Origin of the sequence: Mesobacillus harenae (assembly GCF_013343715.1) — a bacterium.
Lineage (GTDB): Bacteria > Bacillota > Bacilli > Bacillales > Cytobacillaceae > Mesobacillus_A > Mesobacillus_A harenae.
The window spans coordinates 1-83,392 of record NZ_JABUNR010000025.1 but is presented as its reverse complement, the minus strand read 5'-3'; the positions used below and the strand labels follow the sequence as shown (position 1 = coordinate 83,392).

Annotated in this window: 80 protein-coding genes and 1 pseudogene; 1 reads left to right on the top strand and 80 read right to left on the bottom strand. The window is 42.0% G+C overall.

Features of this window, described 5'->3' with window-relative positions; all coding sequences use genetic code 11:
* Positions 1-197 precede the first annotated feature (197 nt).
* From HRJ06_RS21905 to HRJ06_RS21855, 11 genes are all read right to left on the bottom strand, one after another.
* Complete coding sequence (locus HRJ06_RS21905) at positions 198-455, bottom strand: DUF3243 domain-containing protein (protein WP_174735075.1); 258 nt, start codon at positions 453-455, stop codon at positions 198-200.
* Between the two features lie 102 nt (positions 456-557).
* A complete protein-coding gene (gene ymfI / locus HRJ06_RS21900) occupies positions 558-1,280 on the bottom strand; it encodes an elongation factor P 5-aminopentanone reductase (RefSeq protein ID WP_174735074.1) in 723 nt (240 codons plus the stop codon).
* 130 nt (positions 1,281-1,410) lie between these two features.
* A complete protein-coding gene (yfmH, locus tag HRJ06_RS21895; protein WP_174735073.1) occupies positions 1,411-2,703 on the bottom strand; it encodes an EF-P 5-aminopentanol modification-associated protein YfmH in 1,293 nt (430 codons plus the stop codon).
* The gene (gene yfmF, locus HRJ06_RS21890) at positions 2,703-3,983 is read right to left on the bottom strand and encodes an EF-P 5-aminopentanol modification-associated protein YfmF (RefSeq protein ID WP_174735072.1); all 1,281 of its coding nucleotides are present in this window, start codon (positions 3,981-3,983) and stop codon (positions 2,703-2,705) included. Before yfmF ends, yfmH begins: the two co-directional genes overlap by 1 nt.
* Before the next feature lie 259 nt (positions 3,984-4,242).
* The gene (locus tag HRJ06_RS21885; RefSeq protein WP_174735071.1) at positions 4,243-5,328 is read right to left on the bottom strand and encodes a GGDEF domain-containing protein; all 1,086 of its coding nucleotides are present in this window, start codon (positions 5,326-5,328) and stop codon (positions 4,243-4,245) included.
* A 127-nt stretch (positions 5,329-5,455) separates the two neighbouring features.
* Positions 5,456-5,668 (bottom strand): hypothetical protein, encoded by a 213-nt coding sequence (locus tag HRJ06_RS21880; RefSeq protein ID WP_174735070.1) that lies wholly within the window; start codon positions 5,666-5,668, stop codon positions 5,456-5,458.
* 174 nt (positions 5,669-5,842) lie between these two features.
* Positions 5,843-6,802 carry an ABC transporter permease subunit gene (locus HRJ06_RS21875; RefSeq protein ID WP_174735069.1) on the bottom strand — a complete coding sequence of 320 codons (960 nt, stop codon included), beginning with the start codon at positions 6,800-6,802 and terminating at the stop codon, positions 5,843-5,845.
* Positions 6,803-7,852, bottom strand: a complete 1,050-nt coding sequence (locus HRJ06_RS21870; protein ID WP_174735068.1) for an ABC transporter permease — start codon at positions 7,850-7,852, stop codon at positions 6,803-6,805.
* Complete coding sequence (locus HRJ06_RS21865) at positions 7,845-9,380, bottom strand: ATP-binding cassette domain-containing protein (RefSeq protein WP_174735067.1); 1,536 nt, start codon at positions 9,378-9,380, stop codon at positions 7,845-7,847. The genes HRJ06_RS21870 and HRJ06_RS21865 overlap by 8 nt, the downstream gene beginning before the upstream one ends.
* A gap of 231 nt (positions 9,381-9,611) precedes the next feature.
* The gene (locus tag HRJ06_RS21860) at positions 9,612-10,727 is read right to left on the bottom strand and encodes a BMP family lipoprotein (protein ID WP_174735066.1); all 1,116 of its coding nucleotides are present in this window, start codon (positions 10,725-10,727) and stop codon (positions 9,612-9,614) included.
* Between the two features lie 75 nt (positions 10,728-10,802).
* Entirely contained in the window at positions 10,803-11,531 is a 729-nt protein-coding gene (locus HRJ06_RS21855) for a GntR family transcriptional regulator (protein ID WP_174735065.1), read from the bottom strand.
* Between the two features lie 291 nt (positions 11,532-11,822).
* On the opposite strand from HRJ06_RS21855, the pseudogene HRJ06_RS21850 reads away from it, so the two are divergent.
* Positions 11,823-12,035 (top strand): annotated as a pseudogene (locus HRJ06_RS21850) (PhoU domain-containing protein); the annotation flags it as partial.
* 70 nt (positions 12,036-12,105) lie between these two features.
* On the opposite strand, the gene HRJ06_RS21845 reads toward HRJ06_RS21850, so the two are convergent.
* The 69 genes from HRJ06_RS21845 to HRJ06_RS21505 form a co-directional block, all read right to left on the bottom strand.
* Positions 12,106-14,436: a DNA translocase FtsK gene (locus tag HRJ06_RS21845; RefSeq protein ID WP_174735064.1), complete on the bottom strand. Its 2,331-nt coding sequence runs from the start codon at positions 14,434-14,436 to the stop codon at positions 12,106-12,108.
* 190 nt (positions 14,437-14,626) lie between these two features.
* Positions 14,627-14,839 (bottom strand): YlzJ-like family protein, encoded by a 213-nt coding sequence (locus HRJ06_RS21840; RefSeq protein ID WP_174735063.1) that lies wholly within the window; start codon positions 14,837-14,839, stop codon positions 14,627-14,629.
* Positions 14,836-15,648, bottom strand: a complete 813-nt coding sequence (locus HRJ06_RS21835; RefSeq protein WP_242035327.1) for a ClpP family protease — start codon at positions 15,646-15,648, stop codon at positions 14,836-14,838. The genes HRJ06_RS21840 and HRJ06_RS21835 overlap by 4 nt, the downstream gene beginning before the upstream one ends.
* Before the next feature lie 511 nt (positions 15,649-16,159).
* Positions 16,160-17,806, bottom strand: coding sequence for a ribonuclease J (locus tag HRJ06_RS21830; protein WP_174735078.1), 1,647 nt, complete (start codon positions 17,804-17,806; stop codon positions 16,160-16,162).
* A gap of 344 nt (positions 17,807-18,150) precedes the next feature.
* Positions 18,151-19,020: a 4-hydroxy-tetrahydrodipicolinate synthase gene (gene dapA, locus HRJ06_RS21825; RefSeq protein ID WP_174735062.1), complete on the bottom strand. Its 870-nt coding sequence runs from the start codon at positions 19,018-19,020 to the stop codon at positions 18,151-18,153.
* Positions 19,021-19,045: 25 nt separating this feature from the next.
* Positions 19,046-20,287: an aspartate kinase gene (gene dapG / locus HRJ06_RS21820; protein WP_174735061.1), complete on the bottom strand. Its 1,242-nt coding sequence runs from the start codon at positions 20,285-20,287 to the stop codon at positions 19,046-19,048.
* Between the two features lie 41 nt (positions 20,288-20,328).
* A complete protein-coding gene (gene asd, locus HRJ06_RS21815) occupies positions 20,329-21,375 on the bottom strand; it encodes an aspartate-semialdehyde dehydrogenase (protein WP_174735060.1) in 1,047 nt (348 codons plus the stop codon).
* A 174-nt stretch (positions 21,376-21,549) separates the two neighbouring features.
* Positions 21,550-22,149 (bottom strand): dipicolinate synthase subunit B, encoded by a 600-nt coding sequence (gene dpaB, locus HRJ06_RS21810; protein WP_174735059.1) that lies wholly within the window; start codon positions 22,147-22,149, stop codon positions 21,550-21,552.
* A complete protein-coding gene (dpaA, locus tag HRJ06_RS21805; protein WP_174735058.1) occupies positions 22,146-23,048 on the bottom strand; it encodes a dipicolinic acid synthetase subunit A in 903 nt (300 codons plus the stop codon). The genes dpaB and dpaA overlap by 4 nt, the downstream gene beginning before the upstream one ends.
* A 528-nt stretch (positions 23,049-23,576) precedes the next feature.
* Complete coding sequence (locus HRJ06_RS21800; RefSeq protein ID WP_174735057.1) at positions 23,577-23,855, bottom strand: YlmC/YmxH family sporulation protein; 279 nt, start codon at positions 23,853-23,855, stop codon at positions 23,577-23,579.
* 376 nt (positions 23,856-24,231) lie between these two features.
* Entirely contained in the window at positions 24,232-25,467 is a 1,236-nt protein-coding gene (locus HRJ06_RS21795; RefSeq protein WP_174735056.1) for a M16 family metallopeptidase, read from the bottom strand.
* Between the two features lie 87 nt (positions 25,468-25,554).
* Positions 25,555-26,517: a polysaccharide deacetylase family protein gene (locus tag HRJ06_RS21790; protein ID WP_174735055.1), complete on the bottom strand. Its 963-nt coding sequence runs from the start codon at positions 26,515-26,517 to the stop codon at positions 25,555-25,557.
* A gap of 179 nt (positions 26,518-26,696) precedes the next feature.
* Positions 26,697-28,814 carry a polyribonucleotide nucleotidyltransferase gene (gene pnp, locus HRJ06_RS21785; RefSeq protein WP_174735054.1) on the bottom strand — a complete coding sequence of 706 codons (2,118 nt, stop codon included), beginning with the start codon at positions 28,812-28,814 and terminating at the stop codon, positions 26,697-26,699.
* Positions 28,815-29,115: 301 nt separating this feature from the next.
* Positions 29,116-29,385, bottom strand: coding sequence for a 30S ribosomal protein S15 (gene rpsO / locus HRJ06_RS21780; RefSeq protein WP_174735053.1), 270 nt, complete (start codon positions 29,383-29,385; stop codon positions 29,116-29,118).
* Positions 29,386-29,508: 123 nt separating this feature from the next.
* A complete protein-coding gene (gene ribF, locus HRJ06_RS21775; RefSeq protein ID WP_174735052.1) occupies positions 29,509-30,459 on the bottom strand; it encodes a bifunctional riboflavin kinase/FAD synthetase in 951 nt (316 codons plus the stop codon).
* A gap of 32 nt (positions 30,460-30,491) precedes the next feature.
* The gene (gene truB / locus HRJ06_RS21770; protein WP_174735051.1) at positions 30,492-31,409 is read right to left on the bottom strand and encodes a tRNA pseudouridine(55) synthase TruB; all 918 of its coding nucleotides are present in this window, start codon (positions 31,407-31,409) and stop codon (positions 30,492-30,494) included.
* A gap of 104 nt (positions 31,410-31,513) precedes the next feature.
* The gene (gene rbfA, locus HRJ06_RS21765; RefSeq protein ID WP_174735050.1) at positions 31,514-31,885 is read right to left on the bottom strand and encodes a 30S ribosome-binding factor RbfA; all 372 of its coding nucleotides are present in this window, start codon (positions 31,883-31,885) and stop codon (positions 31,514-31,516) included.
* Positions 31,886-31,902: 17 nt separating this feature from the next.
* The gene (locus HRJ06_RS21760) at positions 31,903-32,184 is read right to left on the bottom strand and encodes a DUF503 domain-containing protein (protein ID WP_174735049.1); all 282 of its coding nucleotides are present in this window, start codon (positions 32,182-32,184) and stop codon (positions 31,903-31,905) included.
* Positions 32,185-34,491 (bottom strand): translation initiation factor IF-2, encoded by a 2,307-nt coding sequence (gene infB, locus HRJ06_RS21755; protein WP_174735048.1) that lies wholly within the window; start codon positions 34,489-34,491, stop codon positions 32,185-32,187.
* A gap of 19 nt (positions 34,492-34,510) precedes the next feature.
* The gene (locus tag HRJ06_RS21750; RefSeq protein WP_174735047.1) at positions 34,511-34,813 is read right to left on the bottom strand and encodes a YlxQ family RNA-binding protein; all 303 of its coding nucleotides are present in this window, start codon (positions 34,811-34,813) and stop codon (positions 34,511-34,513) included.
* The gene (gene rnpM / locus HRJ06_RS21745; protein WP_174735046.1) at positions 34,813-35,094 is read right to left on the bottom strand and encodes an RNase P modulator RnpM; all 282 of its coding nucleotides are present in this window, start codon (positions 35,092-35,094) and stop codon (positions 34,813-34,815) included. The genes HRJ06_RS21750 and rnpM overlap by 1 nt, the downstream gene beginning before the upstream one ends.
* A gap of 16 nt (positions 35,095-35,110) precedes the next feature.
* Positions 35,111-36,220 (bottom strand): transcription termination factor NusA, encoded by a 1,110-nt coding sequence (gene nusA, locus HRJ06_RS21740; RefSeq protein ID WP_174735045.1) that lies wholly within the window; start codon positions 36,218-36,220, stop codon positions 35,111-35,113.
* Positions 36,221-36,374: 154 nt separating this feature from the next.
* A complete protein-coding gene (gene rimP, locus HRJ06_RS21735) occupies positions 36,375-36,848 on the bottom strand; it encodes a ribosome maturation factor RimP (protein ID WP_174735077.1) in 474 nt (157 codons plus the stop codon).
* A 775-nt stretch (positions 36,849-37,623) separates the two neighbouring features.
* Entirely contained in the window at positions 37,624-41,943 is a 4,320-nt protein-coding gene (locus HRJ06_RS21730) for a PolC-type DNA polymerase III (RefSeq protein ID WP_174735044.1), read from the bottom strand.
* Positions 41,944-43,071: 1,128 nt separating this feature from the next.
* Entirely contained in the window at positions 43,072-44,769 is a 1,698-nt protein-coding gene (locus HRJ06_RS21725; protein WP_174735043.1) for a proline--tRNA ligase, read from the bottom strand.
* Between the two features lie 300 nt (positions 44,770-45,069).
* The gene (gene rseP, locus HRJ06_RS21720; protein WP_174735042.1) at positions 45,070-46,332 is read right to left on the bottom strand and encodes an RIP metalloprotease RseP; all 1,263 of its coding nucleotides are present in this window, start codon (positions 46,330-46,332) and stop codon (positions 45,070-45,072) included.
* A 16-nt stretch (positions 46,333-46,348) separates the two neighbouring features.
* Positions 46,349-47,491 carry a 1-deoxy-D-xylulose-5-phosphate reductoisomerase gene (gene dxr / locus HRJ06_RS21715; protein WP_174735041.1) on the bottom strand — a complete coding sequence of 381 codons (1,143 nt, stop codon included), beginning with the start codon at positions 47,489-47,491 and terminating at the stop codon, positions 46,349-46,351.
* 111 nt (positions 47,492-47,602) lie between these two features.
* Entirely contained in the window at positions 47,603-48,391 is a 789-nt protein-coding gene (locus HRJ06_RS21710) for a phosphatidate cytidylyltransferase (RefSeq protein ID WP_174735040.1), read from the bottom strand.
* 147 nt (positions 48,392-48,538) lie between these two features.
* A complete protein-coding gene (locus HRJ06_RS21705; protein WP_174735039.1) occupies positions 48,539-49,315 on the bottom strand; it encodes an isoprenyl transferase in 777 nt (258 codons plus the stop codon).
* 524 nt (positions 49,316-49,839) lie between these two features.
* Positions 49,840-50,397, bottom strand: coding sequence for a ribosome recycling factor (gene frr / locus HRJ06_RS21700; RefSeq protein WP_174735038.1), 558 nt, complete (start codon positions 50,395-50,397; stop codon positions 49,840-49,842).
* The gene (pyrH, locus tag HRJ06_RS21695; protein ID WP_174735037.1) at positions 50,397-51,122 is read right to left on the bottom strand and encodes a UMP kinase; all 726 of its coding nucleotides are present in this window, start codon (positions 51,120-51,122) and stop codon (positions 50,397-50,399) included. The genes frr and pyrH overlap by 1 nt, the downstream gene beginning before the upstream one ends.
* A gap of 174 nt (positions 51,123-51,296) precedes the next feature.
* Positions 51,297-52,181 carry a translation elongation factor Ts gene (gene tsf, locus HRJ06_RS21690; RefSeq protein ID WP_174735036.1) on the bottom strand — a complete coding sequence of 295 codons (885 nt, stop codon included), beginning with the start codon at positions 52,179-52,181 and terminating at the stop codon, positions 51,297-51,299.
* Between the two features lie 126 nt (positions 52,182-52,307).
* A complete protein-coding gene (gene rpsB, locus HRJ06_RS21685; protein ID WP_174735035.1) occupies positions 52,308-53,018 on the bottom strand; it encodes a 30S ribosomal protein S2 in 711 nt (236 codons plus the stop codon).
* Positions 53,019-53,157: 139 nt separating this feature from the next.
* Positions 53,158-53,871 (bottom strand): hypothetical protein, encoded by a 714-nt coding sequence (locus tag HRJ06_RS21680; RefSeq protein ID WP_174735034.1) that lies wholly within the window; start codon positions 53,869-53,871, stop codon positions 53,158-53,160.
* 9 nt (positions 53,872-53,880) lie between these two features.
* Complete coding sequence (locus HRJ06_RS21675; RefSeq protein ID WP_174735033.1) at positions 53,881-54,186, bottom strand: hypothetical protein; 306 nt, start codon at positions 54,184-54,186, stop codon at positions 53,881-53,883.
* A 73-nt stretch (positions 54,187-54,259) separates the two neighbouring features.
* Positions 54,260-55,621: a FapA family protein gene (locus tag HRJ06_RS21670; protein ID WP_174735032.1), complete on the bottom strand. Its 1,362-nt coding sequence runs from the start codon at positions 55,619-55,621 to the stop codon at positions 54,260-54,262.
* Positions 55,622-55,635: 14 nt separating this feature from the next.
* On the bottom strand, positions 55,636-56,400 hold the full coding sequence (locus HRJ06_RS21665; RefSeq protein ID WP_174735031.1) for a FliA/WhiG family RNA polymerase sigma factor: 765 nt from the start codon (positions 56,398-56,400) through the stop codon (positions 55,636-55,638).
* A gap of 49 nt (positions 56,401-56,449) precedes the next feature.
* On the bottom strand, positions 56,450-56,947 hold the full coding sequence (locus tag HRJ06_RS21660) for a chemotaxis protein CheD (RefSeq protein ID WP_174735030.1): 498 nt from the start codon (positions 56,945-56,947) through the stop codon (positions 56,450-56,452).
* Entirely contained in the window at positions 56,940-57,581 is a 642-nt protein-coding gene (locus HRJ06_RS21655; protein ID WP_174735029.1) for a chemotaxis protein CheC, read from the bottom strand. Before HRJ06_RS21655 ends, HRJ06_RS21660 begins: the two co-directional genes overlap by 8 nt.
* Positions 57,582-57,897: 316 nt before the next feature.
* A complete protein-coding gene (locus tag HRJ06_RS21650; protein WP_174735028.1) occupies positions 57,898-58,335 on the bottom strand; it encodes a chemotaxis protein CheW in 438 nt (145 codons plus the stop codon).
* Positions 58,336-58,356: 21 nt separating this feature from the next.
* Entirely contained in the window at positions 58,357-60,396 is a 2,040-nt protein-coding gene (locus tag HRJ06_RS21645; RefSeq protein WP_174735027.1) for a chemotaxis protein CheA, read from the bottom strand.
* Between the two features lie 18 nt (positions 60,397-60,414).
* Entirely contained in the window at positions 60,415-61,509 is a 1,095-nt protein-coding gene (locus tag HRJ06_RS21640; protein ID WP_174735026.1) for a protein-glutamate methylesterase/protein-glutamine glutaminase, read from the bottom strand.
* Between the two features lie 4 nt (positions 61,510-61,513).
* Positions 61,514-62,377 (bottom strand): MinD/ParA family protein, encoded by an 864-nt coding sequence (locus HRJ06_RS21635; protein WP_174735025.1) that lies wholly within the window; start codon positions 62,375-62,377, stop codon positions 61,514-61,516.
* A complete protein-coding gene (gene flhF / locus HRJ06_RS21630) occupies positions 62,370-63,545 on the bottom strand; it encodes a flagellar biosynthesis GTPase FlhF (protein ID WP_174735024.1) in 1,176 nt (391 codons plus the stop codon). The genes HRJ06_RS21635 and flhF overlap by 8 nt, the downstream gene beginning before the upstream one ends.
* Entirely contained in the window at positions 63,542-65,578 is a 2,037-nt protein-coding gene (gene flhA, locus HRJ06_RS21625) for a flagellar biosynthesis protein FlhA (protein ID WP_174735023.1), read from the bottom strand. The genes flhF and flhA overlap by 4 nt, the downstream gene beginning before the upstream one ends.
* 63 nt (positions 65,579-65,641) lie before the next feature.
* Positions 65,642-66,727, bottom strand: a complete 1,086-nt coding sequence (gene flhB / locus HRJ06_RS21620; protein WP_174735022.1) for a flagellar biosynthesis protein FlhB — start codon at positions 66,725-66,727, stop codon at positions 65,642-65,644.
* Positions 66,728-67,504, bottom strand: a complete 777-nt coding sequence (gene fliR / locus HRJ06_RS21615) for a flagellar biosynthetic protein FliR (protein WP_174735021.1) — start codon at positions 67,502-67,504, stop codon at positions 66,728-66,730.
* 4 nt (positions 67,505-67,508) lie between these two features.
* Positions 67,509-67,778: a flagellar biosynthesis protein FliQ gene (fliQ, locus tag HRJ06_RS21610; RefSeq protein ID WP_174735020.1), complete on the bottom strand. Its 270-nt coding sequence runs from the start codon at positions 67,776-67,778 to the stop codon at positions 67,509-67,511.
* Between the two features lie 14 nt (positions 67,779-67,792).
* The gene (fliP, locus tag HRJ06_RS21605; RefSeq protein WP_174735019.1) at positions 67,793-68,458 is read right to left on the bottom strand and encodes a flagellar type III secretion system pore protein FliP; all 666 of its coding nucleotides are present in this window, start codon (positions 68,456-68,458) and stop codon (positions 67,793-67,795) included.
* Positions 68,455-69,117: a flagellar biosynthetic protein FliO gene (locus HRJ06_RS21600; protein ID WP_338421136.1), complete on the bottom strand. Its 663-nt coding sequence runs from the start codon at positions 69,115-69,117 to the stop codon at positions 68,455-68,457. The genes fliP and HRJ06_RS21600 overlap by 4 nt, the downstream gene beginning before the upstream one ends.
* 25 nt (positions 69,118-69,142) lie before the next feature.
* Entirely contained in the window at positions 69,143-69,505 is a 363-nt protein-coding gene (locus HRJ06_RS21595) for a response regulator (protein ID WP_174735018.1), read from the bottom strand.
* A gap of 18 nt (positions 69,506-69,523) precedes the next feature.
* Positions 69,524-70,759, bottom strand: a complete 1,236-nt coding sequence (gene fliY / locus HRJ06_RS21590) for a flagellar motor switch phosphatase FliY (protein ID WP_174735017.1) — start codon at positions 70,757-70,759, stop codon at positions 69,524-69,526.
* Positions 70,749-71,747 (bottom strand): flagellar motor switch protein FliM, encoded by a 999-nt coding sequence (gene fliM / locus HRJ06_RS21585; RefSeq protein ID WP_174735016.1) that lies wholly within the window; start codon positions 71,745-71,747, stop codon positions 70,749-70,751. The genes fliY and fliM overlap by 11 nt, the downstream gene beginning before the upstream one ends.
* A gap of 41 nt (positions 71,748-71,788) precedes the next feature.
* Entirely contained in the window at positions 71,789-72,217 is a 429-nt protein-coding gene (fliL, locus tag HRJ06_RS21580; protein WP_174735015.1) for a flagellar basal body-associated protein FliL, read from the bottom strand.
* On the bottom strand, positions 72,207-72,428 hold the full coding sequence (locus HRJ06_RS21575; protein ID WP_174735014.1) for a flagellar FlbD family protein: 222 nt from the start codon (positions 72,426-72,428) through the stop codon (positions 72,207-72,209). Before HRJ06_RS21575 ends, fliL begins: the two co-directional genes overlap by 11 nt.
* 59 nt (positions 72,429-72,487) lie before the next feature.
* Entirely contained in the window at positions 72,488-73,324 is an 837-nt protein-coding gene (gene flgG / locus HRJ06_RS21570) for a flagellar basal body rod protein FlgG (protein WP_174735013.1), read from the bottom strand.
* Positions 73,325-73,394: 70 nt separating this feature from the next.
* Positions 73,395-73,784, bottom strand: a complete 390-nt coding sequence (locus HRJ06_RS21565) for a TIGR02530 family flagellar biosynthesis protein (protein WP_174735012.1) — start codon at positions 73,782-73,784, stop codon at positions 73,395-73,397.
* A 15-nt stretch (positions 73,785-73,799) separates the two neighbouring features.
* Positions 73,800-74,438, bottom strand: a complete 639-nt coding sequence (gene flgD, locus HRJ06_RS21560; RefSeq protein WP_174735011.1) for a flagellar hook assembly protein FlgD — start codon at positions 74,436-74,438, stop codon at positions 73,800-73,802.
* Positions 74,439-74,447: 9 nt separating this feature from the next.
* The gene (locus HRJ06_RS21555; protein ID WP_174735010.1) at positions 74,448-75,689 is read right to left on the bottom strand and encodes a flagellar hook-length control protein FliK; all 1,242 of its coding nucleotides are present in this window, start codon (positions 75,687-75,689) and stop codon (positions 74,448-74,450) included.
* Between the two features lie 27 nt (positions 75,690-75,716).
* Positions 75,717-76,322: a MotE family protein gene (locus HRJ06_RS21550; RefSeq protein ID WP_174735009.1), complete on the bottom strand. Its 606-nt coding sequence runs from the start codon at positions 76,320-76,322 to the stop codon at positions 75,717-75,719.
* Between the two features lie 8 nt (positions 76,323-76,330).
* Positions 76,331-76,774 (bottom strand): flagellar export protein FliJ, encoded by a 444-nt coding sequence (gene fliJ / locus HRJ06_RS21545; RefSeq protein WP_174735008.1) that lies wholly within the window; start codon positions 76,772-76,774, stop codon positions 76,331-76,333.
* Positions 76,775-76,781: 7 nt separating this feature from the next.
* A complete protein-coding gene (gene fliI, locus HRJ06_RS21540; protein WP_174735007.1) occupies positions 76,782-78,098 on the bottom strand; it encodes a flagellar protein export ATPase FliI in 1,317 nt (438 codons plus the stop codon).
* Positions 78,095-78,871 (bottom strand): flagellar assembly protein FliH, encoded by a 777-nt coding sequence (gene fliH, locus HRJ06_RS21535; RefSeq protein WP_174735006.1) that lies wholly within the window; start codon positions 78,869-78,871, stop codon positions 78,095-78,097. The genes fliI and fliH overlap by 4 nt, the downstream gene beginning before the upstream one ends.
* Positions 78,855-79,871 carry a flagellar motor switch protein FliG gene (fliG, locus tag HRJ06_RS21530; protein ID WP_174735005.1) on the bottom strand — a complete coding sequence of 339 codons (1,017 nt, stop codon included), beginning with the start codon at positions 79,869-79,871 and terminating at the stop codon, positions 78,855-78,857. Before fliG ends, fliH begins: the two co-directional genes overlap by 17 nt.
* A gap of 11 nt (positions 79,872-79,882) precedes the next feature.
* Positions 79,883-81,478 carry a flagellar basal-body MS-ring/collar protein FliF gene (gene fliF, locus HRJ06_RS21525; RefSeq protein WP_174735004.1) on the bottom strand — a complete coding sequence of 532 codons (1,596 nt, stop codon included), beginning with the start codon at positions 81,476-81,478 and terminating at the stop codon, positions 79,883-79,885.
* A gap of 73 nt (positions 81,479-81,551) precedes the next feature.
* Positions 81,552-81,851 (bottom strand): flagellar hook-basal body complex protein FliE, encoded by a 300-nt coding sequence (fliE, locus tag HRJ06_RS21520; RefSeq protein WP_174735003.1) that lies wholly within the window; start codon positions 81,849-81,851, stop codon positions 81,552-81,554.
* A gap of 13 nt (positions 81,852-81,864) precedes the next feature.
* Complete coding sequence (flgC, locus tag HRJ06_RS21515; protein ID WP_174735002.1) at positions 81,865-82,302, bottom strand: flagellar basal body rod protein FlgC; 438 nt, start codon at positions 82,300-82,302, stop codon at positions 81,865-81,867.
* Positions 82,302-82,697: a flagellar basal body rod protein FlgB gene (gene flgB, locus HRJ06_RS21510; protein WP_174735001.1), complete on the bottom strand. Its 396-nt coding sequence runs from the start codon at positions 82,695-82,697 to the stop codon at positions 82,302-82,304. The genes flgC and flgB overlap by 1 nt, the downstream gene beginning before the upstream one ends.
* A 592-nt stretch (positions 82,698-83,289) precedes the next feature.
* Positions 83,290-83,392 (bottom strand): IS3 family transposase (locus HRJ06_RS21505; protein ID WP_174735000.1); only part of this gene is annotated, 103 nt, incomplete at its 5' end.

Sequence of the window (83,392 nt, the reverse complement as noted above, 5' to 3'; positions counted from 1 at the left end):
GCAAAGGGAGTTACTTTGTCACAGGGCTTCAACCTTAGGATTTCTCCACCAGCTGCCTGCCAGCTACTGAGCGTCTTGGCACTTACTCAGATTGGACTTCCACCAACTAGCAATTAACGGCTTGCCTGGGCACGCAAAATAAAAAAAGAGAGGAAAATCCCCCTCTTTCTCTGTATACATAGGTGTTCCGATTATTGTTATTGAGTCCCGTCATTTTGGACCAGCTTTACCATCATGCTTGCAATGGCGTGCTGCTCTTCAGGGCTTGCTACAGACCAAAGGTCAGCAAGAACTCGCTCCTGTTCATTCTGAGGGTCAACATTTTTGGCAAGGTAATCCCCAACTTGATAAGCAAGGTCGCTTAATACCTGTGAGCCCATACCTTCCTTTTGAGCACTGTGAAGACGATCTCCCAAATAATCCTTCCATTGTCCCCAGTTATCTAAAACAGACATATTATTTCCCTCCTTTTCAGTATTACATCGTTATTTTGCTTACTGAGAGCTTTTAATATGCATGTTTTTGCGGGTGCAATCCCAAATTTTATAATTCAATTTTTATATGTACCAGCCGCCATTGATGGAAAGCACCTGTCCGGTTATATAGGAAGCTTTTTCTGATAATAAAAAAGATACCCCATCCGCAATGTTTTCCGGTGCACCAAAACGTCCGAGCGGGATGTCAGCTTTAAGTTCAGCTTTTTCTTCAGAGCTAAAGCTTTCGAGCATAACCGTGTCAATCGCACCCGGAGCTATTGCATTGACTCTTATATTGGAAGGAGCAACTTCTTTACTCAATGCTTTCGCAAACGCGATTTGAGCGCCCTTAACTGCAGAATAGGCCACTTCACACGCAGCCCCCGTCTGTCCCCAGATGCTTGACACAAATAAAATACTGCCTTGCTTTTTTTGCACCATTTTCGGCAGGAGCGTTTTTGTTAGCAGCATAGGGGAAGTTATATGGGTTTGCACTAACTTTTCAGCATCATTTTCACTTAAGTCTTCCAGCATTCCATAGATGCTGTAACCTGCGTTATGAATGACAGCATCAATTGAAAAGACATTTTCAGCAATTAATCTGCTTCCTTCACGTGTAGAAAGATCCGCTTGAATCGGGATATAATCCCCTCCAAAAGGATCGAGCTCACTGATTAAAGAGCGAATTCCAGCTGCGTTAGCATTGTAGTGCAAATATAGCGAGTAACCATCTTCAGCTAATTTCAAAGCGATGGCACGCCCAATTCCTCCGCTTGCTCCAGTAATTAAGGCAAATTTCCTCAACCAATTTCTCTCCTCGTATATCGAATTGTGTTCCGCAGAGATTAAACCTTCCGTTTTGTTTATCTCTTCTGAATCCAGGTTCCGATTTTATTTCTAAAAAAACAGGCGCCCTTAAAGCGGCGCCTGGCGATTACGATTGTTTTGGTACAACTTGGCATACTGTAAGACGATCCTCCGAAATGAGCTGTTCCGCTATGTCTCTTACATTCTCAAGTGTTATATTTTCAAGTGTAGGCACGACATCAAATAAATTCATATCGTTAAATGTATAGCGGGTAAATTGATTGGCAATATATTCAGGAGAGTTGACTGCCCGCATAAATGCACCAATCTTCTTTTTCTTAGCCTGCTCCAGCCTCTCCTCGGTAAATGCCTTTCCTTCTTTCCCTTCAAACAGCATTTGTTTCAGCTGATCTGCCAGTTTATCGGGCTCACCTGTATCTCCGCCTAGAACAGCAAAGCCGAATCCCTGCTCAAGAGTGTAATCATAGGAGAAGGTTTCATCAATTAAGCCTTCACCGTATAATTTCGTATAATTATCGGAACTCTTCCCAAATAAAATATCCAGCATAACATTCGTTGAGAGCTCGGTTTTTAACATTTCATTTCCCGAAAGCTGTGTGTTTGGAGCCTTAATGCCCACGAGGCATTTAGATGTTTGTACATTCATCTTCATAACCTGTTTCGTCTCCGCTACACCCGTTGGTTCCTCTTCAAAACGCCGTTCAATATCAGACTTTGCGGCATATTCTTTTTTGGATTGATTATCTCTTACCATTGTCATCATTTGATCCGCATCAACTGGGCCAACAATAAATAAGAGCATATTACTCGGGTGATAGAAGGTATTATAGCACTCGTATAGCATATCCTTGTTAATGGCAGCAATTGAATCAATTGTACCAGCAATGTCTATTTTGACTGGATGATGCTGATACATATTCTGAATAAGCCCAAAATATAAGCGCCAGTCTGGATTATCATCATACATCGTTATTTCCTGGCCAATAATTCCTTTTTCTTTTTCAACTGTTTTCTCAGTAAAATAGGGATCCTGAACGAAATCAATCAAGGTGATCAGGTTCTTATCGACATTAGAAGTACTGGAAAATAAATAAGCAGTTCTCGTGAAGGATGTAAAAGCATTAGCTGATGCACCCTGACGGCTAAATTGCTGGAACACGTCCCCATCTTCTTTTTCAAACAGCTTATGTTCAAGGAAATGAGCGATTCCGTCTGGGACTTTTACAAAGTCTTCCTTGCCTGGCGGGTTAAAATGATTGTCAATCGAACCGTATTTAGTGGTAAATGTTGCATAGGTCTTGTTAAACCCCTTTTTTGGGAGGATATAGACATCAAGCCCATTGTCCATTTTTTCATAAAACAGTTCTTCCTGAAGTTGATCAAAAGAGATTTTTTCCATTATTCACCCGCCTCCAATCCTGTTAAGAAGTACACCGTATCAAGCTCGACTTTTTCAGCTGCTTTTACGATATCTTCTTTCGTCGCCGCTCTCATTCCCTGAAGCCAATCGTCTATGCTAATTTTGTTTTCAGCGACAACATTATGGTATAAAAGCTCAACCATGCCTCTTGCGGTATCAATCGTTTCTAAAATTTGGTTTTCAATAACAGCCTTCGTCTGCTCAATTTCATTATCTGTAAAATCTCCAGCCTTCATTGCTTCCATCTGTTCATTTATAATTTTAACAGCAAGTTCGTAATTTTTAAATTCAATACCAGACATAACCATTAATAACCCTTTATGGCTCTCCAGCCGGCTGGCTGCATAATAGGCGAGACTCGCTTTTTCTCTGACATTGTGAAAGAGTTTAGAGTGGGAAAAACCTCCAAATATCCCGTTAAAAACTTGCAGAGCAGAATAATCAGAATCTCCATATATAGTATTGGTACGATAACCAATATTAAGCTTCCCTTGCTTAATATCCTGCTGTTCTTTGATCTCTTTTGCTCCATCAATTTTTTTCACAGCAGACCTAGTCGTTTGTTTAGGGGTGCGGGGCTGGAAACTGAAAAGACTGCTCGCTATTTTCTGAACTTCCGCTTCTTCCACATCACCAATAACAAACAAATCGAGTTCATCTTCACTAAGTGCTTGCTTATAATACTCAAAAAGGCTTTTTTCCGTAATATTATCGACGGCTTCAATTTCACCATTAATTGGAAGTGCATAAGGTTCGCCCTCACACATTTCTTGTACAAGCCTGAAGTTGGAATATCTCATTTTGTCATCAAATACAGCTTGAATTCTCTGTTTAAGCGTCCGTTTTTCTTTTTCAACCGTATCCTTGTCAAAAGTTCCATTTGCTGCATTTGGCTTTAATATGATATTGGAAAGCAGTTCAAACGCTTTTTCCAATAAAGGTGTATGGTCACTTAAAAACTTTTCATTTGCTATTTCGATTGAAAAACTTATGACTTGATACTCACCCTTTTTTGCCACATCAACAAACAGGGATGCTCCGTATAGATTATCAAGGTAAGAGCGCAATTTAGCAGTCGTAGGATGACTTGCTGAGCTGCTTTGCAGTACATGGGGCAAAAGAGCCCGTTCTGTTACCGCCTCTCTTTCAAGCGGCGCCTTCATTTTCCATACGATTGTATTCGTTTTATATTTTGATGTTTTAACAATATGCAGATTAAATCCCTGCATTTCTTTTACCATCTCTGTAACGACAGCCATGGAAGTCCTCCTTCATGCGATGCTTCTTTTTTAAGCATTGCTATTGGTTTATACCCGACAAAGGTCTGTTTACATTGTTCCTCTTTGCAGGCCAAGATAAACTCAGCTTATTTAATACTATGTATAAATTAATAAGGTTATTTTTTATATTCTCCTTATAAAACAAACCTATTCTGCCAAACGATCATACCTATGACAGGCTTGCTTTTTTGGAAATATGAAAACGCCTGGTTATGGCAGGCGTCCTTCATGATGCTTGTTAAGAGATAACACTTTTTTCTTTTGCTCTATCATTATTTAAAAGAATGCAGCCATTTTCAATATGAGCCCGATTCTTCCCTGCTAACTTTGCTTTATATAAAAGCTCATCAGCACAGCTCAATACTTTGTCAGGCGACGAAGGCTTCAAGCAAACTGCTGTCCCAAAACTCATTGTGACACTAAGATTGTTTTTGGTAAACTTTCTTTCCGAAAGGCTGGTAAATAAATCTTCAAAGAATCCCTTTAATGCTGTTTCGTTCATGTACGGGAGGAGAAAGGCAAATTCTTCACCGCCATAGCGGAACGCTTGTCCTTGATACCTTACAGATAGAACTCTAAAGTCTTCTCCTATGCACCTTAAAACTTCGTCTCCTGTTAGATGGCCGTACCCGTCATTAAAGCTTTTGAAATGGTCGATATCTCCCATAACCAGAATAAACGGGTCAGCATCTGCCGTTAACAGCCTAAGCTGTTCCTGAAAATGCCGGTGATTATACAGTCCGGTCAAATAGTCAGTAATCACTAATTCCTGGATAAGTTCTTTCTGCTTTATATGCTTTCTTTCCCGTATGACAATAAGAGAACCGAACACCCCTACAATCCAAATAAATAACAAGTTAAGAGTAAAAAGAAAAAGAGTATCAAAAGAAACTGGAAGTTCCGTTATCAAAATGACTGAATAGCCAGCCGTTAAAGAGATACAAGAGACTAGTACCCCCTTAGACTTCCAATAAATTGTTGCATGCATAACAATTAGAAAGGCAATAGGAAATAACGTACTGCTTACTCCTCCTGATAAGACAAGGAGCCAGATGAAGGCAATATAATCAAAAACAATGCCAGCTTTTGTAAGGATGCCAAACTGCTTCCCTCCAGGCATTAGCCTGTGCAGAGCAATATGAGCTGCGGACATATAGATGATCCCAATCGCAAGCAAAACTGGAAAAGTATCTAGATTAAATTTGAGCAAGTTCGAAAGAGGAGGGAAATAAAACAGAAAACAGGCTACAGTTAAAAAAACCCAACGTAAATAAGAAAAAATTTTCTCGGTTTCGACATCATCCATATATAAGGAAAGCCGCATCTTAATAACCCTCTTACAATTCTGAAATTTTCAAACAAACTTTACCATTATTGTACCATAAGATCCACATTTTTCTATAAAAAGAAAACCCCTAGCTTCCAAAACTAGGAGTTTTTGTGTTATTTAATCAAGGTGAGAAAACGCCAAGAACCCGGCAAAATTCAGTAATAGACCCCAGTTTACTCGTTTCTGCGACACTAAGGGAAACTGCTAAGAGAATATGCTCCGCAGAAACAAGCTTGCTTGTTTCGAGTCGGTTCCTCTTTTGGGTCATCCAGCTGCTGCGCCTAGCCCTTTGAGTCGCTTCGGTCCTGCTGCTGAAGTCAAAGTACGACTTCACCTTCAGGCCCTCCAGCGCTTGTCAGGGCTGGACAGGCGCATCCGCTTTTGGGTCATCCAGCTCCACCTCCTAGAAACTCGGTAAACTTCTTCTCTTCCCAAGTAGCAAACTGCGCTTCTTTGGTCAGAGATTCCAGTTTACTCGTTTCTAGACAGTCGGTTCCGCTTTTGGGTTTTACCGGCTGCCTTTGATGTATGGTTGGCTGAGTGCTTTTGGTGCTTCTGCACGGCCAATGAAGCCTGTAAGTGCTAAGATAGTCAATACGTAAGGTGCTATCGCTAAATAAACGCTAGGTATATTCTCCAGGAATGGGAGGCTGTTTCCAATAATACTTAAGCTTTGTGCAAAACCAAAGAATATTGCAGCGCCCATTGCACCAAGCGGATGCCATTTTCCAAAAATTAATGCAGCAAGCGCCATAAAGCCTTGTCCACTGATCGTTGCATGTCCGAAGTCAGATGAAATTGCTTGAGCATAGACACCGCCTCCAATACCGGCAAGCCCTCCAGAAATAATGACTCCAATGTAGCGCATTTTAATGACATTAATTCCCATTGTGTCTGCTGCCATTGGATGTTCCCCAACGGAACGAAGACGCAGACCAAACGGTGTTTTGTACATTACAAACCAGGCAAGGATCGCCACTAGAATTGCCAGGTAAGAAGTGTAATACGTATTCTGGAAGAAGATAGGCCCGATTACTGGAATGTCTCCTAATATCGGAATATCTACTTTACTGAATCCTCTTTGTATAATATCTGTTTGCCCTTTTCCGTAAATAAGTTTTACAAGGAAGAGCGCGGCTCCTATTGCAAGCAGGTTAATCGCCACACCGGAAACAACCTGGTCAGCCCTAAACGAAATTGAAGCAACTGCATGTAACACGGATAGAAGAGCCCCAACAGCCATTGCTACCAATAAGGAAACCCACGGTGTTGAAGCACCTAAGGCATCAACAAAAGTTAAGTTAAACACAATCGCTGCAAACGCTCCTATTACCATTAGGCCTTCAAGTCCAATGTTTACGACACCGGAACGCTCTGAGAAGTTACCGCCTAACGCAGTGAAAATAAGCGGAGTCGCCCACAATAGTGTGGAAGGGACAAGAATTAATAAAATATCCATTAAACTCACTTACTTCACCCCCTTTTTGCTGATACGCTCAATAAACCAGCGGATGATATAGCTTGATGCAACGAAGAAAATGATAAGTGCTATGATTATATCAACCAGTTCATTTGGAACACCTGACTCCAACGGCATATTCAAGGCACCAATTTTTAAGCCGCCAAACAATAATGCTGCCAGAACAACACCAATTGCGGTATTGCCTCCAAGAAGGGCAACTGCGATTCCATCAAACCCTACCCCTGTAAATCCGCCTTTTATGGAAGCGAAACCAAACGTTCCAAGCGCTTCCATTGCACCAGCTAAACCTGCAAATGCTCCGGAAATAACCATCGATAGTATGATATTAGTGTTAACATTCATTCCTGCGTAGTGAGAAGCATGCTGATTGTAACCAACGGCACGAAGCTCGAAGCCTCTTGTTGTTTTTTCTAATAAAAACCACATAATAATAGCACAGGCCAATGCAATTAGAATTCCCCAGTGTAAACGAGAGTAGTCTGTGATTGACTCAAAGAATGGTGAGCGAAGAGATGCGGACTCTGCGACATTAGGTGTCCGCTCTTTTCCATCTGTAATCACATTCCGAATAATACTATTTGTAACATGTAAAGCAACATAGTTAAGCATAATGGTAACGATAACTTCATGCACACGGAATTTTGCTTTTAAAAATCCAGGAATGAACCCCCATAGTGCTCCTGCAGCAGCTGCAGCAAGGACTGCCAGCGGCAAATGGATGATCTTTGGCAGTTCCTCAAAGGAAACACCTACCCAGACAGCCGCAAGCCAGCCAACTATTAATTGACCTTCTACCCCGATATTAAAAAGTCCGGTTCTAAATGCAAAAGCTACAGCGAGTCCTGCAAGAATATAGGGAGTAAACTGACGGACAACCTCGCCAATGTAGTATATATCCCCGAAGGCGCCATTCCATAAGGCAGAATAACCTGCAATAGGGTTATATCCACTCACGAGCATGATTATGGTTCCAGCCAGAACACCAAGGAAAACAGCAATGACTGGAATTAATATATTTGTAAAGCGACTAGACATTAGCTTTCTCCTCCGCTTCCTTACGGCCTGATCCCGCCATCAATAAGCCGAGCTGTTGCTCAGTTGTTTGCTTTGGATCCACAACCGCTACAATTTCACCTTCATAAATAACCGCGATTCGATCACTAACATTCATGATTTCATCTAATTCAAAGGATATTAGCAATACTCCTTTGCCGTTGTCCCTCTGCTCAATTAGGCGTTTATGAATGAATTCAATTGCTCCGACATCAAGCCCGCGTGTTGGCTGAGCGGCAATCAGTATATCTGGATCCCGATCGACTTCACGGGCAATAATTGCTTTTTGCTGGTTTCCGCCTGAAAGCGAGCGGGCAAGTGTATATTCACTTGGCGTACGAACGTCGAATTCTTTAATTAACGTTCTTGCTTTGTTATAAATATTCTTAAAGTTTAAAATGCCATTTTTAGAAAACGGCCTTTCATTATACGTTTGTAGGACCATATTTTCGCCAATTGGAAAATCAAGGACAAGTCCATGCTTATGGCGATCCTGTGGGATGTGCGCTAATCCCGAATTGGTAATTTTACGCGGTGAAAGATTCTGAATTTCTTTTCCGTTCAGTTTTACGGTACCTGCGCTTGTTTTTCTTAATCCGGTTATGGCCTCTATTAATTCAGACTGGCCGTTGCCGTCTACTCCTGCTATTCCAACAATCTCACCGGCCCTGACATCAAGGTCAAGTCCACGGACTGCTTCAACGCCTCGTGAGTCCTTTACCTTAAGGCCGCTTATTTGCAGAACCTCCTGTTTTGGCGAAGCCTCAGTTTTCTCTGTACTAAAGACTACCTCACGGCCAACCATCAAGCTTGCCAATTCGTTGGGATTTGTTTCACTTACACTGACTGTGCCAATCCCTTTACCTTTTCGGATGACTGTAACACGGTCACAAACCTCCATTATTTCTTTGAGCTTGTGAGTGATTAAAATAATTGATTTGCCCTCTTTTATAAGCGTTTTCATAATTTGAATAAGTTCTTTTATTTCCTGTGGTGTAAGTACTGCAGTTGGCTCGTCAAAAATCAGAATTTCAGCGCCTCTGTATAATGTTTTTAAGATTTCCACTCTTTGCTGCATTCCTACTGATATATCAGAAATCTTTGCAGAAGGATCCACCTTTAGGCCATACCGTTCTGAGATTTCACGAACATCTTTTTCAGCTGTTTTTATATCAATAACTCCAGATTTAGTGGTTTCTTTGCCGAGTATGATATTTTCTGTAACTGTAAAGGTATCAACGAGCATAAAGTGCTGGTGAACCATCCCGATTCCAAGGTCATTCGCGATGTTTGGATCGGTTATTTTTACAGGTTTGCCTTTAACCTTAATCTCTCCTTGTTCTGGTTGGTATAAGCCGAACAGGACATTCATTAACGTGGACTTTCCTGCTCCATTTTCACCAAGCAGCGCATGAATTTCTCCCTTTTCAAGCTGGAGGGTGATATTATCATTGGCTACGATTCCGGGAAACTCTTTGCGGATATTGAGCATTTCAATTACATATTCCACTGATTTCACTCCCTGTTATAGGTAAATAATAGTAGTAGTTAGAGGTCAGACCTCTATTGCTAATAAAAAACGGGTTTTACCCCGAATAAAACCGTAAGTGAAAACCAGAATAGACTTCTGCTCTTCAATTAAAGTTTTAGGTTTTATCTAACATTCTCTCTTTATTCGTAAAATAAAGGAATAAGGGGCGATGTAATGCTACCCCGTATTCCTTTCTGTATTAGTGAAAGTTTATTGTGCAGAGAAAGTTTTAAGTTCAGCGTATGAACCAGGAACTGTAATTTCTCCGTTTTTGATTTTTTCTTTATATTCTTCAACTTTAGCTTCAATTTCAGCTTTGTTTTCAAGCTCTTCATTGATTGGAGCAAGACCAACACCGTCTTCAGTTAAGCCGTATGTTGTCACTTCTCCGCCAGGGAAGTTTCCGTCAGCTGCTTGTAAGCTAAGATCCTTAACAGCATTGTCAACACGCTTTAGGGCAGAAGTTATGATAACATTGTGATCTGTTCCGTCGATTGTTACAACTCCTTCAGCTGTCTGGTCAGAGTCAACTCCGATAGCCCAGACTTTTCTTTCAGGGTCTTTCTTCTTAAGGTCACGTGCTTCAGTGAACAATCCGTTACCAGTACCACCAGCAGCGTGGAAAATTACGTCAACACCTGAAGAGTACATTTTAGAAGCGATTGCTTTACCAGCTTCTGCTTTATCAAAAGCTTCAGCATATTGAATTTGCACATCAGCGTCAGGGTTTACAGATTCAACACCTGCACGGAAGCCTGCTTCAAAGCGTTCGATAACCGGAATTGCCATACCGCCAAGGAAACCAATCTTATTAGTTTCAGTTGCCAGCCCTGCAGTAACACCTGCTAAGAATGCAGCTTCCTGCTCCTTAAACATGATGCTTGCAACATTGTCTTGTTCAACAACTGCATCCACGATTGCGAAGTTTTGATCTGTTTGCTGGCCTGCAATTTCACCAATTGCTGGCTCCATTAGATATCCAATACCGAAAATCAGGTCAAAGTCCTGACGAGTTAATGTATTCAGGTTTGTAGCGTAGTCAGCGTCAGACTGGGACTGCATGTAGTCAAATCCATCTTTCCCTTTTGAAAGGCCTTTTTCCTCACCATATGCTTTAAGCCCTTCCCAAGCAGACTGGTTAAATGACTTGTCATCCACTCCACCGACATCTGTTACCATTGCAACAGTAAATGCATCTTCTTTGTTACCGCCTTCGCCAGCTGTTCCACCTTGTTCTTCTTCGTTACCTCCACCGCCACAAGCACCTAGAATCGTTCCGGCAGCTAGAACTAGTGACATAGCCAAACCAAATTTACGCTTTTTCAAGGTTGGTACCCCCTAAAGAATGTTGTGATTTAGCAGAAAAGTTAAATACGGGCAAGTTTGCGTTTACATTTCCATTTATAAAACTCTTTTTCGGAGCACATGGAAACTAAACTTATCCGCTTTAAAATAGTTTACCGAATAAAGAATTTGTTCATCCGTTTCATCAAAATGCTGCTGTTTTAAAACAAGCAAGGCAGTTTCTGGGTCACATTCAAGAATGGGAGAAATTTTTTCGTGGTAGCCAATAGGCTCAATTTCTGCCATAGCATATGAAATTCTCCGGTTAGACTTCACTTCCAGCATATGAAAAATAGATTCTTCTTCATATGAAAAAGGTCCCGGCAAGATTTTCGCAGGAATTTTGTCGATACAGTAAACGACAGGCTCCCCATTTGCTGTGCGAACTCTTTCAATCACGATTATTTCATCATCCGGTGAACATGAAAATCGGTGAATGTCCTCTTCAGTCGGCCCAGTGGTCGATGAATTCAAGAATATGGTTCCAGGTTTCATCCCTGCCTGTTCAATCATATTCGTCACACTGTTAATCTGCTCGATCCCTGAAGTAAACAGAGGTTTAGCATTAACGAATGTGCCCACTCCGTGACGGCGGATAATCACGTTTTCTTCTTCAAGAATACGCAATGCCTCTCGGAGGGTTGCCCTGCTTACTCCTAGCTGCTTAGCAAGATCAAATTCAGAAGGTAACTTTTCTTTTTCCATATAGTTCCCTTGCTGAATGTCTTGCTTCAAGTGATCGATAACTTGTAAATACAGGTGTCGGTTATCTGATTTGATGGACATGGGGTCTCCTCCAACCTTTAACTCAAGACATCAGACCTCTGATGTATATCATTCCTACTAATCGAAAATACTATAACACTTTTCCACATATAAATAAATAGCCATTGATCATTTTGTCGAAAAAAGCTGAAAAGCACAAATACGTCAAATTTACTATCTTTTCTTTGACATTTACTTTGGTATAATAGTTTGCCTTTAAATTAGTAAATCTTAATAAAGAAACCTTCCCCTGCTTCTTTAGTCGACTTCTGCAAGTCTTCTTCGACGTTTACAGCCTTAGCTTTTAATTTAAGTAATAAAGACCTAGCAAGACTTGTTATTGAAAAAGAAGACCAGATTGATAATATGGAACGCCAGTTGCGTAAACAGCATATAATCCGCCTGACAGAGGGTGCATGTTCCGGTCAAGCGGGAATCGTTTACATTGACATTATCAGCAACCTAGAGAGGGTTGGAGACCACGCTGTAAATATTGCCGAGGCAGTATTGGGCGAGGAAGCTTAAAAATTAGGAAAGGGGATGAACCACAGTGTTCATCCCCTTTGTTTATATAACGAGTCGGCTCTGAGTTAATCTAAGAGCTGGCTTCTTCTGTCTTCGCGACTAGTACGGCACGCGGTTTACTGCCCTCATAAGGACCGACGATCCCGCGGGCTTCCATTTCATCGATCAGCCGAGCTGCTCTTGTATAGCCGATCCGAAATCTTCTCTGCAACATCGATACTGAAGCAGTTTGCATTTCAATAATCATTTGAACAGCATCATCATATAAATCATCTTCGACTTCCCCTGTTTTTTCAGGGATATCGTCAGGAATCATTTCCTCCTGATATTGCGCCTTTTGCTGGCCAATAACAAAGTCCACGATATCTTCTACCTCTTCATCGGATAAAAAAGCTCCCTGAACACGAACGGGCTTGGAAGCACCAACCGGCAAAAACAGCATATCTCCCCTGCCTAGGAGCTTTTCAGCACCTCCCATATCAAGAATAGTTCTTGAATCTATTTGTGAAGAAACGGCAAAAGCAATTCTTGATGGAATATTTGCTTTGATTACCCCTGTTATAACATCCACTGAAGGACGCTGTGTCGCGATAATTAAATGAATTCCTGCAGCCCTAGCCATCTGGGCCAATCTCGTGATTGCATCTTCAACATCGGATGATGCAACCATCATCAAATCAGCAAGCTCATCGACAATAACAACAATGTAAGGAAGCAGCGGCTGGTTTACCTCTTCTTCTGCATTGTAGCGTTTTATATAATCATTATAGCCTTCAATATTTCTAGTGCCTGTATGAGAGAAAAGCTCATAACGCCGCTCCATCTCACTTACGACCTTTTTTAATGCCTGGGAGGCTTTTTTAGGATCGGTAACAACAGGGGCCAGCAAGTGTGGCACACCGTTATAAACGTTTAATTCAACCATTTTTGGATCAATCATCATAAGCTTTACTTCATGAGGCTTCGCTCTCATTAAAATGGATGTAATAATGCCGTTGATACAGACACTTTTACCGCTGCCAGTAGCACCTGCAACTAAAAGGTGGGGCATTTTATTTAATTCAGCAAGCACAGCTTCCCCAGTAATATCTCTGCCAAGACCAATTAACAGCTTTGAAGCAGGTCTATTATTATGCTTGTCCTCCAGTACTTCTCTAAGAGAAACCATTGCAACCTCAGAATTAGGAACCTCTATGCCAATAGCAGACTTCCCTGGAATTGGCGCTTCTATTCTGATATCTTTGGCGGCCAGTGCTAAGGCCAGGTCATCGCTCAGGCTGACGATCCTGCTCACTTTCACTCCCACATCTGGATGGACCTCATACTTTGTAACCGCAGGACCAAGATGCACCTGGGTTACTCTCGCTTTCACTCCAAAGCTGTGAAAGGTTCTTTCCAGTTTTGCTGCGTTGTTATGTATTAACTCATACTCTCCGCTCTGGTCCGTCTGGGTCGGCAGTTTAAGAATACTAACAGGCGGCAGCTCGTAGGAAACGTTTTCCACTTCTGTAAACGTAATCGGAGGAACCACTTCATCCTCTGTTTCCGAACTTTCTGCTGTCTTGACCGGTTTTTTCACTTCCGCTGCAGAAGGCTGCTGTGGATAGGCTCGTTCGGCAAAACTTGAAATGATAGGCTCAGTATACGGTTCCGGTTCAGAAACTTCTTCTGCATTCACTGCCTGTTCCTGCTTTTTATCAGGCTTGGACTTCTTTTCCTCTTCGCGATGTGCTTTTCTTTCAGCTTTACGCTTCTTTCTATCATCACGCCAACTGCCGACATCTTCCATAAAAGCTAGCCACTGTTCTTTAATAAAATTCCCGGCACTTTGAAGAAGATTCCCTGTCGTTTCGCCAAACGTTCTTCCAGTAATTAAAATAAAGCCGATCAACACAAAAACGGCTGCAATGATTTTCGAACCTGCTTCATCAAAAAGAAAATAAAAAAGGGCAAACAAAATGGCACCGATCATCCCTCCGCCTAGTTCTCTCGTCGAGGCAGTCCCTCTTACTTCCATCATGTAAAGTTCAAATGTGTTTTTTATGACACTGGGATTCTGAAATCTATCTCCTTCTGATAATAGTTCCATTAACGGTATGTGGCTCAATAATAGAAAACTGCCAATTATAAAATATGTACCAATAAGTTTTGTATGAAAGAGATTCGGAAGTGTTCGTTTCCACATAATATACCCTGAGAATACCACAAGCCCCATCAGGCTAATCATATACCATTCTCCCATAAAAAAGCGGAAAAACAACACGGTGGCTCTTCCCATTGCCCCCAAGTTAGCCATAGCAATAGCAGCAAGAGCAATCAATATAAGGCCAATCAGCTCAAATTGAATGGTTTGTTTGATGGTGTTTTCTTTTTTCCGGGATCGTCGCTTCTTTTTCGCCATTTTTATCACCTTATATCATAGTCTGCATTCACATCATAGCCAAAAACCCGCTATTTTTTTCAGGAAGAAAGAAAGCAGCCAATTGCGGCTGCTGATGTGTTTGCCTCTTATTATAACATAGCAAATGGACAAGGGTAGACTACCCTTTTTAATAACTAAAATTTAATATAGGGACCTTGAACTGTTATTTTTAAACTAACGGCAGCTTCGTGCCAGGTGTGCATCCAGCCTCTAAGAAATGGCTCGGGTCGGTGCTCATTACCCTGACCACACGATAATTATGATCCTCTGTCCGCTCAGCTAATACAGGAATACCATTATACGAAACCATTAACTGCTGACTATATTCCTGAGGATCCGTTTGATAAACTAACTCTTGAGGCATAGCCGTGTATAATATCATTGGATGATCCCTTCGTTCTTATCTTTATTTAATTCAATTAATTCATTAAGCTTTTTCAGCGCCTGCCCTACGCCCCCCACTTCATCAATTAACCCAAAGTCAGAAGCCTCGGACCCGACCACATTTGTTCCGATATCCCTGGTTAAGTTTCCCTTAGCAAACATCAATTCTTTAAAGTCTTCTTCAGATATATTAGAATTCCTTGTAACAAAATTGATTACCCTGTCCTGCATTTTATCTAGGTATTCAAATGTTTGCGGAACCCCGATCACTAAGCCTGTTAGACGGACCGGATGGATCGTCATGGTTGCTGTTTCAGCAATGAAAGAGTAATCACATGCAACTGCTATCGGAACACCAATCGAGTGGCCTCCGCCCAATACAAGACTAACAGTAGGTTTTGATAGGGAGGCAAGCATTTCTGAAATGGCAAGACCAGCCTCTACATCTCCCCCAACCGTATTTAAAATCACAAGAAGGCCCTCTATATTTTGATTTTGTTCGATCGCAACAATTTGTGGGATTAAATGCTCGTATTTAGTTGTTTTATTTTGTGGAGGAAGCTGCAAGTGCCCTTCAATCTGGCCCACAATCGTTAAGCAGTGAATTTTAGAATCCTGCGAGAGCTGTGGGACATTCGTTTGACCAAGCTGTTGAATCTTTTCTAGCAGTCCTGATTTCTCATCTTTGTGTCCCTCTTGCCCCCCAGGATTGCCCGGAGCATTGTTTCCCTGTTGAAAAGAGGGATTTTCACCATAATGCTGGCCTCGCTGGTTACCGGAAGCATAATTATTATTATTCATATTCATCCATTATTTTCTCCCTTCAGGCATGATATAAGTTAGTATGAGCTATGATTTTTTTTTCATGCGAAGGAAGAGATATACATACTTAAAAACCATATTAGATAGCTCTAGGGCTAGGCGCTGACAGTAATTTTAACCGTTGTTAACTTAATGCAGGGGAAGCAGGTTCTACGCAGTAGCTGGATACAAAAAGAAAAAGGCGCTGGAATCAGCGCCTTCTTTTGTTTACTAATTATAAACCATCTTTCGTTAAAGAAAGAATTGTCATACATGCCCTGCTGCGCCTAACCCCTTGAGTCGCTTCGGTCCTGCCGATGAAGTCAAAGAACAACTTCACCTTCAGGCCCTCCAGCGCTTGTCGGGGTTAACCAAGGCGCCTCCGCTTTAGGTTCTTCCAGCTGCTGCGCCTAACCCCTCGAGTCGCTTCGGTCCTGCCGATGAAGTCAAAGAACAACTTCACCTTCAGGCCCTCCAGCGCTTGTCGGGGTTAACCAAGGCGCCTCCGCTTTAGGTTTTAAACTTCCATGATTATTGGCATGATCATTGGGCGGCGCTTTGTTTTACTGTATAAGTGCTGATACAATGCGTCACGCATTTCCTGCTTGATTGTGCCCCAATCTCTTGAAATATTTTTTTCAACAATCCCTTTAACAAGGGCTGCGGAATCTTCCATAAGTTTTTCAGACTCACGGACATACACAAATCCTCTCGAAATAATCTCAGGACCTGCCTCGATTCGCCGTTCTTTTCGATTAAGCGTTACAACGACAATCAATATTCCATCCTGCGACAGAAGTCGTCGATCTCTTAGAACAATATTTCCGACATCGCCGATTCCGATCCCATCAATTAAAGTATTCCCGGCAGCAACCTTTTCAACACTTATAAGCTTTCCGCCTGTTAGTTCAACGACATCACCTTTGGCAGGAATGTAAATTTGACCTTCTGATAGCCCACATTCTTTTGCTACATTGGCATGGGCTCTTAGCATTCCATATTCCCCATGGACAGGGACAAAGAATTTTGGCCTCATTAAGTTAATCATAAATTTAAGCTCTTCTTGGCTTCCATGGCTTGACCCTTGGCCTGTCCGCTTTCCGGACACAACACTGGCACCTGCCCTTAGCAGCATATCAACTGTTTTAGAAATAAACAACTCACTGCCGAGTATAGGAGATGCAGCAATTAGAACTGTATCTCCCTGCTGGATATTCACCTGGGAATGAGTTTTCTTAGCCATTTTCTGCAATGCCTCGATCGGTTCACCTTGACTTCCAGTTGTTAAAATGACCAACTCATTGTCATTGTATTTTGAAATATCCTCAATCGGGATGATAATATCTTTATCTACCTGAACATACTCAAGACGAAGAACGATATCAAAAACCCTCTGCAGACTCTTTCCTACAACAGCTACCTTCCTGCGGTTTTCCAACGCGCTGTCAAAGATATGCTGAATACGATTTATATCTGAAGCAAAGCAAGCGGCTATAATCCTGCCAGGAGCACTATAAAAATGATCTGACAATTCTCTTGCTACGATAGCTTCAGAAACCGTGTAACCTGGTCTCTCTGCCTCTGAGCTGTCAGACAGCAAGCAAAGGACTCCCTCTTCACCAATTTGCGCCATTTTACCAATTTCGGAACGGTACAACTCACCCGCTGTTTGGTCAAATTTGAAATCTCCTGTATGGACAACAGCTCCTTCAGAAGTGTGAATGCACACTCCTACTGACCCTGGGATGCTATGATTTGTTTTAAAAAATGTCACTTCTGCTGTTTCAAATTCAAGCCGGGTCGATGATTCGATTTCGCGTAAATCGGCTTTACCCTGAAACTCTTGTTCACTTAGTTTTGCTTTTGTAAGTTCAATCGTCAGCCTTGTCCCATAAACCGGCACATTCACTTTATTTAAAACATAGGATAAGGCACCAATATGGTCTTCATGACCATGAGTTAAAAAAATCGCCTTAACTCTATCCTTATTAGCGATTAAGTAGGAAATGTCAGGAATAACAATATCTATACCGAGCATGCCGTCTTCAGGAAACATGAGGCCTGCATCCACGATAAAAATATCGTCGTCCACCTCAGTAAGATACATATTTTTTCCCATTTCCCCTACGCCACCGAGAGCAATTACTTTGATGTTTTGGTTCATACTTTTCAAAACTTCTTCCTCCTATGCAAAATTGGGCCGTCCATGACCAGTTATAATCATTATACTTGATGGAGGAAAATCTTCACAACTTTTATTATAGCTGCTGATTTAAATGACTCATGTCTAAGTATCATAAGTTTTTAAAGAAAAGCCATTCCCTTGGGGATTTCCCTAATATATAAGAGCAGACCAGGACACATGCTCTGTAAAAAAAGTTTTTACTCTCTGATAAGATTTTTCACCTTTTCGTATAGATACTTTTGCCCGCATTTTTTAAACTTTAGAATCTAATATAAAAACACCTGCAAAAAAAGCCAGTCAGATGACTGGCTTTTACCGGATAATTATATTCCTAATACATTTTTAAGTGTGTTTCTCTCCTGCTCTGTCAATGGGACAAGCGGCAGGCGGACTGAGCCCACTCCGAAGCCTTTTAGCTGGAGTGCTGTTTTTACTGGTACAGGGCTTGGTGCCGCGAACAGCCCTTCCATTTTAGGAAGCAGGTTTTGATGAAGCTTAGCTGCCTGCTGTCTGTCTCCATCTAAAAACGCTCCAACCATTTCCTGCATTTCTTTCCCGAACACATGTGAGGCGACCGAAACAACTCCAGCTCCTCCAATGCTCAATACAGGAAGGGTCAAGCTGTCATCGCCACTATATAAAACGAAATCGTCGGGTGTGCTGGCGATAATTTTCGTCATCGCATTTAAGTCACCGCTCGCTTCTTTAGCAGCAACAATATTTGTAATTTCTGAAAGACGGATAATTGTGTCAGGATGAATATTCACCGCTGAACGTCCCGGAATATTGTAAACCATTACTGGCAGGGTTGTACTCTGTGCAATAGCTTTGAAATGCTGGTACAGCCCCTCCTGGTTCGGCTTGTTGTAGTACGGGGCTACAATCATAATGGCATCTACGCCGATTTGCTCTGCTTTTTTTGTCAGCTCGATCGAGGCATATGTGTCATTTCCGCCAGTTCCTGCTATAACAGGAATCCGCTTATCTGCTGCTTTGACAACATGCTGGAATAATGCTAGCTTCTCTTCTTTTGAAAGAGTCGGTGATTCCCCGGTTGTTCCTGCAACTACTAGAGAATCTGTACCATTATCGATTAAATGGTTAACGAGCTGTGTTGTTTTAGCAAAGTCTATATGCCCCTTATTATCAAAAGGGGTTACCATTGCTGTCGAGATCCGGCCGAACTGAACCATCTACCCCACTCCTTTTCAAATCTTTTCAGTCATTACGTTCATATTCTAGATGTTCCTTATCAAGGCGGAAAGTATCATGCAAGGCATTTACCGCTTTGACGAGATCGTCTTGCTTTAAGAGTACCCAAATTGTTGTATGGCTGTCAGCGGATTGCAGAATTCGTATCTCTTTTTCAGAAAGAGCTGTTACAATTCTTGAAGTAACACCTGGGACACCTGCCATTCCAGCTCCCACCACCGAGACTTTTGCACAACCTCTCTCAATTTCGGGTTCATGATTCAAGCTGGCCAATACTTCGAGTGCACGGTCTGTCATATCTTCAGAAACTGTATATACGACTCCATTAGGAGATATATTGATAAAATCGACACTGATGCTTTCGTTTGCCATCGCCTGAAAAACCTCTGATTGCAAATTATACTGGCCCTTTTTTGCATAAACTTTTATTTGGGTTATATTCGTCACATGAGCAATCCCCGTTACTGGCCTTTCTCTAAGGTCACTTCCCCGGTTTTCCTTGTTAAAGGAGGTTACAAGTGTACCAAGTGACTCTGAATAGGTCGAACGGATTCTGATTGGGACTTTTGCCTGCATCGCAATTTCAACAGCCCTTGGATGAATGACCTTAGCACCCTGATAAGCCATATTGCAAACTTCTGTATAGGTAACCTGTGCAAGAGGCCTTGCATTTTCGGCAATTCGTGGATCAGCTGTCATAATGCCTTCCACATCTGTAAAAATATCAATCCAGTCAGCATTTAAGGCAGCACCAAGAGCAGCGGCAGATGTATCACTGCCTCCCCTGCCAATTGTCGTTACATCACCATTAGGAGCTGATCCCTGAAAACCTGCAACCACGATAGCGTCATGGTGCTCCAGTTCTCTTACCAGTCTTTCACACTTCATCTCGATAATTTTAGCATTCGAATGCTCTTGATTCGTTCTGAAGCCTGCCTGGGCTCCTGTCAAGGCTGCAGCTTTTACGCCGTGTTCCAGCAGCATGTTCGAAAAAGCTACACTTGAGATCACTTCTCCGCATGACATCATTAAGTCTTGCTCCCGTTTGGTTAGCTTATTCGCATTTCCGCCAACTAGCGAAAGCAGGGTATCCGTTGAATAAGGATCACCAAGACGCCCCATTGCAGACACAACGACAATCACTTTATAGCCTTCTGAGATCGCTTTTTGAACATGGTTTCTGGCATGTTCCCTGCCTGTTTCATCTCTGACAGAAGTGCCGCCAAATTTTTGAATGGTTATTTTCATCATAACACCCCAAAATGTTATACCTTTGCTTTCAGGCCAAACTACTTGATCACGCCAAGTCTAACTAGACTTTCTGCAATTTGAACAGAGTTCCAGGCTGCCCCTTTTAACAGGTTGTCTGAAACAACCCACATATGGAAACCTGAATCTTCATTCAGATCTTTACGGATTCTGCCGACAAATACTTCATTTTTGCCAACACTGTAAGCTGGCATCGGGTAGATTTGCTCTTCTGGCACATCTTCCAGGACAACACCTGGTGCATCCTTCAGAAGCTCTTTCACATCCGCTGCAGACACTCCGCTTTGCTCTAATTCAAGGTAGACGGATTCTGAATGACCTGTTCCAATTGGAAGCCTGACACATGTAGCCGCAACCTGCAGCTCAGGCATATGCATTATTTTTTTCGTTTCATTAATCATTTTCATTTCTTCAAAGGTGAAACCATTATCTTCAAACTTGTCAATCTGCGGAATCGCATTGAAGGCAATTTGATAGTGTTTCTCCCCTGATCCAACTGGCAACAGTTTTGGTTCAAATTCTTCATCATTTAGAATGGCTTTGGCTTGTGCCTTCATTTCGTCAACGGCCGCGGCTCCTGCACCAGAAACTGCTTGGTATGTTGAAACGATAACCTTCTTCAAACCATATTTTTTACGTAAAGGCTCCAGAGCCACAACCATCTGAATGGTTGAGCAGTTTGGATTGGCAATAATTCCATTATGACCTCGCAAATCTTCTTCATTTACCTCAGGTACAACGAGGGGAACGTTTTCATCCATCCGAAAGGCACTTGTGTTATCGACAACAATCGCGCCGCGTTTTACAGCTTCTGGAGCAAGCTCTTTTGAGATACTGCCTCCAGCACTGAATAAAGCGATTTGTACGCCTTCAAAACTTTCAGGCTTAGCTTCCTGAATCGTCACGTCTTCGTCTCTAAAACGCACAACCTTACCGGCTGAGCGTGCAGATGATAGAAGTGTTATTTTTGATATTGGAAAATTACGTTTTTCTAGGGTTTGAATCATTTGTTGACCAACAGCACCTGTAGCGCCTACGACTGCTACGTGGAATCCTTTTACTGACATGTGGTGTTTCCCCTTCCAAATAAAAAATTTCTTTTTCCGGCATTTCGCAAAACAACTAAATTATAAGTAAGTGACGGCGGTAACAACCGCCATCGGTATAATAAAATCTATTTTAACATAATCATTCTTTATTGTAATAAACAATTTGCTCCAACCGGAAAAACTAAAGGGGGTTTATTCGCTATCTTTATACTTTTCTATTAGAACAGGCTGAAGCTGTTCACCCCTCATGGCCGCTTCAACCGTCTTGTCGAGCAGCGTCATTCTTGCCACCATGGAGTTTGGTTTTTTTACAGGGTCATCCTGCCCAAATGGAATAAAAAATATGTTCTTCGTGGACATGAGCCTCATTAAATTTGTCCCGTTCAGACCTAGTGCATCATTCGTCGAAATTCCAAGGACAACTGGCTTTAAATTCCTCAAGGTTGCCTTCGCTGCCATTAGTACTGGACTATCATTCAAAGCATTGGCAAATTTGCTCATTGAACCACCTGTAAGCGGAGCGATAACCATGCAATCCAAAGGAATTTTAGGACCTAATGGCTCTGCTTTAACAATTGAATCGATCACCTTATTTCCTGTTAACTCCTCAATCCGTTCTATCCAGTCTTCCCCTTTCCCAAACCTTGTCTCTGTATTTTTTACAGTGAAAGTAACAATCGGCAGTACTTCTGCTCCTGCATTAACAAGCTTCTCTATCTCAGGAAAGACTGCATCGTATGTGCAATGAGATCCAGTCAATCCAAAGCCAATTCTTTTCCCTTTTAATGTCATGTTCCTTTCTCCTCCCTCTTTGTACTATCCTCCATCAGCAGTTGGGCCAGTACGTTTGCAAGTATTTGCCCTGCCGTTTTCGGAGCTACTATTCCAGGGAGTCCCGGTGCAAGCAGCGCCTTTATACCCCTTTTTTCTGCATAGCGAAAATCTGTTCCTCCAGGCTTTGAAGCGAGGTCAATAATTAGCGTGTGTGTTGGCATTTTTGAAATGACTGAAGACTTTACAATATGCTTCGGTATTGTATTAATACAGATGTCCGTATTGATAACCTCATTCTCAATATCCTTAAGATGAAATGGAGTTAAGCCCATTTCCGTAATTCTTGCCAGATGTTCGGTTTTTCGGGCCCCGACTTTAACCTTCGCACCCAGTGCGTGAAAGGTTCTCGCCACGCTCATTCCTACGCGCCCAAGTCCCAGCACACAGACATTTGAGCCATGAATGGTAAAATCCGTATGTTGGATGGCCATCATAATCGTTCCCTCTACCGTAGGGATTGAATTGAATATGGCTACATCATCTCTTTCAAACAGCTGAACAAGGTCACGGTTGGCTTGTTTGATAATCCCAGTCAAATACGTGTTTGTAATTCCAGAATATACTTTACAATGCTCAGGGGTACTTAGAAGCATATCTTTCGTTAATATAACCTTTTCGTTTGAAAAGATCGTTTCCACCTGCCCCTCGAGATTGGTCCCCGGAACAGGAAGAATTATGGCATCAATCACAGAAAAATCTACTTCATCCACTTTTTCTTTTGAAGCTCCTGTAAATGCATGATCAAGCTGCTCGAAACCAACTAACGAGAGCTTAGCATCCAGTTCGGTCAGCTTCCGTATTATCTCCAGCTGTCTTGCATCACCGCCCATGACAGCGATTTGCATTCCTGTCAGCATGAGAACAATCACCTTCTTTTTAGTAATCCATAGCAGGAAATGTTATGACAACTACTCAACATCATATGTAGGGGGTGTAAAATCGGTGAGTTTTTCAATGGGCAAAAGCGGAAGTTTCCTGAAGGTTGGGCTTTGTCCCAAGTCGGGACATATTAGGTTTTCTAGTGAAAAATGGGGGTTTTAAAGAGGTTAATGTGGTGGTTTTGAAAGAACAAAAGCGCAAGCGCCCGTTAAGCGCACGACAGGACTGGCGAACACCGACTGAGATAAAGGAAACACGAAGAGCCTAAGCGATTCGTTGTTGACTTATTGTAGAAAGGTGGGCGAAGTACACGAGTCGCTGGGCGCTGGAGCTGGATGAAACAAAAGCGCAAGCGCCTTGAACAGCCCCGACAAGCGGTGAAGGGCCAGAAGGTGAAGTCGTTCTTTGACTTCATCAGCTGGTACCGAAGCGACCTCGAGGGGCTAGGCGCTGGAGTTGGATAAAAATGTTCATCTATATAAATTCTAAAATAAAAAAAGCGCCCATTAATCGGGCGATTCAGATTTATCCTTTGGGCGCTCTCCAAACTCCTCTGGAACATCGATGATAATCATATCCGCTCCAATTTTTTTCACATGCTGCCAGGGTACACGGATGTCGCCGCCTTGCTTCCTTAGCCCAAACCACTTCACGCCTGGGATGACAAGTGCCTCCACCTTGCCTGTCTGCTCATCAATTTCCAAGTCGGTTTGGCCTAGAACGCCAAGCCTCTCCGCTCTTTTTGCATCTACAATTTCCTTTCCGCCCAATTCGCTTAGTTTCATCCCTATATCCCCGCTTTCGTTTGTCCTTATTATAAGTGTATCGGTCTTTTGCCTTTTTAGAAGCGTTAAAATGGAGAAATATGATTGGGTAAAGCGATCATCTTACTTCAAGTCATTGTTTACGTTCAAAATTAAACGTATTTGATGGATTTTAGCTAAGTTTTGTCTAAGAGCCTTGCCTCAATGAAAAAATGGGAGTCTTTCATGGTTTCTAGCCGGTTGATTGCTGTTTTTGAAATATATTCCATAAATGAACAGAAATATTCCATAACTAGAATTACTCTAAAAAATAAACTTCCCTGGAAATACCCATGGACACATGTTTTACTATCGGCCATAAAAAAAACAGCCTGCTAATTATGCAGACTGTCACTCATTATTTAGCGCCTGGAAGTTGGCCATCAGGGCTGATTAAAGCAGTTGAATATTGGTCTGTAAAGATTCTGTTAGCAAGGCCGTCAACGCTGTTTTTTGACACATGATCGATTTGTTCAACAATTTCATCTAGTGAGCGGTGCTTTTTCAGGAGTAATTCATTTTTACCATTCCGGCTCATCCTGCTGTTGGTGCTTTCAAGGCTTAGCATCAAGCTGCCTTTAAGCTGTTCTTTACTGTTATTCAGCTCTTTAACGGTAATGCCATCTTCCTTGAGTTTGGCAAGGGTCTCCTGGATCGTTTCAAATAGCACGTTAATTTGCTTCGAGCCTGTTCCACCATAAATCGTGACAATTCCACTGTCGCGATACGCAGAGTGATAAGAGAACACCGAATAGGCAAGACCACGCTGTTCACGGACTTCCTGAAAAAGCCTGCTACTCATGCTGCCGCCAAGGACATTATTTAAGACAATAAGGCTGTACACGTCCTCATGGCCAATTTGTAAGCCTTCATAACCGAGACATAAGTGGGCTTGTTCTGTTTCCTTCTTTCGGACAACCTCTGTACCATGAAAGCGAGGCTTTTCAAAGGTCTGCTCTTTTTTTCCTGCCTCATATGTACCAAAGTATTTTTCTACATCATGAATGAAGGATTCAGATATATTGCCTGCAATTGAGACAACGACATTTTCCGGTGTATAGGTTTCGTGCATGTATTCTCTTAACTTGTCACCATTAAATGTTTCTAATGTCTTCTCTGTTCCTAAAATAGGATAGCCAAGAGAATGGTCATCATAAATTGCTTTGCTCAAAAGGTCATGAACAATATCATCAGGTGTATCCTCATACATTTTTATTTCTTCATAAACCACATTTTTCTCTTTATTAAGTTCTTCATTATCAAATGTGGAATTGAAAAACATATCCGCGAGCACTTCTAATGCGTATGGAGCGTGGTTATCAAGAACCTTCGCATAATAGCAAGTGTACTCTTTTGAAGTGAAGGCATTTACTTGGCCTCCAATACTATCAAATGACTCTGCTATTTCTCTGGCTGATCTAGTTTTGGTTCCTTTAAAAAACATATGCTCTAAAAAATGTGAAATACCGTTATTGACTGGGGTTTCATTTCTAGAGCCGGTCCCTATCCACACTCCGATAGCGACGGACCGGACATGCGGAATTTGTTCGAGTACGATTCTTAAGCCATTTTGGCAAGTATATTTTTTTATCAAGAAAACTCCTCCTCTGGAACCTGCTGCTGTACTAGCCCTGCATTAAATTAGTATAGTGTATTTTACTTACTTTTTCCAAAAAGAAGATTATTTTTTCATGTTTTTCAACATTATTCTGTCTTCACTTAAATTGTCAGAAACGGTTCCAAGCTCAAGTCCTTGATTTTTTATTTGTAAAATCAGCTGATCTAGTGCCTTTTCCGTTGATTCTGTAGGATGCATTAAAATAAAAGCGCCGTTATGGACCTTAGACATGACACGATTGATTAGTTGATCTGGGGTAGGCTTTTTCCAGTCAATTGTGTCGACGCTCCACATGATCGTTCCTAGCTTCATTGCAGCCGCAATCTTGACGACCTCTTCTCGATAGTAGCCGCTTGGAGGAGCAAACCACTTAATCCTCTTGCCTGTAGTGGCTTCGATTACGGCATTTGTTTTTTCGATTTCTTCTTTAACGGCTGCTGCAGGCAGCTCCTTCATGTTGGGATGTGAAAAGGAATGGTTACCTACCTCATGGCCTGCTTCAACAATCATTTTTGCCAGGTCAGGGTTTTCTTTTACCCAATGGCCCTCCAAGAAAAAGGTTGCTAAAACATTATGCTTTTTTAAAGTAGCCAGCATATCAGATAAATACTCATTTCCCCATGCAACATTAATGATAAAGGACACAATCGGTTTCTCGGGATGCCCTCTGTAAATGGCCGCTGGAGGTAAATCACTAAGGTGGACCTTCGGTTTAATCTCCTTGTAAACAAGTTTATCTTTTAAAAACTTACCTTTTGGTTTCATTTTATCGTAAGACTTTTTAATATCAACCTGGAGTCCGTTGTACCCAGGGACAGATTTCCAAACCGGATCTATTTTCGCATCATAGACAGGCTGTTCAAACTCTGGAGCCTTGCTTTCGATCATTTCATACAAAGCATCCTGCTGTTTCGACACAACCGCAGCGTCGCTTCTTAACTTCATTAGATATTGCTCTGTCAATGGATTACTCACCGTGATTATTGCAATTATACACAGAGTAACAATCAACCCTAACTTCCCCATTTATCATGCCTCCTCATCACTACAGATTATGTAGCAGAAGGACAAGGTAGAACGAAAAGTGAGCGCCCGGTGCAAGCAGTTTTATTAAGGATATACAAAAAAAGCCAGGGCTGTCCCTGACTTCAGTTTATGCAATATTTAAAGGATAATACGGACAGTGCCAGAATGACAGCCTAGCCTTAGGATTGTTTTTCAGCCTGCTCGCGCTGCTCTTTTAAAATCGCTTTACGTGACAGATTAACTCGGCCCTGCTTATCGATTTCTGTTACCTTAACCAGAAGTTCATCTCCAAGCTTCAGGATATCTTCAACCTTACCTACACGTTCTTCAGCAAGCTCTGAAATATGGACAAGCCCGTCTTTTCCAGGGAAGAGTTCAACAAATGCTCCAAACTTCTCGATTCGCCTTACTTTACCAAGATATCTTTCACCAACCGCCACTTCACGGACTAAATCTTCAATGATTTTTCTTGCTTTTTGGTTCATCTCTTCATTAATTGATGCAATGAAGACTGTTCCATCCTGCTCGATATCAATTTTAACGCCGGTTTCTTCGATGATCTTGTTGATCTGCTTTCCGCTTGGTCCGATTACGTCACGGATCTTATCCGGGTTAATCTTCATTGTCATGATCTTTGGTGCATATGTGGAAAGCTGACCGCGTGGCTCTGCAATTGTGCTGAGCATGCTGTCCAGAATTTCCATCCGGCCTTTTTTGGCCTGTTGAAGAGCCTCATCTAGGATCTCACGTGATAAGCCTTCAATCTTGATGTCCATTTGAAGTGCTGTTACCCCTTTTGAAGTACCAGCCACTTTAAAGTCCATATCGCCCAGATGGTCTTCCATACCTTGGATATCAGACAAAATAGTATAATGCTCGCCTGATTTAACTAGACCCATCGCAATTCCGGCTACAGGAGCTTTAAGAGGTACTCCAGCATCCATCATAGCCAGTGTGCTGGCACAAATGCTTGCCTGAGAGGTAGAACCGTTTGATTCAAGTACTTCAGAAACAAGGCGGATTGTGTAAGGGAAATCCTTTTCTGCTGGAATAACCGGCTCCAAGGCTCTTTCACCAAGGGCACCATGCCCAATTTCACGGCGGCCTGGTCCACGGATCGGTCCTGTTTCACCAACGCTAAATAAAGGGAAGTTATAATGGTGCATGAAGCGTTTTTCTTCCTCAAGCCCAATTCCGTCTAAAATCTGAACATCACCCATGGCGCCAAGCGTACAAATACTTAGTGCCTGAGTTTGTCCGCGGGTAAATAATCCAGAGCCGTGCGTTCTTGGAAGTAATCCTACCTCTGAAGAAAGGTGACGGATTTTCTCTGCTCCACGCCCATCAGGACGGACCTTTTCTTCGGTAATTAAGCGGCGGACTTCTCCTTTAACGATTTTATCAAGGATTTGTTTTACCTGCTTTAGTGTATCTTCATCCGCTTCCTGCTCTTCAAAATGTGCAATAACGGCATTTTTAACTTCTTTGATTGCAGCCTCACGAGCATGTTTCTCAACTACCTGAATCGCATTGACCATATTGCTCTCGCTCATTTCACGAACTTGTCCTTCAAGGTCTTTGTCTAATTCAAATAACTTGATTTCCATTTTATCTTTGCCGACTTCTCCAGCAATCTTCTCTTGAAACTCAATCAGGCGTTTTATTTCATCGTGGCCGAACATAATCGCTTCAAGCATTACTTCTTCTGGAACTTCATCAGCACCAGCTTCGACCATATTAATTGCATCCTTTGTACCTGCAACTACTAAATGGATATCGCTTTTTTCTCCCTCTTCGACTGAAGGATTCACGACAAATTTACCGTCGATCCGTCCAACCGTTACACCGGCAATTGGCCCGCCAAACGGAATATCGGAGACAGACAAGGCAAGAGATGAACCAAACATTGCTGCCATTTCGGAAGAACAGTTCTGATCAACACTCATAACAATGCTGATAACCTGAACATCATTCCGGAAACCATCAGCAAATAATGGACGGATTGGCCTGTCGATTAAACGGCTTGCCAGAATTGCCTTTTCACTCGGACGCCCCTCACGCTTAATAAATCCGCCTGGGATTTTACCTACGGCGTATAAACGCTCCTCGTAATTGACAGTTAATGGAAAAAAGTCTAGTTTTTTCGGTTCTTTTGACGCTGTTGCCGTACTTAGTACAACTGTATCGCCATAACGGATAAGGACGGCGCCGTTAGCCTGCTTAGCAAATTGTCCGACTTCAACAGTCAGTTCGCGTCCAGCCCATTCCATAGAATAGCTGCGTTTTTGTTGTTCCATTCGTTTTTAAACCCCTCTCTACCTGATTCAGTTTTAGGCAGGCTTGTCCACTGTATCAACAACCCTGCATCACATCTTTATAAACTCAACAAAAGCATCATTATGCCCCTATTGGAAATATACCTTATTAAGTAAAAACAAAACACTCTGCTCTAAAAGCCGTTCCGACGTTATCGCCTGGTTTTAGCTTTTTATTCTCATAGTATGTACAGAAAAAGGCCTGCTTAGAATATGTATACCGAATAAAGGCTATATCTTTTTTTTCCTAATAAAAAAGCGGGAATAATCCCGCTTCTGTAGACTATCGACGTAAACCAAGCTTGTTGATTAGATCACGGTAACGTGAAACGTCTTTGTTACGTAGGTATGTCAAAAGGTTACGACGTTTACCTACCATTTTTAATAGACCGCGACGTGAGTGGTGGTCTTTTTTATGAACGCGTAAGTGATCGTTCAAACTGTTAATTTCTGCAGTAAGGACAGCGATTTGAACTTCTGGAGAACCCGTGTCACTGTCGTGAGTTTTGAATTCACTGATTAGTTCATTTTTACGTTCTTTAGTGATTGCCATCCGTATTCACCTCCTGATAATAAATCCCCTGTTACTGAGCAAGCGTCGGTGATTCGACTTGCCAAGTAAAGGTTCGATTTGGTACGTTACTAAGAATACAACTTTTTCCGGCAAAAAGCAAGTCTAACAGTTGTTTTTTTCAAAGTACAACAGGGCTTCCTGCTTATCTTTGTCGATTTGTTCAACCAGTTCGGAAATGCCATTAAATTTCTGTTCCGACCGCAGCCGAATATGCCATTCGATCGTTACTTCATCTCCGTAAATCTCGTGGTTAAAGTCAAAAATATGAACTTCTACCGTTGGGGCATCAGGTCTTTCCTTATTAAAGGTTGGCTTATAGCCGATGTTGCAGACTCCGTTGTGCCATGTTCCCCTGACAAGCACTTTAACAGCATATACACCAACTGGAGGAATAATATAATTTTCGCTATGATCGATATTTGCTGTCGGAAAGCCAATTGTTCTTCCCCGTTTATCTCCGCCCACCACAATCCCGGTGGTTGTATAAAATCGGCCCAACAAGCTTGGAAGCCCGCCGGTTGTCCCTTGACGAATAAGGGACCTGATTAAGGTTGAACTGACCTTTTCACCACCCGTTTCAAGCTTCGGCACTACGGTATAGCTAAATAGATCTCTAGAATGAAACGGTAAGGTTTCCATCGTTCCTTTCCCCATTTTTCCATATCGGTAGTCAAAACCGGCAACTACATGCTTGACATTAAGTCCAATAATAAATTTGTCTATAAACTCCTGAGGGAGGAGACTTGAAAATTCCTGAGTAAAATGAACAATGAATAAATAATCGATTCCAAGCCCTTCCATCACATGGATCTTCTCCGAAAGAGGGGTGATCGCATCTAGCTGCTGGTTAGTTTTGCCCAGCACAACAGATGGATGGGGATCAAAGGTCATTACCGCGGACCTTAAGCCTTTGGATTGAGCAGAGGCCTGTGCTTCTGCAATCACCTGCTGATGGCCCAGGTGGACACCGTCGAAATAGCCAAGAGCTAAGGCCAGTGGCGGAAAATCTTTACTTGTATATGAATGGGGATAATTGATTCTAACCAATTCCACGCTGATACTCACCTTTTCCAATAACACACAATCTACTGCTCGTTCCTCAATACCTTTACTGGTTTAAGTAAACCAGCCTTACGAGGATGCTTTTGATATATTGCCAACGCATTACCAGCGGATGTTTCTACCACGATTGGTTCATCAAAATCCGCTAATTCTGCGGGCATTTGCAGGACTGCCCCGTTTTTTATTTTCTCTGCTACTTTATCATTAATTGTGTATTTCGGCAAATTCAAAAGCCCTTCTTCGATTGGCCGCAAAAAGGATTGAATGGAGCCTTCTTCTGCCATCTTTTCGATCTGTTCAAATGAAAAACAGTCTTCTAATGTAAACTCGGCGGATTGGACGCGGACAAGATGCGACATATGAGCTGGATAGCCTAGCCGCTCGCCAATCATGACGGCTAGCGTCCTAATGTACGTACCTTTGCTGCAGGCGACTCTGAAACGAAAAGACACAGTCTCCTCTGTTGCAATAAGTGAACCCTCAATTAGGCTAATTGAATATATAGTGACCTTCCTCGTTGGTCTTTCCACTTCGATTCCTTGCCGTGCATATTCATATAGACGCTTCCCATTAACTTTGACAGCTGAAAACATCGGCGGCGTTTGTTCAATTTCACCAGTCAGGGACTCAAGAACCTTTAAAATTTGGTCCACTGAAATGGCCGTTTCAACCTTTTTTTTGTCAACGATGTCACCAGATGCGTCTTCCGTGGTAGTGGAAAAACCAATTGTCGCTTCTCCTTCGTAAACCTTACCAGCATTTGTTATGTATTCTGCAATTTTTGTAGCTCGGCCGATACAAATGGGCAAGACACCTGTGACATCTGGATCTAGTGTTCCCGTATGGCCAATTTTTTTAGTTCTAAGAATCTTTCTGAGTTTGAAAACACAATCGTGGGATGTGAGTCCAGCAGGCTTAAAAAGTGGTAAAATCCCTTCCATCACATTAACCTCCAAGAATACTTTTATGGCTAAAGCCTAGGTCAACAGACCAGCTTTAGCCCTATTTTTTCTAAAAAAAGTGGATAGACAATTGTCTATCCACTTTATTCGTCGTTTTCTTTCTCCTGATTTTTTTCATCGGATTGAAGATCATGCAGCAATGTATTAATCCGATTACCATATTCAAGAGATTCATCGAATTCGAAAATAATTTCTGGTGTTTTTCTAAGCCTGATACGCTGACCTAATTCTGTGCGTATGAAGCCCTTCGCCTTTGCTAAGCCTTTTAGTGTGTTTTCTTTTTGATTATCGCCGCCTAAAACGGAGATATACACTTTTGCCTGCTGAAGGTCACCTGTCACCTGAACATCTGTAACGGTCACAAAACCGATCCTAGGATCCTTGATTTTCCGGCCGATTATTTCGCTCAGTTCTTTTTTCATTTGTTCTCCAACACGGTTTGCTCTATGGCTCATCTCTATCACCTCGTCTATTAAAGCCACTCTATTTCGGTGATCGTCCGTTCAATTTCCGGAAAAGAATCAATCAGCTTTAAAGCGTGCTGTAATTCTCTCTCAGCAGCTACCTGTACAGACGAAACAGCTGCTATCGCTATTTTCGTCCGTTGCCAGGCATCCTGAAACTCAACTTCCGCAACTGAAACATTATACTTTTGCTTCAAGCGGGTAGTGATACGCTGTAAGACGGCCCGTTTGTCTTTTAGGGAATGTGCATTATAAATCATACATTCACATGCAGCTAGGCCGATTACCATTTAACGTTCCACTTCTTCCATGATATATGCTTCAATTACGTCGCCTTCCTTGACATCCTTGAAGTTTTTAATGGTAATTCCGCATTCGTAGCCTTGTGCGACTTCCTTCGCGTCATCTTTGAAGCGTTTCAGGTCGTCAATTACTCCTTCAAATATTACGATGCCGTCGCGAATTAAGCGGATACCGCTATCACGAGTGATTTTTCCTTCAGTAACATAAGACCCAGCAATCGTTCCAATTTTGGATACTTTAAAGGTTTGACGCACTTCTGCTTGACCAATTATTTTCTCTTGGAATTCAGGATCAAGCATCCCCTTCATAGCTGATTCAATTTCTTCAATTACCTTATAAATGATTCGGTGCAATCGAATATCAACACTTTCAGAATCTGCAGCTCGCTTCGCATTATTATCAGGACGAACGTTAAATCCAATAACAATGGCGTTAGATGCAGCAGCAAGCGTAATGTCTGATTCATTAATTGCGCCAACCCCGGTATGAATAATTCGGACATTTACACCTTCAACATCCAGTTTCTGTAAGGCTGCAGCAAGTGCCTCAACTGAACCTTGTACATCGGCTTTAACAATTAGATTTAAGTCTTTCATTTCCCCTTGTTTCATGTGTTCAAACAAGTTATCAAGACTTACACGCGCTTTTTCACTTCTTTGTGCCTGCAGCGCCAATGAATAACGGGCCTCACCGACTTGGCGGGCAGTTTTTTCATCTTTGAATACGACAAAGCGGTCTCCGGCAAGCGGAACATCATTCAATCCAGTGATTTCCACAGGAGTTGAAGGGCCAGCTTCCTTCACACGGCGGCCTAAGTCACTTACCATTGCACGGACACGTCCAAATGTATTCCCTACAACGATTGGGTCACCCACTTTTAGTGTACCATTCTGTACAAGCAATGTTGCAGCGGATCCGCGGCCTTTATCTAGTTGGGCTTCAATTACTGTTCCAACTGCATTCCTGTTAGGGTTTGCTTTGTATTCTTCCACTTCGCCTACAAGGAGAATCATTTCTAGCAAGCTGTCAATTCCATCACCTTTTAAAGCTGAGATAGGAACAAAGATCGTTTCTCCGCCCCACGCTTCCGGCACCAAGCCATGATCGGAAAGTTCCTGCATAACACGGTCTGGATTAGCACCCGGTTTATCCATTTTATTCACAGCGACAATAATTGGCACTTCCGCTGCTTTCGCATGGTTGATTGCTTCAACCGTTTGCGGCATAACACCATCATCTGCTGCGACAACAAGGATCGTTATGTCTGTGATTTTAGCACCACGGGCACGCATTGTTGTAAAAGCAGCATGGCCTGGTGTATCAAGGAAAGTAATTTTTTTGCCTTTATCTTCTACCTGATACGCTCCGATATGCTGGGTAATTCCACCTGCTTCTCCTGCAGTCACCTTAGTATGGCGAATTGAGTCAAGCAAGGTTGTTTTACCATGGTCAACGTGTCCCATGATCGTAACAACTGAAGGACGCTCTATCATATCTGCAGCTTCGTCTTCAGTGAAATATACTTCCAGGTCAGTGGTATCGATTAAAATTTCTTCTTCAACCTCAACTCCATAGTCAGTTGCGATTAGTTCAATCGCATCCTTATCAAGCTCTTGGTTGATTGTGGCCATAACGCCGAGCATAAATAACTTTTTGATGATTTCTGAAGGTTCGCGGTAAAGCTTTTTAGCAAGCTCCGCAACCGTAAGAGATTCACTGAAGGTAATTTTTGCAGGAAGTTCTTTTTCTTTACGAACTTGCGGTGGCTGGGAGGCACGATTCTGATTTTGTTTCCCGCGATTATTGTTAGGCTTTGATTTATTAAAATTATTATTGCGGTTATTGCCGCGGTTATTATTGTTGCTTCTGCCGGCAACAGCATTGTTCGTAAATACCTTTTTAGGCTTGCCGTCTTTGTTGGTTGAAGCATTATTGGCAGTTGAAGCAGTGCTGTTAGCTGCAGGCCGATTATCTGAAGCTGGCTTAGGTCTAGCTTGGCCTTGCTGGTTTTGCGGCCTTTGCTGTTGCCCGCTGCCAGGCTTTGATCCTTGTCCAGAGCGCTGCTGGTTTTGGCCAGAGTTTTGTGGACGCTGCTGCTGTGGTCTTGATTGATTGTTTTGCGGTTGCTTTTCGTCTTTTTTACTGAAGGTAGCATCCAACTTTTTTACTGTGTCAGCCTCAATTGCTGTCATATGATTGGAAACCTCAATGTTCATTTCTTTTAATTTTGTAATTACATCTTTACTTGGAACGTTATGTTTTTTTGCATATTCGTACACACGTGTTTTACTCATATTTTCACCCCCGCTAGAATTAATCGAGCAACGTCAACATCTTTTTTGCAAATCCATCATCCAATAAAGCGACGACAACGCGGGCATCTTTTCCGATTGCTCGGCCGAGCTCGTACCGGTTTTCAACCATTCTGTACGGAACTTGATAGGAATTACATTTATCTGTGATTTTCTTAGTAGTGTTGGCGGATGCATCCGCTGACAGAATAACGAGCTTTGCTTTGCCGCTTCTGATTTCCTTAACGGAAAGCTCTTCTCCAGATATTAGTTTGCGTGCTCGATTGGCTAAGCCAAGCAATGACATCCATTGATTTGCATTCATCAGGATAGTCGTTTCTCCTTTTCAATGAGCTCGAGGAGCTCATCGTATATTGAATCATCTATTGATACTTGTAACTGATTTGCTAAAATTTTTCTTTTTTTAGCAAGCAGGATGGCATCCGTATCCTTTGAAAGATAGGCACCTCTACCAGATTTTTTGCCTGTTAGATCAATGGATACTTCTCCTTCTTTAGAGCGAACGATGCGAACGAGTTCTTTTTTTGGTTTCATTTCACCAGTTGCCACACACTTTCGCAACGGAACTTTTTTACGATTGTTCACAACCATTCACTCCTCCCTATTCAAAGTCCTGATCTTCGTTTTCTTCATTGTCTGCCTCAAAACCGCTCTCCACACGCGGAAAAATGCCTGCTTCCCTGGCATCTGTTTCAGACTTTATATCGATCTTCCAGCCTGTAAGCTTCGCAGCCAGACGAGCATTTTGCCCTCGTTTCCCTATCGCCAGTGAAAGCTGGTAATCAGGGACAATAACGGTTGTAGCTTTCTCACCTTCGCTTACAATAACATCAAGCACCTTTGAAGGGCTTAACGCGTTTGCAACAAACACAACTGGATCTTCAGACCATTTTACGATATCGATCTTTTCACCCTTAAGCTCGTTCACAACAGCCTGGACTCTTGTTCCTTTAGGGCCTACGCAAGAACCTACTGGATCCACTTCAGCGTTATCTGAGTAAACGGAAATTTTCGAACGGTCGCCTGCTTCACGAGCCACAGACTTTATTTCAACAGTACCATCATAGATTTCAGGAACTTCTATCTCGAACAATCTTTTCAGAAGTCCAGGATGGGTTCTTGATACATAAATTTGGGGACCTTTAGTTGTCTTCTCCACTTTGGTTAAAAAGACTTTAATTCGGTCATGAGGCTTATATCTTTCATTCGGCATTTGCTCATTAGCCGGTAAAATAGCTTCGATTTTCCCAAGGCTTACATAAATGAATTTAGGATCCTGGCGCTGAACAATACCTGTCATGATATCCTCTTCGCGGTCAATAAACTCAGAATAAATGATTCCTCTTTCTGCTTCGCGGACACGTTGTGTCACTACCTGCTTTGCAGTTTGAGCAGCAATTCGGCCGAAGTCTTTTGGCGTTACTTCAAGCTCTACAACATCTTCTACCCGGTAGTTGGGATTCATGTTCTTTGCTTCCTCAATGGAAATTTCTAACCGAGGGTCAAATACCTCTTCAACTACCTCTTTTCTAGCAAATACACGCATCGATCCGCTTTCAAGATTCAAATCAATCCGCACATTTTGCGCTTGATTAAAATTTCGGCGGTAAGCAGAAATGAGTGCAGCCTCAATAGCATCAATCAGTATATCTCTTGAGATGCCTTTCTCTTTTTCAAGCACTGTTAGAGCATCCAATAGTTCACTGCTCATTAGTTTCATATCCCCCTTTTATTAAAATTGCAAAACATGCATGTATGATGAAAGCAACCTGTTCTAGACCGGAGTTTGAGGCCGTTTTTAATCACCCGGCTTCATAGCTAAAAAACTTCCGGATAAATAAAATGGGCTTCTTCAGCCCGGGTCCTTACGAAAATGTAACAGCAAGTCTCGCACTGGCAACTTTTTCAAGAGGGATCTCGACCGTTTTTGTACGAGTTTTCACCTTTACATCGATGGTCACAACCTGGCCATCAAATTTTGTTAAAGTTCCTTCAAATGCTTTCTCACCATCAATCGGTTCATAGGTTTTAACAAACACATTCTTGCCAATTGCTTTGTGGTAATCCTTTTCTTTCTTAAGCGGACGTTCCGCTCCTGGAGAAGAAACCTCTAAAAAGTAGTTGTGGGGAATAGGATCCATCTCATCAAGCTTTTCACTGAGCCTCTCGCTGACTATTCCGCATTCCTCGATATCGATACCATTATCCTTATCTATGAAAACGCGAAGAAACCAGTCTCTGCCTTCTTTAGCGTATTCGATGTCCACTAATTCCAAGCCGTTTTCAGTTAAGATTGGAGTGACTAATTCCTCAACCACTTCAGTCACTTTGCTCATAATATCCCTCCTTTAACTATTTTCTTTATGCTCTGTTTCATCTTTTACCAGGAAAAGTTAATTTCAAGAAAAAACGTGTACACAACACGAAAGAGTGGGTTTCCCCACTCTCTTCTGCCGAGTTATCCTTAGTATTTCCAATAAAAATATAACATAACCAGATATTTTATGCAAACCAGAAAGGCAGAGCCGACTGTCCAGGGGCGACAGGCATAAGACGAGCGCTGGCAGAAGGCGTTCTTTGCCTTCAGAGGCGATTGGCTTATGCCCCCAGCCCCTAGGAGGCGGAGCCAGACAATGAAAGGCAGAAGCGGTTGTCCAGTCCCGACTAGCGCTGGAGGGCCTGAGGGTGAAGTCGTTCTTTGACTTCATCCGCAGGACCGAAGCGACTCGAGGGACTAACCGCTGAAGCCAGACAATGAAAGGCGGAGCCGACTGTCCAGGGGCGACAGGCATAAGACGAGCACTGGCAGAAGGCGTTCTTTGCCTTCAGAGGCGATTGGCTTATGACCCCAGCCCCTAGGAGGCGGAGCCAGACAATGAAAGGCAGAAGCGGTTGTCCAGTCCCGACTAGCGCTGGAGGGCCTGAGGGTGAAGTCGTTCTTTGACTTCATCCGCAGGACCGAAGCGACTCGAGGGACTAACCGCTGAAGCCAGACAATGAAAGGCGGAACCGGTTGTCCAGTCATAAAAGTCATATTCTATGAATGCATCTACTAATAAGAAAAGGCACTGCAAATGCAGTACCTTTCAGTAGAAGAATATCGAACTCACCCGTTTAGAATAATGATAATTGGTTTTGATCAGGCATAGACTCCAGGCAGCCGTGGTTATCAAGATATTCAAGAATTGTTTTCGAAATCTTACCGCGCTGCTGTAAATCCTCTTTTGACAAAAATTCGCCATCCTGGCGAGCCTTTACAATGTTCAGCGCAGCATTCGTACCAAGTCCTGGGATCGAGTTAAATGGTGGAATCAGCGCGTTGCCATCGATAAGGAACTCAGTCGCACTAGATTTGTACAAATCGACCTTTTTAAAATTAAACCCTCGCTCGCACATTTCCAAAGCGAGCTCCATAACGGTCAGCAAGTTCTTTTCCTTTGGAGAAGCATCAAGCCCTTTAGCATTAATTTCTTCAATTTTTGCCCGGATGCTTTGTGATCCCCGCACCATCGCATCGACATCGAAATCCTCTGCTCTGACTGTAAAATAAGCTGCGTAATAAAGAAGCGGATTATGGACTTTGAAATAAGCAATCCTTACGGCCATTAGTACGTATGCAGCTGCGTGAGCTTTCGGGAACATATATTTAATCTTCTTGCATGAACTGATATACCATTCAGGCACATTGTTTTTGCGCATTTCTTCTTCCATATCATCACTTAGGCCTTTACCTTTACGGACAGACTCCATAATTTTAAAAGCTAATGAGGGTTCCAGTCCTTGGTATATTAAATACACCATGATATCATCCCGGCACCCAATTACTTCACTCAGCGTACATGTATTATCATGAATCAATTCCTGAGCATTACCTAGCCAAACATCTGTCCCATGAGAGAGCCCTGAAATCTGGACAAGCTCTGAGAAGGTTGTTGGTTTCGTATCTTCTAGCATCTGACGAACGAATCTGGTACCAAATTCGGGAATGCCAAGCGTTCCTGTTTTACACATGATTTGTTCTTGCGTGACTCCAAGTGATTCAGTTCCACTGAAAATCTTCATTACCTCAGGGTCATCAGTTGGAATCGTCTTCGGATCAATTCCGCTGAGATCCTGAAGCATACGAATTACTGTCGGGTCATCGTGTCCAAGAATATCAAGCTTCAGCAAATTGTCATGAATGGAATGGAAGTCAAAATGCGTTGTTTTCCACTGAGATTCCGTATCGTCAGCAGGGAATTGTATTGGTGAAAAATCGTAAATATCCATATAGTCTGGAACAACTATGATTCCGCCAGGATGCTGGCCGGTGTTTCTTTTTACTCCGGTACAGCCTGATGCCAGGCGATCAATTTCCGCTCCGCGCAACTGAAGGTTATTATCCTGCTGATAGGCTTTTACGTAACCAAAAGCCGTCTTGTCAGCGACAGTACCAATTGTTCCGGCACGGAATACATTGTCTTCACCGAACAGAACCTTCGTATAGTTATGAGCGCGAGGCTGATATTCACCAGAGAAGTTCAAGTCGATATCGGGAACCTTGTCCCCTTTAAATCCAAGGAACGTTTCAAATGGAATATCATGTCCGTCTTTTTTATAGGTGCCGCCGCATTCAGGGCAGTCCTTATCAGGCAAGTCAAAGCCTGACCCGACTGATCCATCGTTAAAGAATTCTGAATGCTTGCATGCAGGGCATACATAATGCGGCGGAAGCGGGTTAACTTCTGTAATTTCAGTCATCGTTGCGACGAATGAGGATCCAACCGATCCACGTGAACCAACAAGATAACCATCATTAAGCGATTTTTTTACCAGCTTATGAGAGATCAGATAAATAACTGCAAACCCATGGCCAATAATACTTTTTAGTTCTTTTTCAAGTCGGGCTTCGACAATCTCTGGTAGATTGTCCCCGTAGATTTTCCGGGCCATCCCGTAGCTCATTGAGCGCATTTCCTCGTCCGCACCTTCAATTTTCGGTGTGTACAAGTCGTCCTTAATCGGCTTGATGGTATCGATCATATCAGCAATTTTATTGGTGTTTTCCACAACAATTTCTTTTGCTTTTTCCGAGCCTAAAAACGAAAAGGCACTAAGCATGTCATTTGTTGTCCTGAAATGAACATCTGGCAGCTTATGACGATTCAGGGGGTTAGCCCCGCCTTGAGAGTTTACTAATATTTTTCGATAGATCTTATCATTCTCATTAAGATAATGGACATTGCCAGTTGCTGCAACTGGTAGCTCCAGTTTTTCACCAAGTTTTACGATATTCCCGATAATTTCTTCTAGAGCCTTTTCATCCCTCACTAACTCTAGTTCAAGCAAATGAGCATACACTTGCTTTGGCTGAACCTCGAGATAGTCATAAAACCGAGCTGTTTCTTCCACTTCATCCGGAGATTTCTGCATCATCCCCTCAAACACTTCACCTTTTGCGCAGCCTGAACCGACAAGCAGGCCTTCGCGGTGTTTCTGCAGGAGTGACCTAGGGATCCGCGGAACCCTAAAGAAATAGTTCATATGCGATATACTGACAAGCTTAAACAGATTTTTCAAGCCAGTTTCATTTTGAGCAAGCAAAGTACAATGGTAGGGGCGAGCCCGCTTATAGGCTGTTCCCTGTCCCATGTTATCATTGAGCTGGTCATGGTACTCGATTTCTTTTGCCAGTGCATCTTTCAGCATTTTCATAAGCAGATAGCCTGTTGCTTCAGCATCATAAATGGCGCGGTGATGCTGGGTTAGCTCGACATCAAATTTCTTGGCGAGTGTGTTTAGGCGGTGGTTTTTCATGTCAGGGTACAGAAAACGTGCCAGCTCAAGGGTATCAATAACTGGATTTGCTGCTTTTTCATAGCCGATCCTCTTATAGCCGACATTCAGAAAGCCCATGTCAAAGCTGGCATTGTGTGCAACAAGGATATCCTGTCCGCTCCACTCATGAAACCTCTTTAGAACATCTTCAATTTCAGGAGCATTTTCGACCAGATCATCCGTAATTCCGGTAAGATTAATTGTTGTCGCAGACAACGGATGATGAGGGTTAGCGAAGGATTCAAATCGGTCAATGATTTCCCCATCTCTTATTTTAACAGCGGCAAGCTCAATGATTTTATCATATACCGCCGAGAGCCCGGTTGTTTCTACGTCAAAAACAACATACGTATCATCTGCAAGCAATCTGTGTTTCTCGTTGTAGGCAATCGGAACCCCATCATCAATAAGGTTTGCCTCTAGCCCATACAGGATTTTTATATCGTTCTTCTTACCTGCCCCATATGCTTCAGGGAAGGATTGTAAAACAGCATGGTCGGTTACTGCAACTGCTTTATGTCCCCATTTTTTCGCCTGGGCAATAAGTGCACTTACAGGCGATACTGCATCCATCTGGCTCATTGGAGTATGAAGGTGAAGCTCAACACGCTTTTCTCCCTCTGGAGCCGTATCCTGTCTTTCAAGAGGCTTAATTTCGTTGACATCATTGCCCATCATAATCAAGTCTCTTACAAACGTGTCGTTTTGCACGCTGCCTCGAACCCTTAGCCACATTCCTTTTTTAACTCTCTGGAACACGCTCGCATCCTCTTTGTCACGTGAAAACATTTTAACTAGGATAGAGCTCGTATAATCTGTAATTTTAAAGGTTAGAAGAGTTCTTCCGCTCCGCAGTTCTTTTGTTTCTGCAAAAAAGACATAGCCTTCGACCGCGATTCTGCGCTCTTCGTCAACGATATCCTCCAGTTTACGGAAGTCGGCATCGCCCTTAATTGTTAATCCGATGTTTACAGGGCCTTCATGAGAGCCGCCACTGTCTTTCTCAGATTCTTTCTTCTGCATTTCTACCATTGCGAGAAGGGCTCGTTCCTGATCTTCTTTTTCTTTAGCCTTTAAAAATTGAGTATAATCTTCGTTTTGTCCATTCTCTTTAACTTCCGTATCAAATGAGAGGGCTGGAAACCCAAATGTTTGGTAGATTCCCGCCAGTACATCTGCATATTTCCGTTTAATGGCCAGTCCTTCAGTCTCATTTCTAACATTCAGCACCAGTTTATTGCCTTGGACTCTTGGCTGCTGTTCGTTTAAAAGCTTAAGAAGCGGCGGGGAAATTCCGTCGATTTCCTGAACACAGTTTTTCCAATAATCCACAATAGTTTCTTCTGAAAAAGCAGGGTTTGTTACCTGAATGGTAAATGAAATATTGGCAATCGGAGAAAACGTGCGCTCAAGCTGGGTAGTAAAACGGGTAAAAATACTGCATGGAATAATTTGCTCAAACAGAAAATAAAAGTGCCATCTTTTCGCCTTTTTTTCGATGACCACTTTTTCTATTTGGGCGTTATAAAAATGAGGTACGATCGCATCTTCCGTCAATTCCAGCTGTTGCAGCAAGAGTTGAAATCTCTCTTTTCTCCCGGAGGAAAGTTCGTTCATCCTTTTCTCTCCCTTTTAACTCATCTATAATAGATTGCTTTCGTAAGTAGAACACTTTAAAACACACGTAATTATAACATAAAGCAACTATCTATTTATCGATTTATACCCAGAAAAACAAGGAAATTACTGTGGGAATCATCCAGTATACACAAATGTGCAATGGGCAATTTTAATTGGTACACCGGTCAAAAATTGTTTTTCATACTCCCCCTAAGAATGTGATCTAGATCCAATTCCATCACGCAATAGAGCAAACCTGTTGAGACATAACGAAACAGCAAAAGCTGCCGAGATGTTCTCTAAATGATTCTGTTTGAAGTACAAAATTCGCATTCGTATAACAATTCGCACTAGAGTTAAAAGCAAATTGGTAAGTAAATTAGCAAAAAAATGCTTGGAGACAATGCTCCAAGCATTTTTTTACCCGTCTTAACCTTGTTTGATAGCGGTGCCTCCTCTCCTTCAAAATTTTGCCCAACCCAACTACTAAAGAGCAGATTCTCACGGACCAGAGGAGGTCAACTGAGAGGTTGATAAATAAGCGGAGAAATTTCTCTTAAGTAGGAAAAAACATGAAAGTTAGCTTATATAGAGGGAGAGATTCCGCCTAGTTGCTCCATAAACATGAAAATTGATCATCTTGCCTTACTTAACGGGAAAACTTCCGCTTATATATCCCCAACCGACCTCTATTCTTCAGTATAACGGGATAATCTCCGCTTAATTTATAGATCACTGGTTATTGAATAATGGAAAAGAAATTTATCCCCCTCCCTGTACACCGTTAACAGCATCAACATCAATCCGTAGTTAAATATTGGCATATCCAAAGCATAAATCTCACGCTGACAAAATTTTAGGTCATCATGTTAAAAAGAGTGCGAACTACAGGGCCTTTTTCCACCGTTCAATCTATTAAAGACCAATAAAAAGAAGCAGTCTAATTCAGTTGCGAATAGGACTGCTAATTGGTAAGCTAATTTAGTTTTTGTATTCGAAAACCGAACCCATTAGATGTTCTCTACAGTTCAGGAAACTATGATGTACGGATAATCGTATGCGACGCATCCAGCTCCATTACCCCAGTATAAAGTGTACTACATCGAATCGCCTGTGCTTTTCTTTTTATAAAGAATCAATAATCGTCTGGATAGTTTGAGCTAATTCGTCTTTATGAACTTCCTGCATTTCGCCAGTTTTGCGGATTTTCACTTCCACAATACCTTCGGCAGCCTTTTTTCCAACTGTAATACGGACAGGCAGACCAATCAACTCAGAGTCGGCAAACTTAACGCCTGGCCGTTCCTGTCTGTCATCCATTAGTACGTCAAACCGGTCATTTTTTAAGCTTGAATAAATTTCTTCTGCAAGGCTGGCCTGATTTTCATCCTTCATATTAATCGCTAGTAGGTGAACGTCAAAAGGAGTCACATTCTTAGGCCAAAGTAATCCTTGTTCATCATTGAACTGCTCTGCAATGGCGGCCATAGTTCTGCTGACACCAATGCCGTAACAGCCCATAATCATCGCTTGAGCACGACCGTTTTCATCAAGGAATGTTGCATTCATTGCTTCACTATATCTTGTCCCAAGTTTAAACACATGCCCTACTTCGATTCCTTTAGCAAACGTAATGGTACCATTGCCATCAGGAGAAGGGTCTCCTTCAAGGATAAAGCGAAGGTCAGCATATTGAACCTTGAAGTCGCGTTCAGGGTTAACATTTATAAAATGGTAATCCTCTTCGTTGGCACCGCACACTCCATTGACTACAGCTTTGATCGCTTCGTCTGCAACAATTTCAATCTTCGTATTAACAGGTCCAATTGATCCAACTGTAGCACCGATGATTTCCTTCGTCTCTTCTGCACTGGCAAGCTCGACAATTGACGCTTCAAAAAGATTTTTAAGCTTAATATCATTAACTTCATGATCGCCTCGTACTAAAACTAGTACTGGCTTTTCATCAATTTTAAATAAAAGTGATTTAATGCATTTTTCTGCTGATATATCTAAGAAAGAGGACACTTCTTCAATCGTTTTTTGATTTTCCGTATATACTTTCTGCAGTTCAGCTAAAGTTTCACCGCTTTTTTGGTAAGAGGTTACTACAGGAGCCATTTCAATATTTGCTGCATAATCAGATGTATCGGAGTAGGCGATTGTGTCTTCTCCCACATCAGACAGTACCATAAATTCATGTGTATCTTTTCCGCCCATTGCTCCAGAATCCGCAATGACAGCCCTGAAGTTAAGTCCACAGCGGCGGAATACATTAGAATATGCCGTAAAGAGCTTATCATACATTTCATCCAAGCTTTCCTTAGTTGCATGGAAAGAATAGGCGTCCTTCATTATAAATTCTCGTCCGCGCAATAGGCCGAAGCGAGGACGTTTTTCATCGCGGAACTTTGTCTGAATTTGATAAAGAGTCAGCGGAAGACGCTTGTAAGATTTCACTTCGTCACGAACAAGGCTAGTAATTACTTCTTCGTGGGTTGCACCAAGGGCAAAATCCCGATCATGCCTATCCTTCATACGCATTAATTCAGGACCGTAGGTATACCACCTGCCCGATTCTTGCCAAAGTTCAGACTGCTGAAGAGCTGGCATAAATAACTCAACAGCCCCCGCGTTATTCATTTCTTCGCGAACGATATTTTCTACCTTTTGCAGTACTTTTTTACCTAATGGCAAGTAAGAGTATACCCCACTTGCAGTCTGGCGGATAAAGCCGGCCCGGAGAAGAAGCTGATGACTTTTAATATCTGCATCAGCTGGAACTTCTCTGAGTGTAGGAATAAACATTGAACTCTGTTTCATCAATTAGCACCTCATTTAATAAGAAAAGCCCTGCGTACCTGTCCTCAGCACTATGGTTAAGACGAGCGACAGGAGAGGATTTTCCCTTCCTCAGCAATTGTCTTAAGCCATCGGCCAATGGCGCTTGGGCTAAATAGTGATCGTTTCTAGGATTTTTACTTAGCTTTTTTTCAAGGCTATGTTACAGATAATACTGACATTTACTAATTTGTTGATAGTAGCAGAATAACGGTCGCTCTGAGTCAGACATTCTGTTATGAACTTTATTTTTTAGTGTGAAAAGTACATATCAGCGTTTGTTTATAAAAAGAACCGCTGAATATCATTCCAGGTTACAACCAGCATGAGCAGCATGAGCAAGGCAAATCCAACAAAGTGAACCATTCCCTCTTTATGCCGGTCGATTGGCTTGCCTCTTACTGCTTCAACTGCAAAAAACATTAATCGGCCACCATCAAGGGCAGGAATTGGGAGCAGGTTCATAATGCCGAGATTAATACTCAAAATCCCAGCCCATTTCATTAGATAATAAATACCTGACTTAGCAACGGTATCTGTTGAAACATAGATTCCCACAGGGCCAGATAACATATCAATGGAGAACTGACCTGTTACAAGCTTGCCCAGCATAAAGATAATTTCTTTTGTCCAGAAATAGGTTTCAGTAAAGCCGTAAGTGATTGATTTTAGCGGAGATTTTTCTATTGGGCTGTAGACACCGATAATCCCGATATTTTCCCCTTCAATCTCTCTGTTTTCGGGTGTAACTGGTATCTCCATTGTTTCACCGTTTCGGTCAATGGAGAATTCTAATTCATTTCCTGGGTTTTGTCTGACAACTTCAACGACGTCTGTCCAGCTGGAAATTTCCGAACCTTCGATACTATTAACAACATCGCCTTCTTGAAGGCCAGCCTCTATGGCTGAACCATCAGAGGTTATTTGTCCCAATACAGGTTCGTTGGATGGGATTCCCTGAACAAGTGCAATAATGATGAAGACAACTAATGCAAGAATGAAGTTCATCATAGGACCAGCAAAGATGGCCATCGTTCTTTGGCCAAGTGTCTTGGAAGCAAACTGTCTGTCATAAGGAGCAATCTGGCTTTCAATTCCGTCCTCAACCAAAACAGCTTTTGGGCTGATCTTAAAGATCTTTAGCTGTTCATCGTCATCGCCTTCTTCATAGCCCTTAATGAAGAGGTCATGTTCAATATCAGCCAGTTCAACTTCAATTACCCGTGCATTCGGGAATTTTTCTTTATTATTAATAATAATTTTGCTAACTGTATTGTCATCATTAAACAGGAGCCCAATTCTGTATCCGGGCTTGATTTCTGTCATTTCCGGATCTTCACCGGCCATGCGGACAAATCCCCCGATTGGCAGCAATCTGACTGTATAGGTTGTTTCATTTTTTTTATGCGAAAAAATTTTAGGACCAAAGCCGATTGCAAACTCCCGGCACAATATTCCTGCCCGTTTAGCAAAGATTAAATGGCCTAGCTCATGAAAAAATACGAGAGCGCCAAAAATGACAATAAACGCTATTACTGTAGTCAAAATTTAACCACCTTTTTTATAGAAGTGAGTGCACAAAGTTTCGGGTGTCCTTATCCACTGATTGAATAATTTCAAGACTAGGATTAGATATGATTTCATGTGAGCTAAGTGCTTTTTCTATCAAGTCTTCGATTTGCAGGAAAGAAATTTTGCCTTCCAAAAAGGCGGCTACAGCAGCTTCGTTTGCGGCGTTAAGAACAGTCGGCATCGTGCCTCCAGCCTCGCCAGCTTCATATGCATATTTTAGGCACTTAAACCGGTTATAGTCCATTTCCTTGAAATGCAGTTTGCCGATTTCCGCTAAATTGAGCTTTTTTGCTCCATGAAGCGGAAGGCGATCGGGAAATGTTAGGGCATATTGGATCGGCACTCTCATATCTGGTGTTCCGAGTTGCGCCATGATACTGCTATCATGAAACTCAATCATTGAATGAATGATGCTTTCTTGGTGAAGAACGACATCTATTTTTTGATAGGGCATTGAAAACAGCCAATGGGCTTCAATCACTTCAAGCCCTTTATTCATCATTGTTGCTGAGTCAATCGTAATCTTTGCTCCCATTGACCAGTTCGGATGGTTTAAAGCTTCATCAACCGTTACGTTAGCAAGCTCTTCCCTTGTCCGATCCCTAAAGCTTCCGCCAGAAGCTGTTAAAATCAGCCGGTCTATATTCTTCTCACGCTCTCCCTGGAGAGCCTGAAAAATGGCAGAGTGTTCGCTATCAACAGGAAGAATGGACACATTATTCCTTTTTACAGCCTCCATAACAAGATGACCTGCTGTTACTAATGTTTCTTTATTAGCAATCGCAATTACTTTTCCCGCTTCGATTGCCTTTAAAGTAGGACTTAGTCCGACACTTCCCAGAACAGCATTAACAAGGACATCTGATTTATGAAAAACAGCCACTTCTTCAAGGCCAGTATTTCCGTATGTGAATTGAATTCCTGGAAACTCAGTTTTTAGTGTTTCTGCTGCGGACTTTTCCTGAACAGCAACGAGTTCTGGTTTAAATTCAGAGATCATTTTACGAACCTCTTGGATATTGCGCCCTGCTGCCAGTGCACATACCTTAAACTGATCAGGATGTTCCCTGATAACATCTAAGGTTTGGACTCCAATCGAGCCAGTTGCTCCTAATAAACTAATCTTTTTCAATGTTGTTCAACTCCTAAAAAGAAGAGCGATCCGCTCATTTCAAGCGCAGCTTCTCAGTGCGTTACTATAAAGATTCAGTTATCGGACATTTCCGTGTTCCAATAGTTTATATTATAACAAATGGAAGAAGTGCATTAACGGCCACACAAATAGCAAGCTGTCAAACCTGTCCAGAATTCCGCCATGCCCTGGAAGAATGTTCCCAGAGTCTTTCACATGGTAGTGGCGCTTTAAGGCTGATTCTACAAGATCTCCAATTTGACCAAAGACTGAAAGGAAAGCCGTAGCGAGAGCCAATGTTAGAAAGGACGCTTCTATATCAGAGAATAGGATAAATAATATAGCAACTGCAAGTGCACTTACGATTCCGCCAAAAAAACCTTCAACCGTCTTGTTTGGACTGATTTCAGGCCAAAGTTTGGTTTTGCCTGTCGCTTTTCCTATAAAGTAAGCACCGGAATCCGTTGCCCAAATGATGAACAATGAATAAAACACAAAAAGTAAGCTAGCTTCACGAGTTTCAATAAAATAATAAAAACCCATTCCTACATAAAGCGTTGCGAGGATAGAAAAAGCAGCATCCTCAAAGGTAAAACGGTTTTTAGTTGCTACTGTATATGTTAAAAATAACAATACAGCGAGAAGTGCAGCTTCAACTTTTGTATACTGAAGATTCGCCAGGATATCGGAATACTGTTCAGGCAAAAGAAAAATCCATAATAACAATAGTGATAGTATGCCTGGAACCGAAAAAATAGACAATTTTTTCATTTTCAGCAGCTCATATAATCCGACAGATGCCAAAACATATACAAGTACAATAAAAGGGAGTCCTCCAAAAATAACTATGGGCAGGAAAACAGCCGCTGCAATGACCGCTGTAAGAATTCTTTGCTTCATCTAATCTTCCACCTTTGTTTCGTTCTAGCAGCCAGAGTAAATGTAACTAAAAAGGAACTTTATTAGCACAACTTTACAACGCTGAAGAAACTGTTAGCCTGAATGATGGTAGCCTAGGCTAGACCCAGCCTGTTCACCCATGCTTCGTTATACTCCTCCAAAACGCCGCTGGCGGTTTTGATAGACCTCTATCGCTTCAACAAAATGTTCTTCCCCAAAATCAGGCCATAGGACATCCGTGAACCAAAACTCTGAATACGCAAGCTGCCATAACATAAAATTACTTAAGCGAATTTCACCGCTTGTTCGAATTAGAAGGTCAGGATCAGCAAGTTCAGAGGTCATTAGATAGGAAGAAAAAGTTTCTTCATTTAAGTCTTTTTCACTTATTATACCATTATTGGAGTCATTTAAGACATGCTTGACTGCTTCCAGTATTTCAGCCCTGCTCCCATAGTTTAGTGCGAAATTTAAAATGAGACCAGTATTATTTTTAGTTTCATTAATAGCAGATTCGACTGCTCTCAATGTATGGGCTGGAAGCTTTTCACGGTACCCCATCATTTTCACCTGTACATTTTCCTTAACTAACTCTGGTAAAAACGTGCCTAAAAACTCTTCAGGCAGCTTCATTAAAAAATCGACTTCCATCTTAGGCCGCTTCCAGTTTTCTGTTGAGAAGGCGTACACAGTTAATGTTTTGACACCAAGTTCATTTGCCAGTTTAGTGATCTTGCGGACCACTTTCATTCCCTCATGGTGTCCGGCTACACGGGGCAGCGCTCTCTTTTTTGCCCATCTGCCGTTTCCATCCATAATGATCGCGACATGGGAAGGTACTTCTTGTTTTTTTATCCTCATTACTCGCTCTTGGAAATTGGAAGAGATAGGCTGGCTCTTCCAAAGCTTCATTTTATCTAACATAAGACAGCTCCCCCGAATAGGTTAATCTTGTCCTGTCGAAAATAGCTTTATATTTTTGGATGCTATTCCCTTTTTCCACATGTTCTTATCATACCAAAAATAAAAAAAGATATCTCTATAAAATGCTATGTATGATATATACAAAACAGAATATTTGTTAAGGAAATTAGATGATTTCTCGAAAGAGCCGGCAAAAATGCAATAGCTCTGCCAGCAGATTTTGCATCGAAAGGTACTAATAGAGTAAAAGACCCCCTGAGGGCAGAGGGTCTTTTTAATAGCTGTTTTAGTAAACTTTGTTTCTATTCAGAAACTCGGCAAACTGCTCTTTCTCGGCAGAAGCAAAAAATGCTTCTTCCTCGGAGCCTCCAGTTTTGGACAGTCGGCTCCGCTTTTCTTTGGCTAGCTGCGCCTCCTAGGGGCTCGGGGTCATAAGCCAATCGCTTCTGAAGGCAACGAACGCCTTCTGTCAGCGCTCGTCTTATGCCTGACGCCCCTGAACAGTCGGCTCCGCTTTTCTTTGGCTAGACTTCTAATATTTCTTTTTCTTTTTCTTTTGTTAGCTGTTCGATTTTTGCGATGTTTTCGTCAGTTAGCTTCTGAATATCTTCGGAGTGTCCGCGGAGGGCATCTTCAGTTATTTCACCATTTTTCTCTAACTTTTTAAGATCATCGTTGCTGTCACGGCGAATATTGCGGATCGCCACTTTTGCTTCTTCTGATTCTTTTTTAACGACCTTAACTAAGTCCTTACGGCGTTCTTCCGTAAGCTGCGGGATCGCGATTCGAATAATCGATCCATCACTTGTTGGATTAACCCCAAGGTCTGATTTCATGATTGCCTTTTCGATTTCACCCAAAACGGTTTTATCATAGGGTTGAATAACTAGTAAACGCGCTTCAGGAACACTGATCCCCGCAAGCTGGTTAACCGGTGTAGGAGCTCCATAGTAATCAACTGTAATACGATCCAGTAAAGAGGCATTCGCACGGCCTGCGCGGATGCTGGCTAGTTCTCTTGAATAAGCCTGGATCGCTTTAGTCATTCGTTCCTTAGCATTATCAATAACCTGTTTTGCCATTATTTTTTCCCCCTTACAATTGTTCCAATTGTTTCACCCATAACTGCTCTTTTAATATTCCCTTCCTCCATAATGGAGAAAACAATTAACGGTATATTATTATCCATGCACAAAGATGAAGCTGTAGAGTCCATAACTGCAAGGCCTTCTTTAAGCACATCCAAATACGAAAGTTCATCGTACTTTACGGCAGTGCTGTCAGACCTAGGGTCAGCGGAGTACACGCCATCGACATTGTTCTTTGCCATAAGAATGACTTCAGCTTCTATTTCTGCTGCTCTGAGGGCAGCAGTTGTGTCTGTTGAAAAGTAAGGATTTCCAGTACCAGCAGCAAAAATGACTACCCGGCCTTTTTCAAGGTGACGAATTGCACGGCGGCGGATATAAGGTTCTGCAACCTGCCTCATTTCGATCGAGGTCTGGACTCTGGTTTCAATTCCGGCTAGTTCAAGACTGTCCTGCAGAGCTAGAGAGTTCATAACAGTCGCAAGCATTCCCATGTAATCAGCAGTGGCACGATCCATGCCCATTTCCTCGCCAATTTTCCCGCGCCAAATGTTCCCCCCACCGACTACAACAGCAACCTCCACACCAGATTCAGCAATTTCCTTTAACTGTTTAGCTACATTCTTAATGACTGCAGGGTTAATTCCAAACCCCTGCTCTCCAGCTAAGGCTTCTCCACTTAATTTTAAGACAACGCGTTTGTATTTAGGGCTGCTCATAGGAACCTCCATATGTAGTTTAGATCTAAAAAGAAAAGCACTGAGCATCAGCCATCCGCGATAAGCATAAAAAGCACGGACGCTCGGAGCTAGTCTATTATCTAGCCTAAGATTCTATTCCTTTTTTGAAAACAGGGAACACATTGTGTTCCCTGCTTTAACGGCGGTTACCGCTTATTTTTTATTTACTTGGCTCATAACTTCTTCTGCAAAATTATCTTCGCGTCTTTCTAAACCTTCGCCAACTTCGTAACGTACGAATTCACGAACTGTTCCGCCTTTAGACTCTACAAACTGGCGTACCTTTTGGTCAGGGTTTTTAACGAATGACTGGTCAAGAAGGCATACATCTTCAAAATATTTGCCAAGACGGCCTTCAACCATTTTCGCAACGATCTTTTCAGGCTTACCTTCGTTTAGAGCTTGTTGAGTTAATACCTCACGCTCACGTTCAACTTCTTCCTGTGATACTTCGTCACGGGAAATATATTTAGGGTTTAATGCAGCAATGTGCATAGCAATGTCTTTTGCTGCCTCATCTGAAGTCGTTCCTTCAAGAACAGTTAGAACACCAATGCGGCCTCCCATGTGTAAGTAAGCACCGAAAGCGTCGCTGTCTGTTTTTGTTTTTACTTCAAAACGGCGAAGAGTAAGCTTTTCTCCGATTTTCGCGATAGCAGAATTGATATGGGATTCTACTGTAGCGCCGTTTTCCATTGTGGATGCAACAGCTTCTTCAACAGAAGCAGGCTTGTTTTTAAGAAGGTGCTCAGCTAATTCTTTAACAAGAACCTGGAAGCCTTCATTCTTTGCAACAAAGTCTGTTTCAGAGTTAACTTCAAGAATAACTGCTTCATTGCCCTCTGTAAGAATGTAAGTTGTTCCTTCAGCTGCAATGCGGTCTGCTTTCTTAGCCGCGCTTGCAATGCCTTTTTCACGAAGAAAATCAATTGCTTTTTCCATATCCCCATCAGTTTCTTGAAGGGCTTTTTTGCAATCCATCATTCCAGCGCCAGTTTTCTCACGAAGTTCCTTTACCATTTGTGCAGTAATTGCCATGTTATTTCCTCCTTAAAATTAGTAGCTATGTAACTTATACCTTAAAATCGCTCTTTTTATGCAAAATAGCATAATCTTTAAAAAAAGGTGATAAAGGGTGCTCCCTCCTATCACCTTTCTCTAAAATTAAGCTTCTACAGCTTCTTCAACTTCTTCCCCTTGTTTCGCTTCAAGAATAGCGTCTGCCATTTTACCAGTTAAAAGTTTAACTGCGCGGATCGCATCGTCGTTCGCAGGGATAATTACATCGATCTCGTCTGGATCACAGTTTGTATCAACAATTCCAACGATTGGAATGTTCAATTTACGTGCTTCAGCAACAGCAATACGCTCTTTGCGTGGGTCGATAATGAATAGAGCATCAGGAAGCTTCTTCATATCTTTAATTCCGCCCAAGAATTTTTCTAAGCGGTCTAACTCTTTGTTTAATTGAACAACTTCTTTTTTAGGAAGAACTTCGAAAGTGCCGTCTTCAGCCATTCTTTCGATATTCTTTAAACGTGTAATACGCTTTTGGATTGTTTCAAAGTTTGTCAATGTACCACCCAACCAACGTTGGTTAACATAGTACATTCCGGAACGCTTAGCTTCTTCTTTAACAGAATCTTGAGCTTGCTTCTTCGTTCCAACAAATAGAACAGTACCGCCATCAGCAGCTAGGTCTTTCACCCATTTGTAGGCTTCTTCAACCTTTTTTACTGTTTTCTGAAGATCGATAATGTAGATGCCGTTACGCTCAGTGAAAATATATTTTTTCATCTTTGGGTTCCAACGGCGTGTCTGGTGACCGAAATGTACACCAGCTTCAAGCAATTGCTTCATAGAAATGACTGACATGTTTTTTTCCTCCTAGTGGTTTGTTTTCCTCCGCTTATATCATTTTTAATCAGAAACTGTTTGGACAGCACCATCTAATTAAATCAATAAGCGTGTGTAATAACACCATCAAATAATATAGCATATGTCGAAATTACAATCAAGTTTTTTCGAGATCATTTTTCCTGAATTTTAGCAGAAGCTCTATTTCAGTTTTCCCTTTACTTAATTTTCGAGCAATTTCTTCAACAGAAAAGCCTAGTTTTTGTAAAAGCAGCACCTGATTCAATAATGATTGCATATATACTTCCTCACTAGGCTGCTCTCGGCCGTTTCTCTTGTCCTTTCGGGCTTCTGTACTCTGGATATCTTCTGGCTGTCTTGCCTGGCCAGAAAGATCTTTTTCCTGCGCATGCAAGCCCTCTTCAGTAGCTCCCTGGGACATAATATCTATATTTTGCTGATAGGCTGCTTTTAATGTTCGGAAGGCATATGCTTTTCCCGGGGTAAGAACTGGTTCTATAGCTTCATCACTCGTTACCTCAGCTGGCTTCAATGAAGCTTGGGGAACATTCAGAGGATGAAGGGCTGCCGCCTCTTCTTGTGTTGCTTCAGTCTGTTTAATTTTAGTGCCGATATTTGGGTTGGTTTCAGAATTCCTGTTCTTTGATTTTTGCAGTCGGCTGATTAATTTTTCATTCTCTTCCTTCATTTCTAAAAGATAGACACTGAAAAGCTCTTCTGCTTCCCTTATCATTTTCTCCTGGCGCTTTTCAGATTCTGCAAAGCGATTTTGGCGCAGATAAAGGATAATGATGGCCAATATCGCACCAAGGTTCAGCATTAAGCTTACTAACAAAATAAATGTGTTCATTGTACCCCTCTATCCGCTGTAATCAATACTCTTCCCTTTATAAGGATGTGTCTGTTTCTGCGGCTTTTCATTCTCTTTTCTCTTTTGCTGCTGAAAAGCCTGATTTCCTTGACCAGCAGCATCATCCGATAACGTTCCTTTGCTCGACTTCTCTTGTTTAACAACAGTTTTCCGTTTTAGTTCTTCTTCATTCTGTCCATTTTGGACTGCATGTTCAGATAGGTGCTGCCCGCGCTGCTGCAATTGTTCCTGCAGCTTTCCAGCATCTAATGTTCTCGGCAATGCCACTTGCAGCTCAATCAATTTTAAACTCATGAGAATCTGCTCCTCTAACAAAATTGATGGTATGATCAGCCCAAGGTGTAATTACACAAGAGATGTCGGTCTTTTAAAAGTTCTCGTTCGGATAAATATTGATAGTAGTATCCTCGTATTTAAATGTAACATTTTTATATTGTTGGTTGGTCATTTTCACATACTTATCGAAATAAATTTTTGTATTCGGGTAAACATGTCCATATATATAAAGCGCGGCTTCAAGGCCAGCCTTCTTCTCGATTCTGATTTCTTGGAGCTGTTCCTTATTTTTAGCTATTTTTTCATGAAGGTGCTGCTGGGTAGACTTTTGCTTTGATAAGATCAGCCTCTGTTGTTGTGAAAGTTTTCCTTCACTTTTTATTTGGTGAATAAGTTTTGACTCAATTTCATTCAGCTTACATAAACTTTCATTATTAACTCTTAGTTCTTCCAGCAGTGCTTCTTCTTGTTGCTGCAGGACAGGATTCCAGCCAATGTGAAGTTCTGTCTTTGTATACAACTCGTTCCCAAGTTCTTTTATAAATATATCTTTGCCAGCAGCCAGCAAACCGCCAATGACGTGACCTCCGCTGCACTCAATTTTTCCCGCTGCAATGACCTTGCTATGCAGAATAGATGACTTGATGCTGACATTCTCTCCAGCTTTAATCATGGCGTTATTTAAATAAGCAGCGTGAATGCTTCCCCGAGCACTTACAATCCCATTGGTTCCCCCGGTAATCCCGCTTTCCACGATAATGTTTCCGTTTGCTTCCAAGGAGGCTCCTTCCACTATACCTAAAACTCTGATATCTCCGCCAGATTTCAACTTATATCCACCGGGAATGTTACCCTTAATCACGATATTTCCAGCAAAATCAAGATTACCGGTTTTAATATCCAAATCTCCCTCAACAACAAAGACCGGATTGACAGAAATAGACGATTCGGTAAGGGTCAATTGGCCATTTATGGCTGCGAAAAACTGCTGGCCGATTTGGCTAACACTTTTATCAGCACGGATCTTCAGCGGTTTTCCGTTTGTGGCAGCAATCTTCCTGCCAGTTACACTCATTCCGGCTATCCCTGACTTCTCGGGAACGATTGTTGCTAACAATTGACCTTCTGTTACTGATGGAATCTCCAGGATATTACGTACATTGAAACGTTTCTCTTCGGTAAGATTTCTACCTAGTTCGTTTTGCAAATAGCCATTCTTTCCACCAATAGGTGCTTTGCCTTCTGCAATAATAACTGGGAAGGTCACTTTATGCAGATCCTGGCAAATGATTTCCGTTACTTCCTTTTTGATTCCATAGACGACTTTTTCACTTGCAATAAACTCATACAGATCGGTAAGTGAGACAGTATTTCCGCTATCTGGGAGCTTCTTTAATACGAGCTCAGCTGTTAACTGATTTTCAGAAATCTTTAGCGTAAAGAGACTCTCCACAGCACCCAACCTCCCTATATGACTTGTTCCATTAATGTACGCATTTTAAATAAAGCTTTTGAATGAATTTGTGAAATCCTTGATGTTGATAAATTCATAACTTGCCCAATTTCGGTCAGGGTCAGCTCTTCTTTGTAAAAAAGACTAAGAACCATCTGTTCTTTTTCATTTAATTGAGTCAGCACAGTTATCATCTCTTCAATGATTTCGTTTTTTGCCAGCGTCTCTTCAGGGCGCTCCGCTTTTTCATCCCTGATTGTAAAAGATTGCCCATCCTTGTCATCCTGCTCACTTGGCTGTTCATCTATTGAAAGTACATTGGCAAAAAAGTTTTCATTCATTGCAGAAAATACTTCTTCTTCATCGATGCGAAGTTCAGCAGCGATTTCATGTGGTGTTACTGATCGTAAATGCTGCTGCTCAAGACGTTCAATGGCCACATCAATCTTCTTTGCCTTTTCTCTAGTGCTTCGAGGCAGCCAGTCTTCTTTACGCAAACCATCTAGAATGGCGCCCCGAATTCGAAAGGAAGCATACGTATCAAATTTCAAGTCTCGGCTGCTGTCAAACTTATTAAGGGCATCATAAAGCCCCAGCATTCCGAGGCTTTTTAAATCATCCCGGGAAACACTTTTAGGAAGTGAAACAGATATTCTTTGAACATGATAGGTAACTAGAGGCATGTATTTTTTCATTAAAGTATTACCGGCCTGAGGATCGCGTGTCGCTATCCAGCTCTCCCAAACCAATTGTTCATCTGCTAATAGTGCAGCTGCCATCTATATCCCCCTTACTAGTCCTAATTTGAGTAAGACTCCTATATTTTAACTATAGCTCTGTAGTTCCGTTGTTAACCGTTCTAATCTGAAGAAGCGCTGTCTTTGGGTTAAACTCAATTGTTCTTCCATTGTTTCCGCCAACATCTTCTGCAACGATATCTATTTTTAAAACAGACAGCTGTACTTTGACTGCCTCTACATTTCTTGGGCCAATTCTCATTAATTCGCTGCCGCTGGAAAACTGAAACATTTGCGCTCCTCCGGCCAGCTTGGCTTTTAAAGAGTATTTTCTTGCACCATTTTCCAAAAGCAAAGCCGTTAATTCTTTTACAGCTGTATCCGCATACTTCGCGGTGTTAAGTGTACCAGTCTTTGCGAGGGAAGAGTCTGGAAGCATAATATGGGCCATGCCTGCCAGCTCTCGCGCCCGATCGAACAAAACAATACCAACACAAGAACCAAGCCCTGTTGTTCTAATCAAATCAGGAGCCTTTACAATTTTCATATCAGCGATGCCAACTTTTATCAGTTCCGCTTGTTTAGCCATTCTCCGAAACTCCTAAAGCTTTGAAAATCGTTTGAAATGATTCAGGATCTGGAAGGAGGAAGAAGCTCCCTTGAACAATTTCTTCATCTTCCGAGTCCAAATCGTTCAAGACTGTGTTGATTACAATGGCGTAGTCTCCTGCTTGTGATAGCTCAATAAGCCCAAAGCTAATGATGGCTCCGGCCATATCAATACTTAATGCAGGGACAGAAGGATAGAGTGCCAGATTTGTAAAGTCTGATAGGGATGACAGATAGGCTCCTGATAATATATTTCCTAGCTCTTGAAGTGCGGAAAGAGCAATCTCATTCGGAGGAGCCGAATCAATCGAGTAGCCTGAATCTCCAATCATTTCCCTAATAAACCGTTCTGCATGGCGGATTGGAAGCATGAAAAACATGCTTCCCGGCGCATCTCCTTCAATCCGTAAAAAAATCCCTGCTGCAAGACTTTCAGCACCGCCAGCAAGCTCCATCATTTCATCAAATGTAACAACCTGGACATCTGGTACGTTCATTTCTACTTTCTTGTCCAGCATGACGGACAGCGCTGTTGCGGCGTGGCCAGCACCGATGTTACCAATTTCTTTTAAAATATCAAGCTGCATTCCGGAAACTTTATTTATAAATGACATTTTGTTTACCTATGCCTTTACTGTTCTTTTTATTAGGCTCTTTTCTACAAGATTGTTGTTCTTGCATGAGTTGTGAAAACAAAAGTTGATTGGGCGGAAGGTGCTGCACCTCGAAAATGAAAAACCCATTTCTCACGTGTGGGTATTTTCGGGGAGTCTTTCAGTGCCCTGCGCGAGCAGCGGGACAGGTGATACCCCACAGGCGCCAATGCGCCGAGGAAGCTCGGCGCCCGCCCCGCGGAAAGCGAGTACCTGGAAGCGGAACTCACTACAGCCTATATTAAATAGCAACAAAGTTTACGAAAAAAGCCTTTTATTATTTAGCACTTAAGATGTTTTGCAGCTCAATAATCATAAGCAAACGATCGTCAATTTTTGCTACGCCGCTGATATAGTTTGTTTCAATTCCGCCGACTATCTCAGGAGGAGGTTCAATAGAATCTGCTGGAATATCAATTACATCATTCGCAGAATCTACTATCAGCCCTACTTCGTTATCTCCGGCAGAGATGATAATTAGCCTTGCCAGGTCTGAATAGGGAGCTTCTTCAAACCCAAAATAAATTCGCAAATCGATAATTGGTGTTACAATGCCTCGCAGATTAATAACTCCTTTTATATATGGCGGAGTATTTGGAACACGCGTAATGGTTTGGACCTTTTCGATTGACCTGACATGTGTAACTGGTATCGCATATTCCTTTTCTATAAGCTGAAACACAATTACTTTTAAATCCGTTTCCAATGTTGGCATAAGACTGGCCTCCTTAAAAAGTTATTTAATCAAAGCGTTGCAATCAACGATAAGAGCAACCTGTCCATCTCCAAGAATCGTCGCTCCTGAAATCGCAAAAACATTCGTTAGATAGTTGCCTAGTGATTTAAGAACTACTTCCTGTTGCCCGATGAAGGAGTCTACAACAAGGCCTGCTAACTTCTCTCCTTTTCGAACAATGATGACGGAATAAGAATCCTTTTCAGTTGGAATTCCCGGAACTCCGAATAGGTCCTCTAAAAATAACAGAGGAACAATTCGGCCTCTGTAATCAATCACCATTTCGTTATGCGCTTTCAGGACGTCTTCCTTCTTTACAATTGCCGTTACAATAATGGAAGACAGAGGAATTGCAAATTTTTCATTGTGAATCTTAATCAGCATAACGGCCATAATGGAAAGTGTCAGTGGGAGCTGGATTGAAAAGGTGCTGCCTTCCCCTTCCACCGAGTCAATTTCAATCATACCGCCGAGTGATTCTATTGTCGTTTTGACAACATCAAGGCCGACTCCGCGCCCAGATATATCAGATATCCTATCAGCTGTAGAAAAGCCTGAAGCCATGATTAATTCATAAATTTGCTTATCTTCTAATTCTGCTGCTGTTTTCTCTGTGACAATCCTGCTAGCTAACGCTTTTTGAAGGACCTTAGCTTTTCCGATTCCTGCACCGTCATCCTGGATTTCAATAAACACGTGGTTCCCGCTATGATAAGCCCTTAAATAGATGGTGCCTTCTTCCGATTTACCGTTGGCTTTCCTGATGTCAGGCGCCTCAATGCCATGGTCGATTGAGTTGCGAAGCAAATGGACTAACGGATCGCCAATTTCATCGATAACTGTACGGTCAAGCTCAGTGTCTGCGCCGACAATTTCAAGCCTGATTTGTTTTTTTAAGTCTCTAGCTAGCTGGCGCACCATCCGCGGAAACCGATTAAAGACTGTTTCAACTTGAACCATTCTCATGTTTAAAATAATACTTTGCAGATCCCCTGAAATCCTTGACATGTGCTCCACGGTCTCATTAAGTGCCTGATTATTTAGGTCATTTGAAATCGACTCAAGCCTGCCTCTATCGATGACTAGTTCCTCAAATAAATTCATTAAACTATCTAGTCTTTCAATATTGACTCTAATTGTTTTAGTTGAGTTTACCAGTTTTCCGCTGGATGTTGGTTCAGCCGCAGACTCCGAAACTTCTGAACTCGGTTTCACCTCAACTAATTCAATTTGTGAAATGGGCGCTTCCTCAATTTCCTGAGCATCCTCCAGTCCGGAAATTCTCTCGCTGATTTCGGCAACATTAACCTTATTCACTTCTGCTACCTTAAGAAGCTTCATCTCCAATTCGGCAGCTTGCTCAACTGTTATGAGTGTAACCATAAATTCATTATCAAACTGTTCATCCTCAAGCTGGTCAACAGACGGTTCCGCTTTAACAATTTCTCCAGCCTTTTCAAGAACGTCAAAAATCATATAAACACGAGCAGCTTTAAGTAGGCAGTCCTCTCTAAGTTCCACCGTTACTTCATACGCGTTAAAACCTTGCTCTCTTGACTGCCGGATCACCGTCATTTCAAAGTCATCATACATCAACCCTTTAGACGGCTTTGCTAAAACACTCAGCGAAGCTGCGATTTCTGAATCTGCTTTAATTTCTTCGCCCTTTTCAATCATTTTTAGATGATAGACGGTTTCAGAAACATCCCGTTTTCCGTCCCCTCCTGCTTCTATGCTTTGCACCATTTCTTCCAAATGGTCGACAGCGCTAAAAACTACATCAAGAAGACCTGCTGTAACCGGAAGATTTCCGCTGCGAATGGCGTCTAACACATTCTCCATTTGATGTGTAAGCGAAGCTATATCTTCATACCCCATTGTTGCTGACATTCCTTTTAATGTGTGGGCTGACCGGAAGATTTCGCTGACTAATAACAAATCAGCTGGATTCTTTTCGAGAGCCAGCAAATTTTCATTGCAGGCTTGTAAGTGTTCTTTGCTTTCTTCGATAAAAACCTCTAAGTATTGTTTCATATCCATTAAAACACCCCCCCAGCATTAAATATATTTCGCGATATCTTTTGCAATATTTTCATTGTTGCTTACACTGTCAACAAACCCTGTTGCGATTGCCGCCTTTGGCATCCCAAAAATAACCGATGTTTCTTCTGACTCTGCAATCACTCTTAAATTGCCTGATTGATTTAACAACACAAGTCCTTTTGCACCATCTGTTCCCATCCCAGTCATAATAACTGCAACTTTGGAATAGCCCTTTAGTTTACTGACAGACTCATACAGCACATCAACAGAAGGCCTGTGTCCATTACGGGCCGGCGCATTAGTTAAATGGATTGAAACGCCTCCAGCTGAGGGAACTGCCTCCATATGAAAGCCTCCTGGAGCTATATAAACTGTTCCATTTTGCAAAGTTTCCCCCTGCTCCGCTTCCTTAACGGTTATTTCACAAAAGGAATTTAATCTGTTCGCCAACGTTCTTGTGAATCCTGGCGGCATGTGCTGAACGACTAACACGGGTGCCGAAAGGCTCTTAGGAAGACCAGCCAGTACCTTGTGAAGCACACGAGGCCCTCCTGTTGAACAACCGATGCAAACTAACCTTTTTCCTGTAAGTCTGGCCTTCTTTTCGCTAAATAAGATATTCTGTCCTGAGATCTGTTCAATCCGGCTTTCCTGATTTTCCGACTCAAGAGCCAGCATCGGTCGTGCTTGAACAAGTTTTTTGTTCAAATTTGCCGTCTTAGCCAAAATCACTTTTCCGATTAAATCGTCCTTGATTTTGTGCAAGTCCAAGGAGATCGTGCCCGATGGTTTAGCAACAAAGTCAAATGCACCAGCCTGTATAGCCTGCAGTGTGGCTTCTGCACCTTTTGCAGTTGCGCTAGAAACCATAACGACCGGTACAGGGTGCTCCTCCATTATCAGCTTAAGGGCTTCAAATCCGTTTAAAATAGGCATTTCCACATCAAGTGTGACAACATCTGGGTTTAGCTTTTTTATTTTAAGAAATGCATCTTCACCATTTCGGGCAGTACCAACTACTTCAATCCTTGGGTCAGCTGACAGAAGCTCTTGAAGAAGCTTTCTCATGAAGGCCGAATCATCTGCAATGAGGACTTTTATCTTCTCCATACAGTCACTGCCTTTCAAATAAAAATTGTTTTAGTCGGGCTGTAAATGTAATACCAAGCCTGCTGAATGGGTCTTCTGTAAGGTCGCGAAGATACCGTTCTGTCAGATTGACAATTGCCTTTGAAACAGGTGATTTCCTATTTAAAATTAGAAAAGGGATTTGCCGTTTTACTGCCTGAACAACATTGTGATCGTCAGGAAGCAGGCCGAGCTGAACAGGCTTTTTGCCTAAAAATCTCTCTAATACCTCACTCAGCCTAGCGAGAGTTTCCTTACCCTCTTTAACCGAACTCACCCGATTAGCAACCAGGTAGAAAGGAATATTTGGATTCAAGTGGTGAATGTATTTCATCACAGCATAGGCATCCATCATTGCCGGTGGTTCTGGAGTGGTGATGACGATTATTTCATTTACAGAAAGGAGGACTGACTGGGTGTCTCGATCCATTCCTGCTCCCATATCAAAAATAAGGTAATCATAGTGAGTAATCAAACCTTGAAGATCCTCTATAAATTGATCAACTCTAGAAAAATCAAGGTTAATTAAATAGTTGAGGCCTGATCCTCCTGCTATGTAATCCACCCCTTCTGTCCCTTTAACGATTGTTTGGTCTAGTGTTACGTCTGACGTCAAATAATCAGCCATTGTATGAGGAGAAGAATTCCCAAGTAAAATATCAATATTTCCCATCCCAATATCAAAATCAATCAGCAAGATTCGGCTGCCCTGCTGGCCTAAAGAAATAGAGAAGTTAAGTGAGAAATTGGACTTTCCTACTCCGCCCTTTCCGCTGATCACAGCTATTGTTTTCGGCTGTCTTGCGGTATCCAAGGCTTTTTTTCGTAAAACTTCCGCTTGATCATGCATTTGAATTGGCCCCGAATAACGTATTTGCAATAGATTCTGGGGTTGCTTTAACCAAATCGTCAGGAACATTTTGGCCATTAGTGATATAAGCAATTCCAGTCTGATATTTGTCCGCCATATTTAGCATGGACCCATATATGCTTGTTTCATCTGATTTTGTAAAGATAAACCGGTCAATCGATATATGAGAGAACTGTTTATAAATTTCCTCCATGTCCCTTTGCTTTGAGGTTAGAGCAAGAACAAGAAATGTTTCAGCTTCCTCATTAAAATCAACAACCTTTGCCAGTTCCTCAACATATTGCTGATTTCGAAAATTTCGCCCTGCGGTGTCTACAAGAACCATATCGTATTCTTTGAACTTGTCTGCAGCTTCCTTGAAATCATCTAAGTTATAACAGACTTCAAGGGGAATATTGAGGATTCTTGCATATGTTTTCAGCTGGTCAATTGCTGCAATTCTGTAAGTATCTGTCGTAATAAAAGCTGTTTTCTTATTATGCTTTAAAACGCATTCGGCAGCCATCTTTGCAAGAGTGGTCGTTTTGCCTACTCCAGTAGGACCTACCACATTGACGAATTTTTTTTCAAACGTTAATCCTCCATATGGTAGAGGTGAAATTCGATTTAAAATTGCCTCCATCACCCATTTGTTAATATCAGCTGCATTTTCCGTCTGGTCTCCGAGATACCATTTTTCCAGCAAGGCTCCCATGATCTCTGTCTTTATATTTGGTTCAATTTCTTGGCTATCAAGCACGCTCACTGCCACTTGAAAAGCTCGAGGATAACAAACCGCAGCAGACTTTAGGTTGGACGCTGCCTTGAGTGCTTCCTTAAGCTCGGAAATTTCCTTCAGCAATGCTTTATTGTTAGCTTCACCAGGCGCCTGCTCACTAGCTTTTGGTTCCTTTATTGCGCCTGCATGGCTGCCTTCGTCCGGCGCTTGGGCAGGCACGTGTTTATTTACTTTGGGCAATGCAGTTTCCTTTAAAGGTTTGGGGTCTATGGCCGCAATAACTTCTATGCTGCTCTTTTTAAAAAAGCCTAAAAAGCCGCCGGTTTTTATCACACGAGAGTTCAGGATTACCGCATCGCTTCCTAGCTCTGACCGAATCCGTTTCATCGCCTCAGGCATGGTTAACGCGACATATTTTCTTATTTTCATTCAACATTCACCACCCCAACACTTTGGACTTCTACATTTGCCTCGAGTTCGTTATAAGATAAAATTGGTATGTGCGGAAAATACCTTTCCGTTAGCTGGCGTACATACATCCTGACCGCCGGTGAACATAACACGATTGGCGTCTGCTCCATTAAGGACAGCTGTTCCGCTTGCGATGCAACCGCCTCTAAAATCCCCTGCGAGACGGAAGGATCCAATGACAGATAGTTTCCATGTTCCGTTTGCTGAATTCCATCTGCGATTATCTTCTCGACTCTGCCGGATAACGTGACCACTCTTAATGTGTCTCCCTGTTGAGCATATTGCCCGGTTATTTGCCTGGCAAGCGCTTGCCGGACATACTCTGCCAATATATCGGTATCTGAAGTAACCTTGCCATAATCAGCAATAGTTTCAAATATAATCGGCAGATTTCTGATTGAAATGTTTTCTTTCAAAAGCTTGGAAAGAATTTTTTGAATCTCACCAATTGAAAGCGGATTGGGTGTTACCTCATCTGCTAGAATCGGATAGCTTTCTTTCAAGTGGTCAATCAGCTGTTTTGTTTCCTGTCTGCCTAACAACTCATGGGCGTTTGCTTTTATAACTTCGGTAATATGGGTTGAAACAACCGATGGTGGGTCTACTACGGTATAGCCGAATATCTCAGCCTTCTCCTTCATTTCCTCCGTAATCCATTTAGCTGGAAGTCCGAATGAAGGCTCAACTGTATCAATTCCCTGCACTGATTCATCTTCCATACCTGGGCTCATGGCCAGATAATGATCGAGCAGCAATTCTCCGCGTGCCATTTCGTTTCCTTTAATTTTAAGGCGATACTCATTTGGTTTTAGCTGGATATTATCACGAATCCTCACAACTGGAATGACTAGCCCAAGCTCTATGGCCAGCTGTTTCCGGATCATGACAATCCGGTCAAGCAGGTCTCCGCCCTGATTCGTATCAGCTAGCGGTATCAATCCATAGCCAAATTCAAATTCAATCGGATCCACTGTAAGAAGATTCACGACACTCTCTGGGCTTTTCATCTCATTGGATTCCATATCTTCTTCTATTTCCTGGAGTTCATTCTTATTTGGCAGCGGCACTTTGGAGAAGGAATATCCTCCAAATACAAGCAAGGCAGCAATCGGAATCGTCAGCAAATCATGTATAGGTGTTAATAGACCGAGTAAGAAAATCGTCCCGCCAGCCACATATAGCATTTGCGGATAAGCAAATAACTGTGAGGTAATATCTGAACCTAGATTTCCTTCAGAAGCAGCACGTGTTACAACAATGCCGGTCGCTGTTGAGATTAACAAGGCTGGAATTTGACTGACAATCCCATCACCTACTGTCAGTAATGAATATCGCATCGAAGCTTCTCCGATACTAAGACCCTGATCGGTCATCCCAATTATGATCCCAAAGATTAAATTGATAATGACAATAATGATACCGGCAATTGCATCCCCTTTAACGAATTTACTAGCTCCATCCATCGATCCGTAAAAGTCGGCCTCACGCCCAATTTTTTCGCGCCGTTCCCGTGCCTCATGCTCGGATATCATACCGGCGTTTAAATCTGCGTCGATGCTCATTTGTTTACCTGGCATCGCATCAAGGGTAAATCTGGCCGCCACTTCGGAAACGCGCTCTGCTCCTTTCGTGATCACGATAAACTGGATGATGATTAGAATCAGGAATACTACTAACCCAACTACTACTTTTCCGCCAACAACAAACGTTCCAAAGGTTTCGACAACTCCTCCAGCCTCACCATTCGTAAGAATCGAGCGAGTTGTAGAAACATTAAGACCCAAGCGAAATAAAGTTAACAGCAGCAGCAAAGCAGGAAAGATTGAAAACTGCAGTGGTTCCTGCATATTCATAGATGTTAAAAGCACCAAAAGTGCCAATGTGATATTGATAAGAATTAGAATGCTTAATAGCCAAGAAGGAAAAGGAATAATTAACATCGCGACTATTAAAATAACGCTTAACAATACCGATAAATCTCTTGCTGACATACTGTTTCTCTCCTTACCCAGCTTTAAATGTGATACATGCCAGAATGTATATTGATGCCTTTATCACAAAGCCTTGTCTTTTGTCCTGTATACGTAAGCAAGAATCTCTGCAACTGCTTTGAAAAACTCCTCAGGTATGCTGTCGCCAATTTCAGCCTGGCTGTACAAGGACCTTGCCAGCGGCCGATTTTCAATCATGACTACTTCATTTTCTTTTGCAATCAATTTGATTTTTTGAGCAACAAAATCAACACCTTTAGCCACAACAATCGGAGCATCTGACCGTTCATCATCATATTTGAGTGCAATAGCAAAGTGAGTTGGATTTGTGATTACTACATCTGCTTTTGGAACTTCCTGCATCATTCTTCTCATTGCCATTTCACGTTGTCTTTGCTTAATTTTGGATTTAATTAACGGGTCGCCCTCAATGCTTTTATACTCATTCTTTAAATCCTGCTTTGACATTCGAATGTTTTTTTCAAAATCATATTTTTGATACATGTAATCAAGAACAGATAAGCAAAGTAATGCTGCTGATGCAAACAAGCCCATTTGCACAGTCAGGCTGGAAAGGATAATTAATGCTGAGCCTACTGATTTATAGGAAAGCGTTAATATTTCATCGATTCTTAACCAAATAACTGAAAAGGTTATAACGCTGACAAATGCTATTTTAAGAATAGATTTAATCATTTCGACAAGAGCTCTGACTGAAAAAATCCGTTTAAAGCCTTTAATCGGGTCGATTTTTTCAAGCTTCATTTGAATCGCTTCAGTAGAGAACAACACCCCAACCTGTAAATAGTTCGCGGCAACACCGCCAATCATAGCAACAACCATTATCGGACCTAGAATAATAACCAGTTCCATCAATATTTCAATGGTTAGAACCTCTATGTTTTTTTCTGTAAGCTCCATAAGCATGTATTCACGAAAGCTATGCTGAAAAAGATTGACCAGCTTGCCAAACATGAAACTGCCTGCAAAAAACAGAAATAGAAACACGGATAGCAGGACAAAGGCAGTATTAACATCCTGGCTTTTGGCTACCTGCCCCTTTTTTCGTGAATCCTGCCGCTTTTTCGGGGTGGCTTTTTCTGTTTTTTCTCCTGCAAAAAATTGCAGATCCAGTGCTAATTTCTTCACTTAAGCTCCTCCAAACAGCTGCATAAGCCCTCTCATTGAGCGCAGCATTACAGCAAACAGGTCTGAAACGACCGCCATCATAATCCCCATTACAGCGATTAAAACGATAAAGCTGACACCTATTTTCAACGGCAGGCCAACTACGAATACATTTAACTGAGGTACTGTTCTCGCGACAATCCCCAGTGCAACATCAACAAGAAACAGGCTCCCGACAACCGGAATGGACATTTGGAAAGCAATAATGAACATTGAATTAAAGGCTTTTACCATAAATTCTGCTGTGTTAGCATGGCTAATCGCAATCCACGCCTGATCAATCGGAATAAATTGATAGCTGTGAAAAATCCCATCAAGAAGCAGATGATGCCCGTTGACGGTTAGTAAAAAAAGAAGGGTAATCGTATACAAGTATTGGCCAGTAAGCGGGCTTTGGGCACCTGTCTGAGGATCAATGACATTGGCAATGGCGAATCCCATCTGAAAGTCAATAAACCCGCCAGCAATTTGTACAGCAGATAAAATCATGCTCGCAATAAAACCGACAAAGATACCGACTAAGGCTTCTTTTATAATCAGTAAATAATAAGCGCCGTCAATCTCAAAAACAGGCGCGTCAATTGTGTAAAACATAATCCATGCCAGAAAAAAGCCTAAGCCAATTTTATGCGAAGCCGGAATGGCTCGGTGTGAATAGATCGGCAATATCAGAAAGAATGACGTAACCCTTACAAATATGAGCAGGAACGCCGGTAATGCCGGCAAAAAATCTAGCATATTATCAGCCTACATATCTCGTTAAGTTTGAAAAAATCTCGTTTGCATAAGAAAGCATATGGCTTAGCATCCAAGGTCCAAAAAAGACGACTCCAAGCAGCACAGCAACAATTTTCGGCACAAAAGCCAGTGTCTGTTCTTGGATCTGAGTGGTCGCCTGAAAAATACTGACAACCAAACCAACAATAAGAGCCAGAAGAAGCAAAGGGCCGGATATCAACAAAACTATTAAAATGCCTTGCTCTGCAATCGAAATGACCGTTTCCGGTGTCATTTATCATCACCTGCTTAAAAACTTTGTAGTAGAGACTTCACAACCAAATACCATCCATCAACAAGTACGAACAGTAAAATTTTAAAAGGAAGTGAGATCATTACCGGAGGCAGCATCATCATCCCCATGGACATCAGGACGCTTGCCACAACCATATCTATAACTAAAAACGGAATAAAAATCATAAATCCAATTTGAAATGCTGTTTTAATTTCACTAATTGCAAAGGCTGGAACGAGCGCAGTTAAAGGAATATCCTGAATGGACTCTGGCTGGTCCGCCCCCATATAATCAAGAAACAAAGCCAAATCCTTTTGCCGTGTATGCGCACTCATAAACTCTTTAAAGGGTATTGCGGCTTGTTCATATGCTTCTTCAAGGTTAATTTCTTCATTAAAGAGCGGAGTTAAAGCCTGCTCATTTACTTCTTGAAAGACTGGTGCCATTATAAAGAATGTTAAAAATAGCGATAAACCAATAATGACCTGGTTGGGAGGCATTTGCTGGGTAGCAAGTGCGGTTCTGACAAACGACAGAACGATCACAATCCGTGTAAAACTAGTCATTAAAATCAAAATGCTTGGAGCAAGGGACATTACTGTCAACAGCAGCATCAGTTTTACTGAGGTTGATACGTTTTCGGGAGCGCTGCTGTTAAAAAACTCCATAAATTCGTTCATTGTTCTTCGGGCCCTTTCTTCTCTAGGTCATCAAAAGCTTTTTGTCTCCCTTTAGACATTTCGTCTAATTCGGTTTGAAATAGAGTAGAAAATTGATGTTTGCGGCTTGTCTCTGAAGCTCCCGATTTCATTTTCTTTATCCATTTAGTTATTACGTCGCCTGGCTGGATATTCTGGTCCATTCGTTGGTTATAATCTGTTAGAATTTGCTGGTATTCCTCAGGGTCATCTATTTCTTTTAATAGATTGATATCCTCGCCAACTCCGACAACAAACAGCCTGCTCCCCGCTTTGACAATCTGGACCGACTTATTGGCCCCGAGACTTGTGCCGCCAAGGTTCTCAACAAGCTGGGAACTCTTATATGAAGCACTTCTTTTATTCATAAATTTAAGCAAAAAGTACAAGAGGCCTACAACAAAAACAGTTGCCACAATCATTCTAAGTATGTCGCTGAATGTGACTCCTACTTGAGCTTGTTCAGTGATGCTTTGATCCTCTGACTGTAGTTCGGAGTCTGCATTCTTTTCATTTTCAGGCTGATTGAAATAATCTTTCACACTGTTGTTTAAATCTTCAGCCCCTGTTGCTTGTGCAGGGCCAATTAGTACGGCTGCTGCTAGCAGTAATATTCTTGTCAGGTAAAAAAACTTTTGCACTGTGCCGCACCCTCTAATGTAATCTTTATCCCAATGTCTTTGAAATGGCTTCTATAACTCTGTCGGCTTGAAAAGGCTTTACGATAAAGTCCTTCGCTCCAGCCTGAATTGCATCAATTACCATAGCCTGCTGCCCCATTGCAGAGCACATAATTACCTTTGCATTAGGGTTTAATTTTTTTATCTCTTTTAATGAAGTGATCCCGTCCATTTCTGGCATTGTGATATCCATGGTAACAAGATCTGGATGAAACTCCTTATATTTTTCAATAGCCTGGAAACCATCAGCAGCTTCAGCCACCACTTCGAATCCGTTTTTCGTGAGTATATCTTTTATCATCATCCGCATAAAAGCGGCATCATCCACAACTAGAATTCTTTTTCCCACAATCGTACCTCCGTGTTTTTATCGTAATTTTTTGATTCGGTCAGTTTGACTAATAATATCGGTAACCCGAACTCCAAAATTTTCATCAATTACAACAACTTCTCCTTTAGCTATCAGCCGGCTGTTTACCAAAATATCTACAGGCTCACCAGCAAGTTTATCCAGTTCTATGATAGATCCCGATGATAACTCCAAGATTTCTTTTACCGACCTTTTTGTCCGGCCAAGCTCGACTGTTACCTGAAGCGGAATGTCCAGCAGCATATTGAGGTTTTTCGTTCCCGCAGGCTGTTGAGTTTGATAGGGCTCAAAGCTTGAAAACTCTGCTGTTTGCACGCTAGGCTGATGGCCTGCTGTTGACCCATACGACTGACTGTGTCCAAAATGCTGCGTGCCTGATCCTTCTTGTCCCCTGCCAGTCTGATACGCGGGAGGCTGGATGGGATATTCCGGTTCAGAGTGCAAAGGGTAATTTACTGTGCCAGGCTGGCCATGCTCCGCTGCCGGATTACCGGACGGCTGCTTGGGTGGTTCAGGTCTGTATTCCTGTGGGATTCCACGATCAGGATCACTAGGGTTTAACAGCTGATCTACCAGGTCCTTGGCAAAGTCAATTGGCAGCAGCTGCATAATACTTGAATCAATTAAACTGCCAATCTTAAGTGCGAATGAAACCTTTACCAGAATATCATTCTGGGGGATTCGTTCTGTACCTTCTCCCTCTAAGACATTGAGCAGGTTGATGGCTGGAGGTGAAATGTCGACTCTTTTGCTAAAAACAGTCGACATCGACGTAGCAGCGGAGCCCATCATCTGATTCATTGCCTCCTGAACAGCACTTAAATGTATATCATCCAAAAGTTGGTTCGGGTTCTCCCCATCTCCCCCAAGCATTAGATCAGCAATAATTTCAGCATCTCTCTGCTGGACAACGAGCAGATTACTTCCAGTAAATCCTTCTGTATAATGGACCTGGACTGCAACATATGGGTCGGGAAATTCCTCAGGAAGCTTGGACCGGTGCACGACAGTAACAGTAGGTGTTGTAATTTCGACCTTTTGATTCAGCAGCGTTGACAAAGCTGTTGCTGAGCTGCCAAACGAGATGTTTCCAATCTCTCCTAATGTGTCGCGCTCCATATAAGAAAAGTACTCGTCGACGCTGTAACTGTTGTCCACTTCCTCATAATCTGTATCGGTTCCTCTAAGAAGTGCATCTATTTCATCTTGAGAAAGCATGTCATCACTCATCATCGTCGTCTCCTCCCTTTATTGTTTCAAGAACTTGAACAGCCAATCTTTTATTTACCTTACCAGGCTGTCCCAAAAATTTTGGGATTTCCCCCACTTTTATTACTAGAGACTGGCCCACCTGCTGGTTTAGTTCGATAACGTCTCCTTCATCAAGCATTAAAAAGTCCTGAATGCTGATATCTGATGAACCCAGCTCAGCAATAATTGGGACATCCGCTTTATGGATTTCTTTTTCCAGCAAAGCGAGTACCTGCGGCTCTCTTTCTTTTTGTTCGGACTGCATCCAATACCGAACAGATAATTTTGGGATAATTGGTTCTAGTACCATATGCGGAATACATATATTCATCATTCCACTAATTTCCCCGATTGTTATGTTCAATGAAATGACAACTACGGTTTCATTTGGAGAGACCATCTGTAAAAACTGCGGGTTGACCTCAAACTCTGAGAGCTGAGGTTCAATTTCTGAAATACTTCTCCAGGCCTCCCGAAAGTTTTCGAATGCCCGTTCAAACATATTCGACATGATTTTCGTCTCAATCTCCGTTAGACTCTCTACTTTGTTTACGCTGGCTCCCCGGCCGCCCATCAGCCTGTCCATCATGGCATAGGCAATATTAGGATTGACCTCCATTAAAATTCGGCCTTCGAGCGGAGTGACATCAAAAACATTCAAAATGGTCATTTTGGGAATCGAACGGATAAACTCTTCATAAGGAATTTGATCAGCCGATGCGACATTAATTTGGATATAGGTTCTTAGCTGAGCTGAAAAGAAAGTCGTCATCAATCTGGCAAAGTTCTCATGGATTCTCGTCAGGCTGCGGATTTGATCCTTGGAAAACCTGAGTGCCCGTTTAAAATCATAAACCTTAACCCTTTTTTCCGATTCCTCTTTTTTTAGTTCATCAGCATCCATTTCACCAGTGGATAATGCCGATAAAAGTGCATCTATTTCGTTTTGAGATAATACCTCTCCTGACAATGTAGCCTCACCTCCGTCTCTAATATGATGTTCAATGTATGTTATTGGAGGAGAGATTCTGTGATGTAAACTTTGACTACTTGTCCATCCTGCATAATTTCATTCAGCTTACTCTTTAAAACATCCTCCAAATTTTGTTTGCCCTCTTTACCTTGGAGTTCGTCGTTGTTTTTCTCTGACAGTTCGTGAATAATCACATTCTTAACTTGGAAATCTCTTTTTTCTAGCTCCTCTTTGGCATCCTTGCTATCCGTCTGGATTTTGAAGGAAATCCGGATAAAATCCCCGCTTGCCAAGTTTGTCGTGATCTGTGGAATATCAACTGATGCTTCAAGAACATCATCAATGGAAGGTTCTTTCCCCTGTGTTTCCCCTGTTACTTTTAGGACGGTCACGACCGCGGCCGCCCCTATAAGTGAAATTGCAATTAGCAGGCTGACCATAATCGTCAGCAGTTTGCTATTCTTCATTATCCTCATCCCCCAATTTTGGTCTTCCTAACAGGCTGACAGATTGGTAGAATTCCCTCATTAAGCAGACAACCTGATCCTCAGTTTCTGTTACAACGAATTTCTTCCCGTTGGATAAAGTAATGGTCGTATCGGGGAAGGACTCAACCATTTCTATGAATAACGCATTTAGCCTGAATGATTTTCCATTTAATTTCGTCACTCTTATCACAGTTTTTTTTGCAGAGGCTAAAGAACTTTATCAAGCCTTTAGCTCTGCCCCTCCTCTAATTAGCGTTTTAAGTTGACAAGCTCCTGAAGGATTTCATCAGAAGTCGTTATAATCCTTGTGTTGGCTTGAAATCCGCGCTGAGCTGTAATCATTTCAGTAAATTCTTCAGATAGGTCAACGTTGGACATCTCTAAAGCACCGGAAATTAAAACACCTGCTCCTTCTGCCCCAGGGTTTTTAGCAATTGGGATCCCTGAATTCGTCGTTTCTCTATACAGGTTATCTCCTGCTTTTTCAAGGCCTCCGTTATTGGCAAACCTGGCAATTCCTATTACTGGAGGAGTATCATTCAGCTCACCGCCAATTACCCAGGAAATTTTCCCGTCACTTCCAATGCTTAGGCTTTCAATTTGGTCTACCCCTGGGACTGGATCTCCCCCTGGGGTTTGTTCTCCTCCTGGAATTACAATGGGTTGTTCATTCTGTCCCAAAACAAATTCTCCATTGCTTGTTACCAGATTCCCGGTGTTGTCCAAATAAAAGTTCCCTGCTCTTGTATAAAAGGTGCTGCCATCCTTTTGTACCATAAAATAACCGTCACCTTGGATGCCGACATCTAAAACTCGCCCGGTTGTCTGAAGGCTTCCTTGTGTATCTACAGTGTCAATCGCTGAAATCTGCGAGCCTAAGCCGACTTGTTTAGGGTTAATACCACCAGCAACATTTGGATTAGGTGCTGTGGCGCCTGAAATTGTCTGGCTTACCATGTCCTTAAACGTCACACGGCCTTTTTTGTAGCCGAAAGTATTTACATTGGCAATATTGTTGCCGATAACATCAAGCTTTGTCTGAAAGTTTTTCATTCCGCTAATCCCGGAATACATTGAACGTAACATTTGTTTTCCTCCTTAGATAAGCTGCTTCTGTCGGTCGGCAGCTTAGGCCTCCTGTATGGTCCAGCCTATGTTAAGTTTCGAGCACGATTGTGCCGTTTATATTTGTGAATATTTGTCCGGAAGCTTCCTTTCGGTTCATTGCCGTTATGACTGTATTGTTCTTCGCGCTGACAATTAACGCTGCATCCTTTAACAAAACGAGTGAATCTGAAATCCCCATTCCTTTTGCTTCTTTAACCTTGTCTTCAATTTGCTTCCAATGCTCCGGGTGAATTTCGATTCCCCTTTGTCTGAGCCGCTCTTCGGCATGTTTGCTGACGGTCAGTTTCGATTGGCTGACAGCTGATTGGAGATGCGCAGAAAATGGAGCGAAATTTGGCTGTTTTGATTTAGAAGGTCGAAAGGGTGCTGCAGCATTTAATGACTGCGAGTGGGTCGGCCGAAAAACTGATTTGTCCATACCACCCATCCTTTGTTATTCTATTTTCAAAAATTGCGATGAACGGATGCTCGTGCTTTGTTCATCATTTAGCTGAAAAAGAGTCTTCCCATCCTTCAAGCTGACAGATTGGATAGCCGCTTTTATCTCTTGTTTATTAACATCTGTATATGTGACCGTTTTCCCAATCAGCATGCTTGCTTGAAGAAGCTGACTCCCGGAATCAGTTTCATTGACCTTCGAAATATTACTTGGCTCCAATGCTGTGCCATCCTCGAGTAAAAATTCGACATTGTTGTTTTTAAACTGGATTGATGCAACCCTGCCCGTTCCTTCTTGCAGAACCCCAGTCCCCTGTTCGCTGTTCTCTGATGGTTTGTGATAGGTTATTTCTTTTCCGACAAACTGAGAATAAGAGATTAATTTATTTTGTTCTTCTGCCTGGACAAATCGTTCCATCGACTTTCCCATGTTTGTCATTTGCTCCAGCGATGAAAAAGTCGCCATTTGTGCAACAAAGTCTTTGTCTTGCATCGGGTTCATCGGATCTTGGTTTTGAAGCTGAGTCATTAGAATTTTAAGAAAATCATCTTTCCCAAGTGATCCTGAACTATTTACCTGCCTAACCTGCTGAGTTGCTGAGAGCAGCAATGAAGAATCTATTTTCCCTGACATATCTATCACCTACGCTTCTACGTTTAGAAGAAAATCCTCAAACGTCAAATTTGCTTCCTTCTTATCATCTGGATCCCTGCTGTGTTCTTTTCTGGTCTGTCCCTGGCTGTTTGACTGCTGATCTTTATTCAATAACCGGTCCTGCTGGCTGCTCTGATGGGCTACTTCAACTCGTTCCACCTGCAGGTTTTGAGAGGCAAAAGCTTGCTTCAAGCCATTTAATTGAGAATCTAATAAATCCTTAGCCTGTCCATTAGTTGTGAATATTCTTGCAATCATTGAATGATCTTTTTGAATCAACTCCACCCGAATGGCCCCTAAATGCTCTGGAAAAAGTTTAATAAAGAGCTTCTGAGTCCCTCCAGCTGTTTTAAACAAGTGGGATTTTGCAAGAATAGCCTCAAATTGCTTGATCAGCTGATCTGCAGATGCCGGCCGTGGTGATGCTGTTTCTAGCATTAAAGTCAGCTGCTCAGCCTTCGTAACTGGCAAATTGAAAATTTGCATGTTCGTTGATGCCTCCAGCCTTGATGCACGCTTCGACTGTTCCGAGCTGTCAGATGCCGTTACTTTTTCTTGATTAAAGCGGTTTATCTCCTCGGCCAGCGGGGTAAATAATTTCTGTAAGAACTCTGTTTTTCCCTGCTTAGCGAGCGTAGCCACTGCTGAGTCAACTTTAGTCAGTATTTTGTCTAAGGACTCCTTTAAACCAGGTAGATTCTCTTTATATGAATCTTTTTCTTTCATCAGGAGTTCTAATAGCTTGATTACTTTTAATCCTTGCACCTTTTCAAAGTTTAATACTGAAGCAAACTCTTTATCTGTTTTAGAGGTAAGCCAGGTTAACAGGGAAATAACTTCTGGGAAGTTTATGCCATCTGCAAGTGGAATGCCAGCTTCTGTAGCTAGTGCAGCAGTGAACTGATTCCACTTCTCCTCTGTCATTCCCAGATAATCAAGAACAGTATGAAGTAATTCTCCATCGGCAGAGGATATCACTTCATCCATCAGAGCCATCCCATCTTCAAGATCTAAAACCTCATTTTTCAGAAGAAGCTCTTTCAACTTATTCAAATCTTCAAATGGAATCAAATCCCTTACTTCAGCTGTCTTTTCTGCAGGGTTCGCTTGTGGCTGTTTATTTCCGACAAGAGCTGCAAACACACTCCCGAAACCTTCTATGCCCAATGAAGCAGATTCCTTGCTGTTGCCGATACTCTGGAATGAGCTGCTCAATCCGCTAATCTCCATTTTCTCACCTCCTTTCAGACATTACCGTTAATTTTCTTTATCGGCTGCTTTCTTGCTTTCGGCAGTTAATAATTCCGTATAATTAGCAGCCTCCTCTGGTGTCATTTTTTCCAGGATCGTTGACAGCGTATCGGCTTTAATAGTACTCAGGATCTCCAAAGCCTCTTTCTCACTCATTTCGGTCAGTATGGGTGCCGCTTTTTTAGGAGACATGGATTCATAGGTTTGGACAATTTCTTTAAAAGCCCGTTTATTTTCTTCTTTTATAGCTGTAAGCTCATCAATTTGCATTTCAAGCTGCTCTACCTTAAGATTTAGCCTCTCAATGCTTTCATCCTTATTCAGTAGCTTACTTTCCAGCTGTTCTATATTTGCCTCTTTATTTTTTATGGAAGCTTCCAGATCAATAATGCTTTGCTCTTGTGAATCTATTAAATCCGCCCCTCCGGGTTCGCCCTGCAGAAAAGGAACCCGCTGCCCCAGTTCTTTCATACTATTAAAAACATTAAAGCCAGCAACCGAAAGGACAATTAAGGCAATTGTGATTGCAAACAAGGTGGGAATTGCAATGGCGAATAGGAACCATTGAAAACGGCTGTGCTTTATATCTTCTTTTTCTACCCCTTTTGCCATCCAATCACCTAACTTTCCCGGCTCATATATTGTTGAATCGAGATGTCATCCATCAGCCTATTATCTATTAGCTTCTCTTCAGCTAAATAACGAGTCTGATCCTTTTCCTGTATCTTTTCATATTTTCTCACTTCAATATTTTTTTCCATGAGCTGTTCCTGTTGATAATTCATTCGATTCCTGGCATTCATTACCATTTTTTGATAATGGTCGATTGTTTTTTCCAGGTTGCTAATAAACTGCTGCTGATGTCGTATTTCCATGACAGGAAGTCCTTGCTGCAACCTGAAAAATTGCGATTCTGCCAAAGTTTCTTTTTTCTTAAGTAACTCGTAAAGGCGTTCAGCTGACTCCTCGAACTTTCTTACAGACTCTTGATACACAGCTTGGGCGCTGTCCTTTTCCCTTTCTTTAATCGAAAGGATCTTGGCAAACTTATACTCATAGCGCATGGGATACTCATCCTTTTTCGGTTAATTGAACCAGCTGTCTGACACTTTCGTCCATGGATACTTTCTCATTCGTTCCCTGCTTTAAAAATGAAATGATTCCTGGATAAATCCTGATCGCTTCATCGATTTCTCTTGATGAACCTTTTTTATAAGCTCCGATATTAATCAAATCCTCTGATTCTGTGTAACGGCTGAGCATGTCTCTTAATCTTTCTGCACTTCGCAAATGAGCTTCGGGTATGATCTGGTTCATCACTCTGCTTATGCTGTTAAGGAGGTTAACGGCTGGGAATTGACCTTTATTGGCCAGTTTCCGGTCGAGGACAAAATGGCCGTCCAAAATACCGCGAACTGTATCTGCAATTGGCTCGTTCATATCATCTCCATCGACCAGTACAGTATAAAAAGCAGTAATCGAGCCATGTTCATTGGTTCCAGTCCGTTCAAGAAGTTTTGATAACAAGGCAAAAACTGATGGTGTATATCCTTTCGTCGTGGGTGGCTCTCCAACTGCCAGCCCAATTTCACGCTGCGCCATGGCGAATCTTGTAACAGAATCCATCATTAACATGACGTTTAATCCTCTATCCCGGAAATATTCTGCAATAGCAGTGGCTGTATACGCGCCTTTAATTCTCATTAAGGCTGGCTGGTCCGAAGTAGCTACAACGACAATCGATCTTTTTAATCCTTCAGAGCCGAGATCTCGCTCAATAAACTCTCTAACCTCTCTGCCTCGTTCCCCTACTAACGCAATGACATTCAGATCTGCTTTTGTATTTCTGGCAATCATTCCAAGCAATGTGCTTTTGCCTACACCGCTTCCCGCAAATATGCCAACCCTCTGCCCATTACCGACCGTCAGCAAGCTGTCAATCAGTTTCACACCCACTTCAAGGGGTTCTGATATCGGTGGCCTGCTCATTGGGTTTGGCGGAACCTGATCTGTTAAAACTGGAACCAAGCCCTTAGGAAGAGGTGACTGGTCAAGCGGATTCCCAAGAGAATCAATGACCTGCCCGATAAGTCCAGGACCTACTTTTATTTCGAGCGGCTTTAAGGTAGCTTCAACAAGGCTTCCAGGTGAAATATCATTTATGGTTGTGTAAGGCATTAAAATAACACTTTGCTCTTTAAAACCGACAACCTCTGCTTTTATCTTGCGCCGATTTTTTTTACTGCCAAGATGGATATAAACTACATCGCCAACTGAGCTTTCAGGTCCTTGTGATTCGATCATGAGTCCGACCACACGCTTGACTCTTCCATATCGTTTATAGGTATCTATTGAATCAATTTGGTTAATCAAGCTGTCTGCCTTCATTGCTGTTCACTCTCCAAAAGCTCCAAGAGCTTTTCTTTCATTTCTGCTAACTGGGTATCCACTCCGGCATCAATTCGGCCTCCTGCAGATTCAATAAGGCAATCAGATTCTGATAACTTTTCATCAGGATAAATATAAAGATTTACCTCTTTGGGAAAAAGTGCAATTAGCTCTTCTCTTTGAGATAGCATGAACCCGTAATGAACTGGGTTGATATGAAGCTGAATTTCTCTTGTTTCTCTAGCTTCTTTTAAGGCTGCCTTTACAAGAGGAAGAAAACTCTCTCCGCTGGCCTGCAGCTTCTGTCCAAGGATTTTTCCGGCGACCTCCATACTAAGGAGCAGTACCGTTTTCTCTGAGGATTCTACCTGCCTCCGGTAATCCAATTCAGCTGTCTCGACGACTCCCCTGGCAAACTGGATTTTTTCCTCGTATTCAGCCTGACCTTGAAGACGCCCTTCTTTCAAGCCCTGGTCAAAACCAGCTGACTCAGCGTCCTTTGCCAGTTTGGCCTTCTCATACTCCCATGCCTCTTTTTCTTTTTGGGTTCTCTCGGTTAATTCTTGAGCCCGGGCCTGTGCTTCCCTGACTATCCTCGCTGCTTCTTGCCTGGCATTTTTAAGAATTGCCTGTTTTTGTTCTTCTGTGAAAACAAACTTAGGCTCTTCGGCTTGGGGTTGATCCGACTCTAGCAGCTTAATCGAAATTACTTTTTGCTCTTGAATGGCTTGTCCCCCAGTCAAAGATTTAAACAACCTAGACAATGATATCATCCCCTCCGCCGCGCGCTACGACAATTTCTCCTGCTTCTTCGAGGCGGCGTATGATGGAAACAATTCTTGACTGAGCTTCCTCAACATCTCGAAGTCGCACAGGACCCATAAATTCCATTTCGTCCTTGAAGGTTTCAACCATCCGTTTAGACATATTTTTATAAACGATTTCTTTTACTTCCTCACTCGATACCTTTAAAGCAAGCATAAGATCTTCATTTTCACAATCGCGAATGACTCGTTGGATGGCACGGTTATCAAGGGTGACAATATCTTCAAATACAAACATTCTCTTTCTGATTTCCTCAGCAAGTTCAGGATCCTGTATTTCCAAGGCGTCGAGAATGGTTCGTTCAGTTGACCTGTCTACCCCATTTAACACCTCAACAACTGCTTCAATTCCTCCGGTTTGCGTGTAATCCTGAGTAACAGTTGCGGATAGCTTTCTTTCAAGTATCTGCTCCACTTCACTAATAATCTCCGGAGATGTGCTATCCATAACAGCAATTCTCCTGGCGATATCCGCTTGCATCTCCTGAGGCAACTCAGACAAAATTTGCCCCGCCTGAGCCGAATCAAGATAAGAAAGAATTAGTGCAATCGTTTGGGGATGTTCATTTTGTATAAAATTAAGGATTTGGCCGGGATCCGCCTTTCTTGCAAAATCGAACGGCCTCACCTGAAGGGAAGAAGTAAGACGATTAATAATCAAAGCAGCTTGGTCTGTTCCAAGTGCCTTTTCTAAAATCGTTTTCGCAAACCCTATCCCCCCCTGAGAGATATAGTCCTGGGCCAAAGCAATATTATGGAATTCATCAATTATTTCTTCCTTTGCTAATGAATCCACTTTTTTAACACCTGAAATTTCCAAAGTAAGCTTTTCAATTTCCTCTTCACTTAGATGTTTGTACACTGATGCCGAGACATCCGGCCCCATAGAAATAAGGAGAATGGCTGCCTTTTGCTTTCCTGATAGACCTGCTTGTTCTCTTCTAGCCATTTATTTTCCTCCTATTCCTCGGATAGCCATGTGCGAAGCAGTTTTGCAAAGTCTTCCGGCTTCTCTTTGGCTAGTTTCTCAAGCTGCTTCTTCCGCTGTGTCTGTTCTGATTCCTGGTTTTGATCTAGATCAGGAATATATTGCTTTTCGATAATATCTTCTTCGTAAAAAGCTTCTTCCTCTCGACTCTTCCGTGAACGAATAAACAAGAATAACAAAAGAGCAATTGCTGCGATCAGCAGACCACCAAGCAGATAAACCCACCAAGGAAGAACGGTTTTCGTCTCTCCTGCGAAGTCTATCTTTCCGTTAAACTCTTGGACGGACACAACGATCTTATTGTCAATTGCCTCATCTGTCAGATCCACACCCTCAGCATTCTTATCAATAGTTGTCCGGACGATTGTGCCAAGTATTTGGGTAATATCGTCAACTCTTTCCTGTGGAAGGGAGTTTGGATCATCAGCCACCGGAGGCTCAACCATTACTTGAATTCCTAAATCCCTGATTTTATATGGACTTTCAACAATCTCCCTGCGGATTCTGCTTACTTCGTTATTAATCGTTTCTTCAATTCTTTCATAATCGCCATTCCCATTTGTTCCCTCAAGGTAAGTGTCAGTACCTGGTACATCAGCCTGATCTCCAGCTGCAGGTATACCGCCGGCCTGGTCCGCATTTCCGGTGAATGTTTCAGTAAGCCTCTGGGCGCTTATAGCGATTCCTTCCATATTTTCTTCATCAACTGGTCTAACTAAGTTTTCTTCTCTATTTTCTTGGGTATAGTCAATATCAGCAGTAACAGAAACAACAACTTTGTCATATCCCATTAACGTGCCAAGCATATTTTGAACCTGTCTTTGTACATCCCGTTCAATTTGCTGTTTAACCTCTCGCTGGGCAGCAAATGAATTACCAGAAGAATTATTTTCATTATTTAAGTCAAAGTACTCAAAAAATTGATTCATGATGACGATATTATCTGTGGGAAGATTTGGGACACTTTTCGATACAAGATGATAAAGAGCTTTCACCTGCTCTTCCTCAAACTGGTAGCCGGGCTTAGTATTAACTACGATCGATGCGGAAGCTTGTTCAGTTGCATCACTCACAAATATGCCCTTTTCAGGAAGATTGATCATGACCTTCGCATCATTAACACCATCAATCCCTTTCATCAAATTAGCCAGCTCGGTCTGCATTGCTTCTAGCTTTAGGACATTAAACTCATTTTCAGTCATACCAATTCCGGCATTCTGGCTAAAAAAAGTATAATCAATGCTACCTGACTTAGGGATCCCTTCTGCGGCGAGCTCTACCTTTAACGTATTTACATACTCTTCAGGCACCTGAATCGTTGCTCCGCCATCCGTAATCTCGGATTTAATTCCTCTGGCGTCTAGATTTTCCTTAATCGTGCCTGTTTCTGCTGGTGACAGGTTGCTGTATAAAGGAACAAGCGCCGTCCTGGAGGCCATTATGGACGTAACGGCAATAATAAGCACGACCAGGAGCAGTCCCCCAAAAAATGCCATCCGCTGCCCAAGGGTCCTTGCCTGCCAGTATTCTTTCCCTTTATGTATATATATCTGAAACGATTCCTTCATCTTAATCCCCCGGTTATTAAATCTCTAGTTACTGGTTAGCTAATAACCGCTTAAGGTTAGCCGTTAGCCACTTTTAAACTTGCATTCTCATAATTTCCTGATAAGCTTCAACAGCCTTATTTCTAAATTCCATTGTGGCTGCCAGGGATACGCTTGCTTTTTGTGCTGTAATCATCACATTATGCAAATCGACTTTTTCGCCTCGGGCTAGTTTCTCTGTCATTTGATCCGATTGGAACTGAGCCTCATTTAATTTTGAGATCGAATCCTTTAAGACGGACGCAAAATTATTTTGAGCTTCGAATGGTGTAGTAGGCCTATTTTCTGTAGGTTTAATGATTTGAGTAACTGGAGCAAAAGTAACCTTATTCATTTAGTTTTCCACCTTATTTACCAATTTCTAATGCTTTCATCAGCATGCCTTTTGAAGCGTTAAGGACTGTTACATTTGCTTCATAGGATCTTGTTGCACTAATAAGATCAACCATTTCTCTGAGAGGATCCACATTTGGATATTCTACGAAGCCTTCAGGGTTTGCATCTGGATGTTCAGGATCGTAGACTGCTTTTAATGGAGACTGATCTTCAATAATCCTCGACACTTTTACTCCTGATCCCGCACTTTGTGAATTCATGGCTGTTTTAAGAAAAGAAGAAAACTGACCCTCCTTTGGCTCAAGAACGACCATTTTACGGCGGTAAGCTTCTCCATTGACCTTTTTGGCGGAATCAACATTCGCCATATTGGATGAAATGACGTCCATTCTTAACCGCTGGGCTGTCAGGGCTGAAGCCGTTGTATTCATACTGTGAAAAATACTCATTACTTACCACCTCTTATAACTGATTGCAGAGAATTAAATTTACCGCTGATTCTTTCTATTACAGCATTATGGTAAATCTGATTCTCAGCAAGATCCGTCATTTCTTTATCTAAGTCGACACTATTTCCGTTATGGTTGTACTGAACATTGTTTTGACTTGTAATCCGCGCCTGCGAAACGGGGTGCTGTTTGAATTCAATATGACGTAAATCCGTCCTGTTCGCAGATAAAGAGCGGCCTAATGCTTCATCAAATGAAGCCTTAAAGCTTGCGTCTTTCGCCTTATAATTTGGGGTATCTACATTAGCAATATTTTGCGAGATCACCTTTTGCTTTAGTGAAGAATAATTCAAAGCGTTTTCAAGGGTGGAAATTGATCCTGAAAAAAGTTTCAAAAAACTGCACCTCTTTCTCGAAAACCAGAATTTATTGTTGGATTTTGTTGGAATTGGTGGAAATTCCTCATATATTCTCAATTGTAAAGAATCTGAAATAATCTGTCTATGAACTTTCAGTTAATTTTTATCGGGCAATAGTCTCATTTTGCAAAAATAGGTCTAAAGTATTATGTTGTAAATCCCATAAATTTTACTTTTGAGAGAATTTAGGAGGAACAAGGCTTTCTTTTCTTAAAAATAATAATTTAGTCCCGAAAGATCTCTGACTAATGGCATCCTCTTCTATAACTTTTGTATTAGGCACATTTTTCATTATAAATTGTCTTTTACTTATTCTTCTCCTTAAAAATTCTCACCCCAGCTTCCTCTATGTTACAAATTTGTTACAAAAATCAGTAAAAAACCTACCAGCATCTAAAGGATGACTCTAATTTTAAAAAAGCGCCCATTAAGGCAAGGTCACTTCGCCAGGAGCTGGATCTTGATGTAGACAACGAAATTGGCACCTTTATAGTTTCGCTAAACAATAAAAAAAGGGATTCGGAATGTGAACTAGGCCCCATATTTCGGACACTTTAATAAAAAGTGCCTATGCTGCTAATAAATGATCCCGGTATTGTACCGGGGTCATTTTCTTTAATCCCCATTGATACCGTTGACAGTTATAATATTCAATCACACGGTCTACTTCA

What these genes read in the sequence shown, in the direction of transcription:
- pyrH (WP_174735037.1), bottom strand. Translation starts at nt 51,122, where the DNA reads ATGAGCAGCCCTAAATACAAACGCGTTGTCTTAAAATTAAGTGGAGAA.
- dpaB (WP_174735059.1), bottom strand. Translation starts at nt 22,149, where the DNA reads ATGACATTAAAAGGGAAAAGAATTGGCTTTGGATTGACTGGATCTCAT.
- fliI (WP_174735007.1), bottom strand. Translation starts at nt 78,098, where the DNA reads ATGAAGGCAGACAGCTTGATTAACCAAATTGATTCAATAGATACCTAT.
- yfmF (WP_174735072.1), bottom strand. Translation starts at nt 3,983, where the DNA reads ATGGCTGTCGTTACAGAGATGGTAAAAGAAATGCAGGGATTTAATCTG.
- HRJ06_RS21830 (WP_174735078.1), bottom strand. Translation starts at nt 17,806, where the DNA reads ATGAACCAAAACATCAAAGTAATTGCTCTCGGTGGCGTAGGGGAAATG.
- HRJ06_RS21655 (WP_174735029.1), bottom strand. Translation starts at nt 57,581, where the DNA reads ATGTCATTTATAAATAAAGTTTCCGGAATGCAGCTTGATATTTTAAAA.
- HRJ06_RS21730 (WP_174735044.1), bottom strand. Translation starts at nt 41,943, where the DNA reads ATGAACGAACTTTCCTCCGGGAGAAAAGAGAGATTTCAACTCTTGCTG.
- tsf (WP_174735036.1), bottom strand. Translation starts at nt 52,181, where the DNA reads ATGGCAATTACTGCACAAATGGTAAAGGAACTTCGTGAGAAAACTGGC.
- fliQ (WP_174735020.1), bottom strand. Translation starts at nt 67,778, where the DNA reads ATGACACCGGAAACGGTCATTTCGATTGCAGAGCAAGGCATTTTAATA.
- dapA (WP_174735062.1), bottom strand. Translation starts at nt 19,020, where the DNA reads ATGGTTCAGTTCGGCCGGATCTCGACAGCAATGGTAACCCCTTTTGAT.
- frr (WP_174735038.1), bottom strand. Translation starts at nt 50,397, where the DNA reads ATGGCAAAACAGGTTATTGATAATGCTAAGGAACGAATGACTAAAGCG.
- rbfA (WP_174735050.1), bottom strand. Translation starts at nt 31,885, where the DNA reads ATGAGCCATAGAGCAAACCGTGTTGGAGAACAAATGAAAAAAGAACTG.
- HRJ06_RS21705 (WP_174735039.1), bottom strand. Translation starts at nt 49,315, where the DNA reads ATGTTAGATAAAATGAAGCTTTGGAAGAGCCAGCCTATCTCTTCCAAT.
- fliY (WP_174735017.1), bottom strand. Translation starts at nt 70,759, where the DNA reads ATGATGAGTGATGACATGCTTTCTCAAGATGAAATAGATGCACTTCTT.
- rpsO (WP_174735053.1), bottom strand. Translation starts at nt 29,385, where the DNA reads ATGGCAATCACTAAAGAACGTAAAAATGAACTAATCAGTGAATTCAAA.
- HRJ06_RS21835 (WP_242035327.1), bottom strand. Translation starts at nt 15,648, where the DNA reads ATGAATATGAATAATAATAATTATGCTTCCGGTAACCAGCGAGGCCAG.
- HRJ06_RS21870 (WP_174735068.1), bottom strand. Translation starts at nt 7,852, where the DNA reads ATGTCTAGTCGCTTTACAAATATATTAATTCCAGTCATTGCTGTTTTC.
- HRJ06_RS21790 (WP_174735055.1), bottom strand. Translation starts at nt 26,517, where the DNA reads ATGGGGAAGTTAGGGTTGATTGTTACTCTGTGTATAATTGCAATAATC.
- HRJ06_RS21660 (WP_174735030.1), bottom strand. Translation starts at nt 56,947, where the DNA reads ATGGCTAAACAAGCGGAACTGATAAAAGTTGGCATCGCTGATATGAAA.
- fliP (WP_174735019.1), bottom strand. Translation starts at nt 68,458, where the DNA reads ATGAACGAATTTATGGAGTTTTTTAACAGCAGCGCTCCCGAAAACGTA.
- HRJ06_RS21550 (WP_174735009.1), bottom strand. Translation starts at nt 76,322, where the DNA reads ATGGCAAAAGGGGTAGAAAAAGAAGATATAAAGCACAGCCGTTTTCAA.
- dpaA (WP_174735058.1), bottom strand. Translation starts at nt 23,048, where the DNA reads ATGCTGACAGGAATGCAAATCGCTGTCATGGGCGGTGATGCAAGACAG.
- HRJ06_RS21640 (WP_174735026.1), bottom strand. Translation starts at nt 61,509, where the DNA reads ATGGAGAAGATAAAAGTCCTCATTGCAGATGATTCGGCCTTCATGAGA.
- fliH (WP_174735006.1), bottom strand. Translation starts at nt 78,871, where the DNA reads ATGATATCATTGTCTAGGTTGTTTAAATCTTTGACTGGGGGACAAGCC.
- HRJ06_RS21645 (WP_174735027.1), bottom strand. Translation starts at nt 60,396, where the DNA reads ATGGATATGAAACAATACTTAGAGGTTTTTATCGAAGAAAGCAAAGAA.
- flgC (WP_174735002.1), bottom strand. Translation starts at nt 82,302, where the DNA reads ATGAGTATTTTTCACAGTATGAATACAACGGCTTCAGCCCTGACAGCC.
- HRJ06_RS21555 (WP_174735010.1), bottom strand. Translation starts at nt 75,689, where the DNA reads ATGGAGATTAGCGGATTGAGCAGCTCATTCCAGAGTATCGGCAACAGC.
- HRJ06_RS21675 (WP_174735033.1), bottom strand. Translation starts at nt 54,186, where the DNA reads ATGAGTTTAAAATTGATTGAGCTGCAAGTGGCATTGCCGAGAACATTA.
- HRJ06_RS21750 (WP_174735047.1), bottom strand. Translation starts at nt 34,813, where the DNA reads ATGAATGCAAATCAATGGATGTCATTGCTTGGCTTAGCCAATCGAGCA.
- HRJ06_RS21725 (WP_174735043.1), bottom strand. Translation starts at nt 44,769, where the DNA reads ATGAAACAGAGTTCAATGTTTATTCCTACACTCAGAGAAGTTCCAGCT.
- fliF (WP_174735004.1), bottom strand. Translation starts at nt 81,478, where the DNA reads ATGAAGGAATCGTTTCAGATATATATACATAAAGGGAAAGAATACTGG.
- flhF (WP_174735024.1), bottom strand. Translation starts at nt 63,545, where the DNA reads ATGAAAATAAGAAAATATGTCGCGTTAACCATGCCTGAGGCGATGAAA.
- HRJ06_RS21845 (WP_174735064.1), bottom strand. Translation starts at nt 14,436, where the DNA reads ATGGCGAAAAAGAAGCGACGATCCCGGAAAAAAGAAAACACCATCAAA.
- HRJ06_RS21760 (WP_174735049.1), bottom strand. Translation starts at nt 32,184, where the DNA reads ATGGTAATCGGCCTAGCTGCATGTGAATGTATGATTTATAATGCACAT.
- HRJ06_RS21855 (WP_174735065.1), bottom strand. Translation starts at nt 11,531, where the DNA reads ATGTCCATCAAATCAGATAACCGACACCTGTATTTACAAGTTATCGAT.
- fliL (WP_174735015.1), bottom strand. Translation starts at nt 72,217, where the DNA reads ATGAAGAATAGCAAACTGCTGACGATTATGGTCAGCCTGCTAATTGCA.
- HRJ06_RS21635 (WP_174735025.1), bottom strand. Translation starts at nt 62,377, where the DNA reads ATGCATGATCAAGCGGAAGTTTTACGAAAAAAAGCCTTGGATACCGCA.
- flgD (WP_174735011.1), bottom strand. Translation starts at nt 74,438, where the DNA reads ATGTCAGGGAAAATAGATTCTTCATTGCTGCTCTCAGCAACTCAGCAG.
- HRJ06_RS21800 (WP_174735057.1), bottom strand. Translation starts at nt 23,855, where the DNA reads ATGAAACTAAGCGAATTGGGCGGAAAGGAAATTGTAGATGCAAAAAGA.
- HRJ06_RS21710 (WP_174735040.1), bottom strand. Translation starts at nt 48,391, where the DNA reads ATGAAGCAAAGAATTCTTACAGCGGTCATTGCAGCGGCTGTTTTCCTG.
- HRJ06_RS21905 (WP_174735075.1), bottom strand. Translation starts at nt 455, where the DNA reads ATGTCTGTTTTAGATAACTGGGGACAATGGAAGGATTATTTGGGAGAT.
- nusA (WP_174735045.1), bottom strand. Translation starts at nt 36,220, where the DNA reads ATGAGCAGTGAACTATTGGATGCTCTAACAGTGCTTGAAAAAGAGAAA.
- truB (WP_174735051.1), bottom strand. Translation starts at nt 31,409, where the DNA reads ATGGAAGGGATTTTACCACTTTTTAAGCCTGCTGGACTCACATCCCAC.
- HRJ06_RS21885 (WP_174735071.1), bottom strand. Translation starts at nt 5,328, where the DNA reads ATGCGGCTTTCCTTATATATGGATGATGTCGAAACCGAGAAAATTTTT.
- flhA (WP_174735023.1), bottom strand. Translation starts at nt 65,578, where the DNA reads ATGTCAGCAAGAGATTTATCGGTATTGTTAAGCGTTATTTTAATAGTC.
- infB (WP_174735048.1), bottom strand. Translation starts at nt 34,491, where the DNA reads ATGAGTAAAACACGTGTGTACGAATATGCAAAAAAACATAACGTTCCA.
- flgG (WP_174735013.1), bottom strand. Translation starts at nt 73,324, where the DNA reads ATGTTACGTTCAATGTATTCCGGGATTAGCGGAATGAAAAACTTTCAG.
- yfmH (WP_174735073.1), bottom strand. Translation starts at nt 2,703, where the DNA reads ATGGAAAAAATCTCTTTTGATCAACTTCAGGAAGAACTGTTTTATGAA.
- HRJ06_RS21680 (WP_174735034.1), bottom strand. Translation starts at nt 53,871, where the DNA reads ATGAACACATTTATTTTGTTAGTAAGCTTAATGCTGAACCTTGGTGCG.
- HRJ06_RS21650 (WP_174735028.1), bottom strand. Translation starts at nt 58,335, where the DNA reads ATGCCAACATTGGAAACGGATTTAAAAGTAATTGTGTTTCAGCTTATA.
- dapG (WP_174735061.1), bottom strand. Translation starts at nt 20,287, where the DNA reads ATGAAAATAACCATTCAAAAATTTGGCGGCACTTCTGTCAGAGATGAA.
- HRJ06_RS21565 (WP_174735012.1), bottom strand. Translation starts at nt 73,784, where the DNA reads ATGGACAAATCAGTTTTTCGGCCGACCCACTCGCAGTCATTAAATGCT.
- fliE (WP_174735003.1), bottom strand. Translation starts at nt 81,851, where the DNA reads ATGAATAAGGTTACTTTTGCTCCAGTTACTCAAATCATTAAACCTACA.
- fliJ (WP_174735008.1), bottom strand. Translation starts at nt 76,774, where the DNA reads ATGCGCTATGAGTATAAGTTTGCCAAGATCCTTTCGATTAAAGAAAGG.
- HRJ06_RS21840 (WP_174735063.1), bottom strand. Translation starts at nt 14,839, where the DNA reads ATGATATTATACACGGCTATGCCTCAAGAGTTAGTTTATCAAACGGAT.
- pnp (WP_174735054.1), bottom strand. Translation starts at nt 28,814, where the DNA reads ATGGAACAACAAAAACGCAGCTATTCTATGGAATGGGCTGGACGCGAA.
- asd (WP_174735060.1), bottom strand. Translation starts at nt 21,375, where the DNA reads ATGTCAGTAAAAGGATTCCACGTAGCAGTCGTAGGCGCTACAGGTGCT.
- fliG (WP_174735005.1), bottom strand. Translation starts at nt 79,871, where the DNA reads ATGGCTAGAAGAGAACAAGCAGGTCTATCAGGAAAGCAAAAGGCAGCC.
- rpsB (WP_174735035.1), bottom strand. Translation starts at nt 53,018, where the DNA reads ATGTCAGTCATTTCTATGAAGCAATTGCTTGAAGCTGGTGTACATTTC.
- fliR (WP_174735021.1), bottom strand. Translation starts at nt 67,504, where the DNA reads ATGCTAGATTTTTTGCCGGCATTACCGGCGTTCCTGCTCATATTTGTA.
- HRJ06_RS21665 (WP_174735031.1), bottom strand. Translation starts at nt 56,400, where the DNA reads ATGGCAGCTGCACTATTAGCAGATGAACAATTGGTTTGGGAGAGCTGG.